Source organism: Variovorax sp. YR750, assembly GCF_900109805.1.
GTDB lineage: Bacteria > Pseudomonadota > Gammaproteobacteria > Burkholderiales > Burkholderiaceae_C > Variovorax > Variovorax gossypii.
In genome coordinates this window covers 1-112,433 of the sequence record NZ_FOBJ01000003.1, presented here as the reverse complement: position 1 = coordinate 112,433, position 112,433 = coordinate 1, and the positions used below count along the sequence as shown (strand labels likewise).

General features: G+C 67.2%; 106 protein-coding genes and 1 tRNA gene (1 of these 107 running past the window's edge). 55 read left to right on the top strand and 52 right to left on the bottom strand.

Annotation, left to right across the window (positions count from 1 at the left end; genetic code table 11):
• The 6 genes from petA to BMY35_RS06980 form a co-directional block, all read left to right on the top strand.
• Positions 1-21, top strand: partial view of a ubiquinol-cytochrome c reductase iron-sulfur subunit gene (gene petA, locus BMY35_RS07005; RefSeq protein ID WP_093196315.1) — the end only. The gene continues 597 nt to the left of window position 1, outside the view; the window shows 21 of its 618 coding nt (coding positions 598-618); its start codon lies off the left edge, out of view; the stop codon is at positions 19-21.
• Positions 22-35: 14 nt separating this feature from the next.
• Positions 36-1,472 (top strand): cytochrome b, encoded by a 1,437-nt coding sequence (locus BMY35_RS07000; RefSeq protein WP_093196313.1) that lies wholly within the window; start codon positions 36-38, stop codon positions 1,470-1,472.
• A 36-nt stretch (positions 1,473-1,508) separates the two neighbouring features.
• On the top strand, positions 1,509-2,285 hold the full coding sequence (locus tag BMY35_RS06995; protein WP_093196311.1) for a cytochrome c1: 777 nt from the start codon (positions 1,509-1,511) through the stop codon (positions 2,283-2,285).
• A 96-nt stretch (positions 2,286-2,381) separates the two neighbouring features.
• Positions 2,382-2,993 carry a glutathione S-transferase N-terminal domain-containing protein gene (locus BMY35_RS06990; RefSeq protein WP_007835362.1) on the top strand — a complete coding sequence of 204 codons (612 nt, stop codon included), beginning with the start codon at positions 2,382-2,384 and terminating at the stop codon, positions 2,991-2,993.
• 157 nt (positions 2,994-3,150) lie between these two features.
• Complete coding sequence (locus tag BMY35_RS06985; RefSeq protein WP_093196309.1) at positions 3,151-3,726, top strand: ClpXP protease specificity-enhancing factor; 576 nt, start codon at positions 3,151-3,153, stop codon at positions 3,724-3,726.
• Positions 3,727-3,782: 56 nt separating this feature from the next.
• Positions 3,783-3,858: transfer RNA gene (locus BMY35_RS06980), tRNA-Thr, on the top strand.
• Positions 3,859-3,930: 72 nt separating this feature from the next.
• Here BMY35_RS06980 and BMY35_RS06975 read toward each other — a convergent pair.
• From BMY35_RS06975 to BMY35_RS06940, 8 genes are all read right to left on the bottom strand, one after another.
• Positions 3,931-6,105, bottom strand: coding sequence for an SWIM zinc finger family protein (locus tag BMY35_RS06975; protein WP_093196307.1), 2,175 nt, complete (start codon positions 6,103-6,105; stop codon positions 3,931-3,933).
• The gene (locus BMY35_RS06970; protein WP_093196305.1) at positions 6,102-7,226 is read right to left on the bottom strand and encodes a VWA domain-containing protein; all 1,125 of its coding nucleotides are present in this window, start codon (positions 7,224-7,226) and stop codon (positions 6,102-6,104) included. Before BMY35_RS06970 ends, BMY35_RS06975 begins: the two co-directional genes overlap by 4 nt.
• A complete protein-coding gene (locus tag BMY35_RS06965; RefSeq protein WP_093196302.1) occupies positions 7,223-9,685 on the bottom strand; it encodes a DUF5682 family protein in 2,463 nt (820 codons plus the stop codon). Before BMY35_RS06965 ends, BMY35_RS06970 begins: the two co-directional genes overlap by 4 nt.
• 144 nt (positions 9,686-9,829) lie before the next feature.
• The gene (locus BMY35_RS06960) at positions 9,830-10,972 is read right to left on the bottom strand and encodes an ATP-binding protein (protein ID WP_093196299.1); all 1,143 of its coding nucleotides are present in this window, start codon (positions 10,970-10,972) and stop codon (positions 9,830-9,832) included.
• Positions 10,973-11,042: 70 nt separating this feature from the next.
• Positions 11,043-15,221 carry a WGR and DUF4132 domain-containing protein gene (locus BMY35_RS06955; RefSeq protein ID WP_093196297.1) on the bottom strand — a complete coding sequence of 1,393 codons (4,179 nt, stop codon included), beginning with the start codon at positions 15,219-15,221 and terminating at the stop codon, positions 11,043-11,045.
• Between the two features lie 208 nt (positions 15,222-15,429).
• A complete protein-coding gene (locus BMY35_RS06950) occupies positions 15,430-16,638 on the bottom strand; it encodes a GGDEF domain-containing protein (RefSeq protein ID WP_093196295.1) in 1,209 nt (402 codons plus the stop codon).
• A 159-nt stretch (positions 16,639-16,797) separates the two neighbouring features.
• Positions 16,798-18,519 carry a single-stranded-DNA-specific exonuclease RecJ gene (recJ, locus tag BMY35_RS06945; RefSeq protein WP_093196293.1) on the bottom strand — a complete coding sequence of 574 codons (1,722 nt, stop codon included), beginning with the start codon at positions 18,517-18,519 and terminating at the stop codon, positions 16,798-16,800.
• Entirely contained in the window at positions 18,516-19,484 is a 969-nt protein-coding gene (locus tag BMY35_RS06940; RefSeq protein WP_093196291.1) for a hypothetical protein, read from the bottom strand. Before BMY35_RS06940 ends, recJ begins: the two co-directional genes overlap by 4 nt.
• Positions 19,485-19,539: 55 nt before the next feature.
• Between BMY35_RS06940 and BMY35_RS06935 the strand changes: the two genes are divergently transcribed.
• From BMY35_RS06935 to BMY35_RS06920, 3 genes are all read left to right on the top strand, one after another.
• The gene (locus BMY35_RS06935; protein ID WP_093196288.1) at positions 19,540-20,796 is read left to right on the top strand and encodes a lipoprotein-releasing ABC transporter permease subunit; all 1,257 of its coding nucleotides are present in this window, start codon (positions 19,540-19,542) and stop codon (positions 20,794-20,796) included.
• Positions 20,789-21,466: a lipoprotein-releasing ABC transporter ATP-binding protein LolD gene (gene lolD, locus BMY35_RS06930; protein WP_093196286.1), complete on the top strand. Its 678-nt coding sequence runs from the start codon at positions 20,789-20,791 to the stop codon at positions 21,464-21,466. The genes BMY35_RS06935 and lolD overlap by 8 nt, the downstream gene beginning before the upstream one ends.
• A 670-nt stretch (positions 21,467-22,136) precedes the next feature.
• Positions 22,137-23,102: an IS110 family RNA-guided transposase gene (locus tag BMY35_RS06920; RefSeq protein WP_093196282.1), complete on the top strand. Its 966-nt coding sequence runs from the start codon at positions 22,137-22,139 to the stop codon at positions 23,100-23,102.
• A 157-nt stretch (positions 23,103-23,259) separates the two neighbouring features.
• Here BMY35_RS06920 and BMY35_RS06915 read toward each other — a convergent pair whose 3' ends face one another.
• Positions 23,260-24,033, bottom strand: coding sequence for a sigma-70 family RNA polymerase sigma factor (locus BMY35_RS06915; protein ID WP_093196280.1), 774 nt, complete (start codon positions 24,031-24,033; stop codon positions 23,260-23,262).
• A 102-nt stretch (positions 24,034-24,135) separates the two neighbouring features.
• On the opposite strand from BMY35_RS06915, the gene BMY35_RS06910 reads away from it, so the two are divergent.
• A complete protein-coding gene (locus BMY35_RS06910) occupies positions 24,136-24,732 on the top strand; it encodes an ATP-dependent Clp protease proteolytic subunit (protein WP_093197194.1) in 597 nt (198 codons plus the stop codon).
• A gap of 12 nt (positions 24,733-24,744) precedes the next feature.
• Here BMY35_RS06910 and BMY35_RS06905 read toward each other — a convergent pair whose 3' ends face one another.
• The gene (locus tag BMY35_RS06905) at positions 24,745-25,134 is read right to left on the bottom strand and encodes a RidA family protein (RefSeq protein ID WP_093196278.1); all 390 of its coding nucleotides are present in this window, start codon (positions 25,132-25,134) and stop codon (positions 24,745-24,747) included.
• Between the two features lie 202 nt (positions 25,135-25,336).
• Here BMY35_RS06905 and BMY35_RS06900 point away from each other — a divergent pair, with 202 nt between their 5' ends.
• The 9 genes from BMY35_RS06900 to BMY35_RS06860 all read left to right on the top strand — a co-directional run bounded on the left by BMY35_RS06900 (position 25,337) and on the right by BMY35_RS06860 (position 35,895).
• Entirely contained in the window at positions 25,337-26,911 is a 1,575-nt protein-coding gene (locus BMY35_RS06900) for an ABC transporter substrate-binding protein (protein ID WP_093196276.1), read from the top strand.
• 20 nt (positions 26,912-26,931) lie between these two features.
• The gene (locus tag BMY35_RS06895) at positions 26,932-28,200 is read left to right on the top strand and encodes a lactonase family protein (protein WP_093196274.1); all 1,269 of its coding nucleotides are present in this window, start codon (positions 26,932-26,934) and stop codon (positions 28,198-28,200) included.
• Positions 28,200-29,153, top strand: coding sequence for an ABC transporter permease (locus BMY35_RS06890; protein ID WP_093196272.1), 954 nt, complete (start codon positions 28,200-28,202; stop codon positions 29,151-29,153). The genes BMY35_RS06895 and BMY35_RS06890 overlap by 1 nt, the downstream gene beginning before the upstream one ends.
• A 5-nt stretch (positions 29,154-29,158) precedes the next feature.
• On the top strand, positions 29,159-29,998 hold the full coding sequence (locus BMY35_RS06885) for an ABC transporter permease (protein WP_093196271.1): 840 nt from the start codon (positions 29,159-29,161) through the stop codon (positions 29,996-29,998).
• Positions 29,998-31,044 carry an ABC transporter ATP-binding protein gene (locus BMY35_RS06880; RefSeq protein ID WP_093196270.1) on the top strand — a complete coding sequence of 349 codons (1,047 nt, stop codon included), beginning with the start codon at positions 29,998-30,000 and terminating at the stop codon, positions 31,042-31,044. The genes BMY35_RS06885 and BMY35_RS06880 overlap by 1 nt, the downstream gene beginning before the upstream one ends.
• Before the next feature lie 142 nt (positions 31,045-31,186).
• The gene (locus BMY35_RS06875; protein WP_093196269.1) at positions 31,187-32,167 is read left to right on the top strand and encodes an ABC transporter ATP-binding protein; all 981 of its coding nucleotides are present in this window, start codon (positions 31,187-31,189) and stop codon (positions 32,165-32,167) included.
• On the top strand, positions 32,164-33,480 hold the full coding sequence (locus BMY35_RS06870) for an amino acid deaminase (protein WP_256228257.1): 1,317 nt from the start codon (positions 32,164-32,166) through the stop codon (positions 33,478-33,480). The genes BMY35_RS06875 and BMY35_RS06870 overlap by 4 nt, the downstream gene beginning before the upstream one ends.
• Before the next feature lie 25 nt (positions 33,481-33,505).
• Positions 33,506-34,417, top strand: a complete 912-nt coding sequence (locus BMY35_RS06865) for a MurR/RpiR family transcriptional regulator (RefSeq protein ID WP_093196268.1) — start codon at positions 33,506-33,508, stop codon at positions 34,415-34,417.
• Positions 34,414-35,895, top strand: a complete 1,482-nt coding sequence (locus BMY35_RS06860) for an N-acyl-D-amino-acid deacylase family protein (RefSeq protein ID WP_093196267.1) — start codon at positions 34,414-34,416, stop codon at positions 35,893-35,895. The genes BMY35_RS06865 and BMY35_RS06860 overlap by 4 nt, the downstream gene beginning before the upstream one ends.
• A 6-nt stretch (positions 35,896-35,901) precedes the next feature.
• On the opposite strand, the gene BMY35_RS06855 is transcribed toward BMY35_RS06860, so the two are convergent.
• Both BMY35_RS06855 and BMY35_RS06850 read right to left on the bottom strand, forming a co-directional pair.
• Positions 35,902-37,152, bottom strand: coding sequence for a lactonase family protein (locus tag BMY35_RS06855; RefSeq protein WP_093196266.1), 1,251 nt, complete (start codon positions 37,150-37,152; stop codon positions 35,902-35,904).
• Positions 37,153-37,178: 26 nt separating this feature from the next.
• On the bottom strand, positions 37,179-38,711 hold the full coding sequence (locus tag BMY35_RS06850; protein WP_093196265.1) for an FAD-binding oxidoreductase: 1,533 nt from the start codon (positions 38,709-38,711) through the stop codon (positions 37,179-37,181).
• A 309-nt stretch (positions 38,712-39,020) separates the two neighbouring features.
• Here BMY35_RS06850 and BMY35_RS06845 point away from each other — a divergent pair, with 309 nt between their 5' ends.
• Positions 39,021-39,206 carry a hypothetical protein gene (locus tag BMY35_RS06845; protein ID WP_093196264.1) on the top strand — a complete coding sequence of 62 codons (186 nt, stop codon included), beginning with the start codon at positions 39,021-39,023 and terminating at the stop codon, positions 39,204-39,206.
• A gap of 89 nt (positions 39,207-39,295) precedes the next feature.
• On the top strand, positions 39,296-39,718 hold the full coding sequence (locus BMY35_RS06840) for a styrene oxide isomerase (protein WP_093196263.1): 423 nt from the start codon (positions 39,296-39,298) through the stop codon (positions 39,716-39,718).
• Between the two features lie 42 nt (positions 39,719-39,760).
• On the opposite strand, the gene BMY35_RS06835 is transcribed toward BMY35_RS06840, so the two are convergent.
• On the bottom strand, positions 39,761-40,696 hold the full coding sequence (locus BMY35_RS06835; protein ID WP_093196262.1) for a LysR family transcriptional regulator: 936 nt from the start codon (positions 40,694-40,696) through the stop codon (positions 39,761-39,763).
• A gap of 128 nt (positions 40,697-40,824) precedes the next feature.
• Here BMY35_RS06835 and BMY35_RS06830 point away from each other — a divergent pair, with 128 nt between their 5' ends.
• The 6 genes from BMY35_RS06830 (at position 40,825) to BMY35_RS06805 (ending at position 47,699) form a co-directional block, all read left to right on the top strand.
• A complete protein-coding gene (locus tag BMY35_RS06830; protein WP_093196261.1) occupies positions 40,825-41,721 on the top strand; it encodes a transporter substrate-binding domain-containing protein in 897 nt (298 codons plus the stop codon).
• 3 nt (positions 41,722-41,724) lie between these two features.
• Complete coding sequence (locus BMY35_RS06825; protein WP_093196260.1) at positions 41,725-43,029, top strand: aminotransferase class V-fold PLP-dependent enzyme; 1,305 nt, start codon at positions 41,725-41,727, stop codon at positions 43,027-43,029.
• Positions 43,030-43,103: 74 nt separating this feature from the next.
• Complete coding sequence (locus tag BMY35_RS06820) at positions 43,104-44,228, top strand: hypothetical protein (RefSeq protein WP_093196259.1); 1,125 nt, start codon at positions 43,104-43,106, stop codon at positions 44,226-44,228.
• Positions 44,229-44,245: 17 nt separating this feature from the next.
• On the top strand, positions 44,246-45,490 hold the full coding sequence (locus BMY35_RS06815; protein WP_093196258.1) for a toxic anion resistance protein: 1,245 nt from the start codon (positions 44,246-44,248) through the stop codon (positions 45,488-45,490).
• Complete coding sequence (locus BMY35_RS06810) at positions 45,487-47,070, top strand: vWA domain-containing protein (protein WP_256228256.1); 1,584 nt, start codon at positions 45,487-45,489, stop codon at positions 47,068-47,070. The genes BMY35_RS06815 and BMY35_RS06810 overlap by 4 nt, the downstream gene beginning before the upstream one ends.
• Positions 47,070-47,699, top strand: a complete 630-nt coding sequence (locus tag BMY35_RS06805; RefSeq protein WP_093196257.1) for a hypothetical protein — start codon at positions 47,070-47,072, stop codon at positions 47,697-47,699. The genes BMY35_RS06810 and BMY35_RS06805 overlap by 1 nt, the downstream gene beginning before the upstream one ends.
• A 10-nt stretch (positions 47,700-47,709) precedes the next feature.
• Here BMY35_RS06805 and BMY35_RS06800 read toward each other — a convergent pair whose 3' ends face one another.
• Genes BMY35_RS06800 through BMY35_RS06775 form a run of 6 tightly spaced genes read right to left on the bottom strand, consistent with a single transcriptional unit; the run spans position 47,710 to position 53,691 of the window.
• On the bottom strand, positions 47,710-49,161 hold the full coding sequence (locus BMY35_RS06800) for an aldehyde dehydrogenase (RefSeq protein WP_093196256.1): 1,452 nt from the start codon (positions 49,159-49,161) through the stop codon (positions 47,710-47,712).
• Between the two features lie 56 nt (positions 49,162-49,217).
• Positions 49,218-49,937 (bottom strand): ABC transporter ATP-binding protein, encoded by a 720-nt coding sequence (locus BMY35_RS06795; RefSeq protein WP_093196255.1) that lies wholly within the window; start codon positions 49,935-49,937, stop codon positions 49,218-49,220.
• Complete coding sequence (locus BMY35_RS06790) at positions 49,934-50,686, bottom strand: ABC transporter ATP-binding protein (protein ID WP_093197186.1); 753 nt, start codon at positions 50,684-50,686, stop codon at positions 49,934-49,936. Before BMY35_RS06790 ends, BMY35_RS06795 begins: the two co-directional genes overlap by 4 nt.
• Positions 50,683-51,600: a branched-chain amino acid ABC transporter permease gene (locus BMY35_RS06785; protein WP_177213586.1), complete on the bottom strand. Its 918-nt coding sequence runs from the start codon at positions 51,598-51,600 to the stop codon at positions 50,683-50,685. Before BMY35_RS06785 ends, BMY35_RS06790 begins: the two co-directional genes overlap by 4 nt.
• Before the next feature lie 17 nt (positions 51,601-51,617).
• The gene (locus tag BMY35_RS06780) at positions 51,618-52,496 is read right to left on the bottom strand and encodes a branched-chain amino acid ABC transporter permease (protein WP_093196254.1); all 879 of its coding nucleotides are present in this window, start codon (positions 52,494-52,496) and stop codon (positions 51,618-51,620) included.
• 4 nt (positions 52,497-52,500) lie between these two features.
• Complete coding sequence (locus tag BMY35_RS06775) at positions 52,501-53,691, bottom strand: amino acid ABC transporter substrate-binding protein (protein WP_093196253.1); 1,191 nt, start codon at positions 53,689-53,691, stop codon at positions 52,501-52,503.
• A 236-nt stretch (positions 53,692-53,927) separates the two neighbouring features.
• On the opposite strand from BMY35_RS06775, the gene BMY35_RS06770 reads away from it, so the two are divergent.
• Complete coding sequence (locus BMY35_RS06770) at positions 53,928-54,884, top strand: AraC-like ligand-binding domain-containing protein (protein ID WP_093196252.1); 957 nt, start codon at positions 53,928-53,930, stop codon at positions 54,882-54,884.
• Here the strand turns inward: BMY35_RS06770 and BMY35_RS06765 are convergent.
• Positions 54,859-56,523: a SulP family inorganic anion transporter gene (locus BMY35_RS06765; RefSeq protein ID WP_177213585.1), complete on the bottom strand. Its 1,665-nt coding sequence runs from the start codon at positions 56,521-56,523 to the stop codon at positions 54,859-54,861. The two genes, BMY35_RS06770 and BMY35_RS06765, sit on opposite strands and share 26 nt — an antisense overlap.
• 130 nt (positions 56,524-56,653) lie before the next feature.
• On the opposite strand from BMY35_RS06765, the gene BMY35_RS06760 reads away from it, so the two are divergent.
• From BMY35_RS06760 to BMY35_RS06710, 11 genes are all read left to right on the top strand, one after another.
• A complete protein-coding gene (locus BMY35_RS06760; protein WP_093196251.1) occupies positions 56,654-57,274 on the top strand; it encodes a DUF4337 domain-containing protein in 621 nt (206 codons plus the stop codon).
• A 245-nt stretch (positions 57,275-57,519) separates the two neighbouring features.
• Positions 57,520-61,974: an RHS repeat-associated core domain-containing protein gene (locus tag BMY35_RS06755; RefSeq protein WP_093196250.1), complete on the top strand. Its 4,455-nt coding sequence runs from the start codon at positions 57,520-57,522 to the stop codon at positions 61,972-61,974.
• Positions 61,967-62,398: a tetratricopeptide repeat protein gene (locus tag BMY35_RS06750; protein WP_093196249.1), complete on the top strand. Its 432-nt coding sequence runs from the start codon at positions 61,967-61,969 to the stop codon at positions 62,396-62,398. Before BMY35_RS06755 ends, BMY35_RS06750 begins: the two co-directional genes overlap by 8 nt.
• An 83-nt stretch (positions 62,399-62,481) precedes the next feature.
• Positions 62,482-62,940, top strand: coding sequence for an SMI1/KNR4 family protein (locus tag BMY35_RS06745; protein ID WP_093196248.1), 459 nt, complete (start codon positions 62,482-62,484; stop codon positions 62,938-62,940).
• A gap of 37 nt (positions 62,941-62,977) precedes the next feature.
• Positions 62,978-63,508, top strand: coding sequence for a hypothetical protein (locus BMY35_RS37595; protein ID WP_143080659.1), 531 nt, complete (start codon positions 62,978-62,980; stop codon positions 63,506-63,508).
• 499 nt (positions 63,509-64,007) lie between these two features.
• The gene (locus BMY35_RS06735) at positions 64,008-64,349 is read left to right on the top strand and encodes a hypothetical protein (protein WP_143080657.1); all 342 of its coding nucleotides are present in this window, start codon (positions 64,008-64,010) and stop codon (positions 64,347-64,349) included.
• Positions 64,342-64,584 (top strand): DUF7336 domain-containing protein, encoded by a 243-nt coding sequence (locus BMY35_RS06730; protein WP_093196246.1) that lies wholly within the window; start codon positions 64,342-64,344, stop codon positions 64,582-64,584. The genes BMY35_RS06735 and BMY35_RS06730 overlap by 8 nt, the downstream gene beginning before the upstream one ends.
• Before the next feature lie 612 nt (positions 64,585-65,196).
• Entirely contained in the window at positions 65,197-65,664 is a 468-nt protein-coding gene (locus BMY35_RS37590) for a hypothetical protein (RefSeq protein ID WP_143080658.1), read from the top strand.
• Between the two features lie 295 nt (positions 65,665-65,959).
• A complete protein-coding gene (locus BMY35_RS06725; RefSeq protein ID WP_093196245.1) occupies positions 65,960-66,445 on the top strand; it encodes a tetratricopeptide repeat protein in 486 nt (161 codons plus the stop codon).
• 456 nt (positions 66,446-66,901) lie between these two features.
• Positions 66,902-67,243 carry a hypothetical protein gene (locus BMY35_RS06715; protein WP_143080657.1) on the top strand — a complete coding sequence of 114 codons (342 nt, stop codon included), beginning with the start codon at positions 66,902-66,904 and terminating at the stop codon, positions 67,241-67,243.
• Positions 67,236-67,478: a DUF7336 domain-containing protein gene (locus BMY35_RS06710; RefSeq protein WP_093196242.1), complete on the top strand. Its 243-nt coding sequence runs from the start codon at positions 67,236-67,238 to the stop codon at positions 67,476-67,478. Before BMY35_RS06715 ends, BMY35_RS06710 begins: the two co-directional genes overlap by 8 nt.
• 18 nt (positions 67,479-67,496) lie before the next feature.
• Here the strand turns inward: BMY35_RS06710 and BMY35_RS38700 are convergent, their stop codons facing one another.
• The 3 genes from BMY35_RS38700 to BMY35_RS06695 all read right to left on the bottom strand — a co-directional run bounded on the left by BMY35_RS38700 (position 67,497) and on the right by BMY35_RS06695 (position 69,884).
• The gene (locus BMY35_RS38700; RefSeq protein WP_256228255.1) at positions 67,497-67,811 is read right to left on the bottom strand and encodes a hypothetical protein; all 315 of its coding nucleotides are present in this window, start codon (positions 67,809-67,811) and stop codon (positions 67,497-67,499) included.
• Positions 67,812-68,192: 381 nt separating this feature from the next.
• Positions 68,193-68,408: a hypothetical protein gene (locus tag BMY35_RS06700; protein WP_093196241.1), complete on the bottom strand. Its 216-nt coding sequence runs from the start codon at positions 68,406-68,408 to the stop codon at positions 68,193-68,195.
• Between the two features lie 39 nt (positions 68,409-68,447).
• Positions 68,448-69,884 carry an aminotransferase-like domain-containing protein gene (locus BMY35_RS06695; protein WP_093196240.1) on the bottom strand — a complete coding sequence of 479 codons (1,437 nt, stop codon included), beginning with the start codon at positions 69,882-69,884 and terminating at the stop codon, positions 68,448-68,450.
• A 164-nt stretch (positions 69,885-70,048) separates the two neighbouring features.
• On the opposite strand from BMY35_RS06695, the gene BMY35_RS06690 reads away from it, so the two are divergent.
• The 3 genes from BMY35_RS06690 to BMY35_RS06680 are packed head-to-tail and all read left to right on the top strand — an operon-like array spanning position 70,049 to position 72,931.
• Complete coding sequence (locus BMY35_RS06690; protein WP_093196239.1) at positions 70,049-71,275, top strand: pyridoxal phosphate-dependent aminotransferase; 1,227 nt, start codon at positions 70,049-70,051, stop codon at positions 71,273-71,275.
• A 52-nt stretch (positions 71,276-71,327) separates the two neighbouring features.
• Positions 71,328-72,065, top strand: a complete 738-nt coding sequence (locus tag BMY35_RS06685; protein WP_093197176.1) for a transporter substrate-binding domain-containing protein — start codon at positions 71,328-71,330, stop codon at positions 72,063-72,065.
• A complete protein-coding gene (locus BMY35_RS06680; RefSeq protein ID WP_093196238.1) occupies positions 72,062-72,931 on the top strand; it encodes a PhzF family phenazine biosynthesis protein in 870 nt (289 codons plus the stop codon). Before BMY35_RS06685 ends, BMY35_RS06680 begins: the two co-directional genes overlap by 4 nt.
• 37 nt (positions 72,932-72,968) lie before the next feature.
• Here the strand turns inward: BMY35_RS06680 and BMY35_RS06675 are convergent, their stop codons facing one another.
• On the bottom strand, positions 72,969-73,445 hold the full coding sequence (locus tag BMY35_RS06675; protein WP_093196237.1) for a hypothetical protein: 477 nt from the start codon (positions 73,443-73,445) through the stop codon (positions 72,969-72,971).
• 435 nt (positions 73,446-73,880) lie between these two features.
• Between BMY35_RS06675 and BMY35_RS06670 the strand changes: the two genes are divergently transcribed.
• Entirely contained in the window at positions 73,881-75,452 is a 1,572-nt protein-coding gene (locus tag BMY35_RS06670; protein WP_177213593.1) for a TerC family protein, read from the top strand.
• Positions 75,453-75,467: 15 nt separating this feature from the next.
• Positions 75,468-76,076: a flavin reductase family protein gene (locus BMY35_RS06665; protein ID WP_093196235.1), complete on the top strand. Its 609-nt coding sequence runs from the start codon at positions 75,468-75,470 to the stop codon at positions 76,074-76,076.
• 10 nt (positions 76,077-76,086) lie between these two features.
• Here BMY35_RS06665 and BMY35_RS06660 read toward each other — a convergent pair whose 3' ends face one another.
• The 8 genes from BMY35_RS06660 to BMY35_RS06625 form a co-directional block, all read right to left on the bottom strand.
• Positions 76,087-76,893: a CPBP family intramembrane glutamic endopeptidase gene (locus tag BMY35_RS06660; protein WP_093196234.1), complete on the bottom strand. Its 807-nt coding sequence runs from the start codon at positions 76,891-76,893 to the stop codon at positions 76,087-76,089.
• 57 nt (positions 76,894-76,950) lie between these two features.
• On the bottom strand, positions 76,951-78,219 hold the full coding sequence (locus BMY35_RS06655) for a TCR/Tet family MFS transporter (protein WP_093196233.1): 1,269 nt from the start codon (positions 78,217-78,219) through the stop codon (positions 76,951-76,953).
• A 23-nt stretch (positions 78,220-78,242) separates the two neighbouring features.
• The gene (locus BMY35_RS06650; protein WP_093196232.1) at positions 78,243-79,196 is read right to left on the bottom strand and encodes a glycosyltransferase family 2 protein; all 954 of its coding nucleotides are present in this window, start codon (positions 79,194-79,196) and stop codon (positions 78,243-78,245) included.
• Positions 79,197-79,428: 232 nt separating this feature from the next.
• Entirely contained in the window at positions 79,429-80,259 is an 831-nt protein-coding gene (locus BMY35_RS06645; protein WP_093196231.1) for a ChbG/HpnK family deacetylase, read from the bottom strand.
• Positions 80,252-81,850, bottom strand: a complete 1,599-nt coding sequence (locus BMY35_RS06640; protein WP_093196230.1) for an ArnT family glycosyltransferase — start codon at positions 81,848-81,850, stop codon at positions 80,252-80,254. The genes BMY35_RS06645 and BMY35_RS06640 overlap by 8 nt, the downstream gene beginning before the upstream one ends.
• Positions 81,847-82,905 carry a glycosyltransferase family 2 protein gene (locus BMY35_RS06635; RefSeq protein ID WP_093196229.1) on the bottom strand — a complete coding sequence of 353 codons (1,059 nt, stop codon included), beginning with the start codon at positions 82,903-82,905 and terminating at the stop codon, positions 81,847-81,849. Before BMY35_RS06635 ends, BMY35_RS06640 begins: the two co-directional genes overlap by 4 nt.
• Entirely contained in the window at positions 82,902-83,498 is a 597-nt protein-coding gene (locus BMY35_RS06630) for a phosphatase PAP2 family protein (RefSeq protein ID WP_093196228.1), read from the bottom strand. The genes BMY35_RS06635 and BMY35_RS06630 overlap by 4 nt, the downstream gene beginning before the upstream one ends.
• Positions 83,499-83,656: 158 nt before the next feature.
• A complete protein-coding gene (locus BMY35_RS06625) occupies positions 83,657-84,112 on the bottom strand; it encodes a hypothetical protein (protein ID WP_256228254.1) in 456 nt (151 codons plus the stop codon).
• Positions 84,113-84,355: 243 nt separating this feature from the next.
• On the opposite strand from BMY35_RS06625, the gene panD reads away from it, so the two are divergent.
• Positions 84,356-84,757, top strand: a complete 402-nt coding sequence (gene panD, locus BMY35_RS06620; RefSeq protein ID WP_093196227.1) for an aspartate 1-decarboxylase — start codon at positions 84,356-84,358, stop codon at positions 84,755-84,757.
• A gap of 52 nt (positions 84,758-84,809) precedes the next feature.
• Here the strand turns inward: panD and BMY35_RS06615 are convergent, their stop codons facing one another.
• Positions 84,810-85,442 carry a YiaD family glycine zipper/OmpA-like lipoprotein gene (locus tag BMY35_RS06615; protein ID WP_093196226.1) on the bottom strand — a complete coding sequence of 211 codons (633 nt, stop codon included), beginning with the start codon at positions 85,440-85,442 and terminating at the stop codon, positions 84,810-84,812.
• Between the two features lie 276 nt (positions 85,443-85,718).
• Here BMY35_RS06615 and BMY35_RS06610 point away from each other — a divergent pair, with 276 nt between their 5' ends.
• Positions 85,719-86,102 (top strand): hypothetical protein, encoded by a 384-nt coding sequence (locus tag BMY35_RS06610; RefSeq protein ID WP_093196225.1) that lies wholly within the window; start codon positions 85,719-85,721, stop codon positions 86,100-86,102.
• A gap of 93 nt (positions 86,103-86,195) precedes the next feature.
• On the opposite strand, the gene BMY35_RS06605 is transcribed toward BMY35_RS06610, so the two are convergent.
• The 15 genes from BMY35_RS06605 to BMY35_RS06535 all read right to left on the bottom strand — a co-directional run bounded on the left by BMY35_RS06605 (position 86,196) and on the right by BMY35_RS06535 (position 101,206).
• On the bottom strand, positions 86,196-86,756 hold the full coding sequence (locus BMY35_RS06605; protein ID WP_093196224.1) for a methyltransferase family protein: 561 nt from the start codon (positions 86,754-86,756) through the stop codon (positions 86,196-86,198).
• A gap of 29 nt (positions 86,757-86,785) precedes the next feature.
• On the bottom strand, positions 86,786-87,553 hold the full coding sequence (locus BMY35_RS06600) for an SDR family NAD(P)-dependent oxidoreductase (RefSeq protein ID WP_093196223.1): 768 nt from the start codon (positions 87,551-87,553) through the stop codon (positions 86,786-86,788).
• The gene (gene paaZ / locus BMY35_RS06595) at positions 87,553-89,613 is read right to left on the bottom strand and encodes a phenylacetic acid degradation bifunctional protein PaaZ (RefSeq protein WP_093196222.1); all 2,061 of its coding nucleotides are present in this window, start codon (positions 89,611-89,613) and stop codon (positions 87,553-87,555) included. The genes BMY35_RS06600 and paaZ overlap by 1 nt, the downstream gene beginning before the upstream one ends.
• Before the next feature lie 144 nt (positions 89,614-89,757).
• A complete protein-coding gene (locus BMY35_RS06590) occupies positions 89,758-90,489 on the bottom strand; it encodes an ABC transporter ATP-binding protein (RefSeq protein ID WP_093196221.1) in 732 nt (243 codons plus the stop codon).
• Positions 90,486-92,399, bottom strand: a complete 1,914-nt coding sequence (locus tag BMY35_RS06585; protein WP_093196220.1) for a branched-chain amino acid ABC transporter ATP-binding protein/permease — start codon at positions 92,397-92,399, stop codon at positions 90,486-90,488. Before BMY35_RS06585 ends, BMY35_RS06590 begins: the two co-directional genes overlap by 4 nt.
• Positions 92,396-93,424: a branched-chain amino acid ABC transporter permease gene (locus BMY35_RS06580; RefSeq protein ID WP_093196219.1), complete on the bottom strand. Its 1,029-nt coding sequence runs from the start codon at positions 93,422-93,424 to the stop codon at positions 92,396-92,398. Before BMY35_RS06580 ends, BMY35_RS06585 begins: the two co-directional genes overlap by 4 nt.
• 114 nt (positions 93,425-93,538) lie before the next feature.
• Positions 93,539-94,684, bottom strand: coding sequence for an ABC transporter substrate-binding protein (locus BMY35_RS06575; RefSeq protein WP_093196218.1), 1,146 nt, complete (start codon positions 94,682-94,684; stop codon positions 93,539-93,541).
• A gap of 47 nt (positions 94,685-94,731) precedes the next feature.
• Complete coding sequence (gene paaE, locus BMY35_RS06570; protein ID WP_093196217.1) at positions 94,732-95,817, bottom strand: 1,2-phenylacetyl-CoA epoxidase subunit PaaE; 1,086 nt, start codon at positions 95,815-95,817, stop codon at positions 94,732-94,734.
• A gap of 130 nt (positions 95,818-95,947) precedes the next feature.
• Positions 95,948-96,472 carry a 1,2-phenylacetyl-CoA epoxidase subunit PaaD gene (paaD, locus tag BMY35_RS06565; RefSeq protein ID WP_093196216.1) on the bottom strand — a complete coding sequence of 175 codons (525 nt, stop codon included), beginning with the start codon at positions 96,470-96,472 and terminating at the stop codon, positions 95,948-95,950.
• On the bottom strand, positions 96,472-97,251 hold the full coding sequence (paaC, locus tag BMY35_RS06560) for a 1,2-phenylacetyl-CoA epoxidase subunit PaaC (RefSeq protein ID WP_093196215.1): 780 nt from the start codon (positions 97,249-97,251) through the stop codon (positions 96,472-96,474). The genes paaD and paaC overlap by 1 nt, the downstream gene beginning before the upstream one ends.
• A 14-nt stretch (positions 97,252-97,265) precedes the next feature.
• Positions 97,266-97,562 (bottom strand): 1,2-phenylacetyl-CoA epoxidase subunit PaaB, encoded by a 297-nt coding sequence (gene paaB, locus BMY35_RS06555; RefSeq protein WP_093196214.1) that lies wholly within the window; start codon positions 97,560-97,562, stop codon positions 97,266-97,268.
• Positions 97,559-98,572 carry a 1,2-phenylacetyl-CoA epoxidase subunit PaaA gene (gene paaA, locus BMY35_RS06550; protein ID WP_093196213.1) on the bottom strand — a complete coding sequence of 338 codons (1,014 nt, stop codon included), beginning with the start codon at positions 98,570-98,572 and terminating at the stop codon, positions 97,559-97,561. The genes paaB and paaA overlap by 4 nt, the downstream gene beginning before the upstream one ends.
• Before the next feature lie 37 nt (positions 98,573-98,609).
• Positions 98,610-99,920 carry a phenylacetate--CoA ligase PaaK gene (paaK, locus tag BMY35_RS06545; protein ID WP_093196212.1) on the bottom strand — a complete coding sequence of 437 codons (1,311 nt, stop codon included), beginning with the start codon at positions 99,918-99,920 and terminating at the stop codon, positions 98,610-98,612.
• A gap of 14 nt (positions 99,921-99,934) precedes the next feature.
• The gene (gene paaI, locus BMY35_RS06540) at positions 99,935-100,399 is read right to left on the bottom strand and encodes a hydroxyphenylacetyl-CoA thioesterase PaaI (protein WP_093196211.1); all 465 of its coding nucleotides are present in this window, start codon (positions 100,397-100,399) and stop codon (positions 99,935-99,937) included.
• A 3-nt stretch (positions 100,400-100,402) separates the two neighbouring features.
• Positions 100,403-101,206: an enoyl-CoA hydratase-related protein gene (locus BMY35_RS06535; RefSeq protein ID WP_093196210.1), complete on the bottom strand. Its 804-nt coding sequence runs from the start codon at positions 101,204-101,206 to the stop codon at positions 100,403-100,405.
• Between the two features lie 163 nt (positions 101,207-101,369).
• On the opposite strand from BMY35_RS06535, the gene BMY35_RS06530 reads away from it, so the two are divergent.
• Entirely contained in the window at positions 101,370-101,972 is a 603-nt protein-coding gene (locus BMY35_RS06530) for a phenylacetic acid degradation protein PaaY (RefSeq protein WP_093196209.1), read from the top strand.
• A gap of 71 nt (positions 101,973-102,043) precedes the next feature.
• A complete protein-coding gene (locus BMY35_RS06525) occupies positions 102,044-102,682 on the top strand; it encodes a TetR/AcrR family transcriptional regulator (RefSeq protein WP_093196208.1) in 639 nt (212 codons plus the stop codon).
• Here the strand turns inward: BMY35_RS06525 and BMY35_RS06520 are convergent.
• The 4 genes from BMY35_RS06520 to BMY35_RS06505 form a co-directional block, all read right to left on the bottom strand.
• Positions 102,666-103,703 (bottom strand): VWA domain-containing protein, encoded by a 1,038-nt coding sequence (locus BMY35_RS06520; protein ID WP_093196207.1) that lies wholly within the window; start codon positions 103,701-103,703, stop codon positions 102,666-102,668. The two genes, BMY35_RS06525 and BMY35_RS06520, sit on opposite strands and share 17 nt — an antisense overlap.
• Positions 103,700-104,689 (bottom strand): DUF58 domain-containing protein, encoded by a 990-nt coding sequence (locus BMY35_RS06515; RefSeq protein ID WP_093196206.1) that lies wholly within the window; start codon positions 104,687-104,689, stop codon positions 103,700-103,702. The genes BMY35_RS06520 and BMY35_RS06515 overlap by 4 nt, the downstream gene beginning before the upstream one ends.
• Positions 104,690-104,800: 111 nt before the next feature.
• Positions 104,801-105,814, bottom strand: a complete 1,014-nt coding sequence (locus tag BMY35_RS06510; protein ID WP_093196205.1) for an AAA family ATPase — start codon at positions 105,812-105,814, stop codon at positions 104,801-104,803.
• Between the two features lie 26 nt (positions 105,815-105,840).
• The gene (locus BMY35_RS06505) at positions 105,841-106,851 is read right to left on the bottom strand and encodes a S1C family serine protease (RefSeq protein ID WP_093196204.1); all 1,011 of its coding nucleotides are present in this window, start codon (positions 106,849-106,851) and stop codon (positions 105,841-105,843) included.
• A 97-nt stretch (positions 106,852-106,948) separates the two neighbouring features.
• On the opposite strand from BMY35_RS06505, the gene BMY35_RS06500 reads away from it, so the two are divergent.
• The 7 genes from BMY35_RS06500 to BMY35_RS06470 form a co-directional block, all read left to right on the top strand.
• The gene (locus BMY35_RS06500; RefSeq protein WP_093196203.1) at positions 106,949-107,809 is read left to right on the top strand and encodes a TatD family hydrolase; all 861 of its coding nucleotides are present in this window, start codon (positions 106,949-106,951) and stop codon (positions 107,807-107,809) included.
• 132 nt (positions 107,810-107,941) lie between these two features.
• The gene (locus tag BMY35_RS06495; RefSeq protein WP_093196202.1) at positions 107,942-108,361 is read left to right on the top strand and encodes a hypothetical protein; all 420 of its coding nucleotides are present in this window, start codon (positions 107,942-107,944) and stop codon (positions 108,359-108,361) included.
• Positions 108,362-108,481: 120 nt separating this feature from the next.
• The gene (locus BMY35_RS06490) at positions 108,482-109,015 is read left to right on the top strand and encodes a DNA-deoxyinosine glycosylase (RefSeq protein WP_093196201.1); all 534 of its coding nucleotides are present in this window, start codon (positions 108,482-108,484) and stop codon (positions 109,013-109,015) included.
• 8 nt (positions 109,016-109,023) lie between these two features.
• The gene (locus tag BMY35_RS06485) at positions 109,024-109,812 is read left to right on the top strand and encodes a class I SAM-dependent methyltransferase (RefSeq protein ID WP_093196200.1); all 789 of its coding nucleotides are present in this window, start codon (positions 109,024-109,026) and stop codon (positions 109,810-109,812) included.
• On the top strand, positions 109,809-111,605 hold the full coding sequence (locus tag BMY35_RS06480) for a type IV pilus assembly ATPase TfpB (RefSeq protein ID WP_093196199.1): 1,797 nt from the start codon (positions 109,809-109,811) through the stop codon (positions 111,603-111,605). Before BMY35_RS06485 ends, BMY35_RS06480 begins: the two co-directional genes overlap by 4 nt.
• Before the next feature lie 140 nt (positions 111,606-111,745).
• Positions 111,746-112,234: a tripartite tricarboxylate transporter TctB family protein gene (locus tag BMY35_RS06475; RefSeq protein WP_093196198.1), complete on the top strand. Its 489-nt coding sequence runs from the start codon at positions 111,746-111,748 to the stop codon at positions 112,232-112,234.
• A 19-nt stretch (positions 112,235-112,253) separates the two neighbouring features.
• On the top strand, positions 112,254-112,433 hold a 180-nt coding region (locus tag BMY35_RS06470; RefSeq protein ID WP_177213583.1), incomplete at its 3' end, for a tripartite tricarboxylate transporter permease.

The following is a 112,433-nucleotide window of genomic DNA, read 5'->3' as shown; positions in this document are numbered from 1 at the left end:
GAAGACTCCAAGAAGGCCTGAGGCGGAAGAAGAACATGGCTGAATTCCACGAGATCTCCCCCAACGCACCCGCCGGCGCCAAGCTGCTGAACTGGGTCGACAACCGTTTCCCGCTGAGCAAGCTGTGGAACGACCAGTGGGGCAAGTACTACGCGCCGAAGAACTTCAACTTCTGGTACATCTTCGGCTCGCTGGCGATGCTGGTCCTGGTGATCCAGATCGTCACCGGCATCTTCCTCGTCATGCACTACAAGCCCGACGCGAACCAGGCGTTCGCATCGGTCGAGTACATCATGCGCGACGTGCCGTGGGGCTGGCTGATCCGCTACATCCACTCGACGGGCGCCTCGGCGTTCTTCATCGTGGTGTACCTGCACATGTTCCGCGGCCTCATGTACGGCAGCTACCGCAAGCCGCGCGAGCTGATCTGGGTGTTCGGCTGCGCGATCTTCCTGTGCCTGATGGCCGAGGCCTTCATGGGCTACCTGCTGCCCTGGGGCCAGATGTCCTACTGGGGCGCCCAGGTGATCGTGAACCTGTTCGCCGCCATCCCCTTCATCGGCCCCGACCTGGCCCTGCTGATCCGCGGCGACTACGTGGTGAGCGACGCCACGCTGAACCGCTTCTTCAGCTTCCACGTGATCGCGGTGCCGCTGGTGCTGCTGGGCCTGGTGGTCGCCCACCTGATCGCCCTGCACGAAGTGGGCTCCAACAACCCCGACGGCATCGAGATCAAGGCCAAGCGTGGCCCCGACGGCCATCCGCTGGACGGCATTCCGTCGCATCCGTACTACACCGTGCACGACATCTTCGGCGTGGTGGTGTTCCTCACGATCTTCTCGGCGGTGATCTTCTTCGCCCCCGAAGCCGGCGGCTACTTCCTCGAATACAACAACTTCATCCCGGCCGATTCGCTGAAGACGCCGAACCACATCGCCCCGGTGTGGTACTTCACGCCGTTCTATTCGATGCTGCGCGCGACCACCGACGACATGGTCAACGTGTTCTCGCTGATCATCGCCGCGGCCGCGATCTTGAACTTCGTCAAGGGCAAGTCGGGCATGGGCCTGAAGATCGCTGGCCTCGTCGTGGCTGCCGTGGTGATCTTCCTGCTCAAGACCTTCGACGCCAAGTTCTGGGGCGTGGTCGTCATGGGCGGCTCGGTCATCATCCTGTTCTTCCTGCCGTGGCTCGACCACAGCGAAGTCAAGTCGATCCGCTACCGTCCGGGCTGGCACAAGTACGTGTACGGCCTCTTCGTGTTCTTCTTCCTGATCCTGGGCTACCTGGGCATCCAGCCTCCCGGCGTGTGGGGCGAACTGGCCATCGGCTCGTTCAAGCTGGACATCGCGCAGACCATCTCGCAGATCGGCACCCTCGTGTACTTCGGCTTCTTCCTCCTGATGCCGTGGTGGAGCCGCAAGGGCGAGTTCAAGACCGTGCCCGAGCGCGTGGTCTTCGCCGCCCATTGAGACAACCAGAAGCGCAAGAGAGCTGAGAGAAACACGATGAAGAAAAGCATTTCCGGCTGGCTCGCGGTCCTGGGGCTCGCTCTGGGCCTGACCTTCTCCGCGGCGGCATCGGCCGAGTCCGAGGGCATCGCGTGGGACAAGGCTCCCAACAAGACGACCGACCTGGCGTCCCTGCAGAACGGGGCCAAGCTGTTCGTCAACTACTGCCTGAACTGCCACTCGGCCGCCTTCATGCGCTACAACCGCCTGCAGGACATCGGCATCACCGAGCAGCAGATCAAGGACAACCTTCTGTTCACGACCGACAAGGTCGGCGAAACCATGAAGGCCAACATCGACGCGCGCCAGGCCAAGGAATGGTTCGGCACCACGCCGCCCGACCTGACGCTGGTCGCCCGCTCGCGCGCCGGTCACGGCGGCACCGGCGCCGACTACCTCTACACGTACCTCCGCACCTACTACCGCGACGGAACCAAGGCCACCGGCTGGAACAATCTCGTGTTCCCGAGCGTCGCCATGCCGAACCCCCTGTGGGAACTGCAAGGCGAGCGCCGCCCGGTGTACGCCAAGGTGGAGCAGCACGGCCACGAAGCCGAGGTGTTCACGGGCAAATGGGAGCAAGTCACTCCCGGTACCCTGACACCCGTGCAATACGATGCTGCTGTCGGCGACCTGGTGGGCTACCTGCAATGGATGGCCGAACCGGCACAGAACACCCGCATCCGCATCGGCGTATGGGTGCTCCTGTTCCTGGCCATGTCGGTGGTGTTCGTGTGGCGGCTGAACGCCTCGTACTGGAAAGACGTCAAGTAGTTCCGTCCACGCCGACCGGATACCCTCGGGCATCCGGTCCCGCAGAGTGGGTTGCCAACGCGACCCACTCTTTTTGATTTTTAGGAGTCTCTCGCCATGATGGTCTTGTATTCAGGAACGACCTGCCCCTTTTCCCACCGCTGCCGCTTCGTGTTGTTCGAAAAGGGCATGGACTTCGAGATCCGCGACGTCGATCTCTACAACAAGCCCGAAGACATCAGCGTGATGAACCCGTACGGCCAGGTGCCGATCCTGGTCGAGCGCGACCTGATCCTGTACGAGTCGAACATCATCAACGAGTACATCGACGAGCGCTTCCCGCATCCCCAGCTGATGCCCGGCGACCCGGTCGACCGCGCCCGCGTGCGCCTGTTCCTGCTCAACTTCGAGAAGGAACTCTTCGTGCACGTCTCGACGCTCGAGAACCGCACCACCAAGGGCAACGAGAAGGCGCTGGAAAAGGCCCGCTCGCACATCCGCGACCGCCTCACGCAGCTGGCACCCGTGTTCCTCAAGAACAAGTACATGCTGGGCGACAACTTCTCGATGCTCGACGTGGCCATCGCGCCGCTGCTGTGGCGCCTCGACTACTACGGCATCGACCTGAGCAAGAACGCGGCACCGCTGCTGAAGTACGCCGAGCGCATCTTCTCGCGCCCGGCCTACATCGAGGCACTCACGCCCTCTGAAAAGGTCATGCGAAAGTAATTAAGATCGCCCCCAGGCTTCGCGCACTTCGTGTCGCTTCGCCAACCCCCTTCCGGGGGCAACACCAGCGGCCCGGCAAAGCCGGTTCCGCGGTGTTCCGCGAAGAGACAGTGGCCTATTCGAGGCCGCGATTTCGCGATTGCACGGTACCAATTTCATGATCAACGCGCTCGAGTCGTCCTCCACCCGCCCGTACCTCATCAGGGCGCTGTACGAATGGTGCACCGACAACGGGTTCACGCCCTACGTCGCGGTGCAGGTCGACGACACCGTCCAGGTCCCGCGCGAGTACGTGAAGAACGGCGAGATCGTGCTCAACATCAGCTTCGATGCGACCAGCTCGCTCAAGCTCGGCAACGACTTCATCGAGTTCAAGGCCCGTTTCGCGGGCACGGCGCGTGAAATCAGCGTGCCGGTGGGACGGGTGATCGCCATCTACGCGCGCGAGAACGGGCAGGGCATGGCGTTTCCCGCGCCCGCGCCTGCCGTTTCGTCCGACAACGACGGCGCCGAGGTATCGGCGCCTTCCGCGCAAGGCGCTTCGCGGGCACCGCTGCGCGATGCATCGCGCGGTGGCGCGGAGGGCGGCGACGCCGGCAAGATCGTCCACCTGGTGACGGGCGACGACGGCAGCGAAGCAGTCGATGCCGGTGCGTCCGCTGACCCGACCGACGAGCCGCCGCGCCCGCCGGCCGGTGGCGGCGCAAGGCCGTCGCTCAAGCGCATCAAGTAGCGGATGCAGCGGGCCGCCGGGCATGCCGGCCGGCACCACTAGAATCACTGGAATTCGCCGCTTTAGCTCAATTGGTAGAGCACCCGCCTTGTAAGCGGAAGGTCGTCAGTTCGATTCCGACAAGCGGCACCACGAAAAAGAACCCCTGAGTCCCGAAACGGCTCAGGGGTTTTTCTTTTCTTTTCTCGTTCTCCGGCTTCCGGCTCAAGCCGAGGCGGATTGCGCCACGCCCTGCATCAGCAGCCCCAGCATCGCCAGCTGGGCCACCAGCGCCGGCCGTTGCGACGAGCGCATGTTTTCCAGCACGGCAGCCAGCAGCGTCGAGCTCTTGCCCAGCCCTGCCTGCTTCAGCCGCAGTACCTGGGCCTGCGCCCGCGACAGCGCGCCGCCGCTCTGGTGCCGCAAGCCCTGCCTGAGCCAGAGGGACAGCAGTTCCAGCGTGTCGCCGGCGAGAGCGTTCAGGGCGGGTGCTTCTTCGGTGTCGCTCTGCAGGCCCAGGGGCTGCGGCGCGGCTGCCTCGACCTGAAGCACCACCGCACGCTGCGCCGTCAGCAGCGCCAGCGGCTGCATGACGGCCCGGTCGCCCTGCAGGTGCACCGTGCCCGCCACGGCGCGCAGCGGGCCGTGTTCGCCGGCGAGCGTGCGGGCCAGTGCATCGACCGCGCCGGGCGAGACTGCGCGATGCGGCAATGCCAGATGCAGGCATTGGTCGTCGCCGTCCGTACCGGCTTCATCCGTTGCAGAGTCCTCCGGCGCAGCCTGCCCGAGTCGAGCGTGCAGCACCTGTGCCGCCGCGTCCCAATGGCACGAGGCCACTTCCATGCGCTCGAAGGCCGCCACGTGCAACTGACCCGAAGCACCGGCAGAAGAGCCGCTCGCGGCCTGCCTCGGCCGTACGAAATCCGGCTGGGCCTCGCGCAGGTGAGCCACCAGCGCGGCCACGCTGTCTTGCCGCAGCGGGGCGACGAGGTCGTCCCACGACTTGGGCGACAGCGGCAGCACGCCCGTCTGCCGCGCGCCGGCCGTGATGTCGACCAGCCCGTTGGCGCGTCGCGTCGCGGTCTTGGTGATGACCTGCCCGCTCGCCAGCTGCCGCAGCGGAAAGCCGGCAACGCGCCGGTTCATGAGGTTGGGCGCGGCACCGCCGGCCGCCGCGTCGCCTTCGCGCGACCAATGGCGCTCCAGCACCGTCACGTTCTGCGTGTCGGGGTCGGCGAACAGGATGCTCGCGCCCTCGGCGCTTTCGTCGGACCAGAGTTCGGCCCCGAGCGACACCAGCCGCAGATGGTCGAGCGCGACCTCGCCCTTCACGCCGATGCCGAGGATCTGGCTTGCCGGCAGCGCGGCCCGCGCGGAGCCCGGCTGCTGCGGCCGCCCGGCATGCGCCGCAGCCTGCAGCCGCGCCCACAGCTCGGTGAGCACGCGCAGCAGCCGCAGCGGCTCGAAGCGGCTGCTGCGCGCCTGTTGCGCCTGCAGCAGCTGCCAGAGTTCGTCGAGCGCGTCGTCCACCCAGCTCCAGCCCTGCGCGCGGACCTGGTCCCGCACGGCCTCGAAGCGGGCGGCCAGCGCCATCGCGGGCTGGCTCGATCCGTCCAGCCACAGCGACAGCAGCAGGGCGTCGACCTGCGCGCGCAATGCAAGCGCGGCTTCGCCCTGCATCACGGAAGAAGGCTGCGGCACGGCGTCGCCCGCGTCCCCGTTTGCCGACGCGTTCGGCTGGACCTCGACCATCACCTCCGCCGATCCCGGCGCCAGCGCCCCGGCCTGCCGGAACGCCCATACCGCGATCACGACGTGCGCGCAGCCGCTGCCCTGCTTGCAGTCGCAACGTGCATGAACCAGCGAGCTGCGCGAGAAGAAGCGCACGCTGCACATCGGCAGCCGCGCCACCGGCGGCGCGCTGGCGCTGCGCCAGGCCTGCACGCCGACCACCGGGCGCGCGGCGGCGAGCTTGTTCGCCTGCTCGAGCACTGAGGGCGCGAGGCTCGCGGCCAGCACGGCGTCATCGAACTGCGCGGGGCTCCATGCGCCATCCGGTTCGGCCGAAGCTTCTTCGGGCGCGGCGGCCGGTGCGTCGGCCTTGGCCGATGCGGCCCGGGCCTGGTAAGCCAGCACCAGCATCACCCGGTGCCGGCACATGCCGCTCGCGGGGCAGCTGCACTGCGCGTCGCGCAGCGTGCGACCCGGCGGCAGGCTGGTGCGCACGCCGTCGTCGAACTGCGCCTGCACCGTGCCGTCGGCGCCGGTCTCCAGCGTCGGCAGCAGCCCGGCCGCCACGTCCTTCTGCGCGCGCTTGACGAAGCCGGCGTTCGCCAGCGCCGTCAGCGCCTCGGGCGTGAGCTCGAGCAGGTCGGCGCGCAATGCGAATTCGCCGCTCATCCCTGCACCTTCTCGGCCAGCCAGCCGGCGAGCTGGCCCGGCGTCATCGCGCCGATCTGCGCGCCTTCGCGCACCAGCCGCGCCGCCATCTCGCGGTCGTAGTTGGGCTCGGCATTCGAGTCGAGCGCGGCCAGCCCCAGCACCTTGGCGCCGGACTCGACCAGCGCCTTCACGCGCCGCACCAGCTCGTGCTCGCTGCCGCCTTCGTAGAAGTCGCTCACCAGCACCACGATGCTCTTCGAGGGATTGGCGACGAGCGACTGCGCATAGGCCACCGCCTTCGCGATGTCGGTGCCGCCGCCGAGCTGCACCTTCATCAGCAACTCGACCGGGTCCGACACATCGGCGGTCAGGTCGACCACCGCCGTGTCGAAGGCCACCAGCCGCGTGCGCATGCCGGGCAGCTGCCACAAACAGGCGGCCATCACCGCGCTGTGGATCACCGAGTCGACCATCGAGCCGCTCTGGTCGATCAGCAGGACGATGTCCCACGGCTCCGCATGTCGCTTCGTGCGGCTGATGAAGATCGGGCGCTCCACGTAGAGCTTGCGGCGCTGCGGGTCGTAGCGATGCAGGTTGGCCGCCAGCGTTTGCCTGAAGTCGAAGTTGCGCGCCACCTTCATGCGCGAGCGGCGGCGCCGGTCGCGGCTGCCGCTGAAGGCCTGCCGCACTTCGGTGGCGAGCTTTTCCATGATGCGCCGCACCACCTCGGCCACCAGCTTGCGTGCGGCGGCCAGCACCTCGGGGTTCATCAGGTGCTTGGTGTGGAGCACCGCGCGCAGCAGCGATTCCGAAGGCTCGATGCGCTCCAGCACCTCGAGGTTCGTCACCACCTCGTCGATGCCGTAGCGCTCGACGGCGTCCTGCTCCAGCCGCTCGATCACTTCCTTCGGAAAGAGCGTGTGGATGGTGTTGATCCAGTCCGGCGTGCTCAGTGCAGACGGCCCCAGGCCCGCGCTGCGTTCGCCGCGGCTCGCGCGGTCGCTGTCGCGGCCGTAGAGCCAGTCGAGCGCGGCATCGGCGGCCTGCGCCTCGGCGCTCAGTCCGCCGCAGGCCGATTCGGCCGGGTCGCCCAGCAGCAGGCGCCAGCGCTGCAGCGGATCGGGAATGTCGAGGCTCATGGGCGAGGGGCTTTCTCGGTGTCTTCTTCCAGCGCGACGCCCCAGGCGGCGAGGCGCGCGAGCACCGCGTCTTCCACGCGCCGTGCCTCGGCCAGCTGCTCGGGCGCGGCTTCGCCGGTGCGATGGGCGGTGAGGGCACGGCGCGAAAGGTGCCTGGCGTCGTGCAGCGTCAGCACCTGGTCGGCGAGCAGTCCGCGTTCCTGCGGCGGCAGCCAGGCGAATGCCGCGCGCAGGCTGGGCATGGCGCGCACGAAGTCGGCGTTGTCCAGCGCCTGCACCGTGCGGTCCATGCCGGCGACGAAGGCGGGTTCGGAGGCGAGCGTCTCGCGCGCCAGCGCGAGCAGCCCGGTGAGCGCGTCGCCGAGCACGGGGGCGGGCAGCGAGTGCAGCAGCTGCATGGCTTCGTCCACGCCGTGGTCGCCGCTGCTCTCATGCCCATCGGCGAGGCGGCCCGCGAGGCTCAGCGTCGCGCCCAGCGCAGCGCCACGGCTCACGGGGGCGGCGCTCGCGTCGGCGGCCTTGCGCTGCCATACGGCGAGCGCACGGGCCGGCTCCACGTCGAGCAGCGACGGCGCGTGTGCGTCGTGGGCGTTGTCCTGCGCATGGGCCAGCACGTCGGCCACGATCCGGCGCAGTGCCAGATGTCCTTCGAGATGCGCCTGCATGTCGGCCGGCGTGATGGCGGCGGGCGGCTCGAGCAGCCACAGCGCCCGGTCGAAGCCCGACTCGATCACCACGCGCAGCACGGGCGCGTCGGCCATGCCCAGCATCTGGCCGTGGCGCAGCAGCGTGTGCAGCACCGAGAGGGCGGGGCCCAGCGCCTCGAAGCGCGGCTCCGCGGCCATCGCGGCTCGCAGTTCGCGCAGCAGCGTCTCGCTGAGCGCAGACAGTCCCGCCCACGCGGCCTGGTTGAGTCCATCGGCCAACGGGCCGATCCGGCCCTGGGCCTGCCGCAGGTCGTCTTCGAGCCGGGCGCGTGCCGCGTCGTGCAGGCTGGCGCCCCAGGCGCCCGCCTCGATCAGCGCGGCCTGCTGCTCGAGCGGCTCTGCCAATGACCACTGCTCGGTGCGCTCGCCCGACATCGCGAGCTTCGGCCCCTGCGTGCGGCGCACGCCGGGCAGCCGCAGGATCGCGAGCCTGTGCAGCACGCGGCTCTTCGCGCGATCGGCCTCGGCCAGCAGGTCGAGCTTGAGCTGGCCGCGCAGCACGATGCCGTGCGCCGCGAGTTCGGCCTGCACCGCGGCCACGAGAGGCGGCTGCGGCGTTCCGGGCGCGAGGCGGCCGGCGGTGTCGCCGGCCAGCACGTCCATCGCCTGCACCAGCACGGGGTCGGTGCCGGGGCGCATCGCGCCGCGATACGTCCAGGGCAGCGGGGCGTCGAGCGCGTCCTTCACCAGCGCGCCGGCCAGCGCGTCGAGCCAGTCGGAGCGCAGCGGCTTGTCGTGCCCGCGCAGCCGTGCGAGCCCCTGCGCGCGCAGGTGCACGGCCATCAGGTCGGCGGTGGAGGCGGGCAGCTTCTTCTCGCGCAGCCGTTGCATCACGTGCTGCAGCGCACGGTGCGCGGCGCCTTCGGGGCCGTGCTCCCACATCCACTGGTAGTAGGCCGGGGAGGGCATGCCCGATGCGTAGCCCGCGAAGGCGTCGAGCCGCTTGAAGGTGTAGGGCACGAGGTAGGAGCCGAAGCGCAGCGGGCCTTCCGGTTCGCCGCTGTCCCCTTCGCTGCCTTCATCGTCTTCGTTGTCTGATTCGGTGGATGGCTGCGGCGTGTCAGGCAACTCCGCCGGCAGCCCCTGCCAGAGCCGCGCGAGCGCCGGCGCGTGATAGCCGCCGCACACCACCAGCGCCTGCGCCCGGCCCGGTTCACCCGGCTGTGCCATCGCCCAGGCGATCCAGCGCGCCATCATGGCCTCGCGCGCCTGGTTGCCCTGCGAGCCGGGGTCTTCACCGCGCAGGTTGTCGAAGTAGGTCGAGAGGCGCCGGGCCAGCTCGGCCTCGTCGCAGCCGTCTTCGAACAGGTGGTCCCACAGCGCGTCGCGACCTTGCACCGAGAGCTTTTCTGTCAGCGCGCGCTCGTAGGCTTCGGCGCGCTCCTCGTGCTCGTGGTCGACCACGTCGGCATAGCGGTTCTCCATGCGCGAGAAGGCGTCGTGCCAGGCCGGCAGGTCGATGAAGCGCACGGCGGCGCCCACCTCGCGCGCCACCTGCAGCGCCTGCCACTCGGGCGAATGCTCGGCAAAGGGCGACCACGAACCGCGGTGCGTGCGGTCGCCCGAGAGATAGCTGTAGATCGCCACCGGCAGCCGGTGCGGCAGGTACAGCTCGTCGAGGCGCTCGTTGAAGTCGGCGGGGCCCTCGATCAGCACGTACGACGGGCGCAGCGTGCGTATGCGTTCGGCCACCAGCCGCGCGCAGGCCGGGCTGTGGTGGCGTACGCCGACGATGTGGGGTGATTCGCTCATCCTCGTCACCGATGGCGCGCCAAGCGAAGCGAAGGCCCTTTGCGGAACACCGCGGAACCGGCTTGGCCGGGCCGCAGGTGTTGCCCCCTGCAAGGGGGTTGGCGAAGCGACACGAAGTGCGCGAAGCCTGGGGGTTTGCTCATATCAGGGCAGTCGGTGGCGGGCTTCGTAGTACGCGCGCCAGTGCGTGCCGTTGCGCTTGGCCGCCTTCTGCTCGAAATAGCGTCGCAGCTTCGCGCGGTCGTCCGCGTTGTCCTTCACCACCGTGCCGGCGATGCAGTCGACGAGATCCGCGGGCGAGCCTTCACGCTGTTCGAGGAACCATGCGCGCACACCCACCGCGTGCGCCACGTTCACGGCCTCGGCGGTGGACATCACGGCGGTGAGGCGGTCCATGGCCGCGTCGCTGCCGCCGTTGCCGCCGTCGCCCTTGGCGGGCGCGCCGCGCAGGTCGCGGAAGGTGGACACCAGCAGCTCCAGCACGGGCGCGGGCACCGTCTTCGGAATGCCGCTCTGCGCGAGCAGCCGCGCCGACGATTCCTGCACCAGCGCCAGCTCGCGGTCGAAGTCGAGGATGGGAAACACCGTCTCGAAGTCGAAGCGCCGCTTCAGCGCCGCGCTCATCTCGTTCACGCCGCGGTCGCGCGTGTTGGCGGTGGCGATGATGTTGAAGCCCTCGCGCGCATAGAGCATGCCGTGCTCGCCCGAGAGCTCGGGCACCGCCATCACGCGATCGGAGAGCATGCCCAGCAGGCAGTCCTGCACTTCCAGCGGCGCGCGCGTGATTTCCTCGAAGCGCACCACCTGGCCCTGCTGCATGCCGAGGTACAGCGGCGCCGGCACCATCGCGCGCGGGCTCGGCCCTTCGTTGATGAGCAGCGCGTAGTTCCAGCCGTACTTGATCTGGTCCTCGGTGATCGATGCACCGCCCTGGATGGTGAGCGTCGAGATGCCAGAGATGGCGGTGGCCAGCAGCTCCGAGAGCATCGACTTCGCCGTGCCCGGCTCGCCCACCAGCATCAGCCCGCGCCCCGTGGCCAGCGTGACCAGCATGCGCTCGATGCTGGCCACCGGCGCGACGATCTTCGGCGCGATGTCGAGCGCCGTGTCGCCGAGGATGAAGGAGCGCGCGGCCTTCAGGCTCAGCACCCAGCCGGGTGGGCGCGGGTCCTTGTCCTGTGCCTGCAGCCGCGCGAGCTGCGCGGCGTAGAGGATCTCGGCCGGCGGGCGCTGGAGTTGCTGCTGCGCCGTCGCGGCAGCGTCTTTGGACTTGTTCGATGTGGCCATCTTTGAAATCGGTCGGGTCAATGTTCGGAAGCACCGCGCGGCCGGCTTGCCCGGCCGCGGGCGACGAGCCTCATGCCGCTCGCAAACCTTCCATGTCGCGGATGAGTTCGCTGGCGGAAATAGGGTCGAGCAGGTGCAGCTCCTCGGCTTCGCTCATGTCGCCCCAGCCCGAGGGCTTGCCCACCTGCACCTGGCCCAGCGTCTGTTCGGGGTATTCGTCCACCATGCCGACGATGATGCCGGGGTCCAGGCTCAGCTCGATCACGCGGTTGGTGCCCAGCGGCTTGCTGAAGTACCAGATGCAGCCGGCGTCCTGCGCCTGGCCGCGGCGCCAGCCCTTGTTGGCCAGCCCCAGCACGCGGCCGGTGGGCACTTTCACGTCCTTCCAGCGCTCCAGCTTCAAGCTCTTCTTCTCTTCGTCGGTCAGCGTGTAGATGTCGCGGCCGATCTGCGCGAAGGGCTGCAGCAGTTCGTAGTCGGCGAACACCTGGCCGAAGGCCGCGGCGTCGGCGGCCGGAAGGTCGAGCGCGTGCGGTACGCCGATGCGCAGGTTGTCGCCCGTGGGCAGTTCGAAGGCATCGTCCTCCGCCGTGGTGTAGCTGCCGTCCTCCGCCACGCGGAAGCAGGCCTTCAGCGTGCCGCCGTAGCTGCCGCCGCCCGCCACCTCGTACACGCCCCAGATCAGCCGCTGCACGATGTGGCGCACCAGCGGATGCTCGACCAGGAAGGTACGGAACACGTCGGGCGTCCAGCGGCGGCGCGCGCACATCGCCACCTCGAGGCGCAGCAGCTGCTGGCTCGCGACGGTGCGCGCGTCCTTCTTGAGCAGCTTGAAGCGCTCGACGGCTTCCTTGCTCAGCTCGGCGTCGTCGGTCTTCTTGGGCTTGGGCAGGTCGGGCAGGCGCGCGCCGTCCACGCCGTCGGCACCGGTCTCGCGCACATACGGCTTGAGCGTCTCGTCGAAGCCCACCTTGAAGGCGCGCGGGCCGAAGTCCAGCCGCATGGTGCCCTGCTCGTCGAGGCCGAGGTCGGGCGCGAGCCGGTCTTCGAGTTCCTCGGTGCTCAGGCCGCGCGCCTCGGCGATGGCGTCGATCTTCTCGCGCGCCTTGTCCTGCAGGCCCTTGAACTTGACCTTCTGCGCGATGCCGTTGAGCAGCATCAGCGCGACGTCGCTGCCGATGCCCGCCAGCACGTCGAGGCCGGTCACCGCGCGCGCGTGCGCCGATTCGCCGGGCCATGCACGGATGAAGGGCGTGAGCTTGCGCGCGGTGTCGTCGTTGCCGAGGAAGCCCAGCGAGGTGAGCGCCCAGCCTTCCTTGCTCGGGCCGCCGGCTTCGAGCCAGGCGGTGAAGGCGTCCCAGGCGAATTCGGCGAGCGAGCCGGCGTCGCAGGCTTCCTTGACCACCGCGATGCCGCCGTAGATTTCCTCGTTGGTCGGGAAGGTCAGCATCTGGCCCAGATGGTCGAGCGCGTCGTCGGGCAGCGCCTTGCCGTTCTTCAGCGTGGGCCGGCGCCAGCCGCGCGGCTGCCAGAACTCGGGCAGCTTCGAGCGGCGGGTGGGGAAGCGGTCGAGCGGGCTTTCCTCGAGCACCGCGCGCAGCGCCTCCACCACCTCGGGCTTGCCGTAGCGGCCTGCCACTTCGAGCAGCAGCGCCTCGTGGCCGTTGGCCTGCAGCAGGCGCAGGGCGGAGCCCGCGCAGTCGCGCGCCTCGCCGGCCTTGCCCAGCGCGGGCGCAATCAGGCCGCAGGCGGTGTGCTCGGGGTACTTCAGCAGCCATTCGCGGCCTTCGGCGCGCAGCGTCTTGAGCTTGGCGAAGGCGCGCGCGGCCGGCATGGCCAGTTCGGCAGCGCCGTAGTACAGCGCGTACGAGAGGTTGTCGGTGGGCTTGGAGCGCACCATCGCCACCAGGCCGGGCAGCACGGCGAGGCCGTGGGTGGCGAGGATGCGGCCGATGTCGTCGCTCTCGGCCTCGCCCGCCACGGCGTTCCAGAACGCGATGCCGATCGGCGCCGGCAGCAGCGGCACGAAGCTCGCGTGGAAGCTGAACCAGTAGTAGCGGTCCTTCTTGCGCTCGGCCACCATCTCGCGCCAGCTCGTGACGAGCCCCTCGGCGTTTCCGGCGGCGATGGCGGCTGCCGCGGTCTTTGCGAACGGCACGAGGCTCTTGCGGCCCTTGTCGAAGCCCAGCTCGTCGAGCAGCGTCTCGACGTTCTTCGCGGCGGCGTCATGGCGGCCGGTCTGCCACGAGTTCAGGCGCAGCGCGCTTTCGCGCTTGCCTTCGGCCCATTGCTCCACCGGCGCCACGGCCAGCGGCTCCAGCACCAGCGCGCCGGCAGCCTTCTTCTGCACCTTGGCGAGCCAGGGCGGCGCGGCCAGCACGCCGGGCAGCTCGCTCGCGTCGGCCACTTCGGTGGGGCCGGCGAGCAGCGAGAGCTGCTTGTCGATCACCGCCTGCGCGCCCGCGTCGAGCCACGGCCGCAGTGCCGGCAGCGCGGCGCCATGCGCGCGCAGCAGGCGCGTGAGGCTGGGCGTGACGAGGTTGGCGTCCTTGCCGCCCGCCGCGACCAGCCGCGACAGCGCCGGAATCGCCGCCATCGGCCAGCGATCGACGGCCAGCGCCAGCCGCGCCAGCGCCTGCTTCGAGCTGCCCGCGACGCGCGCCAGCGCCTGCACGGCCTCGGGCGTGCCGATGCAGGCGAGCGCGTCGCCCGCGTGGTCGTTCGCGGCGCCGCGCTCCAGCACCGGCACGGCGTCCACGCCGCGCTCCTGCACCATCGTGCTCGTCATGGAGCCGCTGCCCCAGAAGCCGGCCGAATAGCTCAGGCGCACCTTCGCGGCCAGTGCGATGGCATCGGGGTCGGTAGCCGTGAGCTGCAGCCAGTGCATGGTCTCGGGCGCGGACTTGTCGGCGGCCAGCGTGTGCACGAGCGCGTTCGAGATCTCGGGCGCGTCGGGCAGCAGCATCGCGAGCGCCGGCTGGCGCATCGGGTGCACCTTGGGCAGGCCCGCCTCGATGCGGTCGCGGCAGTCCTGCCAGACCTCGGGCGTGGCCAGCGACAGGTGCGCGCGCAGCGCCTGCTCGCCGGCTCCCAGCGGGCCGTAGTAGGAGCTGCCCATCTGGCGCGTGACGGTGGCGGAGAAGCTGTACTGGTGCTTCTTCGTCGCCCGGTCGTAGGCGGACTGCACCTCGATCTGCTGCGCGGCGAGCACCATGTCGACGGTGTCCGGCAGCCCGTATTGCTTGACGAGGTAGTTCACCACCACCTCGCCCATCTCGCTCGTGTTGTAGTTGCCGCCGGTGCCCAGCGCGAGCGCCAGCAGCACGGTGTCGGCCTCGGCATCGGGCGCGGGAATGGGCTGCGTGCTGCGGTCGATCATGCGCTGGGCGGCAGCGCGCAGCGCGGCATCGGTGCCCGTCATGTTGACGTTGAGATCCAGCTTGCGGCGCACCGGCAGCCAGGCCGCGCCGGCGCTCGGCACTTCCTCGAAGGGCTTGGCCGGAAAGCGGCGCGAGGGAAAGGCTTCGCGCTGCATCTCGGGCGAAAGCCGCACGGGCGTGCCGGCCGCGAGCCACGGCGGCGTGTCGGCGCTCGCGGCCACGGGCTCGGCGCCGGCCGGTGCGGGCGTGGCGCCTTGCGCCGCGGGCGAGGCGGCGCCCAGCTCCTTCGCGAGGGCCTGCGCGTTCTTGGCGGGCGTGCAGCTGGTGCCCCAGCCGTACAGCAGGCCGGTGCTGCGCAACCGCTTGAAGGCGAGCGCGGCGCCCTGTTCGCTCACGCCGTGCTGGCGCTTGAGGACTGCCACGGTGATCACCTCGGTGGACGCGATCTGGTCGGCTTCCATCTGTGCGCGCACCGCTTCGAATGCGCGTTCGGCCTGCGCGTCGATGCTCTCGGTGGGGGCCGTGGGAACTGCTGGTGCTGCTGCGGGTGCCGCAGCGGGCTCCTGCGCCGCAGCCGGGGCTGCCGGTGCGGCTGCCTGCGCCTTGGGTGCCGCCTCGGCCTTCGGCTTCGCCTCGGTCTTGCCGATGGCCGTGCCGGCGGCCACGCCGACTTCGCTGTAGCCCTTGCCGGTCTTCTCGGTCACCAGCTTGGTCAGCGCGGTGCCGGCCTTGGCGGCGTCGGCGAAAGATTTGGTCTGGCTCTGGCCGGCAGTGCCGATGCGGCCCCAGCGGATATTGAGTTCGGTGTCTGCCTGCTCGATTTCCCAGAATTTGCTGGCGGTTCCTTCGATCAGTTCAAAACGGCGCATGGAAAAAACGTCCTCCTGTCAATCGATGAAGTGCGGTCGGCGACGACGCTCGCGAGCCCTTGCGACGGGCGCGCGGTTCATTCCTTCCGCTGGGTTCGCCGCCGAGGATAAAGGGCCGGCGTGAAGGCTTGGCCCCTGCGGGGCGCCTGGCGGCAAGAAGATTTCGCTTCGTACACCGGGCGATGCGAAGCGGTTACGAAGAAATCATTCACGCGGCCGCGCCGCCGGCATGCTGGCGCTGCCCGAGCTCGCCCGCGAAGACATAGGCCGGCCCCATGCGCTGCCGTTTGCAATGCTGCAGCGCGCGGTCGGCCGATTCGAGCAGGCCGGCCAGCGTGTCGCCGTCGGCGGGGTGGCAGGCGATGCCCATGCTGAGCTCGCCGCCGGCGAGCAGCCGGCCCTCGTGGACCACCGGGCGCGCGCCGGCGGTCTCGATGCGGATGGCCATCTCCGCGAGCTTCTGCCGTGGCGGGTTGCCGACCAGGAGGATCGCGAACGAGCTGTCGTCGCTGTTGTCGTGTGCACGAACCCCGGCATGCGCACTGCCCTCCAGCCGGGCCACCAGGTCGTCGGCGCGCACCTGCTCGCGCAGGCGCTGCGCGATGGCGGCCAGCACCGCGTTGCTGGCCGCGCGGCCGTGTCGTTCGCTCACCGCCGCGAAGCCGTTCAGGTCGATCAGCATCAGCGAGAACTGCCGGTCCTCGCGCAGCCATTCCTCGCCGCGGCGTTCGAAGCCGGTCCGGCTCGCGGCGCCGGTGAGCGCGTCGATGCCGGGGGCGGCCATGAGCGCATGTGCGCGCATTTCCATTGCCCGTTCGGCCCGCAGGCGCGCGGCGGCGGCCAGCGCAAGCACCGCCAGCTCGGCGATCACGGCGGCCTGCGCCGGGTTCACCCGCCCGGACGCCCACGGCTGTTCGCTCCAGCCGGGGAGGTGCGCGATCGAGATGCCCGCCATCAGCAGCACCGCGCCGGCACAGAACAGCAGGGCGGGCCAGTTCGTCCGGCGCCGCACCGCCAGCGCGCCGGCCGCGAGGATCACGGTGGAGGCGACCACCAGTGCCTGCAGCACGCGCAATATCGAGGGAAGCCGGGTTTCGACCGCGGCATGAATCGCCGCGAGAGCCAGCGCGGCGAGCAGCACCAGGACCACCTTGTCGAGGCGCGGCACGAACCGGCTCAGCCCCAGCAGCTGCCGCGCGAACTGAAGCCGGCAGGCGGCCCACAGCACCAGCGCGAGCGCTGCCCAGTGCGCGAGCGGGTCATCGGGCGCGAAGCGCTCCAGTCCCGCGAAGGCGGCGAGCGCGAAGCCGCTGGCCAGCAGATACCAGCCATGCAGGCGCGCGCCGGACACCACCAGCAGCACGAGGCCGCAGACCATCAGGCCGGCCAGCAGGCCGTGGCTCACATCGGCAGCCATGTGCTGCGGCGCGTGGCTGGAACGGGGCGGGGGCTGGGCGGCATCCGGTCGGGCAAGAGGCTGGTGCGAAGTGAGCCGCCGATCGTAGCCGCGAAGCAGTGACGGCGAGCCTGTCTCCGTGCCCGATGCGGGTACGGGGTATCCCTCGTACGCGCCCGGCTAGAACTCTGCGCCTTCGACCAGGAAGCGCAGCCGGCGCACGCCCTGCCACTCGTCCGCATCGAGCCTGAACGCCAGCTTCACGCGTGGCGGCAGCGGCTCGGTGTGGCTGAACCACATCGCGTCGATCGGCTGGCCCTGGTGCCGGAGCTTGAGCGACAGGTGCTTCTCGCCCACCAGCCGCTGCGACACCACTTCCACTTCCTCGCTGAAGGTCGGCGGCGCGAAGCCCTGGCCCCACACCTCGCGGTGCAGCGTGTCGACGAGGTCGATGCGCATGTACTCGCGGGCGATGGGCCCGTCTGTCTCGATCTGGCGCGTGAGCGCGGACTCGGCCAGCAGCTCGCGCGCCACCTGCGCGAAGCCCTTCTCGAAGGTCTCGAAGTGCTCGCGCGCGACGGTGCAGCCCGCCGCCATCGCATGGCCGCCGAAGCGCAGCAGCACGCCGGGGTGGCGCTTGGCCACGAGGTCGAGCGCGTCGCGCAGGTGGAAACCCGGGATCGAGCGGCCCGAGCCTTTCAGCTCCTGCTCCTTGCCGGGCGCCCCGCTCGCAGCGAAGACGAAGGTGGGGCGGTGAAAGCGGTCCTTGATGCGCGAGGCCACGATGCCGACCACGCCTTCGTGGAAGCCCGCGTCGAACACGCTGATGGCGGGCGGCGGCGCTTCGATGCCCTCGCCGTCGGCGGCGAACAGCGACTCGGCCAGCAACAGCGCCTGGTCGCGCATGCCGCCCTCGATGTCGCGCCGCTCGCGGTTGATGCCGTCGAGCATGCGCGCGAGTTCTTCGGCGCGACCCGCGTCGTCGGTCAGCAGGCATTCGATGCCCAGCGTCATGTCCGACAGCCGGCCCGCGGCGTTGATGCGCGGGCCGAGAGCGAAGCCGAAGTCGAAGGTGGTCGCAACGGAAGCATTGCGCCCGGCCGCCTTGAACAGCGCCGCGACGCCGGCCGGCATGCTGCCAGCGCGGATGCGACGCAGGCCCTGCGCTACCAGGCGGCGGTTGTTGGCATCGAGCCGCACGACGTCGGCGACCGTGCCGAGCGCCACCAGCGGCAGCAGCGCATCGAGCTTCGGCTGGCTGGCCGTGTCGAACACGCCGCGCCTGCGCAGCTCCGAACGCAGCGCCAGCAGCACGTAGAACATGACGCCGACGCCGGCGATGCTCTTGCTCTCGAAGCCGCAGCCGGGCTGGTTGGGGTTGACCAGCACGTCGGCCGAGGGCAGCTCGGGGCCGGGCAGGTGGTGGTCGGTCACCAGCACCTGCAGGCCGCGCGCCTTGGCGGCGGCCACGCCCTCGACGCTGGCGATGCCGTTGTCGACGGTGATGAGCATGTCGGCGCCGCTCGCGGCCACGCGCTCGGCAATGGGCGGCGTGAGGCCGTAGCCGTCGACCACGCGGTCGGGCACGAGGTAGCTCACGTTCTTCGCGCCCAGCAGGCGCAGGCCGCGCACGCCGACCGCGCAGGCGGTGGCACCGTCGCAGTCGTAGTCGGCGACGATGCACAGGCGCCTGTCCTGCGCGATGGCGTCGGCCAGCAGCGCGGCGGCCTCGCGGGTGCCGAGCAGCGCGTCGGGCGGCAGCAGCAGCGCGAGGCCGTCGTCGAGTTCTTCCTTGGCGCGCACGCCGCGCGCCGCGAAAAGCCTTGCCAGCAGCGGATGCACGCCGGCCTGTTCCAGCGCCCAGACGGTGCGCGGCGGAATGTCGCGGGCTACGATTTTCATAGCGCCTCCAGCATGGTGGCAGCCTGCTTGCGCTCGAACAGGCTCTTCGCCCAGCGCGCCAGGCCGCGCGGCTGCACGGTGTAGCGCTGCGAGGCGCGGTCGCCGCACAGCGTGAGCGACACGTCGCCCGCGCCGCGCGTGTAGTCGGCCAGCAATGCGGCCAGCGGGCCGGCGTCGAGCGCCTGCCAGGCGGCGGCCCAGCCGATGCCGTCGTCGCGCAGCGCGGCGATGCGCAGGGTGTCGTTCACGGTCGGCGCCGTCGCCGGTTCCGCGGCTTCCTTCTTCAGCGCGCCGGTGCCGGCGAGCCAGAAGGAGTTGATCGGCGGCACGCCGCGCGCGGTGCGCTCGTCGTTCACGCGCTGGGTGTACAGCAGCATCTGCATTTCGTTCTGCAGCCGGCGCAGCGGCCGCGCGGCGTCGGCCAGCGGCGACCACTGCGAGACCGGGTAGCCCACCGCGCGGTCGATGGAGGCGGTGGCCAGCCCGTCGAAGATGCCGGCGCGCGCCAGCCAGCGGCCGGGCACGGGCGAGGCGTGCAGCGCGATGCCGTCTTCCTCGAAGAAGGGTCGCGCGGCGTCGAGCAGGGCGGCCGATTCGGCGTCATCGATCTCGATGGATGCCGGGTCGCCCAGTACCACGTCGTCGATGCCGACCTGCCAGTTGCACAGCGTGACCAGCCCCCAGCCTTCGGTGTCGCCGGGCGCGGCGATGCCCAGCCGGCGCGCTTCCAGCGCGGCCCAGGGGATGCAGCCGTCGGGCGAGGCGATGCCCAGCGCCTGTGCCAGCGCGCGTTCATGCGGAGGCGAGCGCGTGCTTTCGTCCTGCGTATCGGTGTCGGCGAGGGTGAGGCGGGAGAGCAGGCTTTCGAGATTGGGGAGCCGAAGCGTGGGCAGGGCCGCGCGGCACGACGGGGAACCGCGGCCGGCGAAGGGAATCAGTAATTGGCGTGGGGAGGTTTCGGCCATCCCCTTATTGTCCGGGAAGCCCCAGGGCCATCCGGAATGCCACAATTCCGACCCTATGCGACTTCCTTATGAACTGCAGCTCGGCTGGCGCTACACGCGCGCGGGACGGGCGACGCGGCGCAACGGCTTCATCTCCTTCATCTCCGGTGTCTCGATGCTCGGCATCGCGCTGGGCGTGGCGGCGCTGATCATTGTGCTCAGTGTGATGAACGGCTTCCAGAAGGAAGTGCGCGACCGCATGCTCGGCGTGGTGTCGCACATCGAGATCTTCTCGCGCGACGGCCAGGCGCTGCAGCAGCTCGACGAGATCATGGCGGCGGCGCGCAAGCACCCCGAGGTGGTCGGCGCGGCGCCCTTCATCAACACCCAGGCGCTCATTGCGCGCGGCGAGGACATGAAGGGCACGATCGTGCGCGGCATCGATCCCAAGCTCGAGCCCGAGGTCACCGACATCAACGGCATCGCCTCCAGGGGCACCTTCGACAAGCTCGTGCCGGGCCAGTTCGGCATCGTGCTCGGCGCGGAGCTGGCGCGTTCGCTCTTCGTGCAGCCGGGCGACCAGGTCACGCTGGTGGCGCCGGGCGGGCAGGTCACGCCGGCGGGCGTGGTGCCGCGGTTGAAGCAGTTCACCGTGGTCGGCACCTTCGACTCGGGCCACTACGAGTACGACTCCGCGCTGGCCATGGTGCACGAGCAGGACGCCGCCAAGGTGTTCCGCCTCGAGGGCCCCACCGGCATCCGGCTGAAGCTCAAGAACCTCAACGAGGCGCGCGACGTGGCCGACCAGCTCGCAGTCACGCTGCCGGGCGAGTTCCTCATCCGCGACTGGACGCGCCAGAACAAGACCTGGTTCGCGGCCGTGCAGGTCGAGAAACGCATGATGTTCATCATCCTCACGCTGATCGTGGCGGTGGCGGCCTTCAACCTGGTCTCCACGCTCGTCATGACCGTGACCGACAAGCGCGCCGACATCGCCATCCTGCGCACGCTGGGCAGTTCGCCGCGCAGCATCATGGGCATCTTCGTGGTGCAGGGCGCAATGGTGGGCGTGATCGGCACCGTGGCCGGCCTGCTGCTGGGCCTGGGCATCGCCTACAACATCGACGTGATCGTGCCCTTCCTGGAGCAGCTCTTCCACGCGAGCTTCCTGCCGAAGGACATCTACCTGATCAGCAAGATGCCCAGCGATCCGCAGCAAAGCGACATCGTGCCGATCGCGATCATTTCCCTGGTGCTGGCCTTCGTCGCCACGCTGTACCCGAGCTGGCGCGCCAGCCGCGTGAACCCCGCCGAAGCCCTGCGCTATGAGTGAAGTTGTATTGAAGGCCCGTGGACTGACCAAGCGGTTCCACGAGGGGCGGCTCGACCTGACCGTGCTGCATGGCGTCGACCTCGACGTGCATGCCGGCGAAACGCTCGCCATCGTCGGCGCCTCCGGCTCCGGCAAGAGCACGCTGCTGCACCTGATGGGCGGCCTCGACGAGCCCACGGCTGGCAAGGTCGAGCTGCTGGGCAAGGACATCGCGCATGCCGATCCGGCGGAGCAGGGCCGTCTGCGCAACCAGCACCTGGGCTTCGTCTACCAGTTCCATCACCTGCTGCCCGAGTTCAGCGCGCTCGACAACGTGGCCATGCCGCTGAAGATCCGCCGCACCGAGCCTCATGCGGCGGCGCAGTCGGCAGCGAAGATTCTCGAGAGCGTGGGCCTGGGCCAGCGCCTGTATCACCGTCCGGCCGAACTCTCGGGCGGAGAGCGTCAGCGCGTGGCGATCGCGCGCGCGCTGGTCACCGAGCCGGCCTGCGTGCTGGCCGACGAGCCTACGGGCAACCTCGACCGCAGCACAGCCGACACGGTGTTCGCATTGATGCTCGACCTCGCGCACCGGCACGGCACCGCCTTCGTGATGGTCACGCACGACCAGGATCTGGCGAAGCGCTGCGACCGGGTGTTGCAGCTGGTGGCGGGGCGCCTGGCGGGTTGAGTCGCTAGCTGTCGGGACCACCGGCTTCGCGGCGCTGCATAGCGGCTCGAAGCCGTATTAGGTGGCGGCTGGTCCGCCAGCGTGACCAAATGGCCAGCAGCACCAGCAACGTGCCCCCCGTGGCAATGGAGAGAGTCCACTTAAGGCTGCTGCTTCGAGCCTGCGCCAGGACCTGGGCAGTGGACGCATAGGCGCATTGCGCCTGGCCGTCAGCCGTCATCTCGAAGAGCCTGGAGCCATCGTGCAGAACGGAAACCGAGGTGCCTTGTGCCACTCGGACGATCTGTTGTTCGCATGCATGGATGGAGAAGCGCTCGGAGCGGCCACCGGACTCGATGACCGCATAGTTCGTGGATCGCGCCCGTCCTTTGCCCGGCTCGACACCGATAAACAACCCTGAAGCGACTGAAAGCTCCTCTCTCTGATATTGTTTATCCGCTCCCGTAGCGCTGAAGGGAGCCCGTTCGGTAGACCCTGTGCTCCTCCTTGGGCCATCCAGCCCGCAATAAAGACTGGGGAACCGTACGGATTCGACGCTGTAGCTCGAACGGTGTCTTGGGGCGTCGTCGGCCGATGCGCTGGCGACGACCCCGCATATCAGGGTGCGCGTGTCGAATGTGGCGCATTGACTCTGCTGCCAAGGAGTATCACGGTGACATGCAAGGTAGGAGTGGACATCAGCAAGATGAAGCTCGATGTGGCGTGGCTGCGGGCGGACGGCAAGTACCGCTCCAAGGTGTTCCCCAACAACTCGAGCGGCTTCGCGGAACTGCTGCGATGGCTGCAATCCAATCTGCCCGATGGCAAGGCAACGGCCCACGTCTGCATGGAAGCCACCGGGACGTACCACGAGGCCCTGGCGCTGTTCCTGCATGACCAGACGGTGGCAGTCTCGGTCGTGAACCCGCTGCAGGTGAAGCGATTCATGGAGCTCGAGGGTGTTCGCAACAAGACCGATGGCGGCGATGCGAAGGCCCTGGCGCGGTTTTGCGACAGGACCGCTCCGGCGTTGTGGGAGGCACCTTCTGCAGGCGTGCGCTCGCTGCAGGCGCTGGTGGCTCGGCTGGACACGCTGCTGGAACTCAGGCAGGCCGAGTCGAACCGCCTGGAGGTCGCCCACGACGCGGTCAAGTCGTCTCTCACCGCGGTCATCGCGAGCCTGGACGAGTCCATCAAGGACGTGCGCATGCAGATCCGCAAGACCATCGACGACGACCCCGATCTGCGGCAACGCGGCGAGCTGCTCGCCTCGATCCCGGGCCTCGGGGACAGGACGATTCCCCAGCTGCTCGCATACATTGGGCGTCCCGAGCGATTCGGCTGCGTCAAGGCACTGATTGCCTATGCCAGCCTCACGCCGATGATCAGACAGTCCGGCACATCGTTGGACAAGCGACGAGGAACGCATCCTCAGGGGCATCGGGAGTTCAGGAACGCGCTTTACTTCCCGGCCATGGTGGCCGGCAGATACAACCCGCTGGTGGCCGAGTTCTGGCAGCGCCTGAAGGCGCAGAACAAGCCCGGCAAGGTCATCGTCGTGGCCTGCATGCACAAGCTCCTGGCCATCGCATACGGGGTGTTGAAGTCGGGCAAGCCCTTCGATGTGAATCATCATCCCAAGGCAGTCTGTGGTTGACAAGCAGAACGGTGTCTTCGCTTCCTTGATGAGTGCCTGTGTGCCGAGCGCGGCAAAAAACACTGCAATCCAGAGTCCGCCCAGGAGCGCTCCCGTCATCCCCCACAAGCTTCTGTTCATTGCCGGATTTTGCCGCCGGACCGGCTTCGCTCGACTGTCAGGCCGGCGCTTCCTCGCGCACATTCCGCGTGCCCAACGGCAGCACGCAGACGAATTGGTTGCCCAACGTCAGCACGAGGCCAATCTGCCCTGCAACGTGAGTGACCTGGCAGACGGCATCGGGTGTCTTTGTTGCCCCTGCAGCTGCCGAACGCACGACAGCGCGCGTCGCGGGCTGGCGCAGCATGGCGAGCAGTACGTTCGCGTCGCGGTTCTGCAGCGATTGGCGATAGAGGTGAAGCGCCGCCTCCGTTTCGGTTTCGTCCCGTGTACGCTCTGATGAGGACGCTTCGCCGCCGCGCAAGCGCATCAGGGCGCGATGCAACTGCTGCCGGCAACCGGCTTCGGTCTTTCCGCTGACCTCGGCGATCTCGCTGTAGCTCAACTCGAAGACTTCGCGAAGCAGCACCGCAGCGGCGTCGGGCCGGTTGAGGCGTTCGGCCAACATGCGCAACGCGCTATCGGCTTCTTCTGCCAGCGTTGCTTCGGCCTCGGCCGACGATGCATCGGGCGCAAGCCCTCCGGCCTCCTTCAGCCACCGCTGCATCCACCCGTCCCGCCGCAGCCTGTCGATCGCAAGGTTCTGCATCACGGTCGTCAGCCAGGCCTGCACCGAATCCGGCCCGGGCCCGTCGCCGGCTTCCAGCGCGCGCAGGTAGCTGTCCTGCACCACGTCCTCGGCATCCGCCGGGCCGCCGAGCATGCGCGCCGCCGCGCGAACCAGCCGGCCGCGCAGTGCCGGGAATTGCGAGAGATAGCGTTCATCGAGCATCGGCACAGCTTGCCATAGCCAGCAATGTCACGAAACTGTGGGCTTGTTCGTCAAGACAGTTCAACCACAGGAGCTTTCTTCATGCAGCCCACCATGTTCTCAATGGAATCGGAAGACGACACCAAGCCCGCCGCCACCGCCGAGCCGCGCAACTCCTACCTGGAGGAAAAGGCGTTCAAGTCGCGAACGCTGCTGATCTTCGGCACTATCAGCGACTCCGTGGCCGCCGACGTGACGCGCCGGCTCATCGCGCTGGACGCCGACAGCCCCGAGAAGCCCATCGACATCCTCGTGAGCTCGCCCGGCGGGCACCTGGAGTCGGGCGACGCCATCCACGACATCGTGCGCTTCATCAGCGCGCCGGTGAACATGATCGGCACCGGCTGGGTGGGCAGCGCGGCCACCCACCTGTTCCTGGCGGCGCCGCGCGAGCGCCGCGTGTGCCTGCCGAACACGCGCTTCCTGATCCACCAGCCCAGCGGCGGCGCGGGCGGGCAGGCGACAGACATCGCCATCCAGGCGCAGGAAATCATCAAGGCCCGCCAGCGCATCGCGCACGAGATCGCGCGCGAGACCGGCAAGCCCATCGACGTGGTGCTGGCCGACATCGAACGTGACCGCTGGCTGTCGGCCGAGGAGGCCGTGGAGTACGGCTTGGTCTCGCGCATCATCCAGCGCAAGACCGAGCTGCAAGGCTGACCGCGTGCCGGATCAGGCCTTGGGCTTGTAGGCCACCACGTCGATCTCGACGCGTGCGTCGACCATCAGCCGCGCCTCGGTGGTCGAGCGCGCCGGCTTGTTTTCACCGAAGTAGCTCATGTAGATGCGGTTGAAGGCACCAAAGTCGCGCGCGTCCTGCAGCCAGCAGGTGCTCTTGCACACGTCGTCGAGCGTGGCGCCGGCCAGCGCGAGCACGGTCTTGATGTTCTCCATCACCTGGCGCGTCTGCGCCTCGATGCCGCCGGCCACGATCTCGCCTTCCTTGTTCACGGGCACCTGGCCCGACACGTAGATGAAGTCGCCGGCGCGCACGGCCGGGGAGAAGGGGCGGACCTGGCGGTCGGAAGCCAGGGGCGGGGCGCCGAGGTATTCGAGGGGCATGGGAACTCCTTGTGTGATGAAAGAAAAGAGAAACGGAAAGAGCGGAAACGCGCCGCGAGTATCCCTCTGATTTGAAAATCTATTTCAAAATAACCCCTGAACAAGGGTTAACACGGATGATTAGGCATGAATACTGCTTCAAAGTCCGGGCCAAAGAGAAAATTTCTTTCACAAACCAGCCCGCCTCATGAAGGAGTTCCCCATGCCCCACGCCGGTCTTGCCCAGTGTCTGCCCAAGCTGTCCAAACGCAGCCTGCTGGGCGCCTCCTTGCTCGCGATGCTGTGCGCCGCGCTGCCCCAACAGGGCGCCCACGCACAGGGCCCGCGCAACTTCGCCACGCTGGCGATGGTGGCCGAGCCGCAGACGCTCGACCCGATGGCGTCCACCGCCGACCTGGTCGGAACCATCATGCAGCACGTCTACGAGACGCTCTACACCTTCGACGCCAAGTGGAACGTGGTGCCGATGCTGGCCGAGGGCATGCCGAAGATCTCCGCCGACGGCAAGACCTACGCCATCACCCTGCGCAAGGGCGTGATGCTGCACAACGGCCGCGAACTCACGGCCGACGACGTGGTGGCCAGCCTGCAGCGCTGGATGGACCAGTCGCCGCGCGGCAAGGCCGTGGGCAAGGAAGTCGACAGCCTCAAGGCCAAGGGCCCGCTGGCGGTCGAGATCGTGCTGAAGGAGCCCTACGCGCCGCTGCTCTCGCAACTCGCGCTGCCCAGCGGCATGGCCGCCATCATGGCCAAGGACTCCATCGCTTCGCCGCTGAAGGACTTCGTGGGCACCGGCCCCTACAAGTTCAAGGAGCGCCGCCCCGACCAGTTCGTGCTGCTCACCCGCTTCGACAAGTACAGCGCGCGCAAGGAAGCCGCCAGCGGCTACGGCGGCAAGCGCGAAGCGGCCATCGAGGAGCTGCGCTTCGTGCCCGTGCCCAACGCCAGCACCCGCGTCGAGGGCGCGCTGGCCGGCCAGTACGACTTCGCCGACCTGCTGCCGGTGGAGGCGCTGCCGCGCCTGGAGAAGTCGGGCGGCAAGACCGTGCCGATCATGACGCCCTCGTTCGGTTTCCCGTACCTCGTGCTCAACACCAAGGAAGGCGTGGCCGCCAGCCAGCCGGTGCGCCAGGCGATCCAGACCGCGCTGGGCGAAGGCGAGATGCTCGCCGCCGGCTTCGGCGACACGCGCTTCTTCGTGGCCGAGGCCAACCACTTCCCGAAGGGCTCGCCGTTCTACTCGGCCGCAGGCGCCGACCAGTACAACCAGCGCAACGCCGCCAAGGCCAAGGAAGCCGCCGCCAAGGCCGGCTACAAGGGCGAGCCGATCCGCGTGCTCACCAGCCGCCAGTACGACTTCCACTACAACATGGCCCTGCTGATGGCCGAGCAGCTCAAGCGCGCCGGCTTCAAGGTCGACCTCAACGTGGTCGACTGGGCCACGCTGGTGCAGCGCCGCAACGACGCCAAGCTGTGGGACATCTACGTCACCCACTCGGGCCAGTTCCCCGAGCCCATGCTCTCGCCGCCGCAGCTCGGCGACGGCGCGCCCGGCTGGTGGGATTCGCCGGCCAAGAAGTCGGCACTGCAGGCCTTCAACGTCGAGAGCGACCCTGCCAAGCGCGGTGCGCTGTGGGGCAAGGTGCAGCAGGTGGTGTACGACGAGGTGCCGTATATCAACGTCGGCAAGTTCAACGGCCTCTCGGCCAAGAGCCCGGCGCTGGACAACTACCAGCCCGCGACCTGGCCGTTCTTCTGGAACGCGAAGATCAAGTAAGAAGGCGGAGACACACAGCCATGCCGTCGCGTCGCCAACTTCTGCAAGCCAGCGCACTGGTCTCCGGCCTCGGGGCCCTCGGCCTCGAATCTTCCCTTGCCTTCGCCGCCCGGGCTGCCGCCCAGGGCCCGGTCTACGCCTACGTCGGCACCTACAGCGACGGCGGCAAGCCGTGGCGCGGCGGGCGCGGACAGGGCGTGCACCAGTTCGTGCTCGACGGCGCCACCGGCGCGCTCAAGCCCATTGCGGGCGCACCGGCGGCCGTGGCCAGCACGGGCGAGGGCGCGAAGCTGCGCAACCCCGCCTCGCTCGCGCGCCACCCGAAGCTGCCGATGCTCTATGCGGCCAACGAGTTCGAGGCCGGCTCGGTCTCGGCCTTCCGTATCGGGGCGGACGGCGCGCTGACCTTCGTCTCCGAGACGCCCTGCGGCGGCAAGGACCCGGCCTACATCAGCGTGCACCCCGACGGCCGTTTTCTCTTCACCGCCAACTACGCGAGCGGGGACGTCAGCGTGCTCGCGCTGCGCGCCGACGGCACGCCCGATGCCGGCGTTGCAGCCGTCGTCTACAAGGACGTGGAAGCCTGCGGCGCGTCCACCCCCTGCAAGCCCGGCGCCGACGTGGTGCCGCAGGCCGCGCGTTCGCACGAGGGCTTCGCCACCAGCGACCACGACGGCCCGCACGCCCACATGGTGCATGCCGACCCGAAGGGCGACTTCGTGCTGGTGGCCGACCTGGGGCTCGACCGCGTCATCTCGTATCGCTTCGACCGCATCACCGGCGTGCTGAGCCAGCCGAGCACGGTGGCCGTGTCGGAAAGCTCCGGCGCGCGCCACTTCGTGTTCCACCCGAACGGCAAGTGGCTCTACCTGGTGAACGAAGAGGCATCGACCATCGCCTTCATGCGCTACGACAACGCCACCGGCGTGCTCGCGCTGGTGAGCGAGACCTCGGCGCTGCCCAAGGGCTTCAAGGGCACCAGCTACGCATCGGGCATCCGCATGCTGCCGGACGGCCAGCACTTCGTGTCGCTCAACCGGCTGCACGACTCGATCTCGATCTTCAAGGTCGACGCCCGCACCGGCGCCCCCACGCTGGTGCGCGAGGAATGGTCGCGCGGCAACTACCCGCGCAGCTGCACGCTCGACCCGAGCGGCCGCTTCCTCTACGTGTGCCACAACAAGCAGGGCGACAACGTGACCGTCTTCCGCGTGAAGGGTGGCGACATCCAGTTCACCGGCCAATACGTCGCGGTGGGCAGCGCGGCAGCCATCGAGTTCTCCGCGTGATGAAGAAATCGCTTTTCCGCTACATCGCCTCCCGCGCCGCGGGCATGCTGGTCGTGCTCGCCATCGTGGCGGTGCTCGTCTTCGTGCTCACGCGCGCCGCCTCGGGCGACCCGGTCTCGGTGCTGCTGGGCGACCAGGCCACCGCCGCCGACATCGCCCGCGTGCAGAAGGAATACGGCCTCGACAAGCCGCTGCCCGTGCAATTCGGCTACTGGCTGCGCGAGGTGCTCCAGGGCAACCTCGGCCAGTCGATCTTCCTGCAGCGCCCCGTGACGCAGGCGCTGTGGGAGCGCTCCGAACCCACCACGCTGCTCGCGCTGATGGCCGTGGCCATCGCGGCGCTGATCGGTGTGCCCTGCGGCATCGTCTCCGCCGTGTTCCGGGGGCGGGTGGTCGACCAGCTCTTCACCGGCATCGCGATGCTGGGCGCGAGCATTCCGAGCTTCTGGCTGGGCATCGTGCTGATCCAGATCTTCGCGGTCTCGTTCGGCTGGTTCCCGGTGTCGGGCTACGGCGCGCCCGACGCGCCGTTCGCCGAGCGACTGCATTCGCTGGTGCTGCCGGCCACGGTGCTGGGCCTGCTGAACTCCGCGCTCATCATCCGCTTCACGCGCGCCTCGATGCTCGACGTGCTGGGTGAAGACTACGTGCGCACCGCGCGCTCCAAGGGCCTGAGCGAAAGCACCGTGGTGCTCAAGCACGCGCTTCGCAACGCGCTGGTGCCCATCGTCACGGTGATCGGCCTCACGGTGGCTCTCATGATCGGCGGCGCCGTCATCACCGAGACCGTGTTCGGCCTGCCGGGCGTGGGCAACCTCGTGGTCAGCGCGGTGCTGCGGCGCGACTACCCTGTGATCCAGGGGGCGCTGCTCGTCATCGCCGCGATCTACGTGCTCATCAATTTCTCCATCGACCTGCTGTACGCGGTGGTCGACCCGCGCGTGAAGGTCTGAGAAAAATGCAAATGCCCCGAATGCTCCGCCAGCTGATGCACAGACGCATCGTGATGGTGTCCGCGCTGGTGCTGCTGGTGATCGCGGTGCTCGCGATCGGTGCGCCGCTGTTCGCTTCCATCGACCCCAACGACACGGCCGTGCTGGAGCGCCTGAAGGCGCCCAGCGCCGAGCACCTGCTCGGCACCGACGAGCTCGGCCGCGACCTGTATTCGCGCATCGTCCACGGCGCGCGCTACTCGCTGGCCATCGCCGCGCTCACCGCGCTGGGCGCCGTGATCGCCGGCACCGTGCTGGGCCTGATGGCCGGCTTCTTCCGCCGGCTCGACGCGCCGCTGATGCGCGTGGTGGACGCGATGATGTCCTTCCCCGACATCCTGCTGGCGATCGCGCTGGTGGCCATTCTCGGGCCCTCGCTCGTGAACACCGTGTTGGCGCTGGTGCTGGTCTACACGCCGCGCGTGGCGCGGGTGGTGCGGGCCTCCACGCTGGTGGTGCGCGAACTGCTCTTCGTGGAAGCGGTGCGCGCGCTGGGCGTGCGCACCTCGCGCATCCTGTGGCGGCACATCCTGCCGAACCTGATGTCGCCGATCCTGGTGCAGGTGTCGTTCATCTTCGCCTACGCCATCCTGGCCGAAGCCGGCCTCTCGTTCCTCGGTGTCGGCGTGCCGCCCGAGATCCCGACCTGGGGCACCATGGTCGCGGGCAGCCAGCAGTACGCGCATCAGGCCTTCTGGGTGGTGCTGTTCCCGGGCCTCGCAATCATCTTCACGGCGCTGTCGCTGCAACTGCTGGGCGACGGCGTGCGCGACCTGCTCGACCCCAAGCTCAAGAAAGGCGCGTGATGACGACGACCGCCAACAACAACCAGGCCCCGCGCCTCACGGTCAGCAACCTGAGCACAAGCTTTCCGACCGAAGACGGCCTCGTGCGCTCGGTGGCCGACGTGAGCTTCTCGATCCAGCCCGGCAAGACGACCGCGCTGGTCGGCGAATCGGGCTCGGGCAAGTCGGTCACCAGCCTCACGCTGATGCGCCTGCTGCCCAAGACAGCCAACGCGCAGGTCAGCGGCAGTGCCTCTTTCGTGACGCGCGAGGGCAAGTCGCTCGACCTGCTGCAGATCGGCGAACGCGAGATGCGCTCGCTGCGCGGCAACCAGCTGTCGATGATCTTCCAGGAGCCGATGACCAGCCTGAACCCGGTGTTCACCATCGGCGAGCAGATCGCGGAGAGCGTGCGCCTGCACAAGGGGCTCGACCGCAAGGCGGCGCTCGCGCATGCGCAGCGCATGCTGGAGCTGGTGGAGATCCCGGCCGCGGCGCAGCGCATCCACGAGTACCCGCACCAGCTCTCGGGCGGCATGCGCCAGCGCGCGATGATCGCCCTGGCCATGGCCTGCGACCCGACGCTGCTGATCGCCGACGAGCCGACCACCGCGCTCGACGTGACCATCCAGGCGCAGATCCTCGAGCTCATGCGCAGGCTGCAGGCCGAGACGGGCATGAGCATCCTGTTCATCACGCACAACCTCGGCGTGGTCGCGCACCATGCCGACGACGTGGTGGTGATGTATTCGGGCCGCGTGGTCGAGAGCGCGCCGGTGCGGCCGCTGTTCGCGCAGCCCGAGCACCCGTACACGCAGGGCCTGCTGGCCTGCCTGCCAGGCAAGGCGCGCCAGCCCGGCCAGCCCAAGCCCAAGCGCCTGTTCGCCATTCGCGGGCAGGTGTCGAGCCCGCTGGCGCCGCCGCCGGGCTGCGCCTTCGAGCCGCGCTGCGATCTTGCGCTCGCGGGCTGCAAGGACGCGATGCCGCCGCTGATCGGCATCAGGCAGGGCCGCCAGGCACGCTGCATTCGCGTGCAGCCCGACCAGCCACTCGCGAGGGCCGCATGACGAAGGCGCTGTTCCTGTCCAGCTCCCTCTCCCGTCCGTGGGAGAGGGTTGGGGTGAGGGTGGCTCCCGCAGCCCTCGCGCGCACCCTCATCCCCCGCCTTCTCCCGCAAGCGGGAGAAGGGGCCAATACCGAATACCCACGATGACCACCGCAGCTCCCCTCATCGAAGTCCGAGGACTCAAGAAGTACTTCGGCAGCAGCGACCGCCCGGTGCGCGCCGTGGACGACGTGTCGTTCGCGATCCAGCCCGGCGAGACGCTGGGCCTGGTCGGCGAATCGGGCTCGGGCAAGAGCACCATCGGCCGCACCGTGCTGCGCCTGCTGGAGCGCAGCGGCGGCCAGGTGCTGTACCGCGGCGACGACATCGGCGAACTGTCGGGCGAGCGCATGCGCAAGCTGCGCAGCAAGCTGCAGATCATTTTCCAGGACCCGTACGCCAGCCTGAACCCGAAGATGCGCATCAGCGCGATCCTCGGCGAGGCGCTGTCCACGCACGGCCTGCACAAGGGCGCGGCGGCGCGAGACAGGCGCATTGCCGAGCTGCTCGAGACCGTGGGCCTGCGCGCCGAGCATGCGAACCGCTTTCCGCACGAGTTCTCGGGCGGGCAGCGCCAGCGCATCGGCGTGGCGCGCGCGCTCGCGGTGGAGCCCGAGTTCATCGTGGCGGACGAGCCGCTGTCGGCGCTCGACGTGTCGATCCAGTCGCAGGTCATCAACCTGCTGGCCGACCTGCGCGAGCGGCTGGGCCTGACGATGCTCTTCATCTCGCACGACCTCGACGTGGTCGAGTACCTGTGCGACCGCGTGGTGGTGCTGTACCTCGGCAAGGTGATGGAAGTCGCCACCACCGAGGAGCTGTTCGCGCGCCCCTCGCACCCCTACACCCGGGCGCTGCTGGCCGCCAGCCCGAAGCCCGATCCGGAGATGGCGACCGAGCGCATCGCGCTGAAGGGCGACATCCCGAGCCCCATCTCGCCGCCCTCGGGCTGCGTGTTCCGCACGCGCTGCCCGCATGCCGTCGAAGCCTGTGCGCAGACCGTTCCGCCGCTGGAAGAGATTTCGGCGGGACACTACAGCGCCTGCATTCGAACCCAAGAACTCCTATCCAACATCGCCGCATGACCGCCAACACCGCCATGACCGCCGCCGACAACGACTTCAACGACCCGCTGCTGGGCAGCAACTTCAAGGGCTATCCGCGCACCGCCGCGCCGCGCCGCCGCAGCGAGATCGGCGCCGCCGGCTGGAACGTGCTGGCTGGCGACCTGCCGCTGCCGCTGGCCGTGCTCAAGCGCGAGGCGCTCGAACACAACCTTTCGTGGATGCAGTCGCGAGTGCGCGAGTGGGGCATCGACCTCGCGCCGCACGGCAAGACCACCATGTCGCCGCAGCTTTTCCAGCGCCAGCTCGACGCCGGTGCCTGGGGCCTGACCTTCGCCACCGTCACGCAGCTGGCCGTGGGCGTGGCGGCCGGCGCGCGCCGCACGCTCATCGCCAACCAGGTGGTGAGCGACGAGGACCTGGCCGGCATCCAGATGCTGCTGAGCGAGCATGCCGACCTGCGCATCGTGTTCCTGGTCGATTCGCTGGCGCAGCTCGGGCTGATCGAGGACTGGTCGAAGCGCCATCCCGCGAGCGTGCCCTTCGAGGTGATGGTCGAGATCGGCGTGGACGGCGCGCGCACCGGCTGCCGCACGCACGAGGAAGCCGTCGCGCTGGCCACGAGGCTGCGCGCGAGCGATGCGGTCAAGCTCGTGGGCATCGAGTGCTACGAAGGGCAGGGCGCCACCGGCCAGAGCGAACCCGACTCTGCCTACGCCAGGACGCTGATGGACCGTGTCGAAGCCGTGGCTCGCCACTGCGACGAGAACAAGCTCTTCGAAACCGACGAGGTGCTGGTCTCGGCGGGTGGCTCGGCCATCTTCGACCTCGTGGCAGGCCGTCTCAAGCCCGCGCTGGGCGCGCCGGTGCGCGGCCTGCTGCGCTCGGGCTGCTATGTGACGCACGACCATGGCTTCTACAAGCGCATGGTGAGTGCGGTGGACGAGCGCCTGGGCTGCGGCTGCGGCGAAAGCCTGGTGCCGGCGATGGAAGTCTGGGCCACGGTGCAGTCGCGCCCCGAGCCGGGCCTGGCGATCCTGGCCGTGGGCAAGCGCGACATCTCCTTCGACCTCTCGCTGCCCGTGCCCATCGCACGCGCGGCGCGCGGCGAACTGCAGCCGCAGGGCGTGACGGCAGGCTGGAAGATCACCGCGCTGAACGACCAGCATGCCTACCTGCGTTGGGACGCGAGCGAGGAAGCCGTGGCGCCCAAGGTCGGCGACCGCGTGGGCCTCGGCATCTCGCACCCCTGCACCACCTTCGACAAGTGGCACTGGATGCCGGTTGTCGAGCAGGACTACCGCGTGAGCGACGCGGTGGCCATGCATTTCTGACCGAGCGACTTCCGAGCGCACACCGATGACTCCCTCACTGCTCCAGAGGATCGCGGACATCCGCAGCGACGCCCCGGCGACGCGGCGCGCGATTCTCGACCTGATCCTCGAAGACCCCGACCGCGTGCTCGAAGAGAGCTTCGAACAGCTCGCCGAGCGCTCGCGCAGCTCGGTGCCGACCATCATGCGCACCTGCCGCGACCTCGGCTTTGCCGGGCTGCGCGAGTTCAAGCTCGCGCTCGCGCAGGAACTCGCGCTGGGCGGCTCGCCGCTGCACCGCCGCGTGAACATCGAGGACGCAGCCGACGAAGTGGTCGGCAAGATCGCGCGCAGCGCGGCCGCCTCCGTTTCCGGCGTGCGCGGCCAGCTCGACATGCAGGTGCTCGACGGCGCCGTGGCCGCCATCGCGGCGGCGCCGCACGTCGACCTGTACGGCGCGGGCGCCACCTCGTGGTTCATGGCCAACGACCTGCAGGCGCGGCTCTTCCGCCTCGGCCTGTCGGCCAACGCCTGGGCCGACTACCACCTGCAGCAGGTGGCCGGCGCGGCACAGCGCCCGGGCGGCGTGGTCATCGCCATCTCGCACGTGGGCGGCATGCCCTCGCTGCTCGACGCGGTGGACATCGCGCGCGGGCAGGGCGCCAAGGTGGTCGCGCTCACGCGGCCCGGCACGGCGCTCGCGGCCAAGGCCGACTTTCTCCTGGGCCTCTCGGTGCCCGACGATGCGGTGATGCACGTGGGCATCGACGCCTATCTCACGCACCTCACCGTCATCGAGATCCTCACCGTGCTGGTGGCCCAGCGCCGCGGCGAGCCCGCGGTGCAGCGCCTGCAGCGCGCGCGCGAGGCATTCCAGCGCCACGGCATCGATGCCACCACGCATCCGCTGCAGAGCTGGGACGGCGGCGGCGTGAACGACGGAGGGAGCGCATCGTGAGCGAAAGCAACAAGAAGGCCGTCCTGCTCGAGGCCGGCCTGGTGGTCGACGGCTCGGGCGGACCCTCGTGGCCCGGCGACGTGCTGCTGCAGGGCGACCGCATCGTCGCGCTCGGCGAAGGCCTGCGCGGGCGGCTGCCCGACGGCCTGGCGCTGGCCGACGTCGAGGTCGTCGACTGCCGCGCGAAGGTGATCGCCCCCGGCTTCATCGACGCGCACACGCATGACGACGCCATCGTGCTGCGCGATCCGCTGTGCCTGCCCAAGGTGTCGCAGGGCATCACGACCGTGGTGACGGGCAACTGCGGCATCTCGCTTGCGCCGTACCGCACGCCGCAGTCGCTGCCGCCGCTCACGCTGCTGGGCGCCGATTCGTTCAAGCACGCGACCATGGCCGAGTACCGCGCGGCCGTCGATGCGATACAGCCCGCGCTCAACGTGGCCGCGCTGGTCGGCCACACCACGCTGCGCTTCGCCGCCATGGAGGCGCTGGACCGCCCGGCCAGCGCCGACGAACTGGCGCGCATGGAGGCGCTGCTCGACGGCTGCATGGCCGACGGGGCGCACGGAATGTCCTCGGGCCTGTTCTACGAGGAAGCCTTCGCGGCGCCCGCGGAGGAAGTGACCGCGCTGGCGCGCGTGGTGAGCCGCCACGGCGGCGTCTACGCCACGCACCTGCGCAGCGAGATGCAGCAGATCATCGAGGCGCTGCACGAGGCCGGCGACTGTGCCTTCGAGGCCGGCGTGCCGCTGGTCATCTCGCATCACAAGTGCGCCGGACCCGCCAACTGGGGCCGCACGAAGGAAACGCTGCCGCTGATCGAGTCGCTCGCGCAGCGCCAGAAGATCGCGATGGATGTGTATCCCTACGTGGCCGGCTCGACCGTGCTGCGCGAGGACCTGGTGGACGGAGTGATCGACGTGCTGCTGACCTGGTCCGATCCGCATCCGGAGATGACGGGCAGGCTCATCTCCGACATCGCGCACGAATGGGGCGTGAGCGAGCAGGATGCCTGCCTGCGGCTGAAGCCCGGCGGCGCCTGCTACTTCCAGATGCAGGAGGAAGACGTGGAGCGCGTCATCTCGCATCCGCTCACCATGATCGGCAGCGACGGCCTGCCGCACGACCGCCATCCGCATCCGCGCCTGTGGGGCGCCTTTCCGCGGGTGTTCGCGCGCTACTGGCGCCAGCGACGGCTCTTCACGCTGGAGCAGGCGGTGCACAAGATGACCGGCATGACCGCGCGCAACCTGCGCATCGCCGACCGCGGCCTGCTGCGCGCCGGCACCATGGCCGACGTGGTGGTGTTCGACCCCGAGACCATCGCCGACACCGCCACCTACGACAAGCCGCACGGCGTGAGCCTGGGCGTGGAGCGCGTGTTCGTGAACGGCGTGCTGGCCTATCGCGGCGGCGAGGCCGAGGCACGGGTGCTCGCGCGTGCCGGCCGGATGCTGACGCGCGGAAGCGCCAGCTAGGCCCGGTCAGGCGAAGACGAGGCAGACCGGCGTAGGCACCTGCGCCACCTGCACCGGCTGGTCGAGCCTGCCGGTGACGGGGTCGATGCGCAGGCGCAGGATGGTGTCGCCCTTCTGGCTCAGCGCGTAGAGGTGGCCGCCGTCGGGCGCCACCGCCAGCGCGCGCGGGAAGCGCAGGCCGTCGCTCCAGTGCTGCACCGGCGTCAGGTTGCCGCTGGCAGGGTCGATGCGGAAGGCGGCGATGCTGTCGGCCAGCGGGTGGTCCGACTTCAGCCTGCGGTTGCTCGCGTAGAGGAACTGGCCCGAGGGATGCATCACGAGCGCCGCGGCGCTCTTCTGGCCCGTGTAGCCGTCCGGCAGCGTCGAGACCCGCTGCCGCTGTTCCCCGACCGCGCCGTTCGCTGCGTCGTAGGCGTAGCTGGTGACGGAGGCATCGAGTTCGCCCACCACGTAGAGATAACGTTGCGACGGATGCAGCGCCAGATGGCGCGGGCCGCTGCCGGCTTGCACGGCCGCGCGGCCGATGGGCGCCAGCTTGCCGTCGGCCAGCGTGAAGACGTTGACGCGATCGCTGCCGAGATCGGTTGCGAGCACGCGCCGGCCCGAGGCATCGAACTGCACCATGTGCGGGTGCGGCGATTCCTGCCGCTCGGCGTCGGGGCCGGAGCCGGTTTCCTTCTCGATGCCCGAGACCTTGCCCAGCGCGCCGTCGTTGCCGATGGGCAGCACGTTGTAGGCGCCGCCGCCGTACAGCGCCACCACCAGCGCGCGCCCGTCGGGCGACACCGCCAGGTGCGCCGGGATCACGCCCGAGAGCGACAGCGGCTGGCGGTTGACCAGCGTGAGCCGGCCGCTGCGCTCGTCGATGGCGTAGGCCTCGGCCGTGCCGGTGGGCAGGCCCTCGTAGGTGTCGATCTCGTTGATCGCGTAGAGGAAGCGCCTGTTCGGATGCACGGCGAGGAAGGACGGGTTCGCGCTCGCGACCGTCTGCACCGGCGCCCAGTTGTCGCCCTGCATGGCGAGCACGTAGATGCCTTTCGAGGCAGGCCCGCCGGCCGTGCCACCGGGCGCATCGAAGGTGTAGGTGCCGACGTAGGCGAAGCGTGGCGCGGGCGACGGCGGCGCGGTTGCTGCGCTCGCGGCGGCCGGGGCCTGTTGCGCATGGGCCGGCAGCAGGGGCGCGAAGGCGCCGGCGGCGGACGCGCTACCGAGCCACTGCATGACGGTGCGGCGTTTCTGACCGGAGTGATCTGTCATGGGGTTCCTCTCTGGTTGGGATCGCGTCACGGGCGCACCGACATCGCGTGGTGGAAGATGTTGTTCGGGTCGTAGCGGCGCTTCACCTTGCGCAGGAAGTCGTAGAGCCCCTGGTCGCCGTAGTAGAGCTGCGGCCAGAAGGGGTAGGCCAGCATGTCGTTGTCGGGGTAGTTGATGTAGCAGCCTTCGTAGCGCTCACCCGGGTAGGGCGTGCCGGCGCGGCGCTCGGGCACGTCGGGCGTGCCGTACACGTCGCGGTAGAAGTCGCCGATCCAGCGCAGGTGGCCGGCGTCGTCCTTCGCGCTGCGCCAGTAGGTCTGGTACTGCAGCTTCATGATCGAGGCGCGCTGCGGCACGGCGGTGTCGGCGATGCGCTCGGGTCTGTTGACGGCGCCGCCGTACGAATCGACCTGCAGCAGCGACTGGCTCAGGTCTACGCCTGGGATGGTGCGCGTCAGGTGCGTGTAGATGCGCTGCGCCTCGCGGGCGCTGAAGTTCTGCTTCATGTAGGCCGACTTGTACTTGCCGCGCTGGTTGTCGCCCGAGCCGTTGAGGTATTGGGTGGCCGTGAGCCAGTCGTAGCGCGTCACGGTGTGCGGCTTGGAGCACAGCAGCTGGCCCGCGTCGCGCTGCGGAGCCGGGCCCACGCCGGGCGCGCGGCCCTTGGCGGGCACCGGCGCGCAGGCGCGGAAGCGGTCGAGAAAATCGTTGAGCACCGTCAGGTCGTTGCAGGTGCCGTCGGGGTTGCAGAACTGCGTGAGCATCACGATCTGGCCGGCCGAGCGGTGCGTGAGCTTCAGCAGCGAGAACATGCCCCAGGTGTCGGGCGACTTGCCGCGCGTCGCCCAGTAGTCTCCGTAGGTGGTGAGCAGGGCGGTGAAGCGCTCGGGCGTCATGCTGGCCCAGTCGAAGGCCACCACCGCCAGCGCGACCTCTCGCGGGGCCGTCGGCAGCTTGTCGAACACGTAGCTGGTGATCGCGCCGAAGTTGCCGCCGCCCGCGCCGCGGCAGGCGCGGAACAGGTCGGGGTCGCGGCTCGCGTCGACGGTGCGCGGCACCACCTTGCCGCGGTTGTCCACCGTGAGGATGTCGACCGCCGAGAGCCAGTCGACCGTGAGCCCCTGCAGCCGCGACAGCAGCCCGTAGCCCCCGCCGCAGATGTGGCCGCCCGCGCCCACCGAATAGCAGGAGCCGCCGGGCAGCGTGACGTTGCTGCGCTTGTACAGGTCGAGGTACTCGTTCCAGTTCTGGGTGCCGGGGCCGACGCGGAAGCGGCCGTCGCTTCTCGAGGCCGCGTCGGCCTGGTTGAGCAGGCTCAGGTCGAGGATGGCGCCGTCGGGGTTGTTGGAGACGAAGTCTTCATAGCAATGCCCGCCGCTGCGCAGCGTGGGGCGCAGGCCTGCGTCGACGATGCGCTGCAGCGCGGCGGCGGCATCGCCGGCGCTTTCCGCCAGCTCGATGCGCGAGGCCGCATCCGACTCCGTGGCGGGCCATCGCAGGTTGAAACCCTTTTTCAGGGTGTTGTAGCGGGCGTCCTGGCGCGTCACGGTGATGGTCATGGGCACTTTCCGATGGGTGTCTTGCGACGAATGGGTTCGCCGGCCAACGAAAAACTGAAATGTTTTTTCTTATATGATCCGTTTTTCGGATGAAAACAGCATTTCCTCGGCCTTGCGGTGCGAATTCTTGGCTTGATTGAAAAATACTTTCATCGGATGAACCCTTAGATCACTGGCCGACGCAGCCGGACCCCGGGCCGCAGTATTTGGGTGGCTATAACCCCAAGACCTCTAAAGTTCTAACGCTCCCGGCAAAAATGAGTCAAACTGGCGCAATTACCGGCCGTCGAAATTCCTGATGGAGCAAAGATGGACAAGGACGCTGAAGGCCTTGGCGCCGATTTCGAGCTGTGGCAACAGCTCACTGATGACTACGAAGCAGCCTTGGGCGCGCTTGCCCGGGGCGAGCCGGGCGCGCGCGAACGGGTAGTGCGGCTGTCGCTGGCACTGCAGCAAATGCACCCGGATCTTTCCCCCGTCGGCGACGGCGGCTGAAGCCGCTTTCCCGTGCGGCCAGGCGGGCCGGAGCAATTCCGGCTCGGTAGGATGCGGCTCCCACCGCTGCTCCTCACCCTTCTGAACCCATGCACCCCGCCGCGCGCCACCTCGTCTTCCACGGTGCCATCGTCCTCCTGTTCGGATTGCTGTTGGGCGCGCCCTATGCGAAGGCCATCAAGCGCGAGGCCGCCGCGCACATCGTCAACTCGTGGCGCGTCGCGCACCTGAGCCTGCCCATTGGTGCGACGCTGATGTTCGCGACGGCAGCCGTGCTGTCTTCGCTTTCGGCTCCGGCGTGGCTGCTGTGGGTCGTTTCGGTCGCGCTGATCGTCTCGGCCTACGGCTTCTGCGTTTCCACGCCGCTCGCGGCCGTCTCGGGGCAGCGCGGTCTTTCGTCCGACGGCGCGACGGGGCTCGGAAAGCTCGTCTACCTCGGCAACATGGTCGGCGCCGTGGCCTCGATCGTCGGTGCCGTGGCGCTGCTGGTCGCGGCGTTCCTCTCCCTCTGAGGCACGAAGGCGGCCGGAGCGGCTCAGCCGCTCCCCCGGCCCTTATGTCATCCCCGCTTCTTCCTCCGGCTGCGCCTGGAACATGCGCGCGAAGTCGCAGCACTCCTGCGCCAGCATCACGATCGACGAGGTGAGCGCGCTGCGGTGCTCGCCCTTGTGCATCGCCACGTAGCGCACCACGGGCAGTGCCGGCGTCACGTCGATCACCGCGAGCATGCCGGCCGCCACCAGCGGCTGCAGGCATTCGCGCGGCAGGTAGCTCACGCCCAGGCCCGACACGGTGAGGCCGGTCAGCGCCACGAGGTTGCTCACCACGATCACGTTGGCGGGCTGCACGCCCTGTTCCTTCATCCACGCGTCGTAGGCGCGGCCGGTGCCCGAGTTGTTGCCTTGCACCAGCATGCGGTGGCGCGCCAGCTCGTGCAGCCGAATCGTGGCGCCTGCGCTGCTGTTGGCCGGCACCACGCCGGGCTTGCACATCCACGCGCTCCTCACCTGGCCGATGACCTTGTTCGGCAGGCGCGAGTCGGCGAAGGTCTCGGGCACGATGACGAGGTCGAGCTCGTCGGCCAGCAGCTTGTCGCGCAGCTGAAGGCTGTCGTCCACGTCGGGCTCGAGGATCACCTTGGGATAGTGCTGCTGGATCAGCCCGACCAGCCGCGGCAGCCAGGTCATCGCCGTCAGCTCGGTCACGCCGAGGCGGATGCGCCGCTCCACTACGCCCGGCTTGCCGAACTGCTCGATGGCTGCGTCGCGCTGCTCCAGCAGCTTGCGGGCGAGCACGAACATCTCCTCGCCCTTCTCGGTGAGGCGGGCGGTGCGCTGGCTGCGGTCGAAGAGTTCGGTCTCGAACAGCTGCTCGAGCTCGTGCACCCGCTTGGAGATGGCCGACTGCGAGGTGTGGAGCTGGTTGGCCGCCTGCGCGAAGCCGCCGAGACGGGCGATCCAGTACAGGGCTTCGAGCTGCTTGAAGGTCATCACGGGAAGCTGGCTCCAAAAGAACGCTTTTTCTCATGTGATTCGATCACAAAAAATCGCTTTTGGAAATTGATGGCGAGGCCGAAGATTCGCCGGAACCACCTCACCGACCCTTCAAGGAACCCGCCATGGACTTCAAGAAACTGCCCCTCGCGCTCGGACTTGCCATCGCCTTCGCCTGCGGCGCCGCCAGCGCCCAGGACGGCGGCACGCTGCAGAAGATCAAGGACAGCGGCACGATCCAGATCGGCGCGCGCGACAGCCAGATCCCGTTCTCGTACAAGCTCAGCGCCGACAGCGCGCCCATCGGCTTCACCAACGACATCTGCCTGAAGATCGTCGACGCCGTGAAGGCCAAGCTGGGCCTCGCGAAGATCGACGTGCGCTACACGATGCTCAACTCGACCAACCGCATCCCGCTGCTGCAGAACGGCACCGTCGACCTCGACTGCGCGACCACCACCAACACCACGCAGCGCCAGCAGCAGGTCGACTTCGCGCCCAGCCACTTCGTGACCAACATCACCGCCGCTGTGCGCAAGAACTCGGGCATCAACACTCTCGCCGACCTCAATGGCAAGAACGTGGCCACCGTCTCGGGCAGCACCTCGATCCAGCTGCTGCGCGGCGCGCGCAAGAGCGGCACCATCGAAGTCAACGAGATCGCGGGCAAGGACACCTCCGACGGCTTCCTGCTGCTGTCCACCGGACGCGCCGACGCCTACGTGCTCGACGACGTGCAGCTCGCCGGCATGATCGCCAGCTCGACCAACCCCGGCGACTACAAGATCCTCAAGGAATCGCTGCGCCAGGAGCCCTACGGGATCATGCTGCGCAAGGACGACCCGCAATTCAAGGCGCTGGTGGACGAGACTGTCAACGGCCTGATGAAGTCGGGCGCCATCGAGCAGCTCTACACCAAGTGGTTCCTCTCGCCGATCCCGCCGAAGAACGCGAACCTCAACTTCCCGATGACGGACGCGGTGCGCGAGATCTTCAAGAACCCGAACAACAAGGGCGTTTGAACGATGGATTCCAAGCTGTCTTCCAACCATCCCCGCGGGCTGGCTTTCCCCGACGCGCTGATGCGCGAGGTGAAGGCGCGCTTCCTGCAGGTCGACCATGACCACCACGGCCGCGAACGCCTTTACTTCGACAACGCCGGCGGCTCGTTCCGCCTGAAGGCCGCGGCCGAGCGCTTCGCGCAGGTCGACGCCATTCCCGACAACGCCGAGCGCATCCACGCCACGGCCGTCGAGCTGCAGCAGATCCAGGCGAAGGGCTGCGCCGACCTGCGCACCATCCTCAACGCCACCGGCGGCAGCGTGTACGCGTCGCTCACCGCCTCGGGCGCCATGTTCGACATGGTGCGCGCCATCGCCGAGAACGTGCCGGGCACGAACATGGTCACCACCGTGCTCGAACACCCCTCGGCCTTCGACGCGATGAGCCTCTATGCCCAGCGCCTGGGCCGCGAGCTGCGCGTGGCGAAGAGCAACCCCGTCACCGGCGGCGTGGACGTGGACGAGATCGTGCGGCTGGTCGACAAGGACACCTGCCTGCTCAACGTGATCCACGCGTCGAACATCTCGGGCGCCAAGCTCGACATGGAAGCCATCGTGCGCCGCGCGCGCGAGATCAAGCCCGACCTCTACATCCTGGTGGACGCCGTGCAGCATGCGCCGCACGGCCTCATCGACCTGCAGAAGGCGCCGGTGGACGGCATCAACCTCGCACCCTACAAGTTCTTCGGCTGCCGGGGTTCGGGGCTGTCATGGGTGTCGGAGCGCGCGGCCGTGCTGCCGCACCACAAGCTCGCAGGCAAGAAGCCCGACTACTGGGACCTTGGAAGCTCGGCGCCGTGGCAGTTCGCGGTGCTCACGGAAATCGTCGACTACGTGTGCTGGCTCGGTGGGCATTTCATCGACGCCACCGATGCCACCGATCGCCGCGCGCTGTTCGTCGCGGGCATCACGCACATCGAGCTGCACGAGCGCGCGCTGCTCTCGGTGCTGCTCGACGGCAACGAGAACGCAACGGGCATGCGCAAGCTCGAGGGCGTCAACGTCTTCCTCGACTACGAGGACCTGAGCAAGCGCGACCTGATCCTGGGCATCGGCTTCGACCGCATCGACTGCACGCAGGCCGTGGTCGAGTACGCGAAGCGCGGCGTGACGGTCTACGAGCGGGTGGCGAGCAGCATCTACTCGAAGCGCATGCTCGAATCCTTTGGACTCGAGGGCACGGTGCGCGTGTCGCCGCTGCACTGCAATTCGGTCGGCGACATCGAGAAGTTCCTGCGCATCACCCGCGAGATCGCTGCCGACATCTGACTGTCATAAACCGTCATATTCAGTAGTTAGTATGTTTCTCGACCCCCGCGCACAGGGGGCGAGGAGCATGAGATTTGGAAATCCGCAAGCTGATCGCACCAGCGCTGGCCGTCGTCCTGCTGGCGGCGGTCGGGGCAGGCGTCTGGTATTCGAACACCCGCCTGCACGATGAGTCGGCCACCGCAACGGCGGCCCGTATCGAACAGGAAAAGCAGGTCACGCTGCGCGGCCTGATCGGTTCCGAGAAAGAAACCTTCTTCGCCGACCCGCGCGTGCAGAAGGCACTGGCCGCGCAGGGCATCACCGTCACCGTCGAGAAGGCCGGCTCTCGCGCCATCGCCAGCCGCTACGACGCCAGCAAGTTCGACTTCGGCTTTCCCTCGGGCGCGCCCGCCGCGGCGCAGCTCAAGACGCTGGCCAAGGCGCCGAGCGTCTTCAACCCGTTCTACACGCCCATCGTGCTGGCCAGCTGGCGGCCGATCGCCGAGATCCTCGTGGCCAACGGCATCGCGCAGAAGCAGGGCGACTTCTACTACGTGGTCGACCTGCCCGGCCTCATGGCCATGATCGAGAAGGGCACGCGCTGGAAGGAGCTCAAGGCCAGCAGCGCCTTCTCCACCAGCAAGTCGATGCTCATCAACTCGACCGACGTGCGCACCTCCAACTCGGCGGCGATGTACCTCGCGCTCGCGAGTTACCTCGCCAACAGCCAGCAGATCGTGCAGAGCCAGGAAGACGTGGACCGCGTCATGCCGGTGGTCGCACCGCTCTTCCTGCGCCAGGGCTTCCAGGAACAGTCGTCGGCCGGGCCCTTCGAGGACTATCTCGCGCTCGGCATGGGCAAGGCGCCGCTGCTGGTGGCCTACGAGTCGCAGATGGTCGAGTTCTGGCTGAAGAACCCCGACCGCCTCAAGAGCGACATGGTGCTGCTCTACCCCAAGCCCACCGTCTATTCGAAGCACGTGCTGGTGCCCTACACGCCCGGCGGCGCGCGCCTCGGCGCGGCACTGGAGAACGACCCAGCCCTGCGCGAACTCGCGCACGAATACGGCTACCGCACCGGCGGCGACACCAAGGGCCCCGAGACCTGGGCTGCGCGTGGCGTGAAGGTGCCCGAGGTGCTGGTCGACGTGATCGATCCGCCGAGCTTCGAGTGGCTCGAACGAATGACCACGGGCATCGAAGCCCGCTTCAAGTGAACGAACACAGGAACACCATGAACGCACCCGTCACCACCACGACCACCGCATCCGCCCCCATCGACCTGCAGCCGCCTCAGGCCTTCACGCTGGAGCCGCCCGCGCCCGTGGCGCCGGTGCCGGTCGAGTCGGCCAGCGGCAAGGTGCGCCTGAAGCCCGAGGACGTGGCCGAGCTCGACGCGCAGGTGGCGCGCTTCATCGAGGACATCACCGCGCACGACAGCCAGCACCCGCAGTTCAAGGAAGCGGTGGAGCGCATCCATTCGATGGGCAGCAAGGACATCGAGGCTTCGGCGTCTGTCTCCAACCGCATGCTCGACCGCCCCGTGGGCTCGCTGCGCAACGGCCTGTTCGACAACGGCGCGCAGATCGGCCAGTCGCTCATCGACCTGCGCCACCAGGTGGAAGACCTCGATCCCTCGAAGCAGGGCGACCTGTTCTCCGCGCGCAAGCTGCTGGGCCTCATCCCACTGGGCAACAAGCTCATTGCGTACTTCGAGCGCTACCAGTCGTCGCAGACGCACCTCAACGCCATCATCGAGTCGCTCAAGCGCGGCAAGGACGAGCTGCTGCGCGACAACACCGCCATCGAGCAGGAGAAGGTCAATCTCTGGACGCTGATGGAGCGGCTCGAGAAGTACGTGCACATCGGCAAGGCCCTCGATGGCCAACTCGACGCCAAGGCCCGCGCGCTGGAAGCCACCGACCCCGAGAAGGCCCGCGTGATCCGCGAGGAAATGCTCTTCTACTCGCGCCAGAAGGTCACCGACCTGCTGACGCAGCTCGCGGTGAACATCCAGGGCTACCTCGCGCTGGACATGATCCGCAAGAACAACCTGGAGCTCATGAAGGGCGTGGACCGCGCCACCACCACCACCGTGGCCGCGCTGCGCACCGCCGTCATCGTGGCGCAGGCGCTGTCCAACCAGAAGCTGGTGCTCGACCAGATCAGCGCGCTCAACGCCACCACTGGCAACCTCATCGCCAGCACCAGCGAGATGCTGCGTGACCAGAGCAGCGCCATCCACCAGCAGGCGGCCTCCAGCACCATCGAGATCGCCAAGCTGCAGCAGGCCTTCGCCAACATCTACCAGACCATGGACACGATCGCCGACTTCAAGAGCCGGGCGCTCGATTCCATGCAGACCACGGTGGACACGCTGAGCAGCGAAATCGAGAAGAGCCGCACCTACCTCGACCGCGTGCGCCGGCAGGAAACCACCGAGGCGCTGCAGTCGCCGCGCGGCGAGGTCGCGCTGTGAGCCTGTTGTCGCGGCTGATGCTGCTGGCGGCCCTGGTACTGGGCCTCGTGGCATGCGGCAAGGAGGAGCCGGCACAGGTCACGAACGCCGCACCGGCTCCGGCAGCCAGTGCGGTCTTCACCATCCTTGCCGGCTCGGAACTCAAGGACCTCGAAGCCCCCATCGTCGCGGCCGCGCAGTCGGCCGGCGTGGAAGTGAAGCTCTCCTACGCCGGCACGCTCGACATCGTCGAACGCATCAACGCCGGTGAGCGCTTCGACGCGATCCTGCCGCCCAACGGCGCGTACCCTGCGCTTGCGCTGCAGATCAAGCCGCTGGCGCGCGACAAGCTCTTCTACTCGCGCATCGCGCTCGGGGTGAAGAGCGCCAAGGCCGCGCAGCTCGGGTGGAACAAGAAGGCGCCCGGCTGGGCCGAGATCGCCAAGGCAGCCGGCGCCGGACAACTGCGCTACGGCATGACCAACGCCACCAGCTCCAACACCGGCATGAGCGCGTTGTTCGCCGTGGCCTCGGCACTGGCCGGCAAGACCGAAGACCTGACGGCTCAGGACGTCGACGAAAAGACGCTCAAGGCCTTCCTCTCGGGCCAGAAGCTCACGGCAGGCAGTTCCGGCTGGCTGGCCGACGCCTATGTGAAAGACCCGTCCGCCATCGACGCGATGGTCAACTACGAGGCCGTGATCCTGCGCGCCAACGAGAAGCTGCCCGCGGCCGACAGGCTCACGCTGATCTACCCGCGCGACGGCATGATCTCGGCCGACTACCCGCTGATGCTGCTCAACGCCGACAAGCGCGATGCGTACACGAAGCTCGTCGGCACCCTGAAGGCTGCACCGTTCCAGCGCGATGCGCTCTCGGCCGCCTTCCTGCGCCCCGCCAACCCCGAGGTCGCGGCCGTCGTCGCGCTGCCCACCGCCGCCGTGGCCGAGCTGGGCTTTCCCAACCGGCTGGAGGTGATCGATGCGGTGCTCGGTACCTACCAGTCGCAATGGCGCAAGCCCGCCACCTCGATCTTCGTGCTCGACCTCAGCGGCTCGATGGCAGGCAAGCGCCTGGCGTCGATGCGCGAGGCTCTCAAGTTGCTCTCGGGTGCCGACGAGTCCGCCACCGCAAGCGCACGCTACAGCGCCTTCCAGAGCCGCGAGCGCGTGGTGCTCATCACCTTCTCCACCGACGTGCAGGAGCCGGTGTGGGTGCGCTTCGACGCCGACCACATCGCCGCCGCGCGCGAGGAGCTGCGCCGGCTGGCCGATGGAATGTCGGCCAACGGCGGCACCGCCATCTACTCCGCGCTGGCTGCGGCCGAGGATCTTGCGCGAAAGGAGCAGCAGCGCGAGCCCGACCGCTTCGTGAGCATCGTCCTGCTGACCGACGGCGAGAACAACTCGGGCCTGAAACTGCGCGAGTTCCGCGAGCGCTACGCGGCGGGCGGCCTGCCTGCGCGCATCTTCCCCATCCTCTTCGGCGAGGCCAACGTGAGCGAGATGCAGGAGATCGCGCAGCTCTCGGGCGGGCGCGAGTTCGACGGCCGCAAGCTGCAGCTCGGGCAGGTGTTCAAGGAAATCCGGGGCTACCAGTGATGCCCCGGCGTTCGCTGAAGCTGCGCGCGCTGCTGTTCCTCTACGGCAACGGCAACATCCTGGGCTGCGCGCTGGCACTCCTCGGGCCGGCGCTGCTTTTCGCTGGTGTCATCGACAAGGGCTGGCTGCTCATCACCGCCGGCCTGTACGTGGCCGGCTGCCTGCTGGGCCGCAAGGCGCCTGAACTCGAACGCCGCATCGAGGACAGCCTCAGCGTGGAACAGACGCTGGAGCGCCTCGATCACGTGGTCGCTCAGGCCCAGCCGCACCTCACCGAGGACATGCGCAAGAGCCTCGACAACGTGCGCGGCTCGGTGGGCGAGGTGCTGCCGCGCCTGGTGGGCGCGGGCTCGCATGGCGACGACCTGTTCACCGTGCGCGAGACGGTGCTGCGCTACCTGCCCGAGACGCTCGCCAACTACGTCGCGCTGCCGCCGGCCTTTCGCATCACGCATGCGGTGAAGGACGGCAAGACCGCGCGCCAGCTGCTAGGCGAGCAGCTCGGCCTGCTCGACGCCAAGCTGCGCGAGATCGTCGCCAACGTGGCTTCGAGCGATGCCGCCGCGCTGGTGGCCAACGGGCAGTTCCTCGAGAAGAAGTTCCGCCAGCCCGACTTTCTCGCGGGCTGAATGCGCCCCTTCAGAACGGGTAGTGCCGCGGCGTAGTCTGCACCGTGACCCAGCGCAGCTCCGTGAAGGCCTCCACGCCAGCGCGCCCACCGAAGCGCCCGTAGCCCGAGGCCTTCACTCCGCCGAAGGGCATCTGCGCCTCGTCGTGCACCGTGGGGCCGTTGACGTGGCAGATGCCGGCCTCGATGCGCTGCGCCACGTTCCACGCGCGCGCCACGTCGCGGCCGAACACCGCTGACGACAGGCCGAACTCGTTGTCGTTGGCAATGGTCACGGCTTCCTCCACGCCATTCACGCGCACGACGGCCTTCACCGGCGCGAAGGATTCCTCGCGGTAGATCTCCATCGCGGGCGTCACGTGGTCGAGCACGGTGGCGGGCATCAGCGTGTTCTCGGCCTTGCCGCCGCACACCAGCTTCGCACCCTTGGCCAGCGCGTCGTCGATGAGCGCGTTGCAGCGCTTCACCGTGCTCATGTCGACCACCGAGCCGAGCACGACAGGGCCTTCGCGCGGATCGCCCAGAGGCAGCGCCTGCGCGCGCGCCGCGAACTTCGAGACGAACTCGTCGGCCACCGCGTTGTCGACCACGATGCGCTCGGTCGACATGCAGATCTGGCCCGAGTTGGCGAAGGAGCCGAAGATGGCGGCATTCACTGCCGCGTCGATGTCGGCGTCGTCCAGCACCACGAAAGGGGCCTTTCCGCCGAGTTCGAGCACGGCGGGCTTGAGGTACTTCGCGCAGGTCTGAGCGATCAGTCGGCCCACGCGCGTGGAGCCCGTGAAGTTGACGCGCCGCACGGCAGGGTGGGCCACCATCGCCTCGACCACCGCGCCGGCATCGGCGGGCGCATTGGTCACGAAGTTGACGACGCCCCTGGGCAGGCCAGCTTCGATCAGCGACTCGATGATGAGCGCGTGCGTCTGCGGGCATAGCTCCGAGCCCTTCAGCACCACCGTGTTGCCGCAGGCCAGCGGCGTGGCGATGGCGCGCGTGGCGAGGATCACTGGCGCGTTCCATGGCGCGATGCCGACCACCACGCCCGCCGCCTGCCGCACGCCCATTGCGAGGCTGCCGGGCACGTCGGAAGGAACGACCTCGCCCGCGATCTGCGTGGTGAGCGATGCGGCCTCAGTGAGGATGCCGGCCGCCAGATGCACGTTGAAGCCGGCCCACAGTGCCGAGGCGCCGGTCTCGCGCGCCATCGCCTGCACGAAGGCGTCGGCGCGTGCCTCCAGCGCTTGCGCGGCCTTCAGCAGCGCGGCGCGGCGTTCGTTGGGGCCGGTGGTCGACCAGGCGGCGAAGGCACGGTGCGCGGCCTCGACCGCGGCGACAGCGTCGGCCGGCGCGGCGGCCGGCGCACGCGTGGCGATGCCGCCGTCCAGCGGGTTGCGGCGCTCGAAGGTCGCGCCGCCGGTGGCCGCGCGGCGCTCGCCGTCGATGAGCATGGAGATGTCGGTCATGAGGTGTCCTTTGCAAACAAGGGAAGGAAGAAGGGGGAGGAAGGAAAGAGGGCGGATCAGGCGACGCCCAGGTAGGCCTGTCGCACCGCGTCGGAATTCAGCAGCGCCTGCGCCTCGCCCGAGGCCACGACGCGGCCGCGTTCGAGCACATAGCCGCGGTCGGCGGCCTGCAGCGCCTTGCGCACGTTCTGCTCGACCATCAGCACCGTCACGCCCTGCGAGGCGATGCGGCGCACGATGGAAAGCAGCTCGTCGACCATGCGCGGCGCGAGGCCCAGCGAGGGCTCGTCGAGCATCAGCAGGCGCGGCCCGCTCATCATGGCGCGCGCCACCGCCACCATCTGCTGCTCGCCGCCGCTCATGGTGCCGGCGAGCTGCGCGGCGCGTTCCTTCAGGCGCGGAAAGTCGTCGAAGGCGCGCGCGAGCCGCTCGGCGCGCAGCCGCGCAGGAATGAGCCAGCCGCCGAGCTCGAGGTTCTCGGTGACCGTCATCTGCGGAAAGAGCTGGCGCCCCTCGGCCACCAGCGCGAAGCCGCGCCGCACGCAGGCCGTGGCGTCGGCCGATGGCAGCGCTGCGCCATCGAGCAGCACCTCGCCGGCTCGAGGCAGCAGTCCGGCCAGTGCCTTCAGCAGCGTGGTCTTGCCCGCTCCGTTCGGGCCCAGCACGACTGTCACGCCGGGCCGCACGTCCAGGCTCATGTCCTGGATCACCTGGAAGCCGTGATAGCCGGCCGACAGCCCGCGCACGCTCATGTGGCTGTTGTCGCGCTCGCTCATGCCGTCGCCTCCATCTCGTCGCCGAGGTAGGCCTCGACCACCTCCGCGTTGCGCACCACCTCCGCCGGCGTGCCGTCGGCGATCTTGCGGCCCTGGTGCAGCACCAGCACTCGCTCGACGTACTTCAGCAGCGTGGCCACCGCGTGCTCGATCCACACGACAGTGAGTCCGTGCTCGTCGCGAAGCCGGCGGATGCGCCGCGCCATCGCGTCGACCTCGGCTTCTGTCAGGCCCGCAGCCACCTCGTCGAGCAGCAGCACGCGCGGCCGGGTGCCGAGCGCCATGCCGATCTCCAGCAACCGCTGCTGCGATGGCGTGATGTCGGCGGCGATGTTCCTAGCCAGGCCACCGAGGCCCAGCATGTCGAGGATCTCGCCCGTGCTGCCCAGCCCGGCGATGGGCTCGCGGTGCCGCCCGGCGAACTGCATGCCGAAGCGCACGTTGTCTTCGAGCGTCATGTCGGCCATCACGCGTGGCGTCTGGAAGGTGCGCGCGATGCCGTGGGCCGCGTACAGGTGCGGACCGCGGCGCGTGAGGTCGATGCCGTTCTCGACCAGCAGCGTGCCCGAGGTGGGCATGACCACACCCGATATCGCATTGAAGAATGTCGTCTTGCCCGCGCCGTTCGGCCCGATGATGCCGACGATCTCGCCCGCATGAAGCGTGGCGCTGACCGCATCCACTGCGGTGAGGCCGCCGAAGCGAACCGTGAGTTCGCGGGCTTCCAGCAGGAGTTGAGGGGTGCTCATGGCCGTGCCTCCCGCGGCGTTGCCGTTGCCTTGCGCCGCCACAGCGACGCGAGGCCGTTGGGCAGATACATCACGCACAGGATCAGCAGCAGCCCCAGCACCATCATGTAGCCGTAGGGCAGCTGCAGGCGCAGCGTTTCCGACAGCAGGCTGAACACGATGGCGGCAGCCACCGGCCCGCCGATGCTGGCCGCTCCGCCGATCATCGCGATCAGCACCGTCTGGAAGCCGATGAAGGGGCTGAACACTGCGGGTGGATCGATGTAGGTCCAGCGCACCGCCATGGCCGCGCCGACCGCGCCGGCGAAGGCGGCGGTGAGCGCGAAGCCCATCACCTTCACGCGGCGCGTATCCACGCCCAGCGTCTGCGCGCGCTGCTCGTCGGCGCCGATGCCCGAGAGCGCGAGGCCGAAGCGGCTGCGCTTGACCAGCAGGGCCGTGGCGATCGCTGCGCCCGCGATCGCGAGCACCGTGAGGTAGACCGTCTCGTTCGACGGCACCACCGTCAGAACGCGCCCGACCGTGCCCGACACCTGCTTCTCGACGAAGGTCACGGCATGGCGGATCAGCTCCGTCATGCCGAAGGTCAGCACCGCGAAGTAGGTGCCGCGCAGGTGCAGCACTGCCGCGCCCATCAGCACCGCTACCGCGCTGGCAATGGCCGCGCCGCTCAATATGACCAGCGGCCAAGGGAGCACATCCAGCAGCGTCGCGCTTGCATAGGCACCGAGTCCGAAGAAGGCCGATGTGGCAAGAGAGAGGTAGCGCGTGGCGCCGCAGAACAGCGACCAGCTCGTGGCCAGCGCTATGTACATCAGGCAGCCGAGTGCCACCGAGGCCACGAACTCGCTCGCGACCCACGGCACGGCGGCCGCCAGCGCGAGGCCGATGCACAGCACCCACCAGGGCCTCATTGTCGAAGGGGAGGAAATCATTTTCTGGAGAACAGTCCGTTGGGCCGCCAGATCAGCACGCCGATGAACACGGCGTACGACAGCAGCATCTTGAGCGAGGGGCTGGTGAAGTGCATGCCCAGCGCTTCCACCACGCCCAGCAGCAGGCCGCCGACCAGGCTGCCCGCGATGCTGCCGAAGCCGCCGAGGGTGATGACGATCAGCGCCGTCACCGTGTAGGGCTCGCCCATCGAGGGGGAGATCTCATAGGTCATCGAAAGCAGCGAACCCGCCACGCCCGACAGGCCCAGGCCGATGCCGAACATCAGCGGATGCAGCCGCTTCGTGTTGATGCCCACGAGCTGCGCGCCGGTGGGCGACTGCATCAGCGCGCGTACCGCCTTGCCCAGCAGCGTGAGCTTGAGCAGCGCGATGAGCACCAGGCTCAGCGCCAGCGCCACGCCGAACAGCACCAGCTTGTTGGCGGTGAAGCGCATCTCGCCCACCTGCACCGGATCGGCCAGGTAGTCGTAGCCGCGCAGGTCGCCGCCCCACACGAGAAGGGCGGTGTTCTGCACCAGGAACATCAGGCCGAAGCCCACCATCAGGCTGCGCGCCTCGAACACGTCGACGTTCGGCGCGCGCGCCGCCACCTGGCGGAAGCACAGCCAGTGCACTGCCATGCCCAGCGCCATCAGCAGCAGGAAGGCAATGGGCATGAAGAGCAGCGGCGAAACGCCCAGCGCCGTGTGCGCCCACCACGTCGCGAAGGCGCCCAGCATCAGGAACTCGCCGTGCGAGATGTTCATGATGCGCATCAGCCCGTACTGCAGGTTCAGCCCGATGGCCACCAGCGCGTAGATGCCGCCCGTGATCAGTCCGCCGGCAAGGAGCTCGGCCCATCCAGAGAAAGACACGTCGTTATTTCCAGGCCGGCTTGGGGCTAAGTTGCGCGGTGGCGCGGTCCTTCGGCCAGACGACTTCGAAGTCGCTGCCTTGCCATTGGGAGACCGTGCCCGGAATGGATGCGTTCTCGCTGCCCTCGAAGCGGATCGGGCCCAGGATGGTCTTGAACTCGGTCTTCGCGATGTGCTCGCGCAGCGCCTTGCGGTCGAGCCCGATCTTCTCCACCGCCTGCTGCAGGATCTGCAGCCCCGCCCACGCATGGCCGCTGGCCCACCGGTCGGGCTCCTTGCCGAACTTCTTGGTGTGAGCGTCGAAGTAGGCCTTGGCCTCGGGGCTGGTCTTGCCGTTCCACGAGCCCATGCCGATCACGCCCTCTGTGTTGGCGGCCATCACGTTCTTGTAGAGCTGGAAGGCCGTGCCCACCGAGGCGTAGAAGTACTTCGGGTTGAAGCCCACCTCGCGCGCCTGCCGGCTCGCGAGGATGGTGTCGGGCGGGTAGGTGATGCCGATGAAGGCGTCGGGGTTCAGGTCCTTGATGGTGCGCAGCACCGGCGCGAGGTCTTTCACGCCCAGCGGGTAGCTCTTGCGCTCCACCACCTGGATGCTGGTCTTCTTCAGCGCGTTGTTCAGCGCCACGAAGTTCTCCAGGCCGAACAGGTCGTCCATGTAGACGATGGCAATGGTCTTCACGTTGTTCGCCACCAGCATGTCGACCAGCGCACCCATCATCTTGTCGGGCTGCTGCAGCAACGAGAAGAAGAAGGGCAGGCGCATGTCGATCAGCTTGCGCGAGAGGGCGGTGGGCGCCAGCAGCGGATAGCCGAAGCGGTTGGCCAGCGGCGCGACAGCGAAGTTGGCGCCCGAACCCCAGGGCGGCAGCACGAGGTCGACCTTGTCGCTGCCCATGAGCTTCTCGAAGGTCCGCACGCAGGTCTCGGTCTCGCTGCGGTCGTCGTAGCCGATCAGCTCGATGGGCCGCTTCGCACCCTTCACCGAAAGCCCGCCCGCCGCGTTGACCTGCTCGGCCCACAGCAGGTAGTTGGGCTCCTGGCTCACCTGCGCGCCGGCGGCCCACGGGCCGGTGCGCGCGATGGCGTAGCCGATCTTCACGGGGCTGCTCTGCGCGAAAAGTCGGGGCGCGACGGCGGCCGCGCCCAGGGCGGTGGCGGTGCCCTTGATCCAGTGGCGGCGATTGGGTCCAAGCATTGGGGTCTCCTCCGGGCGTCGGTATGCGCCCGCTGCCCGGAATCGTAGAAACGGAGGACTTCGGGTGCTGTGCCAGCCGCGCACAAAGCACTTGTCGCTGCGTGCAGGCGCCTAGTGGTTAACCCGCAATCCCTTGCGCCCTGAAGGCGCTTCACAATGCGCGGCAACCCGGCTTCGTGCTGAAATCTTTTGTTCTCGTCGTTCCGACCCGTCCCTGTCTTCGTCGCCCAGCCTGCATGACCGCCTCATTGCTCCTGTCCACCGACCAGATTCCGCCCAAGGAGCGCGGGCCGCTGTGGTGCGAATGGGTGTGGCGCCACTTCGGCGGCCTGGGCTCCGACCTGTACGACGACAGCGAATTCGACGGCCACCTCGCGGCATCGCACGCGGGCGACGTGATCCTCACGCGGCTGGAGGCCAACCGCCACCGCGTGCTGCGCACTACGCAGATGGCGCGAATGAGCGAGGCCCCGTACCTGAAGATCGTCGCGCCCTGGCAGGGCTCCGCCGAGGTCACGCAGCGCGGCCGCGCCGCCGCCGTGCGCTCGGGCGGCTGGACGCTCTACGACACCACCGCCGACTACACCGTGGCCAACCCCGAGCGCAGCGACCACCTGATCGTGATGCTGCCGAAGGACCAGATCGCATCGCCCGCGCTGCCGCTCAACGACCTGGTGGCGCGGCGCATCGGCGGCGGCAGCGGCATCTCTCGCGTGGCGCTGGAGACCATGCGCAACACGTATCTCGAGCTGCCCTTCATGAGCGAAGCGGCGGCGCGCGGCGCGGGCGAGCTGCTGATACAGCTGGTGCGCCTTTCACTCATGGAGTTGGCAGGGCAGGAAACGCCGCAGACGCAGCGCGAAGCATTGAAGGACCGCATCCGCCGCCACGTCGCGCAGAACCTGCACGACCCTTCGCTCTCGATAGACAGCATGGCGCTGGCCCTGCGTTGCAGCAAGCGCCTGCTGCACAGCGCCTTCGCCGACGACGACGAGACGCTCAACGGCTACATCCAGCACCAGCGGCTGGCCGCGAGCATCCGTGAACTGCTCGATCCGGCGAACGCGGCGAGGTCGATCACCGACATCGCGCTCGCTTCGGGCTTCGGCAATCTCTCGCACTTCAGCCGCGTGTTCCGCGAGCACACGGGCGGCAGCCCGAGCGAGTTCAGGCGGCAGGCGGCGTTGCGCTGACCGGCTGCACTACAGCATCGTCCACGCTCCACGGCGCGTACACCTCGGCATGCAGGTCGGGCGAATTCACCTTCGCGAGCAGGTCGCGCAAGTCGTCCTTCACGCGCGCCAGCGAGAGACGAAGGCCTCGCACGCGCACGTAGGCAGCGAAGTCGCACAACGCCTCGATGCTGGTCGCGTCGAGGTCGGGCGACTCTTCCAGGCTCAGCACCATGCGCTGCAACCCCGGTGTGGCGTCGATGCGCGCGCGGATCGACGCGAACACCGCATCCGCATTGCCGAAGAAGAGCGGCACCTCGGGCCGCGCGATCAGCACGCCCGGCGGCACCACCGCCTCGGGGTGCCGTGCGATGTCGACGAAATCGTGACTCTGGCCCAGCCGCCCGAGCCAGCTCACGGTGGTGCGCGAGAAGCCGCGCAGCAGCAAGAGGAGGCTCACGCCGATGGCCGCCAGCAGGCCGTCGAGCACGCCCAGCACCAGCACCGCCGCGACCGCCACCAGGGCGACGAGCCGGTCGCGCCGCCACTCGAAGTAGGGCCGCAGCGCCGCCGGGTTGAGCGTGTGGCTTACCGCGTGGATCACGATGGCCGCCAGCAGCGGCTCGGGTGTGTGCGCGATCCACGGCAGCAGCGTGAGCACCGCCAGCAGCACCACCAGCCCCGCCACGATGCCGGCCGCGCGGCTTTTCGCGCCCGCGGATTCATTGGCCGACGTGGCCGAGTAGCCCGCGCCCACCGGCATGCCCTGGAAGAGCGCCGACAGCAGGTTCGCTCCTCCGAGCGCCAGCAGGTCACGGTTGGCCGACACGTTGTCGCCGTGGCGCATGGCGAAAGTGCGGATGGAGCCGTACGACTCGGCATAGAGGATCAACGCCATCGCGAAGGCCAGTCCGCCGAGGGTCTGCCACTGCGCGCGGTCGAGCTGCGGCACGGTCGGGTGCGAGAAGTCGAGCGAGATAGGCCCCACAGCCGCCACGCCCCAGGCCTGGCACAGGCCATTCACGTCGAGCACGATGCCGGCTACGATCACCAGCAGCGCGGCCGGCACCGCACGCCAGCGCGCAAGGACGCGCAGCAGCACGAGAGCCACCAGCGCCATCACCGCGCCGGCGATGTTCCAGTGCCGCCATTCGGCCGCAAGCCCGGCGACGAGTCTGAAGAAATCGCTGTGCGCCGGATGCACAGCCAGCACCTTCGGCAGCTGCTTGACGACGATGGTGAGCGCCAACCCCAGTGCGAAGCCGCGCAGCACCGGCTTGGCGATCAGGCTCGACACTGCGCCCAGCCGCGCGACGCCGGCAATGACGAAGAACACTCCCGCCAGCAGAACGATGCCCATGCCCATCGCGAGCCGCGTGGCAGTGTCCGCGCCCGTCACCGACATGGTGGCCGCGAACAGCACGGCGGCGGAAGAAGAAGTGGCGGAAACGATTGCGAAGCGGCTGCTGCCGAAGAGCCCGTAGACCAGCAGGCCCGCGAAGAGTGCGATTACGCCCGCCTGCGGCGGCAGCCCTGCGATGCCCGAATAGGCCACCGCCTCGGGCAACAGCAGGCCCGCGATGGAAACACCCGCTACGATGTCGGCGAAGCCGGGGCGGCGGGCGTTGGCAGTCGGTGTCGGCGAGGTTTCGGTGGCCATGGCAGGCAGGCAAGTGTGCGGTTGCCGCACGATGCTGGCAATGGCTCGCGGACCGGAAGCTGACTCCGCGCAACAGGGCATACTCGCGCGCGCCCCGAAAACCCATATTTCAACGACAAGCAAGGACCCCATGTCAGGACACGGCTTTCACGTGCACGGCCCGCACGACCACGAACTCGAACACGCAACGAACGGCGGCCACGGCCATTCGGAATCGTCAGGAGACCACGAGCATTCCGGCGGAATGAGCAGCACGAGCAAGATCGCGATGTGCACCGCGGTCATCGCCACCTTCGGCGCCATCTTCGCGTACATGGGCGGCGCCACGCAGGCCAATGCAGGCATCTACAAGAACAACGCCGCCATCAAGAAGACCGAGGCGTCGAATCAATGGAATTACTTCCAGTCGAAGAGCACCAAGCAGGCCCTCGCCGAGTTCGCACGCGACACCGCGACCGACGACGCACGCAAGCAGGGCTGGCAGGCCAAGGTGACGCGCTACGAGCAGGAGAAGACGGAGATCCAGACCGAGGCGAAGAAGCTGGAGGCGGAAGCGAGCAAGTGGGATGCGCAGTCGGATGAGCAGATGCATCAGCATCATCGGTGGGCTCAGGCTACTACTGTGTTGCAGGTTTCCATTGCGTTGGCGGCTATTGCTCTACTGACCAAGAACAAGTGGTTGGAGAGGGCGATGTTTGGGGTGGCTGTGGCGGGGTTGGCTGTGGGTGGGCTGGCGGCGGTGCACGTATAGGTAGGGCAGCGTGGGCCGAATGTATGTGCCTACGCTGAATGATGTGGGCGGCGGAATTCGGTTCTGCATGCCATCAGGCTGTCGTTGTCGGTGTGCAGGCTCTCAGCTAGGCTGAAAAAGCTTGTACAGAGTGTGCGTCGCGACGGCATGCGTCACTTGAGGGATTAGTCAGCTGCTAAAAAGATGCTGATCTTTGCAGGCGATGGGCATTGGTCTGAGCTATTCAGGTACATAACCGAGAAAGCATGAGGGAGAGTGCGATGAGGGAGGGGAAGAGGTCTTTGCATGCATGGCTTTCATCGAGTCGTCATGCGCATCGTGTGTTCGGGTGGCTATGCAAGGCGGCAATGATCCTTTTTGTGCCGTTTTTTTTCTGCTGGCCATCTCTTGCTTCGGCTTACGTGCCTTACGAGGTGGGATACCGTCTCGATATAGGGGTGTGGCACCCGCTGTCGGAATCACCAGAGCAAGCTTGCGAGGTTGGATCTAAGGCTTGGCTCGGAGATCCTTCTCGCTACCTGTCATCAAGCATCGGATCCGACGCGAGATGTTCGTTGCGGTACACCATGACAAATGGCATCGAAAACACGATGACGTTTATCGTTTCGGCAGTTTCTAATGGCCAGTGTTCCAGCAACAGCGTAGAGGAACAAGCCCCCAGCGGCGGGATGGCATGCCAATGTAGGCCCGGTTTTTTGGAGAATGCCGGCGCTACGGCCTGCGAAGCTGCTGCCCCCGAGCCTAAACAGTTAGCCGGTCCATTGTGCAAGGCGCCTATTGCCGGTATATGGACGCCATTTCCCATCGCGCTAGCGTCTGCAGAAAAGTACCGCTCAGAACTTGACTGGGCCGATTCGGGTCCAGCGCCCCTAACTCTGATCCGTACCTATCGCAGCAATTGGGGAAATGACACCTCACGGCCCAATAGCGAGTTGGGTCGAGTGTGGACCCACAACCATGCCATCCACCTCAAGCTGACCCCCGTTAACTCGCCGAGCACGGCCACAATCACCAGCCCCGAAGGCTACCTGCGCAGCTTCATCAAGGCGGCAGGGACCTCGACTTGGAGCGCCGCCAACGGTGCCGATACTCTGATCGAAGCTGGGGGCGTCTGGTTCTATAAGCGTGCTGACGACGACTCCGTCACGGCCTTCACTGCCGACGGCAAGCCTCAGACCACGACTGAGCGAAACGGCTTTGTCACCACCTATGGCTATGACGGTGCTGGACACCTTGGCACCGTTAGCAATTCCTTTGGGCGCTCCCTGGTCTTTTCGTATGCCAACGACAAATTGGCTTCCGTCACTACACCCGATGGCCGCGTCATCGGCTACACCTACGATGCTTCAGGTCGTCTGGTCACTGTGGCCTACCCCGATGGCAAGAGTCGGTCCTTTCTCTACGAAAACAGCACCTACCCGCTAGCCCTTACCGGCATCCTCGACGAGGCAAGCGCACGTTGGGGCACGTTCAGCTACGACAGCCAGGGCAGAGCCATCGCCAGTGAACTGGCTGGCGGCGTCTCGCGCTACCAGGCTAGTTACCCTTCCAGCCGCTCGGCGACGGTGGTCGATCCACTCAACACCAGCCGAGGCTACGGCTATAGCATCATCAAGGGCAAGCTGGCCGTGACTGCTGGCAGTCTCCCTTCTGGGGAAGGCGAACCCGATGCGGCCAGTCGTGTGCAAGATGTCAACGGCCTCGTCAGCAGTGAGATCGACTTCTTGGGCTTCCGTACCGACTATGTATGGGACACAGCCCGCCGTCTGCCCACCAGTGTCACTGAAGCCGTTGGCACCGATGCCCGCACGGTCACGACGCAATGGCACGCGACCTTCTCGCTGCCCGTACTGATCACCGAACCTGGCCGCACCACCGCCTACACCTACGACACCGTCGGCAATGTCCTGACCCGGACCGTCACGGACACGGCGACCAACAAGGCCCAGCTGTGGCAGTGGACCTACAACGCGTCGCAGCTGGTTGATACCGCCACCGAGCCCAACGGCGCGGTGACGAGCTACACCTACGACACCCGAGGCAACGTCCTCACCTCCACCAACGCCCTGGGTCATGTGACTCAGTATGGCTACGACCTCGCCAACCGCGTCGTCAGCTCGATTGCCCCCAACGGCCTGGCCACCACCTACACCTACGACCAGCGCGACCGCTTGCTGACCCAGACGGTGGGCGGCCAGACCACCGTTCTCACCTACAGGCCCTACGGCACGGTCGAGACGGTGTCCTTGCCCTCGGGCCTCGTCCTGACCTACGCCTACGACGCCGCCCACCGCCTGACCGGCTGGAGCAACAACCGAGGCGAGAGTGGCACCTACACCCTCGACGGCATGGGCAACCGCACCGCCGAGCAGATCAAGGACAGCGCCGGCAACGTCGCCTGGAGCGTGGCGCGCACCATCAACAACATCAACCGCCTCTCGGGCAGGACCGAAGGCGCGAACCAGAGCAGCACCTTCGGCTACGACGCCAACGGCGAGCTGACCAGTTCGACCAACGGCCTGAACCAGAGCACCAACTACGGCCTGGACAGCCTGCGCCGCGTCAAGAGCGTCACCGACGCAGCCAACGCCAGCGCTACCCTGAAGTACAACGCCCTGGACGCCGTCACCGAGGCCAAGGACTTCAAGGGCGTGGTGACCGCCTATGGCCGAGATGCCCAAGGCAATGCCACCACCGAGAGCAGCGCAGACACGGGAGGCTCCAGCACCCAGTACGACAACCTCGGCCTGCCCAGCCAGGTCATCGATGCGCTGGGCCAGGCGACCACCATCACCCGGGATGCCCTGGGCCGCCCCACCGGCCTAGTCTTCGCCGACGGCAAGACCACCACTCTGCGCTACGACCTCACGGCCAACAGCAAGGGGTATCTGTCGGAGATCATCGACCGCAGCGGCACCACCGAGTACACCCGCGATGCCCTCGGCCGCATCACGCTCAAGAAGCAGACCCTCGCAACAGGCACGAGTACGGGCAGCGTCCAGCAGGTCAGCTACGCCTACAACCCCAACGGCACCCTCGCGAGCATCGGCTATCCCAACGGCGGCACCCTCAGCCACGTCTACGATGCAACCGGCCGCCTCACGGGCCTGAACTGGAACGGCACCCCGCTGGTCAGCGGCATCGCATGGAACCCGCTGGGCCAGCCCACCGCATGGACCTGGGCCTTCACTACCAGCAGCCCGCAGCTCACGGCCAGCCGCAGCTACGACACCGCAGGCCGGCTCACGAGCACCGAGTTCAGCAGCTACGGCTATGACGCCGCAGGCCGCATCACGAGCCTCACGCAGAACCTCTGGCAGCCCGGGGACACGGATCCGACCCACAGCACCATCGCCAATGCGAATGTCACCTGGAGCGTGGGCTACAACGCCGTGGGGCGCATCACCAGCTTCAACGCCACGGGCAACACAGCAGGCTTCGGCTACGACGCGAACGGCAACCGATCGAGCAGCACCCGGGTGCTGAACGGCCAGACGACGAATCGCACCTACACGGTCGCTTCAAGCAGCAACCAGCTCACGGGCTTCACCCAGAGCATCAACGGAGCGAGCAACACCAGCGTCACCTACGGCTACAACGCCAACGGCGACCTCTTGACCGATGGCCTGCGCAGCTACACCTACGATGCCGAAGGCAGGCTGGCGGCTGCGACCACCGGAGCTACGGATGTCAGCCCGACCACGCGCTACGCGCACAACGCGCTGGGGCAGCGGGTGTTCAAGACGGAGCCGCTGTACCCGCCGAGCCAGGGTGACGAGGCCGATCCGGGCTTCATGGCCAGCCTGATCGCGTTTTTCACGAAGCTGTGGTCCCCAAGTACCAACCAGGCGGAGCAGCTGGGCTACGCCTACGTCTATGACGAGCGGGGCACGCTGATCGCGGAGGTGGGCAGCGGGGGCACGGCAAGTGCGGGGCAGGGCCAGTACATCTACCTGCCCACGGGCAATGGGCCGATGCCGATTGCGGCGGTGATCAACGGAACCACCTACGCCATCCACAGCGATCACCTGAACACCCCGAGGAAGCTGAGCAACGCGGACGGGCAGGCGGTCTGGCAGTGGGGCTACAGCGCCTTCGGCGAGGACAAGCCCACCACAGCGAGGTACCGGTTTGCCAACACGGAGACGACACCGAACCCGGGCACCACAAACGTTGCTGAGGTGAAGTTCAACCTGAGGTATCCGGGGCAGTATGCGGACGATGAGTCCGGGCTGTTCTACAACTACTTCCGCAGCTATGACGCCAGGACCGGGCGCTACAGCCAGCCTGACCCTATTGGACTTGACGGAGGATGGAATCGCTTTGGCTACGTGGATGCGAATCCGCTGATCTACTCAGACTACTTCGGACTCAGCAAGGTGCAAGGACAGTCGAGCATTGGAGGTAGCGATTCAGCCATCTCAGGTATTACAAAAAAAAGCACGCAGGCGGAAGTCGAGGCGGCAATCAAGCGAGCGGAGGAAGTCCTCAAAGACCCGAAAGCAAGTCCAGCGCGGAAGCGGTTCCTGAAAGGGTGGGCCAAAGTCGCAAAGAGGGGATTCACAAAGGCCCTTTGCCCTCCGTTCCTTGAAGATATCGTCGAGGGTGTTGCGTGCACTTTGTGTTCACAAGGCGACTTGAATAGCTGCGTGATTTGTGCGCAGATGCGTGGTGAAGAAGGAAAGCCTGACTATGACTGATACACACGAACTGATAGAGAACGCTAGACGGGATGTTCTCTTGGGAGACTATGTGTCAGCGCTGACCGTGTTGAGCGAACTCCTTCGGGTTCGGCCAGACAACGTCGATGCACTTCTATTGAAAGGCAATGCGCTCGAAGTCCAAGCCTACGCAGAGTCAAACGTGGACGATATGAGTTTTGAGAACTGCCCATTGCTTTCGGAGGCCAAAGCGTGCTACGAAATGATCTTGGCAAGAGCTCCTGGGAACGCAGAAGCTCTACGTGACTTAGCAAATCTTCATAAAGACGCCGGCCACCTCGAAAAAGCCATGAACCTTCTCCATCGCGCCTTGTCTGCACATGAGCACCGCAAGCCCCAAGGAGCGGAGGCTTTACTTGGTATCAAGTCGGAAATCGAAGAACTAAAACGCTTGATCGGATAAATATTTGACCGGATATCCTACCCGTTTGGGGCTACCTTGTATGAAGGCGCTTCAGCGGCCGTGAATAGTTGCGGATGTGGAGAATGACTTTAGACATCGATGGACTTACCAAGACGGTGCTCTCTGCGAGTCGGAAAGGCTTGCTTCGAAAGAAGCCAATATTTAAGCCTTACGCAGCAACCTCCTCCAACGAGTTGAGCAAAGTGGAGCAGGAAATTGGCACGGCTATGCCCTGTGATCTTCGCGACTGGCTCCTTGCTGTTGGTTTTGGAGACATTGATGACGAGCTGAGCTTTCGACGGGATTGGCTGGCGAAAATCGAGAGCGGCCAACTAAAAGGCGGCGCTCGATTTGCCCAGGACGTCCTGGGAAATTTCTACGCATTCGACTCCAGCGGGTGCATCTTCTACTTGTGCAGATCCGAGCCTGTCTTCGCGGAAATATCAAGAAATTTCTTGAGGTTTTTTGAAGAGCTTATCCGTCGCGACTACAAACTTGTGGATTGGGTGGATGCCCTGAAAACTCAGAAATATGAGTGGTAAGGAGGAGTCGGGGCCAAACTCTTTTTAATTCCTGCTCATGCCGAAGCCACAAGATTGGATCGAAATGAGGAAGTCTCAAACTTCAGTATTTGCAACATCAGCCGATTGGGTGAATGTTATTTCAAATATTTTAGCAAAGCGCGCTCTCACTTTCTCGAAGACAGGGGTGTTTGATACCCCCGACGTAGAGGAGCTTGACGACGGAAAAAGTCTCGAACCTTTCGCAAGCTACCTCGTACTGGGCAGGCCCAATAGGCTAGCGACCCGCCCAGTGGCACAACGCAGCGGAGGAACAAAGCATGCGCTAGATCAGCTCGATAACCCTGGGTCGGTTGTGCTCCAGATTGGTGGCATGGAGGTAGACCGGCTGGTAGCGGGGCAGATCGGCACTGTTCGCACCGAACAAGCTGCACAAGACTTGTACGAATCGTTTCTGTCAGAGGTCAAGAAACAGTTCGTCAAAATCAAGTCCTACTACGTGGGACCCGATGCAGCCCGACTACTTGATGCAGGGCAACGCCTCAGCCCAACAAGCAAGTCTCCGCCTGAATATGATTTGACGAGATGAATGTAGCTTCAAGCCCGGCTTTCCTCGCTGGGCCGGAGGAATCGGGGCCAGAGGAATCGGGTTCAGACTCCCGTTAATTTATGACTTGGGAGTATCGAGTAATGAGCCGAGATGGCGCGGTCGCTATCTACGAGGTCTACTACTATGAAGACGGTAGGGTGCAGGGGCACAGCGCGGAACCGGCAGTTCCTGCGGGCGAAACCGTTGAAGAGCTACGAGTCAACTGCGATTTGTACCTTGCTGCACTCGGGAAGCCAGTTCTCGAATACAGCAGTTAGCGGGGAGCAAGGTCAGTTCTTGCACTGAGCTGCATGTGATCGTTCAACTGCCTGGTGCTATCAATCTAGGAAGCGATCTCGCGCCTGAACTTATGTCTTTGGCTGCAAGCTTGGGTGTTCGCATAGGCATTGAAGCGATCCCCGCGCTGCAAAGGCCGAAGCAAGTTCGTTGATCAATCACTCTAGGTCCGAAGACTCCCTCTGTCTTGCAGTCTTTCAAGATGACCGATTTTTCTCTTCACTTCCCAACCGGTCTTGCCGAGCCGACCTTGGACGACAACGTCGACGTCCATATCAAACTGCGAGACGGCCGCGCATTTGCCGTGACCTTCTTCACCGTCTCCAATCTGACAACACTCATGGCTCGCTGGGGACGGACCGGGGAGTGCGCACACGGCCTGTATGTCTGGGCGACGAACATGATCGTGGTACAGGAAATCTCGCAAGCGGTGATAAGAAGAGTCGCCCAGGATCTTGTCGAGACTAGGCAGATCGAGTCAGTGGGCCATCTGATTCATTCGGCCGAGCATGTTGAGTCGACGGGAAGCGAAATGAATGACTGATGTCTTTCTTGTTCACCATGTCCATCAACTTCCTGATGCGGAGGAAGACGTCAAGCTGCTGGGTGTCTTTTCATCCGAGGCAAAGGCAGTGCTTGCGATTGACCGCGCCCGCAATCTGCCAGGGTTCTCGGAGGCGCCCGATGGTTTCAGTATCGACAAGTATCAGGTCGACAAGAGCACGTGGACTGAAGGCTTCTTGACCAGGAGCCAAGCTGAAGACGAAGAGAATGGGTGAGCTGCGAATAAAGGGTGTTCCTCGCGGAGGAATCAGGGTCAGACTCCCGCTAATTCCAAACGCGCCTCCTCGACTGTCTGCGCAATGTTATCGATGCTGTCGATCAATTACCGGTGACAGAGCTTGCTTGCTCTAGGTGAGGTGATGGCGTCTCGCGCCCAGGTATAACGACGTGGGCTGGGTAAGCTTGATCGCGCTGCGCGATGCCGTTGGTGGTAATAGTTCGGGTGCCATCAATCTGTCGTTGTCTGCACGTAGCCTTTTCACCAGTCTGAGATTACTTGTACAGAATGCACTATTTGGTAGTGCGCATTGCCTGATGGGTGATTGACGGTTCAGGGCTAAAGCATTGTGGGCATGACTAACAAGATGGCCATGGATGCAGATAGCAGGATGAAGAAAACGAGGGGAGAAAGCGATGACATGTTTCGGTGGGACTCGGCTAGGCCTGCTATTGCGGGTGGCATATCAATGGGTACGGTCAACGGTTTGGCGTACTCAGTTCTGTCCTTCTATTCGCACTACCGCCTGTGTAACGCTGCTGCTGATCACTGCAGCGGCGCACGCTGGCATCCCTAACGGTTTGTCTTTGCCTGAGAAGGGAGGCTCCTGATGTCAACGCCATTTGGAATCGATGTTCATTTCTTTCCATTCGATGTTCGGGGCTTGGACGCGGCGACGCCATTGCGTACGGGAGCGCAAGACTTGCCAGACGTCTCCTGGTGCTTGTTGCCAGACGTTCTTCTGTCAAGTCGCACAAGAAAATTCGTCGGTTTGTCATTCGCGGTGATTTCCGGAAATGAGCATGTCGCGCAACGACTATGTAGTGATTCAAAGCATGCGCGCCTTGTTCTGCCTACCGATGGAATGCATGTGGAGCGCTATGCGGAGTTTGGACCCCTGTCCCGTTTTGAAGTGATCTGGTCACCTACTGAGAAGCTCGAATGCGAGCTTGCGTCCCTGTCTGACGGATATTGGTTTGGCATTCAAGATCGCGGAGGGGTGCTACCCCAAGGCTACCGATTGTTGGGGCTTTCTGATTTGATTTCTGACCACGGGTTGCAGTGGTCGGATATCTGATCAGGTCACGTCTCATGCCGGAGGAATCGGGGTCAGAACCCCGTTAATTCCAGTCCAGCCAGAGCCGAGCCCGAGCCTTTGGGATAGGTTTATCGACTGGTGTATGGAAAGTCGCGGGCGTGGAGAGCGTGGCGCCACCGGAGGTACTTCAGGGAAGGGGACGAACAACCCCTACAAGCATTGCAGAGATCATCCAACCGACCCGAATAAGATCATTTGCAAAGACCACCAAACGGACAAGACCAACGAAAAGAAAAAACCTGCTGATTGGCCTACACGTTGAAAGGAGTCATCCATGGATGGGCATAGCAATGAATACACAAGCCTCTTTGATGAGGCCAACGAAGCATGGGATGCAGGCGAAAGGAAAAAAGCCTTTCAACTCTTTTTAGCTGCAGCGCTCAACGGGGAGGAGGATGCATTTAATAGTGTGGGCTACTTTCTCGATCATGGGATTGGCGTCAAGAAGGATCCAGCAGGTGCATATCGGTGGTATCGACGCGCGGCCATGCGAGGTAATCTTGCAGGATGCCTCAATATGGGCGTGTGGTATCGCGACGCCGATAATCTACGCCGCTCGAAGTTCTGGTTTGAGAGGGCATATGCGCAAGGCGATGGGTCAGCAGCATACGAACTCGGAAAGATCTTCCTGCACAAGCGTTCGAGTGCTAGTGCCCAGCGAGCATTGCTGTATCTGACTGCCGCCGCCAAATCCAAATACATCAGCGAAGATGAGCGCGTGGAGGCAAAGAATCTGCTAACCAATATGAAGCGCAAATAGGCGCAGGGGGAATCGGAGTCAGACTTCCGTTAATTTTATGACTTGGGAATATCGAGTAATGAACCGAGGTGGCGAGGTCGCTATCTACGAGGTCTACTACTATGAAGACGGTAGGGTGCAGGGTCACAGCGCGGAACCAACTTTTCCTGCGGGCGAAACCGTTGAAGAGCTACGAGCCAACTGCGAGTTGTACCTTGCTGCACTCCGGAAGCCAGTTCTCGAATACAGCAGTTAGCGAGGATCAAGGTCAGTTCTTGCGCCGAGCTGCATGTGATCGTTCAACTGCCTGGTGCTATCAATCTAGGAAGCGATCTCGCGCCTGAACTTATGTCTTTGGCTGCAAGCTTGGGTGTTCGCATAGGCATTGAAGTGATCCCCACGCTGCAAAGGCCGAAGCAAGTTCGTTGATCAATCACTCTAGGTCCGAAGACTCCCTCTGTCTTGCAGTCTTTCAAGATGACCGATTTTTCTCTTCACTTCCCAACCGGTCTTGCCGAGCCGACCTTGGACGACAACGTCGACGTCCATATCAAACTGCGAGACGGCCGCGCATTTGCCGTGACCTTCTTCACCGTCTCCAATCTGACAACACTCATGGCTCGCTGGGGACGGACCGGGGAGTGCGCACACGGCCTGTATGTCTGGGCGACGAACATGATCGTGGTACAGGAAATCTCGCAAGCGGTGATAAGAAGAGTCGCCCAGGATCTTGTCGAGACTAGGCAGATCGAGTCAGTGGGCCATCTGATTCATTCGGCCGAGCATGTTGAGTCGACGGGAAGCGAAATGAATGACTGATGTCTTTCTTGTTCACCATGTCCATCAACTTCCTGATTCGGAGGAAGACGTCAAGCTGCTGGGTGTCTTTTCATCCGAGGCAAGGGCAGTGCTTGCGATTGACCGCGCCCGCAATCTGCCAGGCTTCTCGGAGGCGCCCGATGGTTTCAGTGTCGACAAGTATCAGATCGACAAGAGCACGTGGACCGAAGGCTTCTTGACTTGGGGTCAAACCGAAGACAAAGGGAATGGGTGAGTTGCGAAGAAAGAGTGTTCATCGCGTACCGCTTTCGCTCAAGGCAGCACGCAACGACTGAAGCGCAGAGTCAGCCGTTTCGATCCGCCGCTTCAACTCCTCGTTGACCACTCGCACCAGCGCTCCGAGTTCAGTGCGAGTCGGATAGATCTCTTCCGTATCGTTCACGCTCTGTGAAACGATGAGCTTCTCCAGTCCTGCATACGCACGCTGCAGTTCGTGCAGGTTGTCGATGTCATCGCATGCCTGCAGTGCAAGCGATTCAACTCTGGCGGCTTCAGTTGATTCGGGAAATGGGGAGACTTGCGCGGACGCGCGAGAAGATGCAGCCATGAAAGGCCTCCAAGTGATTGCGGTTTGCTGAAACCACCGCACCCGAGTCCAAGCGGGGGCGGCGGCTCGACGGGTTGGACTACCGGGCAACCACTTGCGTGAAACCGGCCGGGCTCGCGCCCGCCCGTCGAGCCGCCAAAACTGGAGGCACGAACGACAAAGCCGCAGACCCTGCGGGGTGACTGCGGCTTTCGTCGCAGTGATTGCACGGGAGTCCAATCCCGATCACGCCTCTTTTTGACGTGACGGGCGCAGTATAGCCACGCAGCAAACGGCTCTACGCACACTCAGCCACGCACAACCCACAACCCACAACCCACAACCTACGCATGTGCAATATGCGAAGCACCGGCCGGCCGTAGGCCATTGACTCCCTGCTGGTCATGGTCGCGCACCGGCCTTGCGCCCATCGAGGTCTTCCAGCTCCGCAGGAGCTTCCACGCGCAACTTGCGAAAGGCTTCGTTGCCCGCGTCCGCACGGCGGTCATCGAGCATGGCCTGGTCGATGTAGGTGAAGACCAGTTCGCTGTGGCCCGACGACGTGCACGCGGCAATGTCACGCAGCGCCGCCAGGTCGGCTTCGTGAGGTGCCCGCATGCATGCAGGCACGAAATGGTCGTGCGCTACCGGCCAGCTTCACCGATCAAGCTGCGCCCGCGCAAGCTTTCCCAACCGCCGCACACCGGCATCGATCCGCTCCGTCCACGCATGCCCCGCACTCAGCCGCAGGCAGTTGCGAAAGCGCCGGCTTGCAGAGAACACATCGCCAGGCGCAAAGCAGATGCCGTGCTCCAGCGCTTCCTCGAACAGCGTGCGCGAATCGAATTGCTTCGGGAGCTCGAGCCAGAGCATGAAGCCGCCGGCAGGCCTGCTCACTTTGGTCTCAGGCGGAAAGCTGGCCTCTATCGCGCGCACCATGCGCGTAAGGTTTTCTTCGAGAACGCGCCGGACCCGGCGCAAGTGGATGTCATAGGCGTTGCTCGCCAGAAACTCCGCGACCGCGACCTGCGGCAGGACCGGGCTGCAAAGACTGAATGCCAGCTTGCGTGCCAACACCTGCTGCGAATAGGCACCCGGCACGATCCAGCCGACGCGGTATCCCGGCGCGAGGCTCTTCGAGAAGGAGCTGCAGTAGATGACCTTGCCCGCACCTTGAGCGAGCGCGATGAAGGGCTTGGGCCGGTCGCGGCCGAAGTGGATGTCGCCGTAGACGTCGTCTTCGATCAGGGGAATGGAATGCTCCGACAGCAGCCCGAGCAGCGAGCGCTTGTCGGCTTCGACCATCGCCGACCCCAGCGGATTGTTGAAGCTCGAAGACAGCACGCATGCCGCCACCGGCTCTTTGCCCAGCAGCCGTGCCAGTGCCGCGATGTCGACGCCGCGGGCCGGGTCCGTCGGCAGTTCCAGTGCCTTCAGGCCCAGAACCTCGAGGGTGTGCAGAAGCCCGAAATAGGTGGGCGACTCGACGGCTATCGTGTCGCCTGGTTTGGCCACGGCGCTGAGTGCGAGCGTCAGCGCTTCGGTGCAGCCGCTGGTGATGAGCACGTCTTCCGGCGAAAGCGCATGCCCCATGCGCATCGACCGTTTCGCGATCTCGCGGCGCAAACCGGGCTCGCCGCGCGGCGGGCTGTAGACGTTGTGGCGCGAGCCGTGCTGGCGCGCCAGGCGTGCGAGGGTGAAGTCGAGCCGCTTCGACTGCAGCAGGCCCACGTCGGGCACGGCGCATCCGAGCGGAACGAGCGACATGTTCGAGGCATGCTCGAGCAGGGTCGCGACAACGCCGCTGATCGAAACGGTCGATGCCTTCGCGCGAGGCCTTGAAGTGGAGGGCAATGCGAATGCAGCATGGCGCGCATTCGATACGTAGAAGCCCGACTGAGGCCTTGCGACAAGAATCCCCTGGTCTTCGAGCATGCGATAGGCCTGCAGCGCGGTCGCGATGCTGATCCGGTGCTGCTCGCTGATGGCACGCACGGACGGAACGCGCATTCCCGCGGAAAGCGTGCCCTTGTCGATCATGTCGACGACGAGGTCGGCCAGCTGTTCGTATCGGTAGGGGGCGTGCACGTCCATGGTTGCGTTCAGCGTGATGACGAGCGCGATTGTCGATCGCAGGGGTGCGGATCGACAAGCAAACTGTGATGGTCGAAAAAGCGCAAAACTGTGGCTGTTGCGGTTGCTCTTCGCTCTATACGATTCTTCCGTTCCAGCATTGACAACGGATTCGAGGCGAAAGAATGGCAGCTGTTCAAGAGAGTCTTTCCGATGGGCGGCAAGCCAGCCTGCGCGAGGCGATTTCCTCCTCCTCCTCTTCCTCCAACTCTTCTTCCGCGTGGCGCGGAAGGTTTCCCTACAACGAGATCATTTCCCTTCTCGATGTGAACCGCCCGTTCAATCTGGCGGAAAGCACGTCGCAGGACCTGAGCCTCGGCGAGCTGCTCGATCTCCCGGGCCTGGAGAACATTCGCGACCTGAAGCTCGGCTACGGCACGTCTGCCGGCGCGCTCGCCCTGCGTCGGGAGATCGCGGCGGCATGCAATGTTCCGGCGGAGCACGTCATCACGACCCAGGGCACGGCGCTGGGGCTCTTCCTGCTCGCATTCGAGGTCTGCCGTGCCGGCGACGAGGCGGTCCTGGCGACGCCATGCTTTCCGCCCAGCCGAGACTGCCTGCTTGGAGCCGGCGTGACCGTACGTGAAGTGAAGCTTTCGTTCGAGAGCGGCTACCGGCTCGACCTGGGCCGGATCGAGGAGAGCCTTACCTCGAAGACGAAGCTGGTGAGCATCGCTTCGCCCCAGAACCCGAGCGGTGTGCGAACTTCTCGCGCCGATGTCGAGAAGCTCCTCGGATCGATGGCGCGGCTGTCCCCGGATGCGCTTCTCTTCATCGACGAGACCTATCGCGAGGCCACCTACGGAGACGGCGCGGTGGTCGAGAGCTTCGCGAGTCTCGATCCACGCATCGTGACCGGCTCGTCCGTTTCGAAGGCGCTCGGCGCGCCCGGGCTGCGGACTGGCTGGCTCACTGTGGCGGACGCCGATCTCAGGTCACGGCTCACCATCGCCAAGATGAACACCGTGATCTCCGGATCGGTTCTCGATGAAACGCTCGCCGCGGCGTTGTTGCGTCACAGGGAGCGCGTGCTCGTGCCGCGCCGCCGGCTTCTTGCCGGTGCGTTGCAGGAGCTTTCGGATTGGTGCCGGGGCGAGCAGGAGCGCATCGAGTGGATAAGGCCGGAGGGCGGAGCACTGTGCTGCCTCAGGCTGCGTGCCGATGTGTTCGACGATGCCGCCGTCTCGCGTTTCTGGCAGCTGCTGCCCGACCACGACCTGCAGCTTGCGTCGGGCAAATGGTTCGGCGAGAGCGACAGGGTGTTCCGGCTGGGCTTCGGGTATCTGCCTCCCGCGCGCCTGGGGGCTGCGTTGGCCGCTCTTTCGTCGAGCCTCGATGCCGCCGCGGCGTGATCGACATCGACACGAGAGCCGTTTGTTTCCCTTCTGGAAAGTCGAGCAGAGCATGAAAGTACGAATCGCATACATCGAAGAGCCGCCCTTCTACTGGACAGGCCCGGACCAGGCCGCGACCGGGGCAGACATCGAACTGGCCGAGGTGGTGCTTCGGGCGATCGGGGTTTCGGCCATCGAGCACCATCTCACCTCCTTCGGCGAACTCCTGCCCGGTGTGCAGGAGGGGCGATGGGACATGAACGTGCCGATCTTCGTGACGCCCGAGCGGGCTAAGCAGGTCGCGTTCAGCGAGCCGGTCTGGGCGATCGGCGACGGGTTCCTGGTGCCGTGCGGAAACCCGAAGGCGCTTGCAGGCTATAAGGCAGTCGCATCCCGCGGCGATGCCCGGCTGGGCGCTGTCGTCGGCACCGTGCAGATCGACTCGGCAAGGTCTGCGGGAGTCGCCGAAGACCGGATCGTGACGTTCAAGGACCAGCCCGCTGCAGTTGCCGCGCTGCTGGCGGGGAAGATCGACGCATACGTGAGCACCACGGTCGGCAATCGCGCTCTCGCAGCGATCCACGAGGACCTGGAGGTGGTTGCGAACGAAAGCAGCGCGGGTGGACGGCTCCCGGTCGGAGCCTTCTCGTTCAACAAGCAGAGCCAGGAGCTCGTGCAGGCAGTGAACAGGCAACTCCGGATGTACCTGGGCACGGCCGACCATCGGGCCAGGATGGCAAAGTACGGCATCGAGGCTGCAGAAATCGACGCCGTGGTCGCAGGCGAGCGTCGGGGAGACGAAGCATGAAAAGAGCCTACAAGGTGGTCGATGTCTTCACCTCCCGGCCCTTCCTGGGCAACCCGGTCGCCGTCGTTCTCGACACGGACGGACTCGATACCGCCCAGATGCAGGCCATCGCAGGCTGGACCAATCTGTCGGAAACCACCTTCGTGCTTCCACCCTCGTCGAACGAGGCCGACTACCGCCTGCGGATATTCACTCCACGCAGCGAGCTTCCCTTCGCCGGTCATCCGACGCTAGGCAGCGCCCACGCGGTCCTCGAGGCCGGGCGTGTCGTGCCGCGCCGAGGCGGGCAGTTGATCCAGGAGTGCGGGATCGGCCTTGTCGAGCTGACTGTCGCGCAAACGGGCGACGAGCGTCGCCTGAGCTTCGCGCTGCCACCGGCAAGGCTGGATGCATTGGACGAGGCAGGCCTGGCAGAGCTGGAGTCGATTCTCGGAAACAGGTTGAAGATCGAACCGGCCGTCGTGAACGTGGGTCCCATCTGGCTCGTCGCGCACATGGAAGATGCGGACAGCGTCATCGGCTTGCAGCCGGATCTTGCAAGGCTGGCCGATCTGGAGCGTCGACTTGGCGTGACGGGCCTGACGGTGTTCGGGCCGCATCGCTCCGGAGATGCCGCGATAGAGGTCCGCACATTCGCTCCTTCGTGTGGCGTCGCGGAAGACCCGGTGTGCGGAAGCGGCAACGGCAGCGTGGCCGCGTTCCTGTGGGCGCGAGGGCTGCTGCCTGCTGATGGGCGGGACTACCTTGCGACCCAGGGGCGCTGTGTCGGCCGCAATGGACGCATAGAGGTGAATGTGGACTCGGGCGGGAGCATCCGCATCGGCGGCTCATGCGTCACATGCGTCGAGGGCTCGCTGGCGAGCTAGAAGGCAAGCCGTCAAGCAGACGATTGCCTCAGCCCGCTCAGAGCGGATCCAGCGAGGCATCGTCCACCGGCTGCCGCGCCTGCACGGCATTCCGCGCACGCGCACGCCGCACCAGCAGACCGATCAACAGCGCCGCCGCTGCGGAGCCCGCCAGCGCCCCCGAGCCTCCGAGCAACTGCGCGAGGCTGTCCACGGTCTCCACGCTGACCTGCTGCGCGTGATGGACCAGTGCGGCCATGTCGGCGCCGCGCACGTTCTGGAGATCCTCCATGCGCACGTTCAGGTCATGCCCTGCGTTCTGGAAGCGGATCTTCGCGAAGATGCCGTTGGCTATCGCCACCAGCGAGAGCACGCCCAGCGGGCGCAGCAGTGTCTCGACGAGATGGCAGCGGTCGGCGACGGGTGCCGACTCGTACACCTGCGCGACCAGCGCGGGAATCTCGGTTTCGGACACGGGTTCGGGGGATGCGGAGGAGGGAGAGGAGGAGAAGGGTTGCAATGCGTTGGATGCCATGGCGTGTTCTTCCTTTGCGTCGTGCGGCCCGGCGGCACCGGTCGGGGAAAAAGAAGTCGCGACATCGGTTGTTGCTGCCGGAACCCGCATGTTCGTACCGTTGCCACGGCACTTTGATGAACAAGCCGTAAAGCTGCGTTGAATTTACGAAACCGTCGGTGCGGTAAGCCGCAGGTCAGCTCATGCGCCGTAGATGTGGGCCTGGACATGGAAGAAGCCCCACGGAGGCAGGCTGTTAAACGAAGGCTGTCACAGCGCGTCCGATAGACTTGCGCGGGTGAACTCATCCTCCGAGCCTCCCAGTAGGCCGCTGGCCTGCGCCAGCTTTTCTCCCGCGGCACCAGCCCGCATCTTCTTTCCCATGCCGTCCGATGCGGCCCGCACTATGCCGGGCCGCGCCTGCGCGCGCGACGTTGCACGCTTCTCCGGATCATGATCGAACTGCTCTCCGACCCGGCCGTCTGGCTCGGTCTTCTGACGCTGGTCGTCCTGGAGATCGTGCTGGGCATCGACAACCTGATCTTCATCGCGATCCTCGCGGAGAAGCTGCCGCCGCGCCAGCGCGACAAGGCGCGGCTCATCGGCCTGAGCCTCGCGCTCATCATGCGGCTGGCGCTGCTGTCCATCGTCTCGTGGCTGGTGACGCTGACCACGCCGCTGTTCTCGCTGTGGGGGCAGGGCTTCTCGGGGCGTGACCTAATTCTGCTGGGCGGCGGCCTGTTCCTGCTGTTCAAGGCCACTTCGGAGCTGCACGAGCGGCTCGAAGGCGTCACGGCGCGCGCGAGCACCGGCACGGCGGCCTATGCGAGCTTCTCGCTGGTGGTCACGCAGATCGTGGTGCTCGACGCGGTGTTCTCGCTCGACGCGGTGATCACCGCAGTGGGCATGGTCGATCACCTGCCGGTGATGATGGCTGCGGTCATCATCTCCATCGGCATCATGCTGTGGGCCTCGAAGCCGCTCACCCGTTTCGTGAACGCGCACCCCACGGTGGTGATGCTGTGCCTGAGCTTCCTGCTGATGATCGGCCTGAGCCTCGTGGCCGAGGGCCTGGGCTTCCATATTCCCAAGGGCTACCTGTATGGCGCTATCGGCTTCTCCGTGATGATCGAGGCGCTGAACCAGTGGGCGCGGCGCAACGAGCTGAAGCACGAGGCGCGCCGTCCGCTGCGCGAGCGCACGGCCGAGTCCGTGCTGCGCCTGCTCGGCGGCAGGGCGCCCGGCGAGCCTGCGCTGGTCGGCGTGGGCGCGGCCGACGCGGCGCCGGAAGAAGCGGAACAACCGGCATTCGCCCTCGAAGAGCGCAACATGGTGAGCGGCGTGCTCACGCTGGCCGAGCGCACGGTGCGTTCGGTGATGACGCCGCGCGCCGACATCTCGTGGGTGGACCTCAACGACGCCCCCGAGGCGGTGCGCGAGCAGCTGCTCGATACGCCGCACGGCATCTTCCCCGTGTGCCGAGGCTCGCTCGACGAAGTGGTGGGCGTGGCGCGCGCCAAGGACCTGCTGGGCCAACTGCTGCGCCACGGAAAAATCGACGAAAGCTCCGGCCTGCGCGCGCCGATCTACGTGCCCGAGTCGACCACCGCGATCCGGCTCATCGACACGCTGCGCGGCGCGCGCGGCCAGCTCGCGCTGGTCAGCGACGAGCACGGCACGCTCACGGGCGTGGTGACGCCCATCGACGTGCTGGAGGCCATCGCGGGGGAATTCCCCGACGAGGACGAGACGCTCGAGATCCTGCAGACCGCGCCCGATGCCTGGACCGTGTCCGGCAGCGCCGACCTGCACCTGCTGGAGCAGGCGCTGCAGACGCACGGCCTGGTGGGCGACGACGACAGTTACACCTCGGTCGCCGGCCTGCTGCTGGCGCGCTTCGGCGGCTTGCCCCCGCGCGATGCCCGCTGGACGCATGACGGGTACGATTTCGTGGTGACCGAGGTCGATGCGCAGCGCATCCGCACGGTCGCCGTCCGCCGGCTGCCCGTGGACGAACCCGAAACCTGACGTCCGCTCCTTACCATGACCGCATCGCATCGCCAACCCGTCGCGCTGACCAAGGCCTACCGCCTGCTGAACCACGGCCCCACCGTGCTCGTGAGCGCCTCGCACGGCGGCAGGCGCAACATCATGGCCGCGGCCTGGGCGATGCCGCTGGACTTCGATCCGCCCAAGGTGGCGGTGGTGCTCGACAAGAGCACCTGGACGCGCGAGCTGCTCGAAGGCGCCGGCACTTTCGCGCTGCAGGTGCCGGTGCGCGCGCAGCTCGACCTGACCGAGGCGCTGGGCAACAGCTCCGGCCGCGAGATCGTCGAGAAGTCGGGGCAGGACAAGTTCGCCGCCTACGGCCTCTCGACCTTCGCGGGCACGGCCACCGACGCGCCCCTGCTCGAAGGCTGCGCCGCCTGGCTCGAATGCCGGCTGCTGCCCGAGCCCGCCATCCAGCAGCGCTACGACCTGTTCCTGGGCGAGGTGATCGCCGCGCAGGCCGACGAGCGCGTGTTCTCCAACGGGCGCTGGCATTTCGACGGACACGACGAACTGCGCACGCTGCACCACGTGGCGGGCGGGCATTTCATCGTCGATGGCGAGGCGGTCGACGCGCGGCCACTCGCGCCGCCTTCTCGCTAGCAGGGACGGTTCAGGCCGAGGTGCCGCCGCGCGCCGTGCGCGCCACCAGCATCGCGCGCAGCACCAGCGTGCCGAACGTGGCGGCGGCCAGCGCCAGCAGCGCGATCCACAGCAGGCGCGACGGCGATGCCGCATCGAGCCAGTCGGCCAGCAGCAGCGTGGTGGTGTTGTAGGCAGCGTGCAGCGCGATGCACGGAATGAGCGAGCGCGTGCGTTCGTAGAGCCAGCCGAGCACCGTGCCCATCACGAGGCCCACCACGAACTGGTAGATGTTCATGTGCGCCGCGCCGAAGAGCAGCGCCGACATGAAGATCGCCTGCCATCGCGGATAGCGCTGCAGGAAGCCGCGCAGCACGATGCCGCGGAACAGCATCTCCTCGAGCAGCGGCGCCATGACGCACACCGCGAGCACGGCGGCGACGCTGCCGTCGGCCATGCGGCTGAACATGGCTTCTTCCCATGCCGAGGGCGGCAGGATGCGCATCATCAGGTTGAGCGCCGAGGTGATCGTCAGCAGCAGCGCGGGCACGAGCAGCAGCGCCGGCGGCACCACCAGCATCAGCGTCGCGCCGGCAGAGGCCCGCGATTGATGGAAGAGCTCGCGGTAGGTGAGCTTCTGCGAGTGCATCAGCACCGCGAACACGCAGCCGTTGCCCAGCACGGCCGCGAGCACGCCGATCTGCATGCTGCTGAGGTCGAGCCATCCGTTGGCGTCGCGCAGCGCGGCGCCGATGACGAGCTCGACCAGGAACAGCGCCACGAACAAGAGGACGGCCTGCGTCGCCGAGGGAAAGGCGGCGCTTTTCGGGGAAGGCATGGGACGGGCGGGAGGGCGCGGAAGGAGGGTGGCGCGGATGTTACGCGACCGGCTGCATCAGGTCGGCTCGACAGCCACGGCCGTGCTGCGCGCCTGCGCCGCCGGCCGCGTGTAGCGCCACGCGATCAGCACGCCGATGCCCAGGAACACCGCGGCTATGAAGAACGGCCCGCCCGGCAATTGCACAGGCGAGCCAGCATCGATGAAGTAGCCGAAGCTGCCTGCGAACATCGCGGGCCCGACGATGCCGGCCACCGACACGAGGCTCGTCAGCGCGCCCTGCACCCGGCCCTGCTCGGCGGGCTCTACCTGCCGGGTGACGAGGGCCTGCGCCGCCGGTGCGGCGAAGGTCAGCAGCGTGCCGAAGGGAAGCGCGGCCAGGAAGATCCAGGCCACGTCGGCAAAGCCGTAGATCACGAAGCCGAGCACGCCGCAGCCGAGCCCGAACAGCAGGGCGCTTCGCTCACCGAAGCGCTTCACGCCCGGCCCGATCAGCAGCACGTTGATCAGCACGCTGAGCACGCCCACGAGGCCGAGCACCCAGCCCACGGTGTCTTCCTTCCAGCCGAACTGCCGGTCGGCGAACAGCACGAACACGCTCGGGTACACGTACTGCGCGAGGTTCATGAGGAAGATCACCGCCGCGAGGCCGAACACCTGCGGATAGCGCTTCAGCAGCACGAGCGAGCCGATCGGGTTGGCGTGCGACCAGTCGAACCGGTGGCTGCGCCGCTCAGGCGGCAGTGACTCGGGCAGCACTAACCATCCGTAGCAGACGTTGAGCATCGTCAGGCCGGCCGCGAACCAGAACGGCAAGCGCGGATCGATGTGGCTCAGCTGCCCGCCGAGCACCGGCCCGAGCACCAGGCCCACGCCGAACGCCGCGCCCACGATGCCGTAGCTTTTGGCGCGCTCTTCCGGCGTCGTCACGTCGGCGATGTAGGCGTTGGCCGCTGTGAGGCTGGCCGAGAACACGCCCGACACCACCCGGCCGATGAAGAGCCACGGCAGGCTGTCGGCCAGGGCCATGAACACGAAGTCGATGGCCAGCCCGAGGCACGACAGCAGGATCACCGGCCGCCGCCCGAAACGGTCGGACAGGACGCCCTGGATGGGCGAGCAGATGAACTGGATCACCGCGAACGCCGTGCCGAACACCGCGATCCAGTACGCCGCCGTCGCGGTGCTGCCGCCGGCGAGGCGCTCCACCAGGTGCGGCAGGCCGGGAAGAATCAGCCCGAACGCCAGGAAGTCGATCAGGACGGTGACGAAGATAAAGACGAGTGCGGCGCGGCGTGCTCGTGGTGCTTGAAGGGGCGAGTTCATCGCGGGTTTGTTCGGCCCGTTGCTCAGCCGTTGTTGCGGCTCAGGTACTCGCCCACGCGGGGACGCGCCTCGCGGATGCCTCCCAGCCGGCCGAGCAGGCCGTCGAGCACGCCGAACATCAGCGCGAGGCTCTTGCGCAGGCGGTCGCGCTCGAAGATCAGCATGGGAAGGATCTGCTTCAGCGTATAGACGTTGATGAACAGGATCGCGGGGAAGGCACGCACATGAGCGAGCGAGAGGTCGAGCGCGTTGCGCGTCAGGTAGTAGCGCCGCGCGGCCGGGTAGTTGATGACGTAGATCTTCCAGCCGAACAGCGACCGGGCCTGGAGGTCGCCGATCTGGTGCCGCAGCACGACGGCCGGATTCAGGTAGAGCGGCACTTCGCTGCGCAGCGCGCGCATGCAGTAATCGGTGTCGACGTGGTCGATCACGTAGCGTTCGTCGAAGCGGCCGATTTGGGTCCACGCGGCACGCGAAATCAGCGAGCCCGAAGAGATCATGAAGGCGCAGCGGACCAGCGGCTCGGTGAATGGCTTGCGCAGGTCGAACTGGTAGACGCGCTTGCCCTCGAGGCCGAATTGCGGAATGAGCGCATCGAGGTTGGTGTCGTACACGAGCGGGCCGATCAGGAAGGCCGCTCCCTCTTCTCTTTCGCTGGCCACTGCCGCGGCCTTGCACATGTCGTCGAAGTAGCCGGGCGGCAGCACCGAGTCCTGGTCGAGAAGGAAGAAGAGTTCGGCGCCTTGCGCTTCGAGTTCGGTGATGCCGCAATTGAACGCACCCGCGATGCCACCGCGGTTGCTGTTGTGCAGCACGGTGATGCCCGGGCCGGCGAGCGCGCCGTGCCAATTGCCTGCTTCGGGTGTGTTGTCGACCACGCAGAGGCGCGGGCACGATTGCGCGAGCGTACGGAGATTGGCCAGCTGCCCGTCGGTGGGGAAGTACGTGACGACGACTGCACCGAACGACAAGGACATCGCGTTTCTCCGGGGAGTGAAGGCTGGGCGTGAACCTGAGCCGACGGCGATTCTAAGCACCGCTACCTGCGTGAAAGAGCGGCTTCAGTAGGGCTTCGGCCCTGTTCTTGCCCTTGTTGATACGGAAGTGTGAACCTGTGCTGCCCATGCGTTCCGGCGCTATAGCGAATTCGTATCCATTCGGTGGATATTGCAGGCTGCTAACAGGTCATGAAATTTTTTGATGAGGTTTTCATCGAGCCTGCCGCAGGGTTTGCGACAGCGGCGCAAGCTCGATCCTCCCGCTCCCGCCGGCCGCTGCGAGCTGCAACCCGAGCAGCGCCGTGTACTCGCGCTGCCGCGCGCTGCCGTGCGGATCGCCGGACACGATGCCGGTTGAGGGGTGGCACATGAGCACGTCGCCGGTGCGGCAGGCCGACAGCCACTCTGACAGGCGCTGCTCGTGCTGTTCCATGTCCCCGGAGAAGTCGTAGACCCCCAGGAGCCGGCTGCTGGTGGGAATGCCGCGCTTCGCGGCCAATGCATTGAGCCGAGAGCCGCCCAGCGAATGGATGACCCGGACCTTCAGCCGATCGGGGCCGTGGCGCCAGCCCGGCGCCGTGCTGCGTATCCACGGCGGCGCGCCCGCATAGCGCCGCGCGATCTCTTCCACCAGCAGCTCGCGCACCACCGGGAACTGGTGCACGTGCCGGTGCCCGTCCACGAAGGCGGGCGCACGGCCCATGGCGTCCTCGAAGCGTGTCAGCTGGTCGCGTATGTCGGCTTGCAGGCCGGGTGCGAACACCGTGCGCGTGTAGGTCCGCGCGAGCAGTCCGCCCAGTCCGGGCTCGGGGGCGCCGGCACGCGCGGGCCGGGTAAGGTCCAGATGCAGGCCGGTGTCGAACTGTGCAGGGTCGAGGCGCCTGAGCATCCTTGCGCCGGCCAGCCAGGCTTCTCGGCGCACCATGCCGCCGGTCGCGGAGATCTTTCCCTCTTCGGCGAGATCGAGGACGGCCGAGTTGATGCCCGCGCTCATGCCGAAGTCATCGGCGCAGATGCAGAGGTAGCGAGGCGGCTCACTCATCGCCGTGCGTTCCCGGGGACTGTGCCGAAGCGGGGGCCGGCGCGAGCGGTGCATCCAGGCAGTGGGGATCGCCGGCGGGGCTGCCCGCGAAGCGCCAGGCGGCGAGGCCGTCGTTCACCGCCACCAGTTGCGCACGGAAGAGCCAGGGGTTCGCGAGCTGCGCCGTGTTCGAACCGACCAGCCAGGTGGTGCGGGGCACGCACAGCGTGTCCGCGAGCTGCGTGCGATCGACCAGCGTGCGCGCGGCGTGCGCCGGGTCGAAACGGGCGGCATCCGAGATCTCCTTGCGCCAGTTGTCGCGCGTGTCGAGGGCGGCGGCCTTCCAGTCGTCCGACACCAGCACCGGCTCGCGCAGGTTCCAGTAGAAGGGGATCTCGTAGTGGTAGCTGTCGAGCATCAGCACCTGGTCACCCGGTGCCACCGCTTGCCCAGCCGGCAGCTTCAGCCGCGTGCCCGGCGGCGAGGCATACATCGCGACGGCGATCACGCAGCCGATGCACACGACCGCCGCGGCCAGGGTGGTCGCGCGCACCTTGGGCAGCAGAGCCTCCAGCGAGCGGCCCGCCAGCACGCGCTGCGCGATCAGGTACGCCAGCGGCGGCAGCGCGGGCAGCACGTAGCCGACGAGCTTGGAGCGCGGCAGCGAGAAGAACACCACGATCACCGCGAGCCAGATCCACATCAGCCGGTCGATGTCGGGCTGGCGGTGCCGCGCGGAGTCGTCCGCCCCGCGAGGCACGAACACCCATGCGAACCATGGCAGCGTGAGACCGGCGAGCACCGGCAGGTAGAACCAGAAGCCATGCTCGTTGTTGAAGCCCGAGGACGCGAAGCGGCGGAAGTGCTGCGTGACGACGAAGTAGTCGAAGAACTCCGGGTACTTCATCTGCATGGCGACGAACCACGGACCGGCCACGATCAGCAGGACGGCCCAGCCCGGCAGCCACAGCGCGAGCCGCAGCGCCGCGAGCCTGCGCGTTGCCGCGCACCAGGCCGCGATCACCATGGCGGGCAGCACGAGGCCGATCAGCCCCTTGGCCAGCAGCCCGGCCGCCGCGAACAGATAGGCGCCGGCCAGCAGCGCGCGCCACGGCTCCTCGCGCTCCCTGGCCAGCGCCGCGCCGGCCGCCAGCAGCACCGTGCCCGAGATGCAGCCCGCCACCAGCATGTCGAGGTTCGCGAACTGCGCGCCGAGAAAGAAGAAGGGCGTGGTCACGAGCACCACCGTGGACAGCAGTGCCAGCCGCGCCGTCGACCACCGACGCAGGAAGAGGAAGAGCGCCGCCGCCGCCGCGCCCCCGCCGAGGATCGAAGGCAGTCGTGCCGCCCACTCGACCGGACCGGTGACCGCCATCGCGGCCGCGCCGATCCAGTAGAAGAGCGGCGGCTTGTGGAAGAAGGGCAGTCCGTCGAGCCGGGGCACCAGCCAGTCGCCCGAGTGCAGCATTGCCAGGGCGACGCCGCCGTAGCGGCCTTCGTCGGGCGCCATCAGCGGGCGGATCCATGCCGTGGCCAGCAGCCAGGTGAGGAGAGCGACGATGAGCCATGACGGTTGAGGGACAGTCCACGATGCGGAGGTCGACCGTTTCATGTCTTCCCGGTCTCGAGTCCCGTGCCGCGTTCGTGGCGAACCACGTACAGCGGGCGTCCCTTGACCTCCTCGTAGATGCGCGCGATGTACTCGCCCACGATGCCGGTGGAGATCATCTGGATGCCGATGAAGAACATCAGGCTCACGACGATGGTGGTCCATCCCGAGACCTCGTTGCCGAACAGCAGGTAGTCGATGGCCACGTAGGCGCCGTAGGCGAATGCCGGCACCGCCAGCATCAGGCCGGCCACGCTGACCGCGCGCAGCGGCCATGTGGTGAAGGCCGTGAGCCCATCGATGGCCAGTCGCACCAGGCGGCGCGCGTTGAAGGTGCTCTTGCCTTCGGCGCGCGGCGCGGGCGTGTAGGGCAGCGCCACCGCGCGGAAGCCCACCCAGGCGTACAGGCCCTTCATGAAGCGGCTGCGCTCGGGCAGGCTCATGAGCGCGTCGACCACCTTGCGGTCCATCAGCCGGAAGTCGCCCGCGTCCCTGGGCACGGCGAAGCGGTCCGACGCATTGAGCAGGTTGTAGAAGAGCCTGCTGCCGACCTGCTTGAAGCGGCTTTCGTCGCTGCGTTCCCGGCGCACCGCGTACACCACCTCCGCGCCGGCCGCCCACTGCGCGATCATGGTGTGGATGAGCTCGGGCGAGTGCTGCAGGTCGCCGTCGAGCAGTACCACCGCATCGCCCGTGGCGGCGGCAAGGCCGGCGGTGAGCGCGGCTTCCTTGCCGAAGTTGCGCGACAGCGAGATGCAGCGGAAGCCCGAGAGCTCGCACCACGCCTCGGCCACGGCGGCGGTGTCGTCGGTGCTGCCGTCGTCCACCACGATGATCTCCCAGCGCATGTGCGTGGCCCAGAGGATGTCCTCCAGCAGCGGCAGCAGGTGGCGCAGGTTCGCCGCCTCGTTGAAGCACGGGATCACGCAGGAGATGCTGCGCGCGCCGGCTGGCGGTGCGGACGCCACGGCGGTGTCCGCGAGCGGCGCGGGGGTGTCGGCCTGCGGCAGGCGGATCGGCGGTCGCGAATGCCTGCTGCTGTCGGTCGAAGAGATCATGGAAGCCTCCATGGCGAAGCGGCCGCGTTCGTGTTGTCGCGAGTGCGGCCGGCTGGCGACGTTGGAAAAGAAACGAATCGGTGCGCGAGCCGTTGCGCTACGGCGGCCAGGCCGGCAATCACGGCTCCGAGCAGCAGCCCGGCCGCGATGTCGATGGGGAAATGCACGCCCACGTAGACGCGTGCCCAGCCAGTGGCAGCGGCCAGCACCAGCAGCGGCACGCTCAACCTGCGCAGGCTCGGGCGCAGCAGGAAGGCCAGCGCCACCATGAACATCACGGTCGCGTGCGTGCTCGGCAGCGAGCCTCGGCCCGCGTGCTCGATGTACGAGGGAGCCAGCCCCAGCATGAAGGGGCGCGGCGTGTTCAGCGAGGTCGCGATCGCATGCGAGACCATCGACGCGAAGCCCGAGAGGGCCGCGACGATGAACAGATAGGCTCGGTCGGCGCGATGCCGCCACAGCGCGTAGACGAGAACGCCAGCGCACAGCCAGGCGCCCCAGAGCGCGAAGGCCGATGCGACGAAAAGCACCCACGCGGTCGGGTGGCTGCCGGCCGTGAGCCATTGGAAGAGCGAGAGGTTCAGCGCATTCATGACGCCACCTTCGGCGGGTTCTGGAAAACAGAGGACGTGCGATGCCGCGCGGCGCAACGGGCGCAGCAATGGAAACCGGACATGTCGGACCTTTCGACAGGGAAGAGAAAGCCCGCTGCGTGACGCAGCAGACCGCCCGACGCGCGAGGCGTCGTGTCTCAGCTGGCGGAAGGCGGGGCGACGGTCGGCGGCAGGCGCCGCCAGGGTTGCGCCGGAGGCGGTGCACCGCCATGCGGCGGCACGTGTTCGGGCGCTTCGCGCACGATGGGAACGGCGAGCCGTGAGACAGCCACCGCCAGCGGCAGCAGTGCAAGCACCATTGCCATCAACGCGCTCAGCGCAAGGTCGAATGCATCGGGGTGATCGATGCTTGCAGGTGCCTGCGCGAACACGGTGGTCTCGCGGTCCGTCGGATGGTCCGCGCGATCGTCGGCTTCGAACTGCGTGGTATCGCTCGCGCTGCGCACCCGCAGCATCGGCTCGTCTTCCAGCCCGTCGCAGCGGAAATGCACTGCGATGAAGGGCTGCAGAAAAATCAGCAGGATGCCCGCGACGCACCACGCCTTGTGGTGTGCCTCGACAAAACGGCGAACGCGCGCGAGCAGCAACAGCATGAGGGAATGCTAGGAGGCTCGTGTGAACGGAACCTGATCGTGCGGGTCAGCATCCCGCAAGGTTGAAGATGACGCGCGTATGAAAGGGTCTTCGAGGGCGCTCGTCGGTTGCCTGTCCGGAGGCTGACCGTGCCTCGGCTATTCTTCGCCCCCGCGTGCCCGTGGCCTTCAGTGAGCCGGCGCGCCGTTCATCGATGAACGACAGTCAACCCTGTCCTTTGCCAGAGAGAAAGAACCCGCTCCATGTTCCGTACCCTGCTCAAGTCCAAGATCCATCGCGTCGCAGTGACCGACTGCGAACTGCACTACGAAGGCTCTTGCGCCATCGATGAAGACCTGCTCGATGCCGCCAACATGGCCGAGAACGAGCAGGTCCACATCTGGAACATCAACAACGGCGAGCGCTTCGTGACCTACGCGATTCGCGGCGAGCGCGGCAGCGGCATCATCTCGGTGAACGGATCGGCTGCGCGCCGCGCATCGGTGGGCGACCTGATCATCATCGCCGCGTTCGGACTGGTGCCGGAGGACCAGGTGGCGAACCACGAGCCCAGGCTGGTGTTCGTCGACGATGCCAATCGCATCAAGGAAGAGCGCTCGCATGTTCCGGTGCAGGCGGCTTCCGGCGAGGCCGTCGTCGCCTGACGGGACCGCACCGGCCGGCAACGGCCCGGTGCGCGCCGCGTTTGGCCTTCGCTTACTGCGAGACCGGCTTCAGGTAGATCTCGACGCGGCGGTTCTGCGTGCGCCCGTCTTCGGTGGCGTTGCTCGCTACTGGCTGGGTCTGGCCTCGTCCCTCGGTCGAGAGGCGCGCGCTCTTCACGCCATGGTCGACCAGGTAGGCGCCCACGCTTTGCGCGCGACGCTGCGACAGCGCCATGTTGTGCTCGGCATTTCCGGTGCTGTCGGTGTGGCCGACCACGCGCGCATTGATGTTGGGCTCCTGCGCGATCGTCTGGGCCACGCCGTCGAGGACGTTGCGGAACGATGGCTTGATGGTGGCGCTGTCGGTGTCGAAGGTCACCTGGCTGGGAATGTTGAGCTTCAGCGAGCCGTCCGGCTGATCGATGATCTGCGTGCCGGTGTCCGCGGTCTGGTTGCTGAGCTTGTTGCGGATGTTGGTCCAGTTGTAGCCGACGCCCGCGCCGACGGCAGCACCGACTGCCGCTCCGATGGCCGTGCTCTTCTTGTCACGGCCGATGAGGTTGCCCACACCCGCGCCGACTGCCGCGCCGGCACCGGTGCCTACGGCCGTATGGGTTGCTTGCTCGGATGCGCAGCCTGCGAGGAGCGCGGCGGCGATGGCGAGAGAGGTCAGCGTGATCTTCATGTTCTTCCCTTTTCGATGGTTCGGATCCGGATCGGCAGCGCCTGCGATCTCCCGCACTGGCGCTCGATCCGAAGGGAACAACTCGTGCGCACACGCTTGCGCCGACAGCGAAGGCCTCGCAGAAGCCGCGAAGCCTCATCTCTTCCTTGCATACGTGAAATAGGTCTCGCGCCGTACGGCTCGTCACATATCGGGAGAGACATTCGTCAACTGCGTTGCCGCGGAGGCGTTGGTCGCAACATGCACGTGCTTTCGTGCGATTCACAAGGAGCGATCTTGAAGAAGACCCTTTTCCTGCTGGCGGCCAGTTCCGTCTTTGCCGTCTCTGCTTTTGCACAGCAGCCATCCGCTCCCGCGACGACCAGCCCCGCGGCACCGGCTGCTACAGCACCTGCCGCCGCTGCGCCTGCTCCGGCAGCGACAAAGCCCGCTGCTGCGCCTGCTGCCGCTGCACCCGCGCCGGCAGCGACCAAGCCAGCCGCCGCGCCTGCTGCCGCCGCTCCCGCAGCGGTGCCCACCGCCGGCCAGGTGTGGGTCAACGGCAAGGTCTATCACTGCGCCAACGACAAGTATTTCGGCAAGACCAAGCGCGGCTCGTACATGTCCGAAGCCGATGCGAAGGCCAAGGGCGCGCACGTCGCCCACGGCAAGGCGTGCTGAGCATCGAGGCAACGTGAAAAGCGCCCCTCGCGGGGCGCTGTCTCTCTGGCGCGGCGGAAGGCCTGGCGCCCCCTTGAATGGGGCGAACAGGCCCTAGAACACGAACGGAATGAAGCGCCGCGTGCCGCGCATGTACGCGCGGTAGTCGTCGCCGAAATGCGCGATGCATTCCTGCTCGTCGCGCAGCGCCGTCATGATCAGCAGCACCGTGGCCGCGAGCACCAGCGCCAGCGTGAGCCAGGTGAACTGCTTGAGAAAGGCGCCCCAGGCCAGCAGCAGCAGAGCCGTGTACATGGGGTGGCGGATGTAGCGGAAGGCGCCGCTGCTGACGATGGCCGAGGTCTTCTCGAAGCCGTAGAGCGCCGGGTCGTCGCTGCGTGCATCGCTCGGCTTGCCCTGTGCCTTGAGCAGCCGCACCGCGTGTATGGGCAGCCAGATCGACAGTACGAAGAAGAGCGAGGAAATGATCTGCTTCGGCGAGAACGGGTCGTCATGCCACACGGGCAGGTTGACCACGATCAGCACCAGCATGCATTCCCATGCGAAGAAGCGGTAGAAGCCGTGCGAGCCCGGCTGGCTCAGGGGGCCGCGCGACACGTACACCAGCGCGGCCGAGCCGGCGACGAGAAGAAAGAGCTGGATCCAGAAGAGCATGGCGGGCGAATTTACACGGCCCGCGGGCTTCAGCCCGAAATAGAGAAGCCGCCGTCTACGGGAATTGCCGTGCCCGTCACGTAGTCGGAGGCGGCGCTGGCGAGGAACACGGCGGTGCCGGCGATGTCGGCCGGCTGACCCCAGCGGCCGGCCGCGGCGCGGGCCGTGACGCGCTCGTAAAGGCCCGGAACCTGGCTGCGGGCGCCGTCGGTCAGCTCGGTCTCGAACCAGCCCGGCAGGATCGCGTTGACCTGGATGTTGTCGGGCGCCCACGAGAGCGCCGTCGACTTGGTGAGCTGCACGATGCCAGCCTTGCTCGCCGCATAGGCCGGTGCGTAGGCCGCGCCGAAGATCGACATCATCGAGCCGATGTTGATGATCTTGCCGCCGCCAGCGGCCTTCAGGTGCGGGTGCGCGGCGCGGCTGCACAGGAAGGCGCTGGTGAGGTTGGTGTCCATCACCTTGTGCCACTCGTCCAGCGCGAGCTGGTCGACCGGCTTGCGCACCGTGGTGCCGGCGTTGTTGACGAGGATGTCGAGCCGGCCGCAGCGCGCGGCGGCATCGTCGAAGAGCTTCTTCACCGAGGCCTCGTCGCTTACGTCGGCCTCGAGCGCGAAGCTGTCGCTGCCCAGTGCCTTCAATGCCTCGACCGCGGCAGCCGACTTCTGTGCGTTGCGCGCGGCCACGATGACGCGCGCGCCGGCCTTTGCAAGCCCTTGGGCCATGCCGAGGCCGATGCCTCCGTTGCCGCCCGTGACGAGCGCGACTTTGCCGGTGAGGTCGAAGAGGGTGAACATCAGGTGGAGAGCGGTTCGGGCTTCTTGGAAACGAGGGTCAGGATATCGTAGCTGGCGACCAGTTCACCGTCCTGGTTCGTCACTTCCACGTCCCATGCCACCACGCCCTGGCCCTGGCCGCTCGCGTCCTTCTTGTTGCGGTCGATCTTGCGCTTGCAGGTCAGGCGTGCCTGGATGGTGTCGCCGATGCCCACGGGCTTGGTGAAGCGCAGCGTGTCGAGGCCGTAGTTGGCCAGCACCGGGCCCGGCGAGGGCGACACGAACAGGCCCGCCGCCGCCGACAGCACGAAGTAGCCGTGCGCGATGCGCTTGCCGAAGGGCGACTCCTTGGCCGCGACTTCGTCGAAGTGCATGTAGAAATAGTCGCCCGAGATGCCGCCGAAGGCCACGATGTCGGCCTCGCCCACCGTGCGGCGGTGCGTAAGCAGCGAGTCGCCGATGCGCAGGTCCTCGAAGTAGCGGCGGAAGGGGTGCACCTCGCTCTCGCGCACGGCCGCGCCGCGCACGTGTTCGCCGGTGATGGCAGCCAGCATGGTGGGCGAGCCCTGTACGGCGGTGCGCTGCAGGTAGTGCTTCACCGCGCGCAGGCCGCCGAGTTCCTCGCCCCCGCCCGCGCGGCCGGGGCCGCCGTGCTTGAGCTGTGGCAGCGGCGAGCCGTGGCCGGTCGATTCGGCGGCGGCCTCGCGGTCGAGCACCAGCAGGCGGCCGTGCCATGCGGCGGCCACGGGAATGGCCTTGGCCGCGGTGGCCGGGTCGCGCGTGACCAGCGTGCCGACCAGGCTGCCCCGGCCGCGTGCGGCCAGTGCCAGCGCCTCGTCGATGCCGTCGTAGGGCATCAGCGTGCTGACGGGGCCGAAGGCCTCCACGTCGTGCGCGGCGTCGTGTTCCAGCGGCTTGCGGCTCAGCAGCAGCGTGGGCGCGAAGAAGGCGCCTTCGCCCACGCCGTCGCCCACCGGCGAGAAGCCGTCGCGCTCGCCGTACACCAGCTCCGCGCCCTTGAGCAGCGTGGCGACGCGCTCGGCCACGTCGGCCTGCTGGTCGCGCGAGGCCAGCGCTCCCATTCGCACTTCCTCGCGCGAAGGGTCGCCCACCACGGTCTTGGCCAGCCGCGCGCGCAGCCGCTCGGCCACTGCGTCCAGGTGTTGGCGCGGCACGATCGCGCGGCGGATGGCCGTGCATTTCTGGCCGGCCTTGATGGTCATCTCGCGCGCCACTTCCTTCACGAAGAGATCGAACTCCTCGTCGTCGGGCGTCACATCGGGCGCGAGGATCGCGCAGTTGAGCGAATCGGCCTCGGCGTTGAACGGGATCGACTGGCGCACGATGTTCGGATGCACGCGCAGCTTCGCGGCGGTGTCGGCCGAGCCGGTGAAGGTGACCACGTCGGGGCCTTCGAGCCGGTCGAGCAGGTCGCCCGTGCTGCCGATGACCAGCTGCAGCGAGCCCTCGGGCAGGATGCCCGACTGCACGATGAGCCGCACCAGCGCCTCGGTGAGGTAGCTGGTGGCCGTGGCCGGCTTGCCGATGCAGGGCATGCCCGCGAGGAAGCTCGGCGCGAACTTCTCGAGCAGGCCCCACACCGGGAAGTTGAAGGCGTCGATGTGCACCGCCACGCCGCCGCGCGGCACCAGGATGTGCGTGCCCGCGAAGCCGCCCTTCTTGCCGAGCGGGAAGGCCGGGCCTTCATGCACCAGGTTGCCCGAGGGCAGCTCGTTGGTGCCGATGCCGGCGTACGCGCTCAGCGTGCCCGCGCCGCCTTCGATGTCGATCCAGCTGTCGGCGCGAGTCGCGCCCGTGTGGGCCGAGATGGCGTAGAGCGTTTCCTTGTTCGCGGCCAGGTACTTGGCCAGCGCCTTCAGGCGTTCGGCGCGCTGCTGGAAGTCGAGCTTCATGAGCGCCGGGATGCCGGTGCGGCGCGCGTAGGCCAGCGCCTCGGCGAAGTCGATGGCCTCGGCGTGCGTCGCGGCCACGGGCTTGCCGTTGACGGCGCTGCGCAGCTGCTGCGCGGCCTGCTGGCCGATCCAGCGGCCGGCGATGTAGCTTTGGAGAGTGGTGGTCATGGTGCGAGTCCTTTGCGTGTTGCTCCTTCCCCCGCTGGGGGGAAGGCTGGGATGGGGGCAGCCCCGTCCTCGAAGGCTGCGCGGCGGTGGAGGCCGCTGTGCCCCCACCCCTACCCTCCCCCAGCGGGGGAGGGTGAAGTCAAGTCACTCCTTCTTGCCGATGCCGAGATAGGTGTCGATGATTCGTTGGTCGTGCAGCAGGTCGCGCGCCTTGCCTTCGAGCGCCACGGCGCCCATTTCCAGCACATAGGCACGGTCGGCCACCTGCAGCGCGGCGCGGGCGTTCTGCTCCACCAGCAGCACCGAGACGCCGTGGCTGCGCAGCTGCGACACCACGCGCAGCACCTCGCGCACCACCAGCGGGGCGAGGCCTAGCGAGGGTTCGTCGAGCATCAGCAGGCGCGGGCGTGCCATGAGTGCGCGGCCGATGGCCAGCATCTGACGCTCGCCGCCGGAGAGCGTGGAGGCCATCTGCGCGCGGCGCTCCTGCAGGCGCGGGAAGATGGCGAAGATCTCGTCCATGCGCGCGCGCTGGTCGCGCTTGCCCTTGCGCCACTGGTAGAAGCCGCCGAGCAGAAGGTTGTCCTCCACCGACATCTCGCCGAACAGCTCGCGCCGTTCGGGCACCAGCGCGACGCCGCGCGCCACCATGGTCTCGACGCTGGGACGCGCGACGCGCTCGCCGTCCAGCAGCAGCTGGCCGGTGGAAGGCAGCAGGCCCATGGCCGCGCACAGCAGCGTGGTCTTGCCGGCGCCGTTGGGGCCGATCACGGTGACGATCTCGCCTTCGTTCACCTGCAGGCGCACGCTGTGCACCGCTTCCACGGTGCGGTAGGCGACGCAGAAGCCGTCGAGTTGAAGCAAAGGGTGGCTCATCGTGCGTCTTCCAGCAGTTCGTCGTCGGCGCCGCCCAGGTAGGCCTCGAGCACGCGCGGGTTGGCCTGCACTTCGGCGGGCGTGCCGGTGGCGATGACGGTGCCGAACTCGAGCACCGTGATGCGGTCGGCGAGGTTCATCACGAACTCCATGTCGTGCTCCACCACCAGGATGCCGAGGCCTTCGGCGCGCAGCTGTGCGAGCAGCTCGGACAGCGCACGCTTCTCGAGATGGCGCAGGCCGGCGGCGGGCTCGTCGAGCAGCAGCACCGACGGTTGCCCGGCGAGCGCGCGGGCGATTTCCACCACGCGCTGCTGGCCGAGCGAGAGCGACGCGGCGGGCGTGTCGGCATGCGCGCCGAGGCCGCAGCGTTCGATCTGGCGACGGGCTTCGGCCATGAGCGCGGCTTCCTCGGCGCGATCCAGACGCAGCATGGCTGCCAGCCAGCCGCGCTTTGCGCGCAGGTGGGCGCCGAGCGCGACGTTCTCCACCACGCTGCGCTGCCCCAGCAGGCGCACGTGCTGGAAGGTGCGGCCCAGGCCCAGCGACGCGAAGGCGCGCGAAGGCTTGCCCGACATCGGTTGGCCCACCAGACGCACTTCGCCCGTGGTCGGGTCGTCCACGCCCGAGATCATGTTGAAGAAGGTGCTCTTGCCGGCGCCGTTGGGGCCGATCAGCGCATGCACCTCGCCGGCCTTCAGCGTCATCGAGATGTCGTTGTTGGCCACCAGGCCGCCGAAGCGCTTGCTCACGCCGTCGGCCTGCAGCAGCAGGGTGCCGGCTGCTGGCACCGCGCGCTGCGCGAGCTGGGCCGTGGTCGATGCGGCGGGGCCGGCACCGGCGGCGCGGGGCACTTCGCGCACCCAGCGGCGAGCGAGCCGCGCGATCGTGGGCCACAGGCCGTCGGCAAAACGCTGCAGCACGAACAACATGAGCAGGCCGAACACCACCACCTCGAAGTTGCCGCTGGTGCCCAGCAGCGCGGGCAGCACGTCCTGCAGCTTCTCCTTGAGCAGGGTGATCAGCGTGGCGCCGAGCACAGCGCCCCAGAGATGGCCTGCGCCGCCGACCACCGCCATGAACAGCATCTCGATGCCGATGTTCAGGTTGAAGGGCGTAGGGTTCACGAAGCGCTGCATGTGCGCATAGAGCCAGCCCGAGATGGCCGCGAGCAGGGCTGCCAGCACGAAGAGCTTGATGCGGTGGCGCGCGGTGTCCACGCCCATCGATTCGGCCATCAGTCGGCCGCCCTTGAGCGCGCGGATGGCGCGGCCTTCGCGCGAGTCGAGCAGGTTGTGCATGGCCCACAGCGCGAGCAGCAGCACGGCCCAGATCACAACGCCCAGCATGCGCGGCGTGGCGAAGGAGACGCCCGCCACCACCAGCGGCGGAATGCCGGTGATGCCGGTCTGGCCGCCGAGGAACTCCATGTTGCCGAGCAGGAAGTACAGGCTCAGGCCCCAGGCGATGGTGCACAGAGGCAGGTAGTGGCCCGAGAGCTTGAGCGTGACCGCGCCGAGCGCCCAGGCCAGCGCGAAGGTCAGCACCAACCCCAGCAGCAGGCCGAGCCAGGGCACCAGTGCCGAGCCGGCGATGCCGCCGAGCCAGCCGGCGGCCGTGGGCGAGGTGCAGATCCATGCGGTGGCGTAGGCGCCCATGCCGACGAAGGCGGCCTGGCCGAAGGAGGTCATGCCGCCCACGCCGGTCAGCAGCACCAGGCCCACCGCCACCAGGGCGTACAGGCCGATGTTGCTGAGCACGGAAACGGTGAACTCGGGCAGCCAGCCCCAGGCCAGCGCGAGTGCGACGATGAAGACGAGCGTGAGCACGCGCGGCGTCACGAGCGGACGGCCCTCGGGCGCCGCGTTCGCGGCGGTGGATGCGGTTGCGGGTGAAGACGACGGGTTCATTCCTCGTCCTCCACGTGATGGCTGTTCAGCGAGCGCCACAGCAGCACAGGAATGATCAGGGTGAAGACCAGCACTTCCTTGTACGCGCTGGCCCAGAAGGAGGAGAAGGCCTCGAGCAGGCCGACCAGCAGCGCGCCGGCGAGCGCCAGCGGATAGCTCGCGAGCCCGCCGACGATGGCGGCCACGAAGCCCTTCAGGCCGATCAGGAAGCCGGTGTCGTAGTAGACCGTGGTGATGGGAGCGATCAGCAGGCCCGAGATGGCGCCGATCACGGCGGCCAGCGCGAAGCTCAGGTCGCCCGAGAGTTCGGTGGGAATGCCCGACAGACGTGCGCCGACGCGGTTGATGGCGGTGGCGCGCAACGCCTTGCCGATCATCGAGCGGCCGAAGAACCAGAACATCGCGATCACCAGCACCAGCGTGACGCCGACCACCACCAGCGACTGGCCGCTGACCGGGATGCCACCGAGGTCGAGGCGCAGCTCGGAGAACGCGCTGGTGCGCGAGCCCTCGGCACCGAAGAAGAAGAGGCCCAGGCCGACCAGCACGCCGTGCAGCGCCACGGAGACGATCAGCAGCATCAGCACGCTGGCATCGGCCAGCGGACGGTAGGCGATGCGATAGAGCAGCGGGCCCAGCGGCGCGATCAGCACCAGCGTGGTGAGCGACTGCATCGCGAGCGAGGTGGGCTTGAAGCCGAGCACCAGCACGGCGGCGATGGCCGGGAAGGCCACGCACCAGGTCAGCGCCGAGCGCCAGTCGACCATGGCGCCGCGCTTCCAGCGCCAGGCCTCAACCACCAGCACGATCACAGCCAGCGCCAGCAGCAGCCACAACGTCGAGGGCGCGCGACCGCCCTGCAGCGCGGCCATCGACAGCGCGCCGAAGGCGACGAACTCGCCCTGCGGGATGAAGATCACGCGAGTGACCGAAAACACCAGCACCAGCGCGAGCGCCATCAGTCCGTAGACCGCGCCGTTCACGATGCCGTCCTGCCCGAGGAGCAGGGCGATCTGCAAATCCATACGACCAACTTTCCTTCAGAAAACCCGGGGCGCGAAAAAGCCATGCCCCTTTTGCAGGAACACCGCGGAGCCGGTCGCACCAGCCCGCGGTGTCCGTCGTTCAAGCCCGTTCGATCAGGGCTGGTATTTCCAGGTGCCGTTTTCGATCTTGACCATGACGCGGGCGCGCTGGTCGAGGCCCAGGTGGTCGGCAGCGGTCATGTTGAACACGCCGTGCGCGCCCGACACGTCCTTGGTCTGCTCCAGGGCGTCGCGCAGCGCGGCACGGAACTCGGGCGTGCCCGGCTGGGCCTTCTTCAGGGCGGCCGGCACGGCCGAGCTCATCAGCAGGCCGGCGTCCCAGGCGTGGGCGCCGAAGGTCGAGACCGAGCCCTTGCCGTAGGCGGCTTCGTATGCGGCCACGTAGGCGAGGGCGGACTTCTTCACCGGGTTGCTGGCGGGCAGCTGGTCGGCCACGAGCACCGGGCCGGCGGGCAGGAAGGTGCCTTCCACGTCCTTGCCGCCCACGCGCAGGAAGTCGGCGTTAGCCACGCCGTGGGTCTGGTACATCTTGCCGGTGTAGCCGCGTTCCTTCAGCGTCTTCTGCGGCAGCGCGGCCGGCGTGCCGGAGCCGGCGACCAGCACCGCGTCGGGCTTGGCGGCCATGATCTTCAGGGCCTGGCCGGTCACCGAGGTGTCGGTGCGGGCATAGCGCTCGTTGGCCACGACCTTGATCTTCTTCAGGTCGGCGGCCTTGGCGAACTCCTGCGACCAGCCTTCGCCATAAGCGTCGGAGAAGCCGATGAAGGCGACGGTCTTCACGCCGTTGGCGGCCATGTGCTCGGCGATCGCCAGCGACATCATGATGTCGTTCTGCGGCGTCTTGAACACCCACTTCTTCTTGGCGTCCATCGGCTCGATGATGCGGGCCGAGGCGGCCACCGAGATCATCGGCGTCTGCGCTTCGCTGGCCACGTCGATCATGGCGAGCGATGCCGGCGTGGTGGTCGAGCCCAGGATCACGTCGACCTTGTTCTCGGCGATGAGCTTGCGCGTGTTGTTGACGGCCGCGGTGGTGTCGGAGGCGTCGTCCAGCACGATGTAGTTTATCTTCTGCCCGCCGATCGTCTTGGGCATCAGCGAGATGGTGTTCTTCTCGGGGATGCCCAGCGAGGCTGCCGGGCCCGTGGCCGAGATGGTCACGCCGACGTTGACGTCGGCCCAGGCCGCGAGGGCCGAGGCGCAAAGGGCGGCGGTCAGCAGGGGCTTGAAGAATTTCATGGTTGGCTTGTCTCCGGTTGAAATGAAAAGTTGAGGCCTGAAGTATCTCAGCGCTCGTCGAACGACAGCGTGACGCGTTCGGTCAGGGGGTGCGCCTGGCAGGTCAATACGAAACCCGCGGCCACTTCATTCTTGTCGAGCGCGAAGTTTCTTTCCATGCGGACTTCCCCGTCCACGCACTTCGCGCGGCAGGTTCCGCACACGCCCGAGGTGCACGAGAACGGCACCTCGAGACCGGCGGCCGATGCCGCGTCGAGGATGCTCGGCTGCCCTTCGGTGAAGGTGATCTCGCGCTGCAGGCCGTCGCGCACGATGGTGATGCGCGACTGCTTGGCGTCGCCGGGCTGGGCCTCGTGCACCACCGCGCCCACCTGCGTGGCCGAGGGCAGCGCGACGCCGAAGCGCTCGATGTGGATGCGGTCTTCCGGCACGCCCGCCGCCAGCAGCGCGGCCTCGGCCTCGTCGTTCATCTGGAAGGGGCCGCACACATACACGTGGTCGATGTCCGCCGCGGGCACCACGCTCGCGAGGAACTCGCCGATCTTCTCGCGGTTCATCACGCCGAAGCCCAGCGGCGAATCGGTGTGCTCGTCGGAGAACACGTGCTGCAGCACGAGGCGCGTCATGTAGCGGTTCTTCAGGTCCTCGATCTCTTCCTTGAACATCGTGGACTGCAGCTGGCGGTTGCCGTAGATCAGCGTGAAGCGGCTTTGCGGCTCGCGCGCCAGCACCGTCTTCATGATCGACAGGATGGGCGTGATGCCGCTGCCGCCCGCGATGCCGACGTGGTGGCGCGCCGATGCCGGCTCGATGGGCACGAAGAAGCGGCCCTGCGGCGCCATCACCTGCAGGGTGTCGCCGGGCTTGAGGCTCGCGTTGATCCAGTTGGAGAACACGCCGCCGCGCACCTTGCGCACGCCGACGCGCAGCTCGCCGTCGTCGAGGCCGGCGCAGATCGAATAGGAGCGGCGCAGGTCCTGGCCGTCGATGTCGTGGCGCAGCGTGAGGTACTGGCCCTGCGTGAAGCCGAAGACCTGCTGCAGGTCGGCCGGCACCTCGAAGGAGACGATGACGGCCTCGTGCGTGTCGGGCTCGATGGCCTTCACGCGCAAGGGGTGGAAGAGGGTGCTCATGCCAGGTGCTCCGGATTACCAAGCGTTTTTCCAGGGTTGCCGTGGAGCCGGCTTTGCCGGGCCACTGGCAACGCCCCCTTGAGGGGGGAGGAGAAGCGACACGAAGTGCGCGAAGCCTGGGGGTGTTTCTTCATATGGGCTTGAAATGTTCGAAGGGCTCGCGGCAGGCCATGCAGCGGTACAGGGCCTTGCAGGCGGTGGAGCCGAATGCGGAGAGGCGCTCGGTGCGTTCGCTCGCGCAGCGCGGGCAGGCGATGCGCTCGCCGGCGATGCGGCCGAAGAGCTTGATCGGCATCGGTGTGTTGGCCGCGACTTCCGGCGTGAGGTGCGCGGGCGGCGCGATGCCGTAGGCCTTGAGCTTGGCTCTGCCTTCGTCGCTGATCCAGTCGCTGGTCCACGCGGGCGCGCGGCGCAGCGTGGCGCGTGCGCGGCCCAGGCCGGCCTGCTCGACGGCGGCCAGCACGTCGTGTTCGATGGCCTCGGTGGCGGGGCAGCCGGAGTAGGTCGGTGTGAGCACGATCTCCAGTCCGTCGTCATGCTCGATCACGTCGCGCACGATGCCGAGGTCGCAGACCGACACGGCCGGCACCTCGGGGTCGGGCACCGTGTTCAGCACGGCCCATGCCGCATCGACGCGCGAGGCCAGTGCGTTCATCACCACACGCCTCCGGGGTAGGAGCGCTGAAGGTGCTGCATCTCGGCCAGGATGTAGCCCATGTGCTCGCTGTGCACGCCGTGCTTGCCGGTGCTGCGGAAGGCGGCCTCCTTCGGCATGGCGAGGCCGGCCGCGTCCAGCACCTGCTGCATCTCGGCGAGCCAGGGTTCGCGCAGTTCGCTCCATGCGGGGCCGAGGCCGCTGGCGCTGGCCGCGGCATCCACCTCATCGCTGAAGAAGAGTTCGGGCATGTAGAGCCACAGCTGCTTCAGCGCCTTCTCGGTGCGGCGGCGCGATTCGTCGGTGCCGTCGCCAAGCCGCACCACCCAGTCGCCCGAGTGCTGCTGGTGGTAGCGCGCTTCCTTCAGCGCCTTGCCGGCGATGGCCGCCACTTCGCTGTCGTTGGACGCCGCGAGGCGCTGCCACAGCAGCTTCAGCAGCGTCGACACCATCGTGTTGCGCACGACGGCGAAGGCAAAGTCGCCGCGCGGCAGTTCTGCGATGGTGAGGTTGAAGTAGTCGCGCTCGTCGCGCAGGTAGGCGAGCTGGTCCTCGTCGTGCTCGCGGCCTTCGCCTTCGAGCTTGCCCGCGTGAGTGAGCAGCGCGCGGGCCTGGCCGACGAGGTCGAGCGCGATGTTGGCCATCGCGATGTCTTCCTCCAGCACGGGCGCGTGGCCGCACCATTCGCCCAGGCGCTGCGCGAGCACCAGGCAGGTATCGCCGATGCGCAGCAGGTATTGCACGGCGGGCGTGCGGTTCAGTTCGATCGATGCTTGCATGACGTTCCGTCCGCTCACATGTGGTCGACGGACTTAGGCAGCGCGTAGAAGGTCGGGTGGCGATACACCTTGTCTTCGGCCGGGTCGAAGAACATGTCCTTCTCGCCCGGGTCGCTGGCCACGATCTGGTCGGAGCGCACCACCCAGATGCTGCTGCCTTCCTGGCGGCGGGTGTAGACGTCGCGTGCCATCTGGATGGCCATCTTCGGGTCGGCCGCGTGCAGGCTGCCGCAGTGCTTGTGGTCGAGTCCGGCCTTGCTGCGCACGAACACCTCCCACAGAGGCCATTCCTGTTTCGTTTCGGTGCTCATGCTGCTTCCTTGATTGGTTGTTGCTTGTTGGCGTGGGCCAGCGCGGCTTCGCGCACCCATGCGCCGTCTTCCCAGGCGTCGACGCGGGCCTGCAGCCGCTCGCGGTTGCAGGGGCCGTCGCCGCCGATCACGCGCCAGAACTCGCTCCAGTCGATGGCGCCGAAGTCGTGCGCCTGGCGCTCTTCGTTCCACTTGAGGTCGGGGTCGGGCAGGGTCACGCCGAGGATGCGGGCCTGCTCCACGGTGGCGTCGACGAACTTCTGGCGCAGCTCGTCGTTGCTGAAGCGCTTGATGCCCCAGCGCATCGACTGCGCGCTGTTGGGCGACTGGTCGTCCGGCGGGCCGAACATCATGATCGAGGGCCACCACCAGCGGTTGACCGCGTCCTGCACCATCGCCTTCTGCGCCTCGGTGCCGTGGGTCATCATGGTCAGCAGCGCTTCGTAGCCCTGGCGCTGGTGGAAGCTCTCCTCGCGGCAGATGCGGATCATGGCGCGCGCATACGGCGCGTACGAGCAGCGGCAGATCGGCACCTGGTTCATGATGGCCGCGCCGTCCACCAGCCAGCCGATGGTGCCCATGTCTGCCCAGGTCAGCGTGGGGTAGTTGAAGATCGAGCTGTACTTGGCCTTGCCGCTGTGCAGCGCCTCGAACATCTGGTCGCGCGAGGTGCCCAGTGTTTCGGCGGCTGCATAAAGGTAGAGGCCGTGGCCGCCTTCGTCCTGCACCTTGGCCAGCAGGATGGCCTTGCGCTTGAGCGTGGGCGCGCGGCTGATCCAGTTGCCCTCGGGCAGCATGCCGACGATTTCCGAGTGCGCGTGCTGGCTGATCTGGCGCACCAGCGTCTTGCGGTAGTGCTCGGGCATCCAGTCTTTCGCCTCGATGAAGTCGCCGGCGTCGATGTGGGCGTCGAAGCGCTCCTCGAGCTGCATCTCCTCGGCGGAGCGGACGACTTTCTGCTTGCCGTCGCCCGCGTCCTTGCCCATGGTGTCCATTGCCTGGGTGTACATGTGCGTGTCCTTTCGGTGGATGTTGGAAGTGGCCTGGTCAGCGCGGGCGCGTGTCGATCACGCGGCGTGCCTTGCCGGTCTGGGTGCGTTCCATCTCGTCGGGCCCGTGGACCACCACGCGCGTCGAGATGCCGATGAGCGTCTTCACGCGGTGCTGCAGCCAGTCGCCGATGGCGGCGCGGTCGGCCGATGCGACGTCGGCGGGCTTGAGCTCGCAGTGGATCTCGACCTGGTCGAGCTTGTCGGCGCGGCTCACGTGCACCTGGTAGAGGCCCGAGAGCGCCTGGTGCGCGAGCACGATCTCCTCCACCTGCGTGGGGAAGACGTTGACGCCGCGGATGATCATCATGTCGTCGCTGCGCCCGACGATCTTGCCCATGCGGCGGAACGAGCGCGAGGTGGGCGGCAACAGGCGCGTGAGGTCGCGCGTGCGGTAGCGCACGATCGGCATGGCCTCCTTGCTCAGCGAGGTGAAGACGAGTTCGCCTTCCTCGCCGTCGGCCTTCAGCTCGCCGGTCTCGGGGTCGATGATCTCTGGGTAGAAGTGGTCTTCCCAGATGACGGGGCCGTCCTTGCTCTCGACGCATTCGCTGGCCACGCCGGGGCCCATCACTTCGCTGAGGCCGTAGATGTCGACCGCGTCGATGCCGGCCCTGGCCTCGATGTCGCGGCGCATGGCTTCGGTCCACGGCTCGGCGCCGAAGATGCCGACCTTGAGCGAGCTGTCTTTCGCGTCGAGGCCCTGGCGCTCGAACTGCTCGATGATCACCTGCATGTAGCTGGGCGTGACCATGATGATGTTCGGCTTGAAGTCCTGGATGAGCTGCACCTGCTTCTCGGTCTGGCCGCCCGACATCGGGATGACGGTGCAGCCCGCGCGCTCGGCGCCGTAGTGCGCGCCCAGGCCGCCGGTGAAGAGGCCGTAGCCGTACGACACGTGCACCATGTCGCCGGGACGGCCGCCCGCCGCGCGGATGGAGCGGGCGACGAGGTCGGCCCAGGTGTCGATGTCCTGCAGCGTGTAGCCCACCACGGTCGGCTTGCCGGTGGTGCCAGACGATGCGTGGATGCGTGCCACCTTCTCGCGCGGCACGGCGAACATGCCGAAGGGGTAGTTGTCGCGCAGGTCGCTCTTCACCGTGAAGGGGAACTTCGACAGGTCGGCCAGCGACTTCAGGTCGTCGGGGTGCACGCCCTTGGCGTCGAAGGCACGGCGGTAGTGGGGCACGTTCTCGTAGGCGCGCTGCAGCGTGGTGCGCAGGCGGGCGAGCTGCAGCGCCGCGATCTCGTCGCGGCTGGCGGTTTCGATGGGTTCGAGTTCGCCGGGGGCGGGGCGTTTGACTGTCATGGTGTGTTGTCTCCTCAGGCGGCTGCGGCGTTCGGAACGGCCGGGCGGCCCTTGGCCGTGTAGGAGCGGCCGCGGAAGATCGCGATGCGCTCGCCGCGCTGGTTGGTGATTTCGGTGTCGTACACGCCGGTGCGGCCGGCCTTCGACACCTCGTGGCAGCGCGCGGTGAGCACGTCGCCCTCGCGGGCCGGCGCGATGAAGTCGATGGCGAAGCCCGAGGCCACGGTCAGCTCGTCGTACGAGTTGCAGGCGAAGGCGAAGGTCGAGTCGGCCAGCGTGGCCATGAAGCCGCCGTGGCAGATGGCGTGGCCGTTGAGCATGTCGGTGCGCACGCGCATCTCGATGGTGGCCTGGCCGGGGCCGACCTCCACGATGCGCATGCCCAGGCCCTTGCTGGCGTTGTCGTTGGCGAACATGCCGTCGCGGACGTACTCGGCCGTCTGCTGGGGCGTGCGGGAAGAAGAAACGGTGTCGGCCATGGCTCAGCGGTCCTTGAAAACGGGGGCGCGTTTGGCGCGGAATGCCTCGACGCCTTCGCGGTAGTCGGCTGCGTTGCCCATGTCGCGCTGGATGCGGGCTTCCTCGGCGAGGGCCGCGCCCAGGTCCATGTCCTGTGCGGCGGCCATGGCCTCGCGGGTAGCGACCAGGGCGCGCGTGGGCATGCCGGCGAGCTTCGATGCGAGGGCTGCTGCGGTTTCGGTGAGCGCTGCGTCGTCCACGCACTGCCAGATCAGGCCGATGCGTGCTGCTTCCTCGGCGGGCAGCTTGTCGCCGAGCATCGCGATGCCCAGCGCGCGCGCCGAACCCACGAGGCGCGGCAGCAGCCAGGTGCCGCCGGTGTCGGGCACGAGGCCGATCTTGGTGAAGGCCTGGATGAAGCTCGCCGAGCGGGCGGCCACCACGAGGTCGCAGCACAGCGCGAGATTCGCGCCGGCACCCGCGGCCACGCCGTTGACGGCGGCGATCACCGGCACGGGCATCGAGCGCAGGCGCGCGACCAGCGGGGCGTACCAAGTGGAGATGACGTGGCCCAGGTCCTTGGGCGCGGCGCCGGGTGTCGGGTCGGGTGCGACCGACGGGTCGGCCAGGTCCTGCCCGGCGCAGAAGGCGCGGCCGGCACCGGTGAGCACCACGCAGCGCACGCTCGCATCGGCCGCCGCGGCTTCCAACTCCGCCATCAGCGCTTCGTGCAATTGCGTCGTGAAGCTGTTGAGGGCGGCCGGCCTGTTGAGGCTCAGCGTGCGGACGGCGCCGGCGTTGCTGGTGAGTACCAAAGGCTCAGTCATCGAGTGTCTCTTTCATCCTTTGTGGGTACGGGCCGGCGTGCAAACACTATTGACCGACCGTTCGGTTGATTTTAGGATCGACCCAGACGACGACACAAGCAGGGTTGATTCAGGGCAAACCCTGATACCCGTGACAAGTCGGTCAAACAAGGAGACAGAGCGAATGCCCAGCTATTCCATCGACGGCGTGATCCCGGTCGTCGACCCGAGCGCCTACGTGCATCCCAGCGCGGTGCTGATCGGCGACGTGATCGTCGGCCCGAACTGCTACGTGGGCCCCTGCGCCAGCCTGCGCGGCGACTTCGGTCGCATCGTGCTGGAGGAGGGCTCCAACGTGCAGGACCACTGCTGCATCCACGGCTTTCCCGACAACGACACGGTGGTCGAGGTCAACGGCCACATCGGCCACGGCGCGATCCTGCACAGCTGCATCGTGCGGCGCGACGCGCTGGTGGGCATGAACGCGGTGGTGATGGACGAGGCCGAGATCGGAGAGAAGGCCATCGTCGCGGCCTGCGCCTTCGTGCCGGCCGGCATGAAGGTGCCGGCGCGCTCGCTGGCGGCGGGCATTCCGGCGAAGGTGAAGCGCGAGCTGAGCGAGGACGAGATCGCGTGGAAGCTCGAAGGCACGCAGACCTACCAGGCGCTCACGGTGCGCAGCCTCGCGAGCCTGCGCGAGGTGGAGCCGCTTTCCAGCGTGGAGAAGAACCGCCCGAGCCTGCCGGCCACCGACGTGCGCTCGCTCATCGCCACGAAGCGGGGCTGACGACCGCCTTCGCGCTTCGTGCAAGATCGCCCGTTTCCTTCAACCGAACAACAACCGAGGAACAGCAACCGATGCCGCGTGGAAGATCCGCCACCTACGAGGACCAGCGTGAATTCATCCTCGCGCAGGCCGCCCAGCTGTTCGCGCGCAGCGGCTATCCCGCCACCTCGATGAACCAGGTGGCCGAGGCCTGCGGCCTCTCGAAGGCCACGCTGTACCACTACTACAAGGACAAGAGCAGCCTGCTCATCAGCATCGCGGAGACGCACGTCTCCAAGCTCGCCGCGCTGGTGGCCGAGGAAGAGGCCTCGCCGCACACCGACGAGGAGCGCCTGCGCCGCTTCATCTACCGCATCGTCGAGGAATACGCCGGAGCACAGGACGCGCACCGCGTGCTGACCGACGACGTGCGCTTTCTCGAAGAGGCCGACCGCGAGCGCGTGCTGGACAAGGAGCGCGAGGTGGTCGCGGGCTTCGCGCGCGCGGTGTCGGCGCTGCGGCCCGGCGCACCGAGCGACGACCTGGCCAAGCCGCTGACCATGCTGCTGTTCGGCATGATCAACTGGATGTTCACCTGGATGAAGCCCGACGGCCGGCTCGACCACGCGGCCATCGCGCCGATCGTGGCCGACCTGTTCCTGGGCGGGATCGGCGCGGTGAGGTCGCCCGAGGCGGCCGCCGCCCCGCGAGGCGCTAGAGAATCCGGTTGAACCAGAGCAGCGAGAGGCCCGCCGACAGCAGCGTCAGCACGGCAGCGCACAGCGCGAAGAGCGCGGAGATCTCGGTTTCCTTCTTCTCCACCGTGAGCTTGGAGCTCAGCGTCTCGTAGACCTTCTTCAGGTCGTTCGCGGTGCCTGCGTAGAAGTATTCGGCGTTGGTCTTGTTGGCGATGGCCTTGAGCGTCTCCTCGTCGAGTCGCACGCGCATCGACCAGCCTTCGAAGCCGATGGTCTCGCCGTCGACCGTACCCACGCCCACCGTGTAGATGCGCACGCCGCGGTCGGCCGCTGCCTTGGCTGCGTCGAGCGGATCGACGCCGGTGGTGCGCTGGCCGTCGGTCAGCATGATGACCGCCGCCGAGGTGAACGAGCCGGGCGCCACGGGCGTGAACTCCTTGAGCTTCTTCTCGTTCTGGTCGATGGCCGCACCGCGCTGGCGGCTGGGCGAGCTGAACTGCTCGACGTCGATGCCCGCATCGGGGAACAGCGTGGCCAGAGACACCACGATGGCATTGCCCGTGGCGGTGGCGCGCTGCAGCTGGAAGCTGTCGATGGCGGTCACCAGGTCTTCGTGGTTGGTGGTGGGCAGCTGCGCCACCTGCGCGCTGCCCGCGAAGGCGACGATGCCCACCTTCACGGTGCGCGGCAGGTCCTTGATGAAGCTCTTGGCCGCCTCCTGCGCCGCCACGAGCCGGTTGGGCTGCACGTCGGCCGCGCGCATGCTGCCCGACACGTCCATCGCCAGGATGATGGTCTGCTGGTTCGACGGCAGCACCACCACCGCCATCGGCCGTGCCGCGGCCACCAGCATCGCGGCCATGGCCAGCAGGAACAGCAGGGGCGGCAGGTGCCGTCGCACGCTCTGCCCGGCGCCCATGGCCTCGCGCACGATCGACAGGCTGGCGTAGCGCACCGCCAGCTTCTTCTTGCGGCGCAGCAGCCAGAGATAAAGCAGGATCAGCAGCGGCAACGCCGCCAGCAGCCAGAGGAATTGGGGCCAGAGAAAAGTCATGCTGCCACCGCCTTCAGACCAGCCTGGCCGATGCGCGCGCGGCGCTTGCGCAGATCGGCGAAACGGACGATGGCTTCCACCAGATCGTCATCGGTAGAGAGTTCGAGCGCGTCCACGCCGGCCCGGGCCAGCGCCTCGCGCAATGCGGTCTCGCGCTCGGCCGCCAGCCGGGCGAAGCGCTTGCGGAAGCCCGCGTCGTGGGTGTCGACCCACAGCTGCTCGCCGGTTTCGGCGTCGCGCAGCGGCACCAGGCCGAGGTCGGGCAGCTCGAGTTCGAGCGGATCGAAGAGGCGCACGGCGACGACCTCGTGGCGCTGCACCAGCTGGCCCAGCGGGCGTTCCCATCCGGGCTCGCTCAGGAAGTCGGACACCACGAACACGGTGGAGCGCCGGGGCATCAGCGTGGCGGCCGACTTGAGCAGGTCGGCCAGGCGCGTCATGCCTTTCTGCGTGGGCGCGGACTCGGTCTTGCCGGCGCGCTTTTCCATCGCGTGCAGCAGATGCAGCACATGGCGCCGTCCGCTGCGCGGCGGGATCACGGCTTCGAGGTCGCTGCCGTAGACCAGCGCGCCCACCCGGTTGCCGTGCCGCGTGAGCAGACGGGCCAGCACGCCGACGAAGCCCGCCGAGATCTCTCGCTTGGCCTTCAGCCCCGAGCCGAAGTCGACCGAGCGGCTCAGGTCGAGCACGAACCAGGCGGCCATCTCGCGGTCTTCGGTGAACACGCGCACGTGCGGCGTCTGCAGCCGAGCGGTGACATTCCAGTCGATGTGGCGCACGTCGTCGTTGTGCTGGTACTCGCGCAGGTCGGCCAGGTCGAGCCCGGCACCGCGCATCAGCGTGCGGTAGTCGCCCTGCAGCAGGCCGTCGAGGCGGCGGATCACGGTCCACTCGAGCCGGCGCAGCGCGCGTTCGGCCCCGCCGGCTTCAGCGGCGAGCCGTTCGTCGTTCGCGGCCGAGGGGGCCTTACGCCACCAGCTTTTCATGCGATTTCAGGGAACACCGCGGAACCGGCTTTGCCGGGCCGCTGGTGTTGCCCCCTGCAAGGGGGTTGGCGAAGCGACACGAAGTGCGCGAAGACTGGGGGTGTGCTCATTTCAGGCCACCAGCTTTTCATGTTCGAGCGGTTTCGGTGGAGCGGGGACTGCGCGCATGATCTTCTCGACCAGGCTGTCGGGCGTCAGGCCTTCGGACAAGCCTTCGTAGGAAAGCGTCACGCGATGGCGCAGCACGTCGGGCACCAGTGCCGTCATGTCTTCCGGCAGCGCGTAGCTGCGCCCGCGCAGCAGCGCCAGGGCGCGCGCGCCTTCGGTCAGGCTGATGCTGGCGCGCGGGCTGGCGCCGAAGGTGATGAAGCGGCGCAGGTCTTTCAGGCCGTGCTTCTCGGGCGTGCGCGTGGCCGACACCAGCTTCACCGCGTACTGGATCAGCGAAGGGTCGACGTACACGCGCCGGGCTTCGGCCTGCAGCGCGGCGAGCTGCTCGGTGGTGGCGACCGGCGTGGCGTTGACCGCCGGGCCGATCACGCGTTGGACGATGACGAACTCTTCCTCGTCGCTCGGATAGTCGACCAGCACCTTCATCATGAAGCGGTCGACCTGCGCCTCGGGCAGCGGGTAGGTGCCCTCGGTCTCGATGGGGTTCTGCGTGGCCATCACGAGGAAGGGGCGGGGCACCTTGTGCGTCTCGCCGGCAATGGTGACCTGGCGTTCCTGCATCACCTCGAGCAGCGCGCTCTGCACCTTGGCTGGCGCGCGGTTGATTTCGTCGGCCAGCAGCAGGTTGGCGAACACCGGGCCCAGCGAGGTGCTGAACTCGCCCGTCTTCTGGTTGTAGATGCGCGTGCCCACCAGGTCGGCCGGCACCAGGTCGGGCGTGAACTGGATGCGCTTGAACTGGCCGCGCACGGTGTCGGCCAGCGTCTTCACGGTGAGCGTCTTCGCCAGGCCCGGCACGCCTTCGACCAGCAGGTGCCCGCCCGCGAGCATGGCGACCATCACGCGCTCCAGGAAGCGGTCCTGGCCCACGACCACGCGCTTCACCTCGTAGAGGATCTGCTCCATCAGTTCGGCGGTGCCGGCGGGCGTGGGGTTGACGGTCTCTGTGCTCATGCGAAGGACTTTCGAAGGAGGATCGATCAGAACGGTGGCGAGCCCGCGGCGGACGCGGCGTTCTCGATGGGCACCGCGAAGCCGATGCCGATGAAGGTGCGCTGCTGCGTCGGGTTGAGGATGGCGGTGACGATGCCGAGCACCTCGCCGTCCATGTTGATCAGCGGCCCGCCCGAGTTGCCGGGGTTGGCGGCCGCGTCGAACTGGATCAGGTTGCCCAGCTCCTGCTTGCCCTCGGGCGAGCGGAACGAGCGCTTCAGGCCCGACACCACGCCGGCCGATACCGAGGGTCCGATGCCGAACGGAAAGCCCACGGCCGCCACCTGGTCGCCGGGGCGCAGGTCGGCGGTGGAGCGCATGGTGGCCGGGATCAGGTCGTCGGGAATCTTCTGCGCCTGCAGCACCGCGAGGTCGTTCTCGGGCTGCACGCCGGTGATGGTGGCGGCGGCTTCCAGGCCGTCGTAGAAGGTGACCTTGATCTTGTCGGCACCTGCGACCACGTGCAGGTTGGTGAGGATCACGCCCTTGTCGACGATCACCACCCCCGTACCCACGCCGCGTTCGACTTCACCCGGCGCCACGCCGTCGTTGGGAGCTTCCGGTGGCTTGCCCTTGGCCATGTTGCGGCCGCGCTTCTGGGTCTTGGCTTCGGGCGTGTTCTTCTCCTCGCCGTAGCTCACCACCCGCACGACCGAGGGGCGGATGATGTCGGCCGCCTTGGCCGCCGGAGAGGGCAGGGTGTTGGTCTGCAGCGAGCGCAGCACGGCCGCGTCGATGTCTTTCTGTGTGAGGGCCTTGGCGCCCGGGCGGGGCATCCAGAACGCGGTGCCCGTGACCAGCGCGGCCGAGAGCACGATGAGCAGCGCGAAGCTGCGGCGGCCGGGTTGCCAGCCGGTCTTGCCCGCGGGAGCGGCTCCGGGTGGCTGGTCCGCGCCGGCGGCTTCGGGCGATGCCGGCGCATCCGCCCGTTCGGCCGCCTCGTCTGCGGCCGGCGGCAGCGTGCGGGGCGAGCGGCTGTAGAAGGCGGGCCTGCGCATCGGAGTACCTCCGGCTAAAAAATCGCAAATCGCGTGTACAGGAGTTCACAGTAGCACGCTTTCCGCGCCTGCGCATCCCATCGGGCATCATCGAGCGATGGCTACCTTCATCGATACCCACTGTCATCTGGACGCGCCCGAATTCGGTGCGGAGATGCCCGTCCTGCGCGCCCGCGCCGCCGAACGGGGGGTGGCGATGTGCGTGATCCCGGCGGTGGCCGTCTTCAACTTCTCCACCGTGCGCGAGCTGGCCCACGCGCAGGGCGATGCCTACGCCCTGGGCATCCATCCGCTGTGCACCGGCGAGGCGAAGGACGAGGACCTCGAGGCGCTCGATGCCGAACTGGCCACGCGGCGCGACGACCCGAGGCTGGTGGCTGTCGGCGAGATCGGCCTCGACTACTTCGTCGAGGGGCTGGACGGCGAAAAGCAGGAGCGGTTCTTTCACACTCAGTTGCAACTGGCACGCAGGCACGGGTTACCCGTGCTCATCCACGTGCGGCGTTCGGTCGACAAGGTGCTCAAACATCTGCGGCAGACGGCGGGCGGGAAACCGTGGCAGGGCATCGCCCACGCCTTCAACGGCAGCGAGCAGCAGGCCGGCGCCTGCATCGAGCTCGGATTGAAGCTGGGCTTTGGCGGCGCGGTGACCTTCGAGCGCGCCCTGCAGCTGCGCCGGCTCGCCTCCACGCTGCCGATGGAATCGATCGTCATGGAGACCGACGCGCCCGACATCCAGCCGCACTGGATCTACCGCACGCAGGCCCAGCGCGATGCCGGCGAGGCGCAGGGCCGCAACGAGCCGGCGGAACTGCCGCGCATCGCGGAAGTGGTGGCGCAGCTGCGGGGCATCGCCATCGATGCGCTGGCCGAAGCGACCACTGGCAATGCGGTCGCGGCCCTGCCGAAGCTCCAAAGTCTGCTGTCCGCGTCGGATGGCCGGAAGCCCTCCGCGTAGGCCGATTTCCCGAGTTGCGCCCAAGCGTGCCGCCGGGCCTTTTTTGCTGTCATCCTTGAAGTTCGAAGTGGCGTTGGTTGTGCAGTGGCACATCCGTCACTCCCATACTTCACTCAAAAAAGGAGTCTTTCGATGACCAAATCCTTCGTACGCACCGTTCCCGTCGTGGTCGCCCTGGCGCTCGCATCCGTCGGCCTGTCGGCCGTCGCGCAGACCGCCGCCACCACCGAACCCTCCACCACCGAGAAGGTGAAGGAAGCCGGCAAGGACGCAGTGAACGCTACCGAGCGCGGAGCGGAAAAGGCCTGGGACGCCACCAAGAGCACCACCAAGAAGGCCGTGAACGCCACCGAGCGCGGCACCAAGAAGGCCTGGAACGCGACCAAGCGCACCACCAAGAAGGCGACCACCGCCACCAAGAACGCAGCCGCGAAGACCGGCGACGCCGTCGAGAACGCCGGCCACAAGACGGCCGATGGCATGCGCAGCACCGGCAAGGCCATTGGCGAGAAGATTCCCGGCACGGCCGAGAACGAAGCCGCCAAGAAGTAAGTCGTTCAGCTGACCCGGCGATGCCGGCCGGCTGTTCCGCCCCTCTCCAGGAAACCCGCCTCGGCGGGTTTTTTCATGGGCGGCCCGGGCGAGTGCCGGACGGTGGCACGATTGCCGCCCATGAATCCACCCGCCGCATCCGCCACCGCCACGAGCCAGATGCTCACGGGGCTCGCGCCCGTCGTGTCGCCGGGCACCGTCTTGCTGGTCCTCGGCAGCTTTCCCGGGGTCAGGTCGCTCGAACTGCAGCAGTACTATGCACACCCCCAAAACCAGTTCTGGAAGATCTTGCAAGCCGTCTGGCCCGAAGTCCCCTTGCCGTCGGGCGTAGACAGCTACGCGCAACGCTGCCGCTGGCTGCTCGACCGCGGCCTGGGCGTGTGGGACGTGTATGCGTCCTGCGAGCGCGAGGGCAGCCTCGATTCGGCCATCCGCGCGCCGGTGGCGAACGACATCGCCGGCCTGCACCTGCCGAAGCTCGCGGCCATCGCGCACAACGGCGGCGAGAGCTTCAAGCATGCGCGCCACACGCGCACCCTCGGCGTGCCGGTCTACCAGCTGCCTTCCACCAGCCCCGCCAACGCGTCGTGGAGCTTCGAGCGCAAGCTCGCGGCCTGGCGCGAGGTGCTGGCGGCCCACAAACTAGTCGTCTGACGGCATCGATGGCATCGAGCAAAACTCCTATTTCCCTACCCGAAGTCAATTTCTCCGACTGGGGCGACATCCGCTACCTGCACCTCGGTACCGAGTGGGTCCAGGGCTCGATGAAGCTCGACGCGCCCTTCGAGATCGAGCTCGAATACGTGCAGCGGATGATGGCCTGGCTGCTCTTCGCCGACCCGAAGACCGTGGCCAGCCGCCACGCGATGCAGCTCGGCCTGGGCGCGGCCACGCTGACCAAGTTCAGCCGCAAGATCCTGCGCATGCGCACCACCGCGATCGAGCTCAATCCGCAGGTGGTGTCGGCCTGCCGCGGCTGGTTCAAGCTGCCGCCGGACGACCCGAAGCTGCGCGTGGTGATCGCCGATGCCGCAGCCGAGATCCGCAAGCCCGAATGGCACGGCACGGTCGATGCGCTGCAGGTCGACCTGTACGACCACGAGGCCGCCGCGCCCGTGCTCGACAGCGAGGACTTCTACGCAGACTGCCGCACGCTGCTCACCGATGACGGTTGCATGACCGTCAACCTTTTCGGCCGCTCGTCGAGCTACGAGCGCAGCCTCGAGAAGATCTCCTCCGCGTTCGGCGCCGATGCGGTCTGGGCCTTCAAGCCGACGCGCGAAGGCAACACGGTGGTGCTCGCCCAGCGCACACCGGGCCGCCCGAAGCGCGAGGCGCTTGCCGAGCGCGCCCAAACGATCCAGACTCGCTGGGGCCTGCCCGCGCCGAAATGGCTGCGGGTCTTCAAGCCACAGAACCCGACACTCACCCGAACGACCTCCGGCTCATGAGCGCTGTATCCGCTGCTTCCGCCCCCGCCCCGCTGGCCGCGCGCCACGAAGGCCCGCTCGACCTGCGGCGCCTGATCGAATGGCTCGCCTCCGACGGCGTGATTTCCCCGGTCGAGGCCAAGCGCACCATCGCCCGCTGCGCGCAGGCCGAGAGCCGGCAGGCCCCGCTGGTGCGGCTGGCCAACGTGGCCATGACGCGCGAGAGCGACAACAAGCCGCTCGATCTCGAAACCCTCACGCAATGGCTCGCGGGCCGCGCGGGCCTTTCCTACCTGCGCATCGATCCGCTCAAGGTCGACGTGGGCAAGGTGGCCGACACCATGAGCGCGGCCTATGCCGAGCGCCACAAGGTGCTGCCGGTGCAGGTGCTGCCCAACGAGGTGGTGGTGGCCACGGCCGAGCCCTTCCTCACCGACTGGATCGCCGAGGTCGAGCGGCAGGCGCGCCGCTCGGTGCGGCGCGTGGTCGCCAACCCGGCCGACATCCAGCGCTACACGGCCGAGTTCTTCGCGCTCGCGAAGTCGGTGCGCGCCGCGCAGAAGGCCGGCGGCAACGCCAGCACCACGAGCTTCGAGCAGCTGGTCGAGCTCGGCAAGAGCAACAAGCAGCTCGACGCCAACGACCAGAGCGTGGTGCAGGTGGTCGACTGGCTGTGGCAGTACGCCTTCGACCAGCGCGCGAGCGACATCCACCTGGAGCCGCGCCGCGAGCAGGGCGTGATCCGCTTCCGCATCGACGGCATCCTGCATCCGGCCTACCAGATGCCCATGGGCGTGATGAACGCGATGGTCGCGCGCATCAAGCTGCTGGGCCGCATGGACGTGGTCGAGAAGCGCCGTCCGCTCGATGGCCGCATCAAGACCCGCAACATGCGCGGCGACGAGGTCGAAATGCGGCTGTCGACGCTGCCGACCGCCTTCGGCGAGAAGATGGTGATGCGGATCTTCGACCCCGACACCGCGGTGAAGGACCTCGACGCGCTGGGCTTCGCGCAGCACGACGCGCAGCGCTGGGAGCAGCTCGTCACCCGGCCCAACGGCATCATCCTGGTGACCGGCCCAACGGGCTCGGGCAAGACCACCACGCTGTATTCCACGCTCAAGCGCGTGGCGACCGAGGAGGTCAACGTGAGCACGGTGGAGGACCCGATCGAAATGATCGAGACCTCCTTCAACCAGACGCAGGTGCAGCCGCAGCTCGACTTCGGCTTCACCGAAGGCCTGCGAGCGCTGATGCGGCAGGACCCGGACATCATCATGGTCGGCGAAATCCGCGACCTCGCCACCGCCGAGATGGCGGTGCAGGCGGCGCTCACCGGCCACCTGGTGTTCAGCACGCTGCACACCAACGATGCGCCGAGCGCCATCACGCGGCTGATGGAACTGGGCGTGCCCTCGTACCTCATCAACGCCGTGATGCTGGGCGTGCTCGCGCAGCGCCTCGTGCGCACGCTGTGCCCCAACTGCAAGCAGCCCGACGACACCGTCACCCGCGAGAAGCTCGAGGCCATCGTCAAGCCGTGGCAGATCACGGGCTCGGTGCGCGCCTACAAGCCGGTGGGCTGCGTCGACTGCCGCATGACCGGCTACATGGGGCGCATGGGGCTCTACGAGCTGCTGAGCGTCAGCGAGCCGTTCAAGAGCCAGGTCACGAAGGAGCCCAACCTCGCCGGGCTGCGCCGCCAGGCCGTGATCGACGGCATGCGGCCGCTGCGGCTGGCCGGCGCGCTGCGCGTGGCAGAAGGCGTGACCACCATCGAAGAGGTGCTCAGCGCCACGCCTCCGCTGGAATGACCTGCGCTGCGTTCCAGCCACCCCGGGAGCGGTGAATACTCCCGGGTTATCCCTAGGACTTTGGTTAGTGGAATCCACATCGGCCTGACCGGAGGCTGACTCGACAATCCCGCATCGAAATTTGTTCGAGGAGACTGTTCGTGAAGATCAAGAGTCAGAAAGACTTTTTCTCGGGTCTGATGTTCACGGTGGTGGGTGTGGCGTTCGCATGGGGCGCCACCACCTACACCGTGGGCACCGGGGCCCGGATGGGACCGGGTTACTTCCCGTTGATGCTCGGCATCCTGATGGCCCTCATCGGCCTCGGGATCATGTTCAGCGGGCTCACCGTCGAGACCACCGACGGCGAGAAGATCGGCAAGTGGGCCTGGAAGCAGGTGGTGTACATCCTCGGCGCCAACCTGGCGTTCGGCATCCTGCTCGGCGGCCTGCCGAGCGTCGGCATCCCGGCCATGGGCATGATCATCGCCATCTACGCGCTGGTGATCATCGCCAGCCTCGCGGGCCACGAATTCAAGCTGCCCAGCGTGCTGGTCCTGGCCACCGTGCTGGCCGTCGGCAGCTATGTCGCGTTCATCTGGGCGCTCAAGCTCCAGATCCAGGTCTGGCCGACCTTCATCACCGGTTGAGACGAAAGCCGATTCCACCATGGACCTGATCCACAACCTTTCCGTCGGTTTTGGCGTCGCCTTTACCTTCACCAACCTGCTGTACTGCCTGATCGGCTGTATCTTGGGCACGCTGATCGGCGTGCTGCCGGGCATCGGCCCGGTCGCGACCATCGCGATGCTGCTGCCGGCAACCTACGCGCTGCCGCCGGTTTCGGCG

Coding starts and splice junctions, on each gene's coding strand:
- BMY35_RS06880 (WP_093196270.1), top strand. CDS start 29,998: ATGACGACGACCGCCAACAACAACCAGGCCCCGCGCCTCACGGTCAGC.
- BMY35_RS06695 (WP_093196240.1), bottom strand. CDS start 69,884: ATGGACGTGCACGCCCCCTACCGATACGAACAGCTGGCCGACCTCGTC.
- BMY35_RS06850 (WP_093196265.1), bottom strand. CDS start 38,711: ATGACCATCACCGTGACGCGCCAGGACGCCCGCTACAACACCCTGAAA.
- BMY35_RS06760 (WP_093196251.1), top strand. CDS start 56,654: ATGTCAGGACACGGCTTTCACGTGCACGGCCCGCACGACCACGAACTC.
- BMY35_RS06815 (WP_093196258.1), top strand. CDS start 44,246: ATGAACGCACCCGTCACCACCACGACCACCGCATCCGCCCCCATCGAC.
- BMY35_RS06515 (WP_093196206.1), bottom strand. CDS start 104,689: ATGAAAAGCTGGTGGCGTAAGGCCCCCTCGGCCGCGAACGACGAACGG.
- BMY35_RS06600 (WP_093196223.1), bottom strand. CDS start 87,553: ATGTTCACCCTCTTCGACCTCACCGGCAAAGTCGCGCTCGTCACGGGC.
- BMY35_RS06625 (WP_256228254.1), bottom strand. CDS start 84,112: ATGCTGTTGCTGCTCGCGCGCGTTCGCCGTTTTGTCGAGGCACACCAC.
- BMY35_RS06730 (WP_093196246.1), top strand. CDS start 64,342: ATGACTGATGTCTTTCTTGTTCACCATGTCCATCAACTTCCTGATGCG.
- BMY35_RS06975 (WP_093196307.1), bottom strand. CDS start 6,105: ATGAGCGGCGAATTCGCATTGCGCGCCGACCTGCTCGAGCTCACGCCC.
- BMY35_RS06715 (WP_143080657.1), top strand. CDS start 66,902: ATGACCGATTTTTCTCTTCACTTCCCAACCGGTCTTGCCGAGCCGACC.
- BMY35_RS06775 (WP_093196253.1), bottom strand. CDS start 53,691: ATGCTTGGACCCAATCGCCGCCACTGGATCAAGGGCACCGCCACCGCC.
- BMY35_RS06805 (WP_093196257.1), top strand. CDS start 47,070: ATGCCCCGGCGTTCGCTGAAGCTGCGCGCGCTGCTGTTCCTCTACGGC.
- BMY35_RS06755 (WP_093196250.1), top strand. CDS start 57,520: ATGAGGGAGAGTGCGATGAGGGAGGGGAAGAGGTCTTTGCATGCATGG.
- BMY35_RS06585 (WP_093196220.1), bottom strand. CDS start 92,399: ATGAACCCGTCGTCTTCACCCGCAACCGCATCCACCGCCGCGAACGCG.
- BMY35_RS06995 (WP_093196311.1), top strand. CDS start 1,509: ATGAAGAAAAGCATTTCCGGCTGGCTCGCGGTCCTGGGGCTCGCTCTG.
- paaK (WP_093196212.1), bottom strand. CDS start 99,920: ATGACAGTCAAACGCCCCGCCCCCGGCGAACTCGAACCCATCGAAACC.
- BMY35_RS06875 (WP_093196269.1), top strand. CDS start 31,187: ATGACCACCGCAGCTCCCCTCATCGAAGTCCGAGGACTCAAGAAGTAC.
- BMY35_RS06690 (WP_093196239.1), top strand. CDS start 70,049: ATGGCAGCTGTTCAAGAGAGTCTTTCCGATGGGCGGCAAGCCAGCCTG.
- BMY35_RS37590 (WP_143080658.1), top strand. CDS start 65,197: ATGTCAACGCCATTTGGAATCGATGTTCATTTCTTTCCATTCGATGTT.
- BMY35_RS06645 (WP_093196231.1), bottom strand. CDS start 80,259: ATGAGTGAGCCGCCTCGCTACCTCTGCATCTGCGCCGATGACTTCGGC.
- BMY35_RS06485 (WP_093196200.1), top strand. CDS start 109,024: ATGGCATCGAGCAAAACTCCTATTTCCCTACCCGAAGTCAATTTCTCC.
- BMY35_RS06675 (WP_093196237.1), bottom strand. CDS start 73,445: ATGGCATCCAACGCATTGCAACCCTTCTCCTCCTCTCCCTCCTCCGCA.
- BMY35_RS06615 (WP_093196226.1), bottom strand. CDS start 85,442: ATGAAGATCACGCTGACCTCTCTCGCCATCGCCGCCGCGCTCCTCGCA.
- BMY35_RS06655 (WP_093196233.1), bottom strand. CDS start 78,219: ATGAACTCGCCCCTTCAAGCACCACGAGCACGCCGCGCCGCACTCGTC.
- BMY35_RS06630 (WP_093196228.1), bottom strand. CDS start 83,498: ATGAATGCGCTGAACCTCTCGCTCTTCCAATGGCTCACGGCCGGCAGC.
- BMY35_RS06890 (WP_093196272.1), top strand. CDS start 28,200: ATGAAGAAATCGCTTTTCCGCTACATCGCCTCCCGCGCCGCGGGCATG.
- BMY35_RS06830 (WP_093196261.1), top strand. CDS start 40,825: ATGGACTTCAAGAAACTGCCCCTCGCGCTCGGACTTGCCATCGCCTTC.
- BMY35_RS06710 (WP_093196242.1), top strand. CDS start 67,236: ATGACTGATGTCTTTCTTGTTCACCATGTCCATCAACTTCCTGATTCG.
- BMY35_RS06640 (WP_093196230.1), bottom strand. CDS start 81,850: ATGAAACGGTCGACCTCCGCATCGTGGACTGTCCCTCAACCGTCATGG.
- BMY35_RS06505 (WP_093196204.1), bottom strand. CDS start 106,851: ATGCGCAGGCCCGCCTTCTACAGCCGCTCGCCCCGCACGCTGCCGCCG.
- BMY35_RS06895 (WP_093196274.1), top strand. CDS start 26,932: ATGCCGTCGCGTCGCCAACTTCTGCAAGCCAGCGCACTGGTCTCCGGC.
- BMY35_RS06685 (WP_093197176.1), top strand. CDS start 71,328: ATGAAAGTACGAATCGCATACATCGAAGAGCCGCCCTTCTACTGGACA.
- BMY35_RS06790 (WP_093197186.1), bottom strand. CDS start 50,686: ATGAGCACCCCTCAACTCCTGCTGGAAGCCCGCGAACTCACGGTTCGC.
- BMY35_RS07000 (WP_093196313.1), top strand. CDS start 36: ATGGCTGAATTCCACGAGATCTCCCCCAACGCACCCGCCGGCGCCAAG.
- BMY35_RS37595 (WP_143080659.1), top strand. CDS start 62,978: ATGCCGAAGCCACAAGATTGGATCGAAATGAGGAAGTCTCAAACTTCA.
- paaE (WP_093196217.1), bottom strand. CDS start 95,817: ATGAGCACCCTCTTCCACCCCTTGCGCGTGAAGGCCATCGAGCCCGAC.
- BMY35_RS06725 (WP_093196245.1), top strand. CDS start 65,960: ATGGATGGGCATAGCAATGAATACACAAGCCTCTTTGATGAGGCCAAC.
- BMY35_RS06985 (WP_093196309.1), top strand. CDS start 3,151: ATGATCAACGCGCTCGAGTCGTCCTCCACCCGCCCGTACCTCATCAGG.
- BMY35_RS06750 (WP_093196249.1), top strand. CDS start 61,967: ATGACTGATACACACGAACTGATAGAGAACGCTAGACGGGATGTTCTC.
- BMY35_RS06580 (WP_093196219.1), bottom strand. CDS start 93,424: ATGGATTTGCAGATCGCCCTGCTCCTCGGGCAGGACGGCATCGTGAAC.
- BMY35_RS06885 (WP_093196271.1), top strand. CDS start 29,159: ATGCAAATGCCCCGAATGCTCCGCCAGCTGATGCACAGACGCATCGTG.
- BMY35_RS06605 (WP_093196224.1), bottom strand. CDS start 86,756: ATGCTCTTCTGGATCCAGCTCTTTCTTCTCGTCGCCGGCTCGGCCGCG.
- BMY35_RS06500 (WP_093196203.1), top strand. CDS start 106,949: ATGGCTACCTTCATCGATACCCACTGTCATCTGGACGCGCCCGAATTC.
- BMY35_RS06915 (WP_093196280.1), bottom strand. CDS start 24,033: ATGCTCGATGAACGCTATCTCTCGCAATTCCCGGCACTGCGCGGCCGG.
- BMY35_RS06510 (WP_093196205.1), bottom strand. CDS start 105,814: ATGAGCACAGAGACCGTCAACCCCACGCCCGCCGGCACCGCCGAACTG.
- BMY35_RS06700 (WP_093196241.1), bottom strand. CDS start 68,408: ATGCGGGCACCTCACGAAGCCGACCTGGCGGCGCTGCGTGACATTGCC.
- BMY35_RS06855 (WP_093196266.1), bottom strand. CDS start 37,152: ATGACAGATCACTCCGGTCAGAAACGCCGCACCGTCATGCAGTGGCTC.
- BMY35_RS06955 (WP_093196297.1), bottom strand. CDS start 15,221: ATGCGCCGTTTTGAACTGATCGAAGGAACCGCCAGCAAATTCTGGGAA.
- BMY35_RS06590 (WP_093196221.1), bottom strand. CDS start 90,489: ATGAGCCACCCTTTGCTTCAACTCGACGGCTTCTGCGTCGCCTACCGC.
- paaZ (WP_093196222.1), bottom strand. CDS start 89,613: ATGACCACCACTCTCCAAAGCTACATCGCCGGCCGCTGGATCGGCCAG.
- paaI (WP_093196211.1), bottom strand. CDS start 100,399: ATGGCCGACACCGTTTCTTCTTCCCGCACGCCCCAGCAGACGGCCGAG.
- BMY35_RS06800 (WP_093196256.1), bottom strand. CDS start 49,161: ATGACCGACATCTCCATGCTCATCGACGGCGAGCGCCGCGCGGCCACC.
- BMY35_RS38700 (WP_256228255.1), bottom strand. CDS start 67,811: ATGGCTGCATCTTCTCGCGCGTCCGCGCAAGTCTCCCCATTTCCCGAA.
- BMY35_RS06495 (WP_093196202.1), top strand. CDS start 107,942: ATGACCAAATCCTTCGTACGCACCGTTCCCGTCGTGGTCGCCCTGGCG.
- BMY35_RS06870 (WP_256228257.1), top strand. CDS start 32,164: ATGACCGCCAACACCGCCATGACCGCCGCCGACAACGACTTCAACGAC.
- BMY35_RS06530 (WP_093196209.1), top strand. CDS start 101,370: ATGCCCAGCTATTCCATCGACGGCGTGATCCCGGTCGTCGACCCGAGC.
- BMY35_RS06660 (WP_093196234.1), bottom strand. CDS start 76,893: ATGCCTTCCCCGAAAAGCGCCGCCTTTCCCTCGGCGACGCAGGCCGTC.
- BMY35_RS06960 (WP_093196299.1), bottom strand. CDS start 10,972: ATGGCCACATCGAACAAGTCCAAAGACGCTGCCGCGACGGCGCAGCAG.
- BMY35_RS06950 (WP_093196295.1), bottom strand. CDS start 16,638: ATGGCTGCCGATGTGAGCCACGGCCTGCTGGCCGGCCTGATGGTCTGC.
- BMY35_RS06965 (WP_093196302.1), bottom strand. CDS start 9,685: ATGAGCGAATCACCCCACATCGTCGGCGTACGCCACCACAGCCCGGCC.
- BMY35_RS06795 (WP_093196255.1), bottom strand. CDS start 49,937: ATGAGCGAGCGCGACAACAGCCACATGAGCGTGCGCGGGCTGTCGGCC.
- lolD (WP_093196286.1), top strand. CDS start 20,789: ATGAGTGAAGTTGTATTGAAGGCCCGTGGACTGACCAAGCGGTTCCAC.
- BMY35_RS06910 (WP_093197194.1), top strand. CDS start 24,136: ATGGAATCGGAAGACGACACCAAGCCCGCCGCCACCGCCGAGCCGCGC.
- BMY35_RS06940 (WP_093196291.1), bottom strand. CDS start 19,484: ATGGCCGAAACCTCCCCACGCCAATTACTGATTCCCTTCGCCGGCCGC.
- BMY35_RS06650 (WP_093196232.1), bottom strand. CDS start 79,196: ATGTCCTTGTCGTTCGGTGCAGTCGTCGTCACGTACTTCCCCACCGAC.
- BMY35_RS06525 (WP_093196208.1), top strand. CDS start 102,044: ATGCCGCGTGGAAGATCCGCCACCTACGAGGACCAGCGTGAATTCATC.
- BMY35_RS06745 (WP_093196248.1), top strand. CDS start 62,482: ATGACTTTAGACATCGATGGACTTACCAAGACGGTGCTCTCTGCGAGT.
- panD (WP_093196227.1), top strand. CDS start 84,356: ATGTTCCGTACCCTGCTCAAGTCCAAGATCCATCGCGTCGCAGTGACC.
- BMY35_RS06520 (WP_093196207.1), bottom strand. CDS start 103,703: ATGACTTTTCTCTGGCCCCAATTCCTCTGGCTGCTGGCGGCGTTGCCG.
- BMY35_RS06865 (WP_093196268.1), top strand. CDS start 33,506: ATGACTCCCTCACTGCTCCAGAGGATCGCGGACATCCGCAGCGACGCC.
- paaB (WP_093196214.1), bottom strand. CDS start 97,562: ATGAGCACCGAAACGAAACAGGAATGGCCTCTGTGGGAGGTGTTCGTG.
- BMY35_RS06665 (WP_093196235.1), top strand. CDS start 75,468: ATGACCGCATCGCATCGCCAACCCGTCGCGCTGACCAAGGCCTACCGC.
- paaD (WP_093196216.1), bottom strand. CDS start 96,472: ATGAACGCACTGGCCTCGCGCGTCGATGCGGCATGGGCCGTGCTGAAC.
- BMY35_RS06635 (WP_093196229.1), bottom strand. CDS start 82,905: ATGATCTCTTCGACCGACAGCAGCAGGCATTCGCGACCGCCGATCCGC.
- BMY35_RS06680 (WP_093196238.1), top strand. CDS start 72,062: ATGAAAAGAGCCTACAAGGTGGTCGATGTCTTCACCTCCCGGCCCTTC.
- BMY35_RS06825 (WP_093196260.1), top strand. CDS start 41,725: ATGGATTCCAAGCTGTCTTCCAACCATCCCCGCGGGCTGGCTTTCCCC.
- BMY35_RS06770 (WP_093196252.1), top strand. CDS start 53,928: ATGACCGCCTCATTGCTCCTGTCCACCGACCAGATTCCGCCCAAGGAG.
- BMY35_RS06785 (WP_177213586.1), bottom strand. CDS start 51,600: ATGAGGCCCTGGTGGGTGCTGTGCATCGGCCTCGCGCTGGCGGCCGCC.
- BMY35_RS06480 (WP_093196199.1), top strand. CDS start 109,809: ATGAGCGCTGTATCCGCTGCTTCCGCCCCCGCCCCGCTGGCCGCGCGC.
- BMY35_RS06535 (WP_093196210.1), bottom strand. CDS start 101,206: ATGACTGAGCCTTTGGTACTCACCAGCAACGCCGGCGCCGTCCGCACG.
- BMY35_RS06765 (WP_177213585.1), bottom strand. CDS start 56,523: ATGGCCACCGAAACCTCGCCGACACCGACTGCCAACGCCCGCCGCCCC.
- BMY35_RS06845 (WP_093196264.1), top strand. CDS start 39,021: ATGGACAAGGACGCTGAAGGCCTTGGCGCCGATTTCGAGCTGTGGCAA.
- BMY35_RS06835 (WP_093196262.1), bottom strand. CDS start 40,696: ATGACCTTCAAGCAGCTCGAAGCCCTGTACTGGATCGCCCGTCTCGGC.
- paaC (WP_093196215.1), bottom strand. CDS start 97,251: ATGCAAGCATCGATCGAACTGAACCGCACGCCCGCCGTGCAATACCTG.
- BMY35_RS06840 (WP_093196263.1), top strand. CDS start 39,296: ATGCACCCCGCCGCGCGCCACCTCGTCTTCCACGGTGCCATCGTCCTC.
- BMY35_RS06905 (WP_093196278.1), bottom strand. CDS start 25,134: ATGCCCCTCGAATACCTCGGCGCCCCGCCCCTGGCTTCCGACCGCCAG.
- recJ (WP_093196293.1), bottom strand. CDS start 18,519: ATGAAAATCGTAGCCCGCGACATTCCGCCGCGCACCGTCTGGGCGCTG.
- BMY35_RS06735 (WP_143080657.1), top strand. CDS start 64,008: ATGACCGATTTTTCTCTTCACTTCCCAACCGGTCTTGCCGAGCCGACC.
- BMY35_RS06990 (WP_007835362.1), top strand. CDS start 2,382: ATGATGGTCTTGTATTCAGGAACGACCTGCCCCTTTTCCCACCGCTGC.
- BMY35_RS06490 (WP_093196201.1), top strand. CDS start 108,482: ATGAATCCACCCGCCGCATCCGCCACCGCCACGAGCCAGATGCTCACG.
- BMY35_RS06935 (WP_093196288.1), top strand. CDS start 19,540: ATGCGACTTCCTTATGAACTGCAGCTCGGCTGGCGCTACACGCGCGCG.
- BMY35_RS06970 (WP_093196305.1), bottom strand. CDS start 7,226: ATGAGCCTCGACATTCCCGATCCGCTGCAGCGCTGGCGCCTGCTGCTG.
- BMY35_RS06900 (WP_093196276.1), top strand. CDS start 25,337: ATGCCCCACGCCGGTCTTGCCCAGTGTCTGCCCAAGCTGTCCAAACGC.
- BMY35_RS06575 (WP_093196218.1), bottom strand. CDS start 94,684: ATGAAATTCTTCAAGCCCCTGCTGACCGCCGCCCTTTGCGCCTCGGCC.
- paaA (WP_093196213.1), bottom strand. CDS start 98,572: ATGTACACCCAGGCAATGGACACCATGGGCAAGGACGCGGGCGACGGC.